The organism is Zhongshania sp. (genome assembly GCF_047636175.1).
Lineage (GTDB): Bacteria > Pseudomonadota > Gammaproteobacteria > Pseudomonadales > Spongiibacteraceae > Spongiibacter.
The window spans coordinates 1-90,971 of sequence record NZ_JBLIKC010000019.1 but is presented as its reverse complement, the minus strand read 5'-3'; the positions used below and the strand labels follow the sequence as shown (position 1 = coordinate 90,971).

At 49.0% G+C, this 90,971-nt stretch carries 83 protein-coding genes and 1 other RNA gene; 30 read left to right on the top strand and 54 right to left on the bottom strand.

Annotation, left to right across the window (positions count from 1 at the left end):
• Positions 1–389: 389 nt before the first annotated feature.
• Together ACI955_RS12450 and ACI955_RS12445 are read right to left on the bottom strand one after the other, a co-directional pair.
• Complete coding sequence (locus ACI955_RS12450; RefSeq protein ID WP_415244065.1) at positions 390–1,874, bottom strand: hypothetical protein; 1,485 nt, start codon at positions 1,872–1,874, stop codon at positions 390–392.
• A 66-nt stretch (positions 1,875–1,940) separates the two neighbouring features.
• On the bottom strand, positions 1,941–3,401 hold the full coding sequence (locus ACI955_RS12445) for an LVIVD repeat-containing protein (RefSeq protein ID WP_415244064.1): 1,461 nt from the start codon (positions 3,399–3,401) through the stop codon (positions 1,941–1,943).
• Between the two features lie 974 nt (positions 3,402–4,375).
• On the opposite strand from ACI955_RS12445, the gene ACI955_RS12440 reads away from it, so the two are divergent.
• A complete protein-coding gene (locus ACI955_RS12440) occupies positions 4,376–5,791 on the top strand; it encodes a DUF2130 domain-containing protein (RefSeq protein WP_415244063.1) in 1,416 nt (471 codons plus the stop codon).
• Between the two features lie 200 nt (positions 5,792–5,991).
• On the opposite strand, the gene ACI955_RS12435 is transcribed toward ACI955_RS12440, so the two are convergent.
• Complete coding sequence (locus ACI955_RS12435; RefSeq protein WP_415244062.1) at positions 5,992–6,432, bottom strand: hypothetical protein; 441 nt, start codon at positions 6,430–6,432, stop codon at positions 5,992–5,994.
• A 297-nt stretch (positions 6,433–6,729) separates the two neighbouring features.
• Here ACI955_RS12435 and ACI955_RS12430 point away from each other — a divergent pair, with 297 nt between their 5' ends.
• From ACI955_RS12430 to ACI955_RS12405, 6 genes are all read left to right on the top strand, one after another.
• Positions 6,730–7,968, top strand: a complete 1,239-nt coding sequence (locus ACI955_RS12430) for a leucine-rich repeat-containing protein kinase family protein (protein ID WP_415244061.1) — start codon at positions 6,730–6,732, stop codon at positions 7,966–7,968.
• Positions 7,969–8,093: 125 nt separating this feature from the next.
• Entirely contained in the window at positions 8,094–9,320 is a 1,227-nt protein-coding gene (locus ACI955_RS12425) for an alpha/beta hydrolase family protein (protein ID WP_415244060.1), read from the top strand.
• Positions 9,321–9,499: 179 nt separating this feature from the next.
• Positions 9,500–9,730: a hypothetical protein gene (locus ACI955_RS12420; protein WP_415244059.1), complete on the top strand. Its 231-nt coding sequence runs from the start codon at positions 9,500–9,502 to the stop codon at positions 9,728–9,730.
• The gene (locus tag ACI955_RS12415; RefSeq protein WP_415244058.1) at positions 9,730–10,140 is read left to right on the top strand and encodes a hypothetical protein; all 411 of its coding nucleotides are present in this window, start codon (positions 9,730–9,732) and stop codon (positions 10,138–10,140) included. Before ACI955_RS12420 ends, ACI955_RS12415 begins: the two co-directional genes overlap by 1 nt.
• Entirely contained in the window at positions 10,124–10,975 is an 852-nt protein-coding gene (locus ACI955_RS12410) for a hypothetical protein (protein ID WP_415244057.1), read from the top strand. Before ACI955_RS12415 ends, ACI955_RS12410 begins: the two co-directional genes overlap by 17 nt.
• A gap of 425 nt (positions 10,976–11,400) precedes the next feature.
• On the top strand, positions 11,401–14,001 hold the full coding sequence (locus tag ACI955_RS12405) for a TonB-dependent receptor plug domain-containing protein (RefSeq protein ID WP_415244056.1): 2,601 nt from the start codon (positions 11,401–11,403) through the stop codon (positions 13,999–14,001).
• Between the two features lie 137 nt (positions 14,002–14,138).
• Here ACI955_RS12405 and ACI955_RS12400 read toward each other — a convergent pair whose 3' ends face one another.
• Positions 14,139–15,605, bottom strand: coding sequence for an alkaline phosphatase PhoX (locus tag ACI955_RS12400; protein WP_415244055.1), 1,467 nt, complete (start codon positions 15,603–15,605; stop codon positions 14,139–14,141).
• A 337-nt stretch (positions 15,606–15,942) separates the two neighbouring features.
• Between ACI955_RS12400 and ACI955_RS12395 the strand changes: the two genes are divergently transcribed.
• Together ACI955_RS12395 and ACI955_RS12390 are read left to right on the top strand one after the other, a co-directional pair.
• Complete coding sequence (locus ACI955_RS12395) at positions 15,943–17,487, top strand: L,D-transpeptidase family protein (RefSeq protein WP_415244054.1); 1,545 nt, start codon at positions 15,943–15,945, stop codon at positions 17,485–17,487.
• A gap of 6 nt (positions 17,488–17,493) precedes the next feature.
• The gene (locus tag ACI955_RS12390; RefSeq protein WP_415244053.1) at positions 17,494–18,414 is read left to right on the top strand and encodes a D-Ala-D-Ala carboxypeptidase family metallohydrolase; all 921 of its coding nucleotides are present in this window, start codon (positions 17,494–17,496) and stop codon (positions 18,412–18,414) included.
• A 20-nt stretch (positions 18,415–18,434) separates the two neighbouring features.
• Here ACI955_RS12390 and ACI955_RS12385 read toward each other — a convergent pair whose 3' ends face one another.
• Positions 18,435–19,451, bottom strand: coding sequence for a hypothetical protein (locus ACI955_RS12385; RefSeq protein ID WP_415244052.1), 1,017 nt, complete (start codon positions 19,449–19,451; stop codon positions 18,435–18,437).
• A 214-nt stretch (positions 19,452–19,665) separates the two neighbouring features.
• Between ACI955_RS12385 and ACI955_RS12380 the strand changes: the two genes are divergently transcribed.
• Positions 19,666–20,727 (top strand): MBL fold metallo-hydrolase, encoded by a 1,062-nt coding sequence (locus tag ACI955_RS12380; RefSeq protein ID WP_415244051.1) that lies wholly within the window; start codon positions 19,666–19,668, stop codon positions 20,725–20,727.
• A 189-nt stretch (positions 20,728–20,916) separates the two neighbouring features.
• Here the strand turns inward: ACI955_RS12380 and mltF are convergent, their stop codons facing one another.
• On the bottom strand, positions 20,917–22,290 hold the full coding sequence (gene mltF, locus ACI955_RS12375) for a membrane-bound lytic murein transglycosylase MltF (RefSeq protein ID WP_415244050.1): 1,374 nt from the start codon (positions 22,288–22,290) through the stop codon (positions 20,917–20,919).
• 582 nt (positions 22,291–22,872) lie between these two features.
• Positions 22,873–23,904, bottom strand: a complete 1,032-nt coding sequence (locus tag ACI955_RS12370) for an NADP(H)-dependent aldo-keto reductase (RefSeq protein ID WP_415244049.1) — start codon at positions 23,902–23,904, stop codon at positions 22,873–22,875.
• Positions 23,905–24,096: 192 nt separating this feature from the next.
• On the opposite strand from ACI955_RS12370, the gene ACI955_RS12365 reads away from it, so the two are divergent.
• The 4 genes from ACI955_RS12365 to arsH are packed head-to-tail and all read left to right on the top strand — an operon-like array spanning position 24,097 to position 26,687.
• Entirely contained in the window at positions 24,097–24,432 is a 336-nt protein-coding gene (locus ACI955_RS12365; protein ID WP_415244048.1) for a metalloregulator ArsR/SmtB family transcription factor, read from the top strand.
• 15 nt (positions 24,433–24,447) lie between these two features.
• Positions 24,448–24,939 (top strand): arsenate reductase ArsC, encoded by a 492-nt coding sequence (locus ACI955_RS12360; protein WP_415244047.1) that lies wholly within the window; start codon positions 24,448–24,450, stop codon positions 24,937–24,939.
• On the top strand, positions 24,939–25,958 hold the full coding sequence (gene arsB / locus ACI955_RS12355) for an ACR3 family arsenite efflux transporter (protein ID WP_415244046.1): 1,020 nt from the start codon (positions 24,939–24,941) through the stop codon (positions 25,956–25,958). Before ACI955_RS12360 ends, arsB begins: the two co-directional genes overlap by 1 nt.
• Positions 25,959–25,982: 24 nt before the next feature.
• Positions 25,983–26,687 carry an arsenical resistance protein ArsH gene (gene arsH, locus ACI955_RS12350; protein WP_415244045.1) on the top strand — a complete coding sequence of 235 codons (705 nt, stop codon included), beginning with the start codon at positions 25,983–25,985 and terminating at the stop codon, positions 26,685–26,687.
• Between the two features lie 726 nt (positions 26,688–27,413).
• On the opposite strand, the gene ACI955_RS12345 is transcribed toward arsH, so the two are convergent.
• A complete protein-coding gene (locus tag ACI955_RS12345; RefSeq protein ID WP_415244044.1) occupies positions 27,414–28,439 on the bottom strand; it encodes a hypothetical protein in 1,026 nt (341 codons plus the stop codon).
• 1,284 nt (positions 28,440–29,723) lie between these two features.
• Here ACI955_RS12345 and ACI955_RS12340 point away from each other — a divergent pair.
• The 4 genes from ACI955_RS12340 (at position 29,724) to ACI955_RS12325 (ending at position 34,333) form a co-directional block, all read left to right on the top strand.
• Positions 29,724–30,467 (top strand): glycosyl hydrolase 108 family protein, encoded by a 744-nt coding sequence (locus ACI955_RS12340; RefSeq protein ID WP_415244043.1) that lies wholly within the window; start codon positions 29,724–29,726, stop codon positions 30,465–30,467.
• 165 nt (positions 30,468–30,632) lie between these two features.
• A complete protein-coding gene (locus ACI955_RS12335) occupies positions 30,633–33,335 on the top strand; it encodes a TIR domain-containing protein (RefSeq protein ID WP_415244042.1) in 2,703 nt (900 codons plus the stop codon).
• A gap of 336 nt (positions 33,336–33,671) precedes the next feature.
• Entirely contained in the window at positions 33,672–34,052 is a 381-nt protein-coding gene (locus ACI955_RS12330) for a hypothetical protein (protein ID WP_415244041.1), read from the top strand.
• Positions 34,049–34,333: a hypothetical protein gene (locus tag ACI955_RS12325; protein WP_415244040.1), complete on the top strand. Its 285-nt coding sequence runs from the start codon at positions 34,049–34,051 to the stop codon at positions 34,331–34,333. Before ACI955_RS12330 ends, ACI955_RS12325 begins: the two co-directional genes overlap by 4 nt.
• A gap of 3 nt (positions 34,334–34,336) precedes the next feature.
• On the opposite strand, the gene ACI955_RS12320 is transcribed toward ACI955_RS12325, so the two are convergent.
• The 4 genes from ACI955_RS12320 to ACI955_RS12305 all read right to left on the bottom strand — a co-directional run bounded on the left by ACI955_RS12320 (position 34,337) and on the right by ACI955_RS12305 (position 37,069).
• Positions 34,337–35,371, bottom strand: coding sequence for a methyltransferase domain-containing protein (locus ACI955_RS12320; protein ID WP_415244039.1), 1,035 nt, complete (start codon positions 35,369–35,371; stop codon positions 34,337–34,339).
• Between the two features lie 50 nt (positions 35,372–35,421).
• A complete protein-coding gene (locus ACI955_RS12315) occupies positions 35,422–35,862 on the bottom strand; it encodes a DUF2834 domain-containing protein (RefSeq protein ID WP_415244038.1) in 441 nt (146 codons plus the stop codon).
• A 64-nt stretch (positions 35,863–35,926) separates the two neighbouring features.
• Positions 35,927–36,880, bottom strand: coding sequence for an arsenosugar biosynthesis radical SAM (seleno)protein ArsS (gene arsS, locus ACI955_RS12310; RefSeq protein ID WP_415244037.1), 954 nt, complete (start codon positions 36,878–36,880; stop codon positions 35,927–35,929).
• Positions 36,881–36,946: 66 nt separating this feature from the next.
• Positions 36,947–37,069: a hypothetical protein gene (locus ACI955_RS12305; protein ID WP_415244036.1), complete on the bottom strand. Its 123-nt coding sequence runs from the start codon at positions 37,067–37,069 to the stop codon at positions 36,947–36,949.
• A gap of 167 nt (positions 37,070–37,236) precedes the next feature.
• On the opposite strand from ACI955_RS12305, the gene purE reads away from it, so the two are divergent.
• The gene (gene purE, locus ACI955_RS12300) at positions 37,237–37,728 is read left to right on the top strand and encodes a 5-(carboxyamino)imidazole ribonucleotide mutase (RefSeq protein WP_415244035.1); all 492 of its coding nucleotides are present in this window, start codon (positions 37,237–37,239) and stop codon (positions 37,726–37,728) included.
• A complete protein-coding gene (purK, locus tag ACI955_RS12295) occupies positions 37,728–38,801 on the top strand; it encodes a 5-(carboxyamino)imidazole ribonucleotide synthase (RefSeq protein WP_415244034.1) in 1,074 nt (357 codons plus the stop codon). The genes purE and purK overlap by 1 nt, the downstream gene beginning before the upstream one ends.
• Before the next feature lie 38 nt (positions 38,802–38,839).
• Here purK and ACI955_RS12290 read toward each other — a convergent pair whose 3' ends face one another.
• The 10 genes from ACI955_RS12290 to urtA all read right to left on the bottom strand — a co-directional run bounded on the left by ACI955_RS12290 (position 38,840) and on the right by urtA (position 48,361).
• Positions 38,840–39,790: an AEC family transporter gene (locus ACI955_RS12290; RefSeq protein ID WP_415244033.1), complete on the bottom strand. Its 951-nt coding sequence runs from the start codon at positions 39,788–39,790 to the stop codon at positions 38,840–38,842.
• Between the two features lie 134 nt (positions 39,791–39,924).
• The gene (locus ACI955_RS12285) at positions 39,925–40,311 is read right to left on the bottom strand and encodes an FmdB family zinc ribbon protein (RefSeq protein WP_415244032.1); all 387 of its coding nucleotides are present in this window, start codon (positions 40,309–40,311) and stop codon (positions 39,925–39,927) included.
• Positions 40,312–40,411: 100 nt separating this feature from the next.
• Positions 40,412–41,647 carry a formamidase gene (gene fmdA / locus ACI955_RS12280; protein WP_415244031.1) on the bottom strand — a complete coding sequence of 412 codons (1,236 nt, stop codon included), beginning with the start codon at positions 41,645–41,647 and terminating at the stop codon, positions 40,412–40,414.
• Positions 41,648–42,072: 425 nt separating this feature from the next.
• Positions 42,073–42,528, bottom strand: a complete 456-nt coding sequence (locus tag ACI955_RS12275; RefSeq protein WP_415244030.1) for a DMT family transporter — start codon at positions 42,526–42,528, stop codon at positions 42,073–42,075.
• Positions 42,529–42,644: 116 nt separating this feature from the next.
• The gene (locus ACI955_RS12270) at positions 42,645–43,082 is read right to left on the bottom strand and encodes a MarR family winged helix-turn-helix transcriptional regulator (RefSeq protein WP_415244029.1); all 438 of its coding nucleotides are present in this window, start codon (positions 43,080–43,082) and stop codon (positions 42,645–42,647) included.
• Between the two features lie 271 nt (positions 43,083–43,353).
• Complete coding sequence (gene urtE, locus ACI955_RS12265; RefSeq protein ID WP_415244028.1) at positions 43,354–44,043, bottom strand: urea ABC transporter ATP-binding subunit UrtE; 690 nt, start codon at positions 44,041–44,043, stop codon at positions 43,354–43,356.
• A gap of 77 nt (positions 44,044–44,120) precedes the next feature.
• On the bottom strand, positions 44,121–44,867 hold the full coding sequence (gene urtD, locus ACI955_RS12260; protein ID WP_415244027.1) for an urea ABC transporter ATP-binding protein UrtD: 747 nt from the start codon (positions 44,865–44,867) through the stop codon (positions 44,121–44,123).
• Positions 44,864–46,018, bottom strand: coding sequence for an urea ABC transporter permease subunit UrtC (gene urtC, locus ACI955_RS12255; protein ID WP_415244026.1), 1,155 nt, complete (start codon positions 46,016–46,018; stop codon positions 44,864–44,866). Before urtC ends, urtD begins: the two co-directional genes overlap by 4 nt.
• A gap of 54 nt (positions 46,019–46,072) precedes the next feature.
• Entirely contained in the window at positions 46,073–46,996 is a 924-nt protein-coding gene (urtB, locus tag ACI955_RS12250; RefSeq protein ID WP_415244025.1) for an urea ABC transporter permease subunit UrtB, read from the bottom strand.
• 117 nt (positions 46,997–47,113) lie between these two features.
• Entirely contained in the window at positions 47,114–48,361 is a 1,248-nt protein-coding gene (gene urtA / locus ACI955_RS12245; protein WP_415244024.1) for an urea ABC transporter substrate-binding protein, read from the bottom strand.
• Between the two features lie 416 nt (positions 48,362–48,777).
• Between urtA and ACI955_RS12240 the strand changes: the two genes are divergently transcribed.
• Positions 48,778–52,146, top strand: a complete 3,369-nt coding sequence (locus tag ACI955_RS12240; protein WP_415244023.1) for an ATP-binding protein — start codon at positions 48,778–48,780, stop codon at positions 52,144–52,146.
• The gene (locus ACI955_RS12235) at positions 52,143–53,051 is read left to right on the top strand and encodes a response regulator (RefSeq protein WP_415244022.1); all 909 of its coding nucleotides are present in this window, start codon (positions 52,143–52,145) and stop codon (positions 53,049–53,051) included. The genes ACI955_RS12240 and ACI955_RS12235 overlap by 4 nt, the downstream gene beginning before the upstream one ends.
• A 260-nt stretch (positions 53,052–53,311) precedes the next feature.
• Here ACI955_RS12235 and trmB read toward each other — a convergent pair whose 3' ends face one another.
• The 6 genes from trmB to ftsY all read right to left on the bottom strand — a co-directional run bounded on the left by trmB (position 53,312) and on the right by ftsY (position 58,321).
• The gene (gene trmB, locus ACI955_RS12230; RefSeq protein ID WP_415244021.1) at positions 53,312–54,007 is read right to left on the bottom strand and encodes a tRNA (guanosine(46)-N7)-methyltransferase TrmB; all 696 of its coding nucleotides are present in this window, start codon (positions 54,005–54,007) and stop codon (positions 53,312–53,314) included.
• Positions 54,007–54,381, bottom strand: a complete 375-nt coding sequence (locus tag ACI955_RS12225) for a DUF423 domain-containing protein (RefSeq protein WP_415244020.1) — start codon at positions 54,379–54,381, stop codon at positions 54,007–54,009. Before ACI955_RS12225 ends, trmB begins: the two co-directional genes overlap by 1 nt.
• A gap of 158 nt (positions 54,382–54,539) precedes the next feature.
• Entirely contained in the window at positions 54,540–55,388 is an 849-nt protein-coding gene (gene rpoH / locus ACI955_RS12220; RefSeq protein WP_415244019.1) for an RNA polymerase sigma factor RpoH, read from the bottom strand.
• 122 nt (positions 55,389–55,510) lie between these two features.
• A complete protein-coding gene (gene ftsX / locus ACI955_RS12215; RefSeq protein ID WP_415244018.1) occupies positions 55,511–56,542 on the bottom strand; it encodes a permease-like cell division protein FtsX in 1,032 nt (343 codons plus the stop codon).
• On the bottom strand, positions 56,532–57,209 hold the full coding sequence (gene ftsE, locus ACI955_RS12210; protein WP_415244017.1) for a cell division ATP-binding protein FtsE: 678 nt from the start codon (positions 57,207–57,209) through the stop codon (positions 56,532–56,534). Before ftsE ends, ftsX begins: the two co-directional genes overlap by 11 nt.
• On the bottom strand, positions 57,206–58,321 hold the full coding sequence (gene ftsY / locus ACI955_RS12205; RefSeq protein ID WP_415244016.1) for a signal recognition particle-docking protein FtsY: 1,116 nt from the start codon (positions 58,319–58,321) through the stop codon (positions 57,206–57,208). The genes ftsE and ftsY overlap by 4 nt, the downstream gene beginning before the upstream one ends.
• A gap of 87 nt (positions 58,322–58,408) precedes the next feature.
• On the opposite strand from ftsY, the gene rsmD reads away from it, so the two are divergent.
• Together rsmD and ACI955_RS12195 are read left to right on the top strand one after the other, a co-directional pair.
• A complete protein-coding gene (gene rsmD / locus ACI955_RS12200) occupies positions 58,409–58,993 on the top strand; it encodes a 16S rRNA (guanine(966)-N(2))-methyltransferase RsmD (protein WP_415244015.1) in 585 nt (194 codons plus the stop codon).
• A gap of 223 nt (positions 58,994–59,216) precedes the next feature.
• Complete coding sequence (locus ACI955_RS12195; protein WP_415244014.1) at positions 59,217–60,434, top strand: NADH:flavin oxidoreductase; 1,218 nt, start codon at positions 59,217–59,219, stop codon at positions 60,432–60,434.
• Between the two features lie 11 nt (positions 60,435–60,445).
• Here the strand turns inward: ACI955_RS12195 and ACI955_RS12190 are convergent, their stop codons facing one another.
• The 14 genes from ACI955_RS12190 to ACI955_RS12125 all read right to left on the bottom strand — a co-directional run bounded on the left by ACI955_RS12190 (position 60,446) and on the right by ACI955_RS12125 (position 74,820).
• The gene (locus ACI955_RS12190; protein ID WP_415244013.1) at positions 60,446–60,892 is read right to left on the bottom strand and encodes a hypothetical protein; all 447 of its coding nucleotides are present in this window, start codon (positions 60,890–60,892) and stop codon (positions 60,446–60,448) included.
• Between the two features lie 32 nt (positions 60,893–60,924).
• Complete coding sequence (locus ACI955_RS12185) at positions 60,925–61,419, bottom strand: nitroreductase family deazaflavin-dependent oxidoreductase (RefSeq protein ID WP_415244012.1); 495 nt, start codon at positions 61,417–61,419, stop codon at positions 60,925–60,927.
• Between the two features lie 141 nt (positions 61,420–61,560).
• A complete protein-coding gene (locus ACI955_RS12180) occupies positions 61,561–64,923 on the bottom strand; it encodes a DUF2126 domain-containing protein (protein ID WP_415244011.1) in 3,363 nt (1,120 codons plus the stop codon).
• Between the two features lie 346 nt (positions 64,924–65,269).
• Positions 65,270–66,259 (bottom strand): hypothetical protein, encoded by a 990-nt coding sequence (locus ACI955_RS12175; protein WP_415244010.1) that lies wholly within the window; start codon positions 66,257–66,259, stop codon positions 65,270–65,272.
• Between the two features lie 127 nt (positions 66,260–66,386).
• Positions 66,387–67,769, bottom strand: coding sequence for a tetratricopeptide repeat protein (locus ACI955_RS12170; protein WP_415244009.1), 1,383 nt, complete (start codon positions 67,767–67,769; stop codon positions 66,387–66,389).
• On the bottom strand, positions 67,769–68,371 hold the full coding sequence (locus ACI955_RS12165; RefSeq protein ID WP_415244008.1) for a TonB family protein: 603 nt from the start codon (positions 68,369–68,371) through the stop codon (positions 67,769–67,771). Before ACI955_RS12165 ends, ACI955_RS12170 begins: the two co-directional genes overlap by 1 nt.
• Before the next feature lie 5 nt (positions 68,372–68,376).
• Positions 68,377–68,784: an ExbD/TolR family protein gene (locus ACI955_RS12160; RefSeq protein ID WP_415244007.1), complete on the bottom strand. Its 408-nt coding sequence runs from the start codon at positions 68,782–68,784 to the stop codon at positions 68,377–68,379.
• 10 nt (positions 68,785–68,794) lie between these two features.
• On the bottom strand, positions 68,795–69,322 hold the full coding sequence (locus ACI955_RS12155) for a MotA/TolQ/ExbB proton channel family protein (protein ID WP_368374735.1): 528 nt from the start codon (positions 69,320–69,322) through the stop codon (positions 68,795–68,797).
• Between the two features lie 3 nt (positions 69,323–69,325).
• Entirely contained in the window at positions 69,326–70,714 is a 1,389-nt protein-coding gene (locus ACI955_RS12150) for a MotA/TolQ/ExbB proton channel family protein (RefSeq protein ID WP_415244006.1), read from the bottom strand.
• Entirely contained in the window at positions 70,714–71,547 is an 834-nt protein-coding gene (locus ACI955_RS12145) for a DUF3450 domain-containing protein (protein WP_415244005.1), read from the bottom strand. Before ACI955_RS12145 ends, ACI955_RS12150 begins: the two co-directional genes overlap by 1 nt.
• A 314-nt stretch (positions 71,548–71,861) precedes the next feature.
• Entirely contained in the window at positions 71,862–72,368 is a 507-nt protein-coding gene (locus ACI955_RS12140) for a dihydrofolate reductase (protein ID WP_415244004.1), read from the bottom strand.
• Positions 72,369–72,383: 15 nt separating this feature from the next.
• The gene (locus ACI955_RS12135; protein ID WP_415244003.1) at positions 72,384–73,223 is read right to left on the bottom strand and encodes a thymidylate synthase; all 840 of its coding nucleotides are present in this window, start codon (positions 73,221–73,223) and stop codon (positions 72,384–72,386) included.
• Between the two features lies 1 nt (position 73,224).
• Positions 73,225–74,025 (bottom strand): prolipoprotein diacylglyceryl transferase, encoded by an 801-nt coding sequence (gene lgt / locus ACI955_RS12130; protein ID WP_415244002.1) that lies wholly within the window; start codon positions 74,023–74,025, stop codon positions 73,225–73,227.
• A 3-nt stretch (positions 74,026–74,028) separates the two neighbouring features.
• Entirely contained in the window at positions 74,029–74,820 is a 792-nt protein-coding gene (locus ACI955_RS12125; protein ID WP_415244001.1) for a sulfite exporter TauE/SafE family protein, read from the bottom strand.
• Between the two features lie 68 nt (positions 74,821–74,888).
• Here ACI955_RS12125 and ACI955_RS12120 point away from each other — a divergent pair, with 68 nt between their 5' ends.
• The gene (locus ACI955_RS12120; protein ID WP_415244000.1) at positions 74,889–75,635 is read left to right on the top strand and encodes an NRDE family protein; all 747 of its coding nucleotides are present in this window, start codon (positions 74,889–74,891) and stop codon (positions 75,633–75,635) included.
• A 2-nt stretch (positions 75,636–75,637) separates the two neighbouring features.
• On the opposite strand, the gene ptsP is transcribed toward ACI955_RS12120, so the two are convergent.
• A complete protein-coding gene (gene ptsP, locus ACI955_RS12115) occupies positions 75,638–77,902 on the bottom strand; it encodes a phosphoenolpyruvate--protein phosphotransferase (protein ID WP_415244067.1) in 2,265 nt (754 codons plus the stop codon).
• Positions 77,902–78,408: an RNA pyrophosphohydrolase gene (rppH, locus tag ACI955_RS12110; RefSeq protein WP_415243999.1), complete on the bottom strand. Its 507-nt coding sequence runs from the start codon at positions 78,406–78,408 to the stop codon at positions 77,902–77,904. The genes ptsP and rppH overlap by 1 nt, the downstream gene beginning before the upstream one ends.
• Before the next feature lie 158 nt (positions 78,409–78,566).
• Here rppH and ACI955_RS12105 point away from each other — a divergent pair, with 158 nt between their 5' ends.
• Positions 78,567–79,220: an HAD family hydrolase gene (locus ACI955_RS12105; protein ID WP_415243998.1), complete on the top strand. Its 654-nt coding sequence runs from the start codon at positions 78,567–78,569 to the stop codon at positions 79,218–79,220.
• Between the two features lie 72 nt (positions 79,221–79,292).
• Here ACI955_RS12105 and gcvH read toward each other — a convergent pair whose 3' ends face one another.
• The 7 genes from gcvH to ACI955_RS12070 all read right to left on the bottom strand — a co-directional run bounded on the left by gcvH (position 79,293) and on the right by ACI955_RS12070 (position 87,119).
• A complete protein-coding gene (gene gcvH, locus ACI955_RS12100; RefSeq protein ID WP_415243997.1) occupies positions 79,293–79,679 on the bottom strand; it encodes a glycine cleavage system protein GcvH in 387 nt (128 codons plus the stop codon).
• 72 nt (positions 79,680–79,751) lie between these two features.
• On the bottom strand, positions 79,752–81,410 hold the full coding sequence (locus ACI955_RS12095) for an ABC transporter permease (RefSeq protein ID WP_415243996.1): 1,659 nt from the start codon (positions 81,408–81,410) through the stop codon (positions 79,752–79,754).
• Positions 81,411–82,442, bottom strand: coding sequence for an extracellular solute-binding protein (locus ACI955_RS12090; RefSeq protein ID WP_415243995.1), 1,032 nt, complete (start codon positions 82,440–82,442; stop codon positions 81,411–81,413).
• Positions 82,443–82,584: 142 nt separating this feature from the next.
• The gene (locus ACI955_RS12085; RefSeq protein WP_415243994.1) at positions 82,585–83,817 is read right to left on the bottom strand and encodes a UbiH/UbiF/VisC/COQ6 family ubiquinone biosynthesis hydroxylase; all 1,233 of its coding nucleotides are present in this window, start codon (positions 83,815–83,817) and stop codon (positions 82,585–82,587) included.
• A gap of 5 nt (positions 83,818–83,822) precedes the next feature.
• Complete coding sequence (ubiH, locus tag ACI955_RS12080; RefSeq protein WP_415243993.1) at positions 83,823–85,070, bottom strand: 2-octaprenyl-6-methoxyphenyl hydroxylase; 1,248 nt, start codon at positions 85,068–85,070, stop codon at positions 83,823–83,825.
• The gene (pepP, locus tag ACI955_RS12075; protein ID WP_415243992.1) at positions 85,057–86,388 is read right to left on the bottom strand and encodes a Xaa-Pro aminopeptidase; all 1,332 of its coding nucleotides are present in this window, start codon (positions 86,386–86,388) and stop codon (positions 85,057–85,059) included. Before pepP ends, ubiH begins: the two co-directional genes overlap by 14 nt.
• A 149-nt stretch (positions 86,389–86,537) precedes the next feature.
• On the bottom strand, positions 86,538–87,119 hold the full coding sequence (locus ACI955_RS12070; RefSeq protein ID WP_415243991.1) for a UPF0149 family protein: 582 nt from the start codon (positions 87,117–87,119) through the stop codon (positions 86,538–86,540).
• 169 nt (positions 87,120–87,288) lie between these two features.
• Here ACI955_RS12070 and ACI955_RS12065 point away from each other — a divergent pair, with 169 nt between their 5' ends.
• From ACI955_RS12065 to ACI955_RS12050, 4 genes are all read left to right on the top strand, one after another.
• A complete protein-coding gene (locus ACI955_RS12065; protein ID WP_368374718.1) occupies positions 87,289–87,498 on the top strand; it encodes a TIGR02449 family protein in 210 nt (69 codons plus the stop codon).
• Positions 87,495–87,803 (top strand): cell division protein ZapA, encoded by a 309-nt coding sequence (locus ACI955_RS12060; protein ID WP_415243990.1) that lies wholly within the window; start codon positions 87,495–87,497, stop codon positions 87,801–87,803. Before ACI955_RS12065 ends, ACI955_RS12060 begins: the two co-directional genes overlap by 4 nt.
• A 52-nt stretch (positions 87,804–87,855) precedes the next feature.
• A non-coding RNA gene (gene ssrS / locus ACI955_RS12055) (6S RNA) lies at positions 87,856–88,036 on the top strand.
• Between the two features lie 71 nt (positions 88,037–88,107).
• Positions 88,108–88,710, top strand: coding sequence for a 5-formyltetrahydrofolate cyclo-ligase (locus tag ACI955_RS12050; RefSeq protein ID WP_415243989.1), 603 nt, complete (start codon positions 88,108–88,110; stop codon positions 88,708–88,710).
• Positions 88,711–88,848: 138 nt separating this feature from the next.
• Here the strand turns inward: ACI955_RS12050 and ACI955_RS12045 are convergent, their stop codons facing one another.
• The 3 genes from ACI955_RS12045 to ACI955_RS12035 all read right to left on the bottom strand — a co-directional run.
• Positions 88,849–89,082 (bottom strand): CDGSH iron-sulfur domain-containing protein, encoded by a 234-nt coding sequence (locus ACI955_RS12045; RefSeq protein ID WP_415243988.1) that lies wholly within the window; start codon positions 89,080–89,082, stop codon positions 88,849–88,851.
• A 116-nt stretch (positions 89,083–89,198) separates the two neighbouring features.
• Positions 89,199–89,711, bottom strand: coding sequence for a superoxide dismutase [Cu-Zn] SodC (gene sodC / locus ACI955_RS12040; RefSeq protein ID WP_415243987.1), 513 nt, complete (start codon positions 89,709–89,711; stop codon positions 89,199–89,201).
• Between the two features lie 1,111 nt (positions 89,712–90,822).
• On the bottom strand, positions 90,823–90,971 hold a 149-nt coding region (locus ACI955_RS12035; protein ID WP_415244066.1), incomplete at its 5' end, for a hypothetical protein.

Below are 90,971 nucleotides of genomic sequence, written 5' to 3'. Positions count from 1 at the left end.
AGTGCTGCAGAAGTTAAAGCGGTCACTTTTGGTGAATAGAACATGCTATTTCCGTTTATTGTTGTTATCCACCTAAATATTATCACCATCAATAACTGGCTAATATTGGTGTTCCTTTAAAAAGATTGTTTTTTAATCGGAGTCATTTTCACAGTTAAGCCCTTAACCTAAAATTAAGGGCGGCTGCGCGTTTAAGTGGACTACCAATCAAAGCAATGACAATTATGATTTATAAGTGACTGTCTTTACAGTGGAACATCCAAGCAAAGTTAGAACACTTTGCATATATTGATCATGCTGACACCTTTTCGTCCGCTTTGAAAAAGATAGGTACCTAACACCTAAGCAGTGGATGGTTTAAGAGACAAAGTCGCTATTAAATAAATCTGCTACTTGATGGGTTGCGTCAAAATCCACAGCCCAACAGAGGTAAATAACACCATCAGGAAGAGCATGGGTAGTTGGCTCAACGCAGCCTGCCGGCGGGTAGGGAACAGGCGCAATGCCTCATGGTGGGCCAGCACCACACTGACGATGTGACCGAACAAAATTAGCGCCACTTGGCTATGCCAGATCCAAGCCATATCGGGTATAAGCAGTGTACGGAAAAACCCTGCGGTGCCGAACAAATTCCAGCCCCAGCCGAAGGGGTCAGAGGCTAGGCTGACGATCTTCACGCCCTGGGTGGGGATGAGGGTGAAGTAGTGAGTGATGTGGTAAACCAATGCGATCGGTAATAGTGAAAAGCCGAAACCCAGCGCTAGCTCCCGCAGCGTGTGCTTGCTTCGGGTAAGCCACTTAGCAAGTGTGATGAACAGCAGGTAGACCGCCAAATACAAAAATGGGGACAGCAGCAGAAATAACGACTCATAGGCCAGGTAATACGGGTGCAAGGTCTCAAAATACATTAGCGCTGGTTTTCCGAGCAAGGCCTGCAGCATCCCGAAAGGGTCGTTCCAGAATAGATTAAACCAGGGTGCTGTCACATGCAGGCCATCGAAGGCGGTGGAAGACAGCATGAACAGCACAAACACAAGAAGACTCCAGCTCTCTGCGCGAGCTTCAATCAGGCCGGCGAAGGGCATGCGCCAACGGAGTTGACCGCGTTTCCCGGTTTGTTCGGGCGCACAGTAGTGAAGCGGCGCCATCAATGCGATTAAGCGCATAAACACACTGAGAAATTCGCAGTATTTAAACCAGGCTCTCTTGCCGATCAGCCACACGCCCAGAATATTGAGAACGGTGTAGCTGCTGAGCATCACAGCCAGCGAACGTGGTTGATTGAACGTGAAGAGCTCGATCCAGATGAAGCCCATGTATAAAGCTAATGCTGGCCAATAAGCCAGCCAGGCCGGATAACGCCAACGCCCCGCTGTGAAACTCTTGACGCCGCCTTCAAGCCATTCACACAGCACGAGCCATGGGTTGATGGTGGAGTAAATATTACCTATGACGGCGCTGAGATAACTGAAGCCGAGAATGAACACGACCCAGAAAAAGGTCATGTTGAAGTTTCGGTAAGCGTCGGTAGTGCCGAAAAATCCGGTTAGAACGCACAACAACAGCAGCAGTACGCTAAGGCCTCTGAGCGCTGAACGCAGTCGGAGCATCCGCATAACCCCTACCCAGCGACTCTTTGTAAGATCGCTGCCGCGAGGAACCGCACTAGCATCTGGCAGCTGAAGGAACCAGCCTGTTATTAGAAACGACACTAGTAGTGCCGCTGCGGCACCGCAGAGATACATCCACAGCGGTATGGGCAAGTTATAAATTTGTCCAAAAGAATGCGCCGAGGCAGTCCCTGGCATTGCGACGGAGCAAAACAGGATAGCGGCAACGATTCTGTACCGTGTCGGCGTTGCCGAACGATTCATTGAAGCGTTACTTCCTGCGAGCCAAGCACATCTTCGCCGATGGTAGGCACCGGCGATGATTGAGCGTTAATCAGGCCACGCCCCGTTTGTCACCTTGACCGCGAAAAACCCGTTGTATGCATCGGAGTACCAAATTTCTTTGCGTTCGGGCACAAACGTTGGCGATGAATACGCCCAGTTGCTTCCTTCTGGATATGCTCGCTCAGCCACAGGGGCATTAAAATAGGCGACTTCTTTGGGGTTGTAGGGATCGCGAATATCAAAAATACGCAGACCGGAGACGGCCATTCCGCAAGCGACGATTTGAGGGTCAACTCTGGTGGGAGTGGTACAGAAATGGGCGGTGTAACCTTGAACTGTTAGCAAAGGCGTATCGACACCAGGGTCGCCGGCTTGGTCGACAAAATTCTCCGGTTGATGCACGTCTAGACGTATATTCGAGATGACCTTTGGATTGGTCTCATCGCTGATATCAATAATCCGCGCTACACCAGTTTCGACCTGACCCCCAAATTCATCGGTTTCGATGACATAAGGCTTGCCGCCAATCGTGATAGGGACGGTGCTCTGAGGAATGCTGACCGATTCCCAGGTTATATTCGAAATTCTAGTGACTGTTGGGTTAAGGACCCGGTCTTGAACCTCAGTGATATCAAGGATTGCAAAACCAAAGCCCTCATCATCCGGTTCGGTGCTAGCGAGGTAAGCCCGCGTGCCATCGTCAGATATTGATAGACCGTGCGTAACGAAGTTGCCGACCCAGATTGGTACTGGAGCTTCTAGGATGGTTATGTCCAGCGCAACAATCGTTTCAGTCGACTGAGAGGCTGAGTAGTAAATGGTGCCATCTGGGGAGAATGCCCCCTCGTGGCCGTAAACGCCAAGAGGCGTCGAAGACTTGAGCAATGGCAGCAGACAATTCTTGGAAATGTCGTAGATATCTACAATACCAGGAAGGACTGCCTGACTTAGGTTGCCCATTACTGCACCGAGAAGCCCTCTTTCTTGGTTTATCGCAAGTGATTCGTGAGGAGACAGCATCGCGGGAGAAGTTAGAATCATACTCAGCTGGGGATTGCTTGGATCGGACATGTCCAGCACTCGAACACCTAAATTCGCATCACCAGCATTGGTTGGGGGCAGAAGTGTTGTATCGTAGTAGCCGCACTCGTTGCCAGCCTCATCAACGTAGCGATGGACTCGATAGCCAGCTATTGTGCCTACCGTAAAATCCGTGTTGCCAAAGGCCCCAACTAGTTCGGTGTTGCAACGAAAGCCGCGAGCAGCGCGACCTTCTAGGTGATCTTGGCGACTTACACGTCCCTGAATTCCGGTCTCTGGCCAGTCATCTGGACCACATATAGCCTTAGGCACCGCAACCAGTTTTGGTTCATCAAAACTGTCGCCGACACCGCTGGTCAGGTCTGACGAGCTGGTGCCACCGCAAGCGGCCAATGCCATGCTTGCCGCAACAATAAACCCAAGCCGATTGACGTGAGACGTGCTCTTATATTTTCCGATTTTCACTTAATCTCGCTCCTAATGACGCTAGCTTTAATTTTATATGCGCATATTAACTCTATAACACGAACAATAAGCAGAAGATTAAGTAAACAACCATCAAGCTTTACTAATCCACGCAAACAGAAATAACCGAAGATTGCAAAGCAGGGCAGCCCACTTCTAATAACCTTGTGGTTGTACCAAACCGTCAGAATGCACTGCGAGATGGCAAGCAATATCTAATCTGATGCCTGCTCAATAACCGCGTTAAGACCTTCCCCTTGCAATAAGAAGGAGGTTTCTAGGCCGACGTATTACCGCGCATTCCTTTAGAAAAACGTTTATTGACCTTGCACTGATCAATAACAAAGACTTTATTGCGATCATCAACGCCACAGGGCGGTCGACGGCTGAAATAGTGAAGTATTACGACACGCGCGACTGGCTAAAGAACAATGCCATTCACGGTATGTCAGGTCTCATTTAGACAAAACCATTTCGCAACGGTAGCTAGCCTTCGCATTGGGGCTTAGATGCGAGTGGACGAATCTGTAACCGCTTTGATTGGGAAATCAGCACTTTGCTTGGTAGTCCAAATTAAGCAACAAAGTCGCAACTGCGCATATCTACATATGTGCATAATATATATTATGTTAAATGGCATGTATAAGGATAACTAGGACTAACGTTGTGTGCTGGGGGTTGTTGGTGTTTGAACAGATTCAGATCTGAATATTGGGGTGTTACTTGTGAGTTGGCGGCGTTTCAAAGCCTGCCCCCCATAGGAGGATTTGCAAGCACTTAAGAAAGAATAAGACCTAACTAGACTTACTGAACAGCGCCAATTTCTAAGTAATTACCAACAGCCGTAAGTACAGCCTCCCATTCTTTGAGCGCTATGGTGTCACTTGGGTCGTTACCAAAGCGAACGCCCATCTAACGTTATTTGGTGTCTAGCAAACGCTGGCATGTTCACTTAGTAACAAAGGGAATTAAACATGCACGAAATCATTTGTCCTCACTGCACAAAGGCTTTTAAGGTTGACGAAACCGGATACGCAGATATTCTAAAGCAAGTTAGAGATAGCGATTTTGACGAGCAGTTGCATGAGCGCCTTGCGCTAGCCGAGAAAGAAAAAAATAATGCGGTTGAACTAGCTAAAGAAAAAGTAAGTAATGAAATGCAAAGGGTGTCTGCAGCCAAAGACACTGAACTACAAGAGCTCAGAGCAAAATTAGAAGCCAACGCTGTTATCCAGAAACTAGCTGTCACTGAGGCGCGAGGCATAGTTGAAAAAGAACGCGATGACCTTGCCAATGAACTTAAGCAAGTAAAGCGAGATAATGAATCAGCTGCCAAGCTGGCAGAAGCCCAACTTTCGAGGGAGCTGCAAGAAACGGCGGCCAAAAAAGACACTGAGATTCAAGATCTAAGAGCAAAACTAGACGCCGGAACAATAAGCCAGAAAATGGCCGTTACAGAAGCCGTCAGTGTTGTCGAGAAGGAGCGCGATAAACTTCAGAATGGGCTTGATCAAGCAAAGCTTGAAAAGGAACTTGCTGAGAAGGCTCTGCAGGAGAAGTACGAAACCCAAATCAAAGATCGCGACGACGCCATAGAACGTCTCAGAGACATGAAAGCTCGTCTATCAACAAAGATGGTCGGTGAAACTCTTGAGCAACACTGTGAGACCGAGTTCAACCGTATTCGTGCCACTGCGTTTCCACGGGCTTACTTTGAAAAGGATAACGACGCTAGCACTGGCAGCAAAGGCGACTACATTTTTAAAGACTCAGACGGTGCAGGCACACAGATCGTTTCGATCATGTTTGAAATGAAGAACGAAAACGATACCACTGCTACCAAGAAAAAGAATGAAGACTTTTTAAAAGAGCTTGATAAGGATCGCATTGAAAAGGGTTGCGAGTACGCTGTGCTAGTGTCTTTACTAGAACCAGATAGTGAGCTTTACAACACCGGAATTGTAGATGTATTTCATCGTTACCCGAAGATGTATGTTGTAAGGCCGCAGTTTTTTATGCCGATTATTTCGCTGCTGCGCAACGCGGCAATGAACTCACTAGAATATAAAACAGAGCTTGCTCTGGTTAAATCACAAAATATCGACGTCACAAACTTCGAAAATGACCTTAATGACTTTAAGAATGCATTTGGTAAGAACTACGACCTTGCATCTAGGAAGTTTCAAACAGCTATTGATGAGATTGATAAATCGATAAATCATCTTCAGAAGACGAAAGAGGCACTGCAGGGAACAGACAGAAACCTTCGCCTAGCAAATGATAAGGCCCAAGATGTCACCGTTAAGAAACTGACCCGCCAAAACCCTACAATGGCGACTGAGTTTGAGAAAATAGCTGGTCAGGCTCCCCTTCCCTCTGATGGTGATTGAACTTAGAGTGGCGCGGAGAGTTGCCGATATTTAGAATACGGCGGCAATGGTGATATCTTTCCATCGCCGCAACTTATACCTTCAGGCTGAGATTAAAAGATTATGGCACCGGGCATAAACCCTTCATGATCAGCCAGCATAAAGCGTGATATGTAAGAACAGAGTTATTTCATCGTTTAAATACAGATAACGCTGAGCAGCTAAAATATCGCAATAAGAACACCATAAAAAAGCACTAGAAAGCCACCAATCTCTGCGGCTATCAAGGTCCACATATATAGTGAAATCATCCTTGATGAGATTGTTAGCTGGCCCATAGCATGGGGTGACTTTAGTTGGTTGTCGGTATCTTTCAGTAAGCCGTGAACAAGATATGTGGTAATCGCTGTGGCAAAATAAAACACCACTACGCCTACAGCAATTAACTCAACCCTATTTGAAAGCTGACTTACCTCTGCAAACTTTGCCAATAATATTGCCGCAAAGGCGTACAGCAGAGATGCCCTATGGCAAATATCCACATAGGGATGTGCGCTGCTATCTTCTGACTTCATTATTTGTTGGTATTTCCACACCCCAGTAAGGAGCCCGGCAAGAAAAAACACACCGGCCGATATAATGGCCAAATTCTCAGCATTCATAAGAAATTTTCCTAAGCGTAAGGGACGTAAAGTATCGCGACCGACTTTGCGGCTGACTTATAAAAAACGGCAAACGTCAGTTTAACACCGCAAATAGCCGTTCCTGCCACAAGCGCTCAAATCAAAGTAGCCCAGTATATCAAAAACCTGTAATACCACCCTGCTATATACGCCGCAGATGGCCAATCAGAATCACAGCATCAGTGCCGGCCTAACAGCTTCGGCAAATTTATCTTTCTGTCCTTAACATCAGTAAACTAGCGCTACTATAAAAAGACCTCCCTAGAAATCGACTTTATGCACACACTTGCACAGCTTCAGTCCGGCGAATTAGCCGGTATTCAGCGCCTAAGCTTGGCCGCAGATTTGCGTGAATTTCCGCTTGAGATTTTGTCGCTGGCAGATAGTCTGGAAATTCTTGATCTGTCTAATAATCAGTTGACGACCCTGCCGGCGTCACTCGCGCAACTTAAAAAACTGAAAATTATTTTTGCCTCCAATAACCTGTTTACCGTTCTGCCGGATGTGCTGGGGGAATGTGAGAATTTGGAGATGGTGGGCTTTAAAGCCAATAAGATACACACCGTGCCGGCTAGCGCACTGCCAGCCAAGCTGCGGTGGCTAACGCTAACCGACAACCACATAGCGTCTCTACCAGAAGCGCTGGGAGAGCGCCCTCGCCTACAAAAATTACTACTCGCGGGGAATAGACTAAGTGAACTTCCTGAATCTCTAAGGCAGTGCAAAGATCTGCAGTTACTGCGTATCTCTGCCAACCAACTCACCGTCTTTCCAGCGCAAATATCCGATCTGCCTAAACTGGCCTGGATCGCTTTTTCGGGCAACCCTTTCAGTCGCTGTAATGATAGCCTGCAGTCTGCGCCGCTGATATCATCATCGAGTTACCGCGTACAGCATGTCCTTGGCCAGGGCGCATCTGGGATTATTTCCAGCGCCTCGTGGGCAAAGCCTCAGACTGAGTTTCCAAACGATATTGCGGTGAAAGTATTTAAAGGTAAAGTGACCAGCGATGGCTACCCTGAAGATGAAATGCGGGCGTGCTTGAAAGTGGGCAGTCATGCCAATCTAGTCAGTTCGCTGGCGCAGGTTAAGGAGGCCGACTACTTAGCCTTAGTGATGCGTTTGATTCCCGCGCAGTTTCATAATTTGGGATTACCGCCAAGTTTAGAGAGCTGCACCCGCGACATCTTTCCGGCCGGTTTCACCTTGTCGATAGAGAAAATAATAAAGATCATTGAACAGATGCGAGGGGTGTTTACGCATTTGCATGCCGCTCTGGTTTGTCACGGCGATCTGTATGCCCACAACACCTTGGTCGATGAGCACGCCAATGTGTTATTTGGTGATTTTGGCGCAGCGAGCATGTACCACATGTTGAGTGAATCGCAGCAGCAACTCATTAAAACGATTGAGCGCCGTGCGCTGGCTTATTTTATTGATGATCTTTTAGAGATTTGCGCCCAAGATGATAGGCAGAGTGATCAATATCAAGGTCTGAGACGAGAGACCAGTTAGTCATTTGGCTAGACCACCGAGTCTAAGACCAAAGCATTGCCTCAAGCTCCATTAAAAAACCAGATTTGGCGCGAGCTTAATAATATAAGCTTGCAGCTGATTTATAAATTACGACAGGAATCGATATGCGCTTATATTTATTGGTATTGTTCAGTGTATTGCTGATGGCTTGTGGTGGTAATTCTAGCTCCAATAGCGCCGCTACGGCGAGTGGATTAGCGTCATGGCCAGTTTCGCAGCAGGGTGAAAACCCGCCTCCAGCCCCTGAGCAATTCGAGCCTATTGTCACTAACGGCGATGAACTCGCCAGTATGCTGCCCAGTAATGTTGTAACCCGTCTGTTTGACCCGGTCGCCTTTGGTTACACCATTAACGATATAAGCGATCCGGTGATTGTAGAGCATATGGTGCGCTCGACCTTTGCTCAACTTCAAGATGGCTCGCGCCCGCAACATGCCTACCACTGGTATGGCCACCCTGATGAGAACGCTGGAGTAGCCTTAATTCCGGTCGAGTTTTACAATCGCTACGGCACTAAATTATATGGTGAAATTGTGTTGCCCTATGCGGCAACGGGCAGCCCTAGAGAGGGGCCTTTTCCAGTGATCATCGCCTTAGAGGGCTTGAATACTAATATCGCCATGTACCGCTGGTGGCATCGCTTGTTTGCCGACAACGGCTATATGGTGTTTGCCTTTGATTTTAGTGGCCAGGGCCATTCTGACGACGAGGCTGAGGGCGACCCCGGCAATAATTTGCATGACGCCCAAGACGCGATGACGTATTTGTTTGAGCAGTCGTCAGTAGCTAGCGTGCTCAATGCCGAGCAAGTCGGCGTGATAGGTCACAGCATGGGCGCCGCTGCAGTGCTGCGCGTGCAAGAGCAGGAAGCGAGTAACGCCACAGAACCTAACCCGGTGCGAATCAAGGCAGCGGTAGCTGCAGCGCCGGTGGGTGAGTCGGTTAGCGCGAGTCCGATTCCGATCATGATTCAAACCGGTGATCACGACGGCCCCATCGCTCCCCTGCCTTTTATTAATCCTGCGGTTGTTAGACCGTTGTACGATAGCTTTGAAAACGACAGGGCATTTATTGTTGCCGAGGCCTCAAGTCACGGCCAGCACACCAATTATCCTTTCCTTCCCACCGCGACGTGGGGGCGGGATATTGCCGCCACTTACTCTTTAGCGTGGATGAATTATTATTTGCGCGGCGACGCCTCAGCGTTGTCGGTCCTTGAGGGCGGTCATCCGCATTTATCGTTTTTGCACGATAGCGCAACGCGGATAAATGGTCTTGAGGAAGTCTATCGCGGAAATGGTTTGGCACCCGATCCGGCTGAGTTTCAGTAGCATCGGGAGTCGCGCTGCACTTAATCCGCTATATATGGCTTGGCATTAGGCCATTTTTCCATCGCCGTTATTCTCAATAACGGCGCCTCTGCTGATTCCACCCCCGCAGTCGCCAAGCCTCCGTCAGCCAGCTAGAATAGTGCAAAGCATAACCGACGGAAAAACCGGCCTACTTGCCCATGATGACAAAAGCCAAAGATACATTACTCGCTAAGTACCGGACCCGCATCCGTGAACACGCTATCGTCAATGCCAAAAAGCAGTTGGCACTGAGAGGGATCACACCGGGGGAGTTAGAACCCGATGAGCTTGAGATTTTGGTTTATGACGAGGAGGTAAAACTCCGGGGTAAATTGAAGAATTACAGTCTAGCCGCCCTGATTACGGCGCTCACCCTGGGTCACTTTTAATGCTGATACCCCTACTGCGCAGCGGTGCGCTGTATATGATTTGGCGGCGCCATATTCGCCAGCGTGCGCTGGGTCTAGTGGTTACTGTGTTTATTATATTAGCAGTCAACTTAATCCAGTCAGAGGCATTGGCTTTCTTTGTGGCAACCGACAAACTCGACCTTGCGCCCCTGGCCTTTTATTTTCGTTGGCTGGGCTGGTTGAGCGCGGGCGTAGGCTATATGTGGTTTGTTGAGCGCAAAATTGCCAAGGCGTCTAAAGCTGCAGACGCTCAGCGTGGCGGGAGCGCTAAGCCGCCAGCTAAACCAGTTGCGCACCACGATGGCTTTGATGCCTTGCGCAACAATGCGCCTTTGCGCTCGCGCGCAGACATTATGCTAGAACGGAAAAAGCGTGAACACCGAGACTGAGTTAAACACTATTATCGCAGGCTGGGATGAGCGCGATAAAACGATTATCGCTATTCTCTGCGACATTAAAGACGACACCGACGCTGATAGTAGCTCTGTGGGCAACTCGCCCGACAAGATTGCCGAGAAGATACGCTGGATGTATCACTCTCGCACTAGGCACAGTATTAAACGCAATTTCAAACGCGTCGTTAGACAAGATGCTAATAAAGATATGCTCGGTCCCACTTACGAAGTTTTATTATCCGGCGCGGCCAAAAAACTCGGCATCCATAAGCACTGCAAATCACTAGACGATCACGAGCGCTACATCCCCCAGGCGGTTATCGTTGCCGCTCTAGCAAAAATGAACCCCGCGCAAAGAGATCAGTTTTTTAGCGAAGATATTAATGCCGGGCCCATGTGGGAAGCGGCGGGAATCAACAGCGGCGGACTTATTGGCCTGCGCACGGCAGCCAGCGTGATTGCCATAAGCAATGCCTCTGGGGCAGCAGTGTATGCCGGGGCAACAACAGCGCTGGGCTTTGCAACGCATGCGGTGGGCATCACTTTGCCATACGCGGCTTACACCGGCCTGTCCGCGACCATCGCTCAGCTTATTGGCCCACCCGGTTGGCTCGCTCTGGCTACCTATGGTTTTTTTAAAGTAACGGGCACCGACTGGAATAAATTAATGCCGGTACTGCTAACCATCATTGCCACCAAGCACCGGCGTCAACTGCTTGCTCAATCGGCATTGCAAGACCAGAACTTGCAGGCTCGGGGCGTGAAGGATAAGGGCGCGGAAGATCAGGCATGGGAAGGTATAGGCTCAGCTCCGAAAAAGAGCATTTAAGTAAACCCCATAAGCACTGATGCTAGGTGCTCTTTCTAGCAGTTAACGCTAGCAAACAGCACTCGCCGCCACATTGGTCAACACCTGCTTAACATTAAGCAACTCATTAATAGCTGGATCACCTACCCTCAACTACCAACGTCGTATTACCTACTAATAAATACAATCTCACAACTGCACGCTCAAAGTTGAAGTCCCCGCGCAGAGGCAAGCCTACCGAGAATATCTCACTAGAAATCACTTGGGCTGCGTTCGATTATTTTACTAGGTTTAGAAGAAGCCATTTTGCGGATAGTCATGTCAATGGCGCTCAGCTTGCGAATAACGAAAACTGCCCTATATTGGTAGCAACACTATGGAAAAGGCTTTCTAAATAAAGTGATCTGCTTTGTTGGATTTTAACAATAATTATTAGGGGTATATCTATGTCCAGTGTCAAAAATATCAAACTGCCCATTGGGCTCTGTCTATTATCACTGGCCATCAGTGACGTATACGCTCAGGACACGAGCAAATCGGAGAAAACACAGGAAATTGAAGAGGTCATTGTATTAGGGTCTCGTAAGCCTGGACGCACGGCGGTTGATATGCCGGTTCCAGTGGACTCCCTAGCTGCAGAGACACTTCGTCAAACCGGCCAAACCGAAGTGGGCCGAATGCTGCAATCCGTTGCACCGTCTTTCAATTTTTCCAGCTCATCAATCAGCGACGGTACTGATGCGCTGAGGCCCGCCACACTCCGTGGCCTCGGACCAGATCAAACCTTAGTTCTGATAAATGGTAAGCGCCGCCACACAAGCGCCCTTATTCACGTCAATACGTCAGTGGGCCGAGGCACCTCGGGTGTTGACATGAACGCTGTGCCCGGTGCAGCTATCAAGCGCATAGAGGTGCTCAGAGATGGTGCGGCGGCACAGTACGGTTCAGACGCGATTGCCGGTGTTATTAATATTGTGCTCAGTGATGAGCCAGAAGCCGGCCGAGTTGCCGTGTCTTATGGAGAATACTCTGAGGGTGATGGCGAAACGCTCAATATCGACCTTAGCAAAGGTATTCCTCTGGGAGATCGCGGTTTTGTGAACGCGACCTTGAACTATCGTGATCGTGGGTCGACCAATCGCGCGGGACTGAGCGGTCAATGCCAATATTTGGCCGGCTGTGATGCCAATAATGACGGCACGGGTAGCGCAGATCCCGACGGTATAGACGAGGCATCTGATCCAAGGGAAGCAACATTCCCACGTCGTAATTTTAGAATTGGTGATGCGGATTCAGAACAGTTCGCGGTGATACTTAACTCCGCCTACCAGCTGAAGTCTGGCGAGCTATATGGTTTTATGACCTATTCTGACCGTGAAAGCACATCGGCGGGCTTCTATCGCCGCGCTAACCAAGCGGGCAACAACCCGACCCTAGCAGATGGCGAAGCCTTTGCACCAGACGGGTTCCTGCCTTTGATCAATACCCAAATCGACGATTTCTCTGTAAACCTAGGTTATAGCCAGGAATTTGCCGATGACTTAACCATGGATGTTTCTTACACCATCGGCTGGAACGACTTTGCATTTTTCATTAGCAACTCAGTGAACGCATCCTTTGTTAATGATTTGCGCTTTAACCAAGGCCTCAGCGATGCCGACATTAGGGCAACAGCGTCTAGATCAGCCGACGCCGGTGAGCTAAGCCTTGGCCTGCAAACCATCAATTTTGACTTCACTAAATTACTTGGCCCATTGAGTGTGGCTTGGGGCGCGGAATTGCGCCGGGATGATTATGAAATTAAGGCCGGAGACGAATACTCCTACGCTGACTACGACACTGATGCTAGCGGCGCGTCGCTGTATGCCTCGGATGCCAGCGCAGGCATACAGGTTTTCCCTGGCTTCCAACCGGGCAATGAGCTGAATGAAAGCCGCGATGTGTGGTCGCTATATGTGGATACGGAATACGATATTTCTGACGCATGGCTGGTAAGCGGCGCGCTGCGCTACGATAACTACGATGATTTTGGCGGCACGCTTAATTTCAAACTCGCCAGTAGTTTTCGGGTAAACGACATGGTAACCCTACGAGGCGCGGCGAGTACCGGTTTTCGCGCGCCGTCGATGCAGCAGCAGTACTTCAACAATATTAGTACCCAGTTTGTATCCGATGGTATGGGTGGACTGTCTGCACAGGAGCGCGGAACCTTTCGTAACGACAGCCCGGTTGCCCAAGCAATTGGTATACCTGAGCTGAAAGAGGAAGAGTCGCTTAACTTGAGCTTTGGCGTGGTACTAGAACCCAGCGACAGCTGGACGGTCTCGGTAGATGCCTACCAGATTGATATTCAAGATCGGATTGTCCTTAGCGGTGGCTTAACCTCAGCCTTGGGTGACCCGAACCTGACAGCAGCCTTGAACGCAGCTGGCGCTAGCAGTGCCCAGTTCTTCCTAAATGGCGCTGATACCGAAACCGGTGGTGTGGATATTATTAGCACCTATTCCATGACCGCAGGCGCTGGCGATTTGGCGATTTCATTTGCTGCTAACTTTACTGAAACTGACGTGACTAAGGTGTTTGCCGGCGGTGGATTGGCAACGCTTAATCCCTCTGAGGTGTTTAGTCCTCAGGATATTGCGATTATTGAGGAATGGCAGCCAAAGGACCGCATCAATCTTAGTTTCAATTACTCCTTGGAACGTTTCACCGCAGTACTGGCTTTCAATCGTTACGGCGAGTACACCGTGTGTGAAGGCTCCTGTAATAGCTCGTCCAATCGACAGACCTTTGGTGCCAAGATATTGACCGACATAAATTTAAGTTACCGCCTGCAAGACGACCTTACGTTTAACTTCGGTGGCAACAATATTTTTGATGAAACACCTGATAAAAATGTTATCGGTCAGAGTCGTGCCGGCACGATTGCAGACGCCAGCGGCAATGTCTTTGTAAGCTCTCCGGGGGTGTTTCAGTACTCACGTCGTTCAGCCCCTTTTGGCTTTAATGGCGCGTACTTCTTTGCCGGGCTAACGTATGATTTTTAGTAGTTGACACCACAACTAGCGACGCGCTTACATCCCTGTAAGCGCTTACCACTTAGGCAATAAAAAAGGCGAACTGCTCTCAGTTCGCCTTTTTCCGTTTTACAACACCAGTGGCGCCTCGCAACGTGATTAGGCCCTTAAGATAAGACCTTCGCTATAGGCGGGTTCACACGCACCGAAAATGGCATTTTTATCTCGTATGTCACCCCAGCAACACGGGTGGGAATAGGCGAACCGGGCTGAACCTCTGGGGGTAACAGTCCTAGCGGACGACTGCGTTGGCCAGAGACATAGATACGATCGCCACTTGGGGCAATTGCTACCCCGGTGACTTCGGTGAGCGACGGGTTTCCCGGCAGTTGCAATAAGGGAATGGTCGTCCGATCTGGCAGCAATACCATGCAGCGCATATAGCCGCCGTCTTCCACTACCAGCATTTCACCGTCGAGTGTCATCGTAATATTGTCGACACCGGTGAGCGGCTCTTCGGCATTGTCGAAGGGTGAGCCTGCCACGTCACTGCGGGGCTCATAAATACTTTCCAGAGTTTGGCCCTCAATATCAATAACCCAAATATTGTCATCACTTTTGGTGGAGAAAAAGATAAAACCCTGAAGCCACCAAACGCCTTCGTTACCACCGAAAAAAGTGGCGTCTACCATATCTACCGTTGCCGGCTGCGGCGTGCCGTCGTCAATAGCGTCATTCCATACAATGGGGGTGGGCCCTGCCCGCGCCGCATCAATACCGGCCGGCACATACAGCACCTGTAATTTACCGGCATCCATGTCTGGCCGCTCATTGGCAACTGGCCAGCTGCTTATATTCCAAACCGTGCGATAAAAACGATCGGTTGCAAAGTCGATATCTTCGGTGTGATAAATAGCGCGGTTGTCGGTATCTATGGCGACCATTTCGTGGGCCTTGCGTCCAAAACGCGGCAACTCAATGTATTCGCCGCCATCGCGCAGCGGACTGCACTCAAACATTTTGCCGTCCCAAATCTCTTCGCCATTAATCCAGGTGCCCCACGGCGTTGCCCCACCAGAGCAATTAGTGGTGGTGCCGCGCTGACATGGATAGGCGTCAACTAAATTACCCACAGCATCGAAACGCAGCGCACTGACGCCGCCGCCAAAACCGGGAGGAAGTAACTCAGCGGCGTCGCGACTTAAGTTAGAACGAAACAAGCCTGTCGGGTCTTGGTCACGAATCGTGGTCAGATCCCTAGCCTCGGAATTACTAACATAAATCCAACCACCGTCATCGGTGCGAAACGTTGCCCCGCCATCGGGATCGGAATGCCACAGAAAGGTCGGATCTACATCAGGTAGCGGGGCTTCGCCAAACACCGCTAACTGACGGGAGGTAAAACCTTGGGGCAGACGAATTCCATCTTCATTGGGCTCAAGCAATGGACCCATAGTTTTAAACTTGCTGGAGAAGCTCGCCGAAGACCCACCACTACTGGAGCTGCTGGAGCTACCGCCGCAAGCCGTCAGCCAACTTGCCATCGACAGGCTACCCGCAGAAAACAGTAAATTGCGCAAAAAAATTCGCCGCGACCAGCCCTTACGCTCCACGTCCTTCAATAATGAGTTCACATGTATTCCTTTAATTTATTGACAAATTTCAGCTGGAATGTCGATTCGTATCAAACAACGCCGCATAAGCCACCCCATATCAGCAACCTTCTTACCACAATAAAGTGTCAAACGTATGAATAGCCCGCAATACTGCGACTAATATCGTAAGAGGCACTAAAACCTAAGCTGATGAGATGTTGGCAGGGAAAACTGGATACTAAAACAACACCAGATATTTGGAGGGGCTAAAGAAATCCATGGTTGGGGCTACAAATACATCAGCATTGCTGCTGTCTGCGGCCTATACTTCACACCAAGCTAAGCAGCCACAGCATCTTCATACTAGGAGAGAACATTGATTCAGAATAGCTATATAAAATCCTTTATTGCTGCCTGCATGCTGATAATGTCATTAGTTACATCGGCCTCCGCGGACCTGCGCTCTACGCTCGCGAATACCTCCATTGAGGGCAGTCCACTACTGGCACCCTTAGCCTCACGCGCCTTTTATGCAAAACGGCTTTACGCACCCGTATGGACTAATCAACCGCAACGCCTAGAGCAGCTGCGGGCCGCTATCTCTTCAGCCACTGAGCAGGGATTGTCACCCGCGAACTACCACCAAGAAATATTACAGTCTGCCCGAGGTGATGCGCTGGAAGTACTTGCGACGGACGCTTGGCTAGCACTGGCTGCAAACATCGTCGGCGGCCAGCTCAACCCGGTCACGATCGAGCCAGATTGGACTGCCGCGCGCCGCGAACGAGATCTAGTTAGCGCACTCGAACAGGCGATTGCGTCGAACCGAATTGTTGACGCCTTGCGAGACCTCGAACCCAATGCACCGAACTACACCGCCTTAAAGACTGCGCTCAAAACCCTTAGAGAGCGGGAGAATTTCGATAACTCTGCGCCTATAACCGCGGGCGCTGCATTAAAGCTGGGAATGACTTCAACGCGCATCCCAGCACTGCGTCTAAAGTTGGCTAAGCGAGGTTTTGATGTCGGCGACTCCCAGAGTGAGTTTTACGACCCCGATTTACTGGCGACAGTGATCGCATTTCAGCGCGCGTCTAGCCTCGCCGATGATGGCATTGTCGGCGCCGCCACGCTGCGGCTACTAAATATGACGGATCAAGACCGCCAGCAACAGCTAATAGTTAATATGGAACGCTGGCGCTGGCTGCCCGAAGACCTAGGCGAGCGTCACATTCGCGTGAATATTGCGAACTACAACTTAGAAGCTCGGAATCGCGGTGTTGTAGAGCGAACGCATCAGGTCATTGTCGGCCGTGATTACCGGCAGACACCGGTATTTTCGAACAACATTCGCTATATGATTGTGAACCCTTGGTGGGAGACGCCGTCGAGTATCGCTCGCAAGGATAAGATTCCCGCGTTCCAGCAAAATCCCGAGAAAGTTCGCGAGTTGGGTTTTGACGTTCTCGACCGCGATGGCAATTTACTGGACTCTGATAAAATCAATTGGGGAGCCTATAGTACAAACTATTTTCCGCTGCGGTTGCGTCAACGTCCCGGGCCGCTCAATGCCCTTGGGCAAGTTAAAATCATGTTCCCCAACCCCCACGATGTCTATCTACACGACACCGCTTCGCGCGAACTATTCGCGAAAACTGACCGCGCTTTTTCCTCTGGCTGTGTACGCGTGCAAAACGCACTTGAATTGGCTAAATGGTTACTTGAGAAAAACCCCGACCATGATCTAACAAGCATCGCTTCGGTCGCGGCAAGTGGCAAGGAAACCCGGATTAATATGGTCAAGCCGGTGCCGGTACACATTCTTTACTTTACCGTCATCATAGACGCCAACGGTAAGCCCGTGTATCTAAACGATCTTTATAATCGCGATCAACGTGTTGCCAAGGCACTTGAGGGCTAAACCGCAATGAATACGCTACTGAAAATGTTGCTACTAATGCTGTGTTGCTCGCAGACGGTGCTGGCATTTAAGCCTGGGATTGCTGGCTTTGGATTGAGCGTGAACGGCAGCCGCGTGCCATTTAATATTTTCAGTATTTCATTAATGCCAGGCGAAACCGCAGAATTAAAAATGGAGCATGCCGGCACCGTGAGCGCCAGCGGCGGCAAGCTAGAGGGTTCAGAAAAACGTTGGCGCTGGCGAGCACCGGCAAGCAGCGGACATCATACTTTGCTGATCAACGCTAAAGGTTCAAGTGTCTCCCTCAATATATTTGTTCTGCGCCCCGCTAGTAATATCAAAAACGGTTTCTTAGGCGAATACCGCATGGGCGAGTATCAACGCCAACCGCTGCAAGGTATGGCTGCGTATCAAAAACCCCGCGGTTTTATAGAGGTCAGCAAAGAGCTGGCTGAGCTACAAGTATCACCGCATTTCACCCTCGGCGAATTTCTTTGCAAGCAAGCGTCCGGCTGGCCGAAATACCTGATTCTAGGAGAAAAACTGCTAGTGAAACTAGAACTAACACTGCAACTGTTTGAAAAAAATGGCATTGATACCCGCGGAGTAGTGGTGATGAGCGGTTACCGCACACCTTGGTATAACCAAAGCATAGGCAACAGCACTAAATATTCACGTCATCTCTACGGTGGGGCAGCAGACATCTATATCGACAGTGCACCACGCGACGGGATAATGGATGATGTAAACAAAGACGGCAAGCGAGATCAGAATGACGCCAAATATCTGTATCACTTAGTTGATGGATGGCTTAACGAAGACCAAGACACCGCCGACCTCCGGGGCGGTTTGAGTCACTATCTAGCGAATGCGGCCCACGGGCCGTTCCTGCACATCGATACCAGGGGACATCGCGCACGCTGGTAACACCACGGCGAGCGCAGTGTTCAACCGTCTATCCAGCGGCGGCGACTGACCTGCCGCTTAACCAAATCGAGAATATCGATGATGAACTCACCCATTTCATGATCCGTTTCCGACTCACTACTTAGGGAAGTCAACACCCCATCCACAACATCAGCAAACAAGGCAGTAAATTCCCTTTCATTTAAACGCCCCACCCCCTGATCAATTACCCTGCAGACAATATCGGTGATCGCATGGTCAAGCAGCTCCCCCACTACGCCACCGACTAAGGGAATACGATCAATAATCTTAATCTCTCGATTTTCACTCACCGCATTGCTCACGGTCTCGGTTACAAATTGACGCAGTTCACCTCGACTCTGGGCATAAACCGTTTGCACCGCAAGGACGATGCGTTCGCGCAGCAACTCGGTTAGTTGCGCCTGCCTTGGCCTTACCACCTCATTCAAGACCTGGGTCTCAACGCCGGCACTGCCGCGCAATTCAGCTTGCACACCGTCTAGTACATTAATCACAACGCGATCAGAAATCTCTTCCATCACAATGTTATATAAGGCCTTTACCCAGCGATACGGCGCCCACTTGGTAAAGTCGACAATACCCATTTCTTTAAAACGCACCAACACAACATAGATGCGCAAAATTCGCAGCCATCGAAACTCAGCAACAGGAATACAACCCAAAATGTCGTACCAATGCAGCACCGGATAGGCCAGCCAATGGCCATACACCTTATTGTAGAGTGCGAATATCCAGCGCGACAAAAACTCAGTGATAAAAATAGCAACAAACACTAGATCAATTCGAAAAAAGCGCTCATTAATAACGGCATAATCGTCCAACCAGACAACCGGCAGTACATATGCCATAATATTGCGCAATTCAGGTACGGACCATGCACTATCAAAGATAATCCACAATAGATTAATAATTGCCAAGCCGACCATCGTCAAATCAATAACTAGACCGACTTTGCCTAGATCGCTCGCCCAGCGCGACCCTTTTGGCGAAAATTCATTTAATTCAGGCTGCGACATGCTTGCTCCGTAAATTAAAAATACTATCAATGAGTAAATTCTGGCTACGATAACAGATGCATCTGCAACACACATTTATTAGCCGCACTTACTGTGTAACTTGGAGAAAATCTATCAGCAGTTCAGACAGGGCAGACCTCAACTAACCATAATAAAAGATGCATTAGGTCTAAACAGACTTAGCCTCTTTTACCCTAGTAAGCAGGATATAAATATGAATAATAAATTGCTCACCTTACTTAGCGCCATCGCCTTGTCAGGATGTTTACCCTCGGGCATTACCAGCAAAATTATGGAAAAAGGCATTGAAATGCGGATGTCGGCCAACGCTATGGATGAGCTCGAAGATGGCTTACATTTTATACTTTGCGGTGCCGGTGGCCCAATGCCCGCACCAAATGCATCTGGACCGTGTTCAGTGGTTATTGCCGGGGACCGCATGTTTGTTGTTGATGCCGGTACCGACGGCATGCGCAATATTATGCGCATGGGCTATCCCTTCGGTCAGATTGAAGCCGTCTTTCTCACCCACTTTCACTCAGATCACCTTGATGGCTTGGGCGAAATGGCGACCATACGCTGGGCTGGCGGCGCTAACACTTCCCCTCTTACCGTCTTTGGTCCCGAGGGAGTAACAGCGGTCGTTGATGGTTTTAATATGGCCTATAGCCACGACTTTGTTTATCGCCATGCCCACCATGGTGATGCCGTGGCACCAAGCACCGGCGCGGGGCTTGTCGCCAAGCCATTCATAAAACCAAGGCAGGGCGAACTGACTGTGCTGCTAAGCGACGAGAACTTAAGCATTGAAGCGCTGGCGGTTAATCACGCTCCCGTTGATCCAGCCGTCGCCTATCGCTTTACTTATAAGGGTCGATCACTATTGATCACCGGTGATACGGTGAAATCTGCCAATATCGAAAAATTTGCTCAGGGTGTAGATTTACTCGTTCACGAAGCCTTGGCGCCGAATTTAGTCATGCTAATGAACAAAGTTGCCAAAAAAACCGGTAATACCATTGCCGAGCACGTAACGTTCGATATTCTTGATTATCACGCGAGCCCAGTGGAGGCAGCAGAGACCGCGCGCGATGCCGGCGTAGGCCATCTTGTGTACTACCACATTGTGCCGCCCCTCGTTATGCCGGGGCAAAAGAAACTCTTCCTAAATGGTGCTGACAAGATCTTCAAGAACTACACCATAGGTGAGGACGGCGTCGCATTTAGCCTGCCAGCGGGCTCTAAGGAAATCATTAAAACCAGTAGCGGTTTGTAGGTTTTTTCTCTGACCTAAAAAGAGCGCCCACCCAAGTCGAACTCGCCGGGACACGCGAGAGTATAAATTTGCACAGAGGGAATAGCTTCTTTGAAGACGAATGGCGCAGCGCGCTGAACGGCTAGGGTGCTGATTTATTCAGTGTCAGTCCCCTGCCACCCTCGTGCACACAAAGGAAATTGATAGCCTTTATAATTTCAGCTTTTCAATAATAATATTTTCGTAGTTGCGAATGCGCTGCACATAAATAACCGGTTCCATCCCCCTGGCGTAACCGTATTTCAAATCTTTGTAATAACGCTTGTCTGACAACTTAGGCAGCACCCCTCTAATATCGACCCAACTTAAGGGGTCTTTACCCAGCTTTCGAGCAAGCACTTGCGCATCGTGCATGTGCGCGCGGCCAATATTATAGGCCGCTAATGCCATATAGGTACGATCGGGTTCGGGAATATCTTCACTAAATCTGTCACGCATTTTAGCGAGGTATGTCGCACCACCCGGTATCGCTTGCTTAGGATCGAGACGGTCTTCTACACCGAGAGATTTTGCGGTATTTTGCGTCAACATCATAATACCGCGAACTCCGGTGGGACTTTTTGCTTTGGCGTCCCAGTGCGACTCCTGATAGGCCTGCGCTGCAAGCAGAGCGTCGCTAAAGGCGTGTTTTTCTGCCGCTTTTTCAAACAAACCATCGTATTTTGGCAGCCGCTCATCAATCCGCCTTACCAGCGCGCGAGTATCAACAAAGTCAAAATTTTCAATATAGCTGTAGTGACGATAGTGAACCAGATCTAGTGCCGACCTTCCGGCTGCACTTGCCATCCATTGATTAATCGCTACCCGAATATCATCGCTGCCCTTAGTCATCAACCATACGTGATGTTTTGGGGCAGCCAAATCAAACATAACAATCAATTCCGGTAGAAAGCGGCGATTCACCGCGACTATATTGGAGTCAGCTACCGAGCAATCCAGCTTGCCCTCCCAAACTTTTTGCAGCAGCGTCTCGGTACCGCTGTTTGCATTACTCTTCCAAGTGATTGCCGAATTATTTTCTTGCAGTGCCCGCAGGGACTCTTCATAACTGCTTTCTTTTGGTACCTCTAGCGAAACGCTAGCCAAATCAGCAAGGGACTTGGCGACGTTGCCGCCACGTCGACATACAACTTGCTCAGTCACCGTGTCTATGGGGCTACTAAACAAATAATCAGCGCCACGCAATTTTGTTTTGCTTAGCCCCGCGGCCGCAAAATCACCTTCACCAATTCTAACTCCTTCTAAAATATCGCTGATATTGTCTTCAACAATAAGACGCAACGTCACGCCAAGAGAGTCTGCAAACGCCTTAGCTAACTCGTATTCTGCACCGACAGCTTCGTTGTCACGATTAAGGTAATAAGTGGTGGGTGCATTTCGGCTTAACACTCGGAGCTCACCCGACGCTTTTATTTCAGCTACGGTCCGCCCCACAGCCGCATTTCCAGAGGATGATCCCTGACTGCAGGCAGTGGTAACGGCCAAGATTAGAACCATGGACATCATTCTGACAATAATTTTCATTATGCTCTCCGCTAACATAAATTTTCGTGGCATAAATTCTATTGGCACAATTTCTTTTGGCATGGGCTTGGCTAACACTACTTTGCTTAGTGTTGTAAGTGTTACGGCAAGACATCTAAGTCCGATGAACTAAGAAAACAGTACATTACGGCGGCTAATACTCTAAACCTTACACAAAACGGCGCAACTGTTCCAATGCACGACATGCTGATGGATAGCCTAGTACACAGATCTAAAACACTTACGCTGGAATAGGAATATAGCAAGTGCACAGATAATAAAGCCCTCACCAAGAGTAATAAGGAACTTTACTGACACTAATAATAAATTGAGAATATTTATGTAACATCGCTGGCGAATACGCTAAATCCGCAATTGCAGGCAAAATCTCCGAGAACCAAACGATATATTATTATAAAATATGAGTATTGGCTGACGGCTCTTCACATGAATAGACCCCACTCAAGCATTCCACCGTATTGCGCTAATAATAGCGGCGAGACCTGAGTGTGATTATAAAGCAAATTTAAAATGCGACACCGGAATAGAGTTGATTTTACGCTACCATAAAATCATCGCTTCCTATGGCGCAGGATTTGGATTTCGCTGGTGAATATCAGCAATCTCTTGCATGACTTCCTCGCTCAACGTCAACTCAGTACTGTCAATATTTTCTTCTAATTGCGCCATAGTGGTGGCACCAATAATATTACTGGTTAAAAATGCCTGGCTGTTCACAAAGGCCAATGCCATTTTAGTGGGCGTCATATTATGGCGCTCTGCCAAGGCCACATAAGCTTCTGTGGCAGTCACTGCCTGTGGATTACTATAGCGCCGAAAACGTTCAAATAGGGTAATGCGGCCATCTACCGGACGGGCACCATTGCGATATTTACCGCTTAACATACCAAAAGCCAACGGCGAGTAAGCGAGTAAACCGACCTCTTCACGAATCGCCATTTCAGCCAAACCAATTTCGAAAGTACGGTTAAGCAGACTATAAGGATTTTGGATAGTCGCGATACGCGGCAGGCCGTATTGTTCTGCCAAGTTTAAATAACTCATCACTCCCCAAGGGGTTTCATTGCTAATGCCGATGGCTTTAATGACGCCTCTTTCAACGAGTTCCGACAGGGTTTCAAGAATCTCATGCAAATGTTGCTCGGCATCATCAGCACTGTGCTGGTAGCCCAGTTTTCCAAAAAAGTTGGTGGCGCGATTGGGCCAATGTATTTGATATAAGTCGATATAATCGGTTTGCAAGCGGGTTAAGCTGCCTTCGATAGCTTCTAAAATTGCAGTGCGGTCGAGTGGCCTGCCCTCGCGAATATGGGCGTTTCCTGGACCAGTTGCCTTGCTGGCAAGAATGATCTCTCGGCGCCGGCCGCTTTGTCGAAACCACTCTCCCATATACTCTTCAGTTTTACCTTGAGTTTCCGCGACTGGCGGCACCGGATACATTTCTGCGGTATCAAAAAAATTAATACCGCGTGACACCGCATAATCCATTTGCTCAAAAGCCTGTGCCTGAGTATTTTGCTCACCCCATGTCATCGTGCCCAAACAAATCTCGCTAACGCTGATTCCGGTTTTCCCGAGCTTACGCATTTTCATTAGCATCACCTTCTTGTGCAGTTCATTATTGGCTAAAACTGTCATTTAATTTAGTGTACGTCAATTCACGCTGAGATGATTAAACGGGGCAGTACCAATAAGAAGAATACCGCACTAATATATGGATATACATATATTCGTACGTGGCGTAAGCTTAACGCCTGCTGCTTCCAACAGGAAATGCTCATTTATATGACGCCCACTCAGCTTTTCAAATGCCTGTCTGACGATACTAGGCTGCTTTCTACCCTGCTGATCCACAGCGAGGGCGAGCTCTGCGTGTGCGAACTGATGACCGCACTCGAGGACAGTCAGCCCAAGATTTCACGACACCTAGCGCAATTAAGAAGCTGCGGCCTACTTGCTGACCGTCGCGACCGCCAGTGGGTCTATTACCGCCTGCATCCTGATCTAGACCCGTGGATCACCCAGATTGTGGCAACCACCGCAGCGGCCCATAAAGATCAGCTAGGGTCTTGCCTGCAAAAACTAAAAACCATGCAATGCCGCCCCGAACGCTGCGCTTAATCAAAGAAGGTCGTCATGAATATATTATTTATTTGCACCCACAATCGCTGCCGCAGCATTCTTTGCGAAGCCGTCACTCGACACCTGAGTGGCAGCCGTATTAATGCCTTTAGTGCCGGCAGTCAGCCGGCGGGAAAAGTTCATCCGCTGTCACTAAAATTTCTCGCAAACCGCGGCATTGACACCAGCAATCTGCGCAGTCAGTCCTGGGATGATTTTGTAACTACACCTATCGATATCGCCATTACCGTTTGCGACAGTGCGGCAGGCGAAAGTTGTCCACTGTGGCTGGGGAATTCGCCGAAGGTGCATTGGGGGCTGAGTGACCCATCTAAACTCACAGGCAGTGACGATGATATTGAAGTTGCTTTTAATACCTGTATAGATGCCATCGAGGCACGTATTAATGCGCTATTAGAGCTAGATTTTGAATCCTTAGAGCCCACCAAACTAATAGCTGCGCTCCAAGAAATACACACAAGCGTCAATCAAGGGAATACATTGTAATGGGCTTTTTTGAACGTTATCTCAGTGTCTGGATAGGTCTATGCATACTCACGGGGATGCTACTGGGGAATTTACTGCCCGAACTATTTCAATTCATTGCCAAGCTTGAAGTTGCCCATGTGAATTTACCCGTGGCGATATTTATTTGGGTCATGATCTTTCCAATGATGGTGCAAGTTGATTTCTCTGCAATAAAAGATATTGGCAAAAAACCCAAGGGCTTGGTATTAACCCTAGTCATTAACTGGCTGATAAAGCCGTTCACTATGGCCGCCTTGGGCTGGTTGTTTTTTCGCGTTCTTTTTGTCGACTGGGTCGACCCGCAAACCGCGAGCGAATATATAGCCGGTATGATTTTACTCGGCGTAGCGCCCTGCACCGCAATGGTCTTTGTATGGAGTCAGCTCACTAAAGGTGACGCCAACTACACCTTGGCACAGGTCTCTATCAACGACATCATTATGATATTTGCTTTTGCCCCAATAGCGGCTTTTTTACTCGGCGTTAGCAATGTCACCGTACCTTGGGACACCCTGATACTGTCGGTTATGCTCTATGTGCTTATTCCCTTGGTTGCCGGGGTGTTAACTCGCCGCGCACTCGACCGGCCAGACAATCATCAGCGTCTGCAGAGCTTTTTGGATGCCACCAAGCCGATTTCAATAGCGGGTTTACTTGCCACTGTCATTTTGCTTTTTGGCTTTCAGGCCGAGGTCATTTTGCAACAGCCTCTGGCGATTGTGCTGATTGCCATTCCATTGCTGATTCAAACCTACGGCATCTTTGCCATCGCCTTCTTTGGCGCCAAGGCTCTAAAACTACCCCACAATATCGCCGGCCCGGCGTGTTTAATTGGCACCTCTAATTTCTTTGAGCTCGCCGTAGCTGTGGCCATTTCACTGTTTGGCCTACAATCTGGTGCGGCGCTGGCAACAGTGGTTGGGGTGCTAGTTGAAGTACCCGTGATGCTGTCGCTGGTGGCAATCATCAACCGCAGCCGCCACTGGTTTCCTACATAAAGCACATACTAAACGGACATCACCATGCACGAACTCAATAACATCGAGCCGGACTTACTGAAGCCCATTGATGCACAAAAATTATTTACGCCGCTGGATCATCCACCTAAAATATTACTGCTATACGGCTCTTTACGAGAGCGCTCATTTAGCCGCATGGCATGCGAAGAAGCGGCGCGGCTGCTAAGTTTTTTTGGCGCAGAAACCCGTATTTTTGATCCCAGCGGCCTGCCATTGCCAGATGACAGCGACGTATCACACCCCAAGGTGCAAGAATTACGTGAACTAGCGAGCTGGTGCGAAGGCATGGTGTGGTGCTCACCAGAGCGTCACGGCGCCATGACCGGCATTATAAAAGCGCAAATAGATTGGATACCCCTTAGCCTAGGGGCGGTGCGCCCAACCCAAGGTAAGACCCTCGCCGTTATGCAAGTTAGCGGCGGCTCGCAAAGTTTTAATGCTGTGAATCAATTGCGGGTACTTGGCCGCTGGATGCGCATGCTGACTATCCCCAACCAGTCATCCATCGCCAAGGCGTTTCTGGAATTTGATGACAACAACCGCATGAAGCCGTCGCCATACTACGACCGCATTGTTGATGTAATGGAAGAATTAGTGAAGTTCACCCTCTTAACACGGGGCAGCTCAGACTACTTTGTAGACCGCTATTCAGAGCGCAAAGAGGATCAGGAGGCGTTTAAAAAGCGCATACATAAACCTTCAGACTAAATACGACGCCGCAAAAGACCTGCGCCTTGTATATTAACAACAAGGCGCACCATCAAGCAGACCACTATCAAACGGCAAAGCGACGCCACAACCCTAAAAAAAACTGCGTGGTTTTTGCTTCTGCATTATATTTTTAAAGGCAAGGATAAGCGGATATATTTAAAATGGCGTCAGCTATTATCTAAAACTTATTTTTACACATCGAGCACCTTACTTTGCGTTGGCACAGCGTCAGCAAACTCGAGCACTTGCGGCAAGATTGAATGCAGTCTTAAACCCACCACGCGGCTCATTCGCAATTATTGCCGACACCGGACCCGGTGCCAATATCCAACCGCAAGGAGAAGAGGTAACAGCCCGACTAGGTAGCACAGACCAGATTATTTCGTACTTTGCCGATTCTGAATATTTTGAGTGAAAATCTCTCATAGTTGCTATTCGCCTTGTCCTACAAATGAAGCATTTGCAGCTGTTGACAGTATAATTTATTAGTTATCTTTGTTGATGCCAGAAGAGCGGAGGCTACGATGGAATGTCAAAGAAATGATGACTAAGAAGTAACTTATGTGACTTTACCCAATCGCTTATATTATAACGATCATCCATATGATTCGCGGTCGATTGGTAAAACCGCGTTATCCGTTTTAGTAAATACATATCTGACTGGTGGTTGCTGAGCGTTATTAAATCTTAATCTTAGTTGATCAAAAATTTCATGGATATAATTCAAGCGTTGGTTTTTTCAGCAGTTTTCAATTGCGATAACGCCGTATTTATCTCTGCGACATCCTCTGTCCACTGTCGGTGCTCCAATGAAAGTTGCTCATGAACTGCATCGACAAAATGCAATAAAATAACTGCATCTTGATCGTTAGCCAGTGTTTTTTGCACAGTCGAATATTTTTCTGCAATCTTGTCTAATACATTGGCGGTAATTTTATAACGCATAGAATTTCGTTCATCCTGGTTAATAGATTCTCGCCGACTGGCTAGCGCTGTTAACGCAACGCCCATTGTCCCCAGTGCAGCAAAGGATACTAAATCCAGATTAAAAAACCCCGCAAAACCCGATGACCCAGAAAAGGCGGTCACAATGACAGCCGCAATTGCGCCATATTTTGCGGTTTTCAATAAGCTCTTGGCGTGTTGCTGACTGCGGCCCCGGTAATAGGTCTGTTGCACCTGCAACTGATAGCGCCGGAAAAAACTGCAAAACTCATGCAGCAGCTGTTTATTATCAGTTTGCTGATTAATTAAATTTTGTGCGGCTTTCCTAAAATATACCAGACGTACGGTTTCGGCTTTCGCCCGATTTTCCATCCAATTATCATAGAGTTTTAATTGAGAAATCATTTGCGAATTAAAAACAAAAAAGCCACTGGCAACGAATATCACAAAACCTGCAATAAGACTGATAATTTCATTAACTAATTTAAAATCTAAATTTGGCCATATGGTAGCCATAGGGTCTGCGGCGATAATGCTTAACAAGGCCGTGGCTATTGCCGCAACAAAAATACCATTGGACGCGTCTTGCGCACGTTTTTTATAGCGGGATTGATAATCTACCGCGAGCTGGTCAGCATGTTCAAATTGTTTGGCTTTTTCCACATAAAGTGAGTCCGATAGAAAATCTGCCAATTGGGGGGTATCGGCTTCCAGTTGTTGTGGGAAACGACGGGGTTGTATTTGCCAATCTTCGCTATTGTGCTCACCTATGGCGACTTCAGCGCGTTTAATTTGATCCGTCATAAGGTGACTCCGATGTCTGTAGGTGTAGTTTGTTATTGGCTGGCAACGTGTATCTCTAATTGACCTGATTCTGGCAACATTCTTTTACCAGCACAGACTAATGTCATATATGACCATTTTTTACATACTAGAGTAAATTCAGTTTTTATCCCAATTTTTTAAACGCCCAACATTATTGAATAATAGGCAAACCAAATATTCTGCTTTATATTGGCTAAATTAAACGGGTAAGTACGGCAATCAAAGATTTATATTCACTTATCTTGGCTTTAATATTTAGCAATATGGTCATCACAAATACCCATAAATAAAGGGTAGTTGGTCGCCATACCGGAAACCGAAAAGCCATTTTATGTGGCGGGCAAAAAGGTTCACAAACAGATTATGTTACCAAGAAATCAAAACATATTTACATCTTTGTTATGCACTCAAAATATCGCTTTTCAATCTAAAAGATTCGCACAATATTGGGGCGAGTGCTTTTTAGAATTCCGAACTAGGTGAAGACGGTCGAGTAATGGATGATAGTTCGCCGAAAAACGGTATATTATTGATATAGAAAGAGACGCAGATATAAAATATATGAAACCAGCTATATTTTCATTTTATGAAAAATGGTGTGTTATTAACCTAAACTACTGCTAGTTATCCTGTAGTATCGTGTGATATAACAAGATGAGTGAATAAATTATTACTAATAAGAAAATCGACATGTATTTCAATAAAAATAATGTTGGCAGTTTCGCCATGAATAGCTCTCCCGAATATCGGTTAGATTTCGCGCGTACGCTGGGCCGCTCTTGTACTATTAATTACTCATAATTATGGCGAGATAAGCTCACCCAATCAAAGCGGTCATCACCCTTAAACTAATACGCCGCCGGGCTTGTCTTGTAACCCTTAAACGCTCACAAGCGTCGCTGTTTAATCCAAAGAGTCAGGAAAATGACGAACTTCACCCAAGACCTTTTTATCAGCTACCCGCATATCAACAACCAACGGGGACGGCGGACTCTTTCGGGCCATCTATGGGACCTTCGTCCATCAGACCGTGGCCGAAACAGCAACCAAGTATGCCTCTCCCTTATTGACCTTTGCACCGCGCGAGCTCTATGACAGAGTAGCCGGTGACAATGACCTTAGCCTATATTTAGCTGCCGGTTTCCCCTACTTATTCAAGTAGTGTACTGATTAGTTAGATCCAAATTTTATGAAAATGATCTTTTATTTTGTCAGTGACAAAGATGCGCAGGCAGAGATTAAACCATCAATAAGGAAATCATGATGAACGATAACTTTGAAGGCAGCCTACAACAGGTATTAGTTCACGAAGGCGGTTGGGCAGATCATCCCAAAGACCCGGGTGGAGCGACTATGAAAGGGGTTACTCTGATTACGTTTCGTCGTCACTTTGGAGAAGACAAAAGCAAGGATGAGTTACGTGCAATTACTGACGAACAATTGCATCAAATCTATCGCGCTGGATATTGGGACAAATGTCATTGTGATGAGCTACCAGGGGGAGTCGATTATGCCGTTTTTGATGCGGCGGTAAATTCTGGACCAGGACGGGGTGCGAAATGGTTGCAAGGTGCAGTCGGAGCCAAGCAAGATGGCGGCATAGGGTCTAAAACGCTGACCAAGGTCAAAGAACATAATTCGGTCCACATAATTGACAATATATGTGACCGACGTCTTACGTTTCTCCGCAGCCTTGCCAATTGGGCCACTTTCGGAAAAGGATGGAATAGGCGTGTTGAAGGTGTACGTAGCAGTGCAATCCCTATGACTGAAGGACGTGATATTGACCATGAATCTATCGCACCAAACATAGACTATGACTCGGTTAAAAATGGCTCCAGCGGATTGTGGGTACGCAAACTTCAAGATGCTATTAAGATCCATGTGGATGGAATATTCGGTAGTGGCACCGAAGCAGCACTTAAGGCTTGGCAACTAGAAAATGGACTTGAACCTGATGGTATTGCCGGGCGCAATACGTATCGATCTTTGGGGTTAATAAAGTAAATGCTATTAGCTCTTAAACTATGGGTCCTTGTTACCTACAAAAATCAGTTGGAAAGTTAAAAAAGCAGCCGTATATCGCAGCCTGAACTAGGACCCTATGGCTCCATTCAGTTGGTATCTGCCGATTGAAACAGATCATCGCCAAATAATATAAAGGAGTAAGTAATGGCACGGGTATTCATCTCTCATTCGAGCAGGGACAACGAACCCGCGGCACGGATCAAGACCTGGCTGGCTGAACAGGGATTCGAGACTCCGTTTCTTGACTACGATAAGCATGGAGGTATCCCGCCAGGGGCCGACTGGGAGAAGACGCTCTATCGCGAGATCGAACGCTGTGAAGCCGTCGTTATTATCCAGACACCCAACTGGCTTGAATCCAAGTGGTGCTTTGCCGAATTCACGCAGGCACGTGCGCTTGGCAAGTCAATCTTTCCCATTATCGAAACACCTACCGGCGATACGCTGATATCGCCCGACATTCAGGCGCTGGATCTGCGCATGGATCGTGAGGGCGGGCTCGAGCAGCTTTCCGGCGAATTAACCCGCATTGCCCTTGATGCTCAGGGTGGTTTTGGCTGGGATGCCAGTCGACCACCTTATCCTGGACTGCTTGCCTTTCAGGAAGAGGACGCGGCGCTCTATTTCGGGCGCGACGATGACATTCGCCGCCTCATAGAACGGCTCAATGCGCGCCGCTCCCAGGGTGGCACCAAACTTATTGCCTTGCTGGGCGCCTCCGGGTCGGGTAAATCATCTCTGCTCAGAGCCGGTGTTATTCCCAGGCTCAAGCGCGCCGGTCGCAACTGGGTTGTGCTGCCGCCCATGCGTCCACAAGTGCGGCCCGTTGATGAGATGGCGCGATCCTTAGCCGTTGCCTGCGGTGGGGATATGGACTGGCGCAAATTACGCGAAGACCTGAACGGCGACAACCTCGCCCTCACGCTCAGTGACATTGCTAATGATCTGCGCATCAACGCCGGGGCCAACGAGGCCCAAATCCTGCTGCCTATCGATCAGAGCGAAGAGCTGTTTGGCGCTGCCGATCCGGATCAGGCCCTGCGCTTTTTCGAGATCCTCAATGTGGCCATGGCCAATGACCTGCCCTTCATCGCCGTCATGGCCCTGCGTTCGGATTATCTTGGCCTGCTCCAGTCGGCTGAGAGACTGACGGCCCGGTTCGAGGAGTTTTCCCTGGGGCCCATGCCCCTTGCGCGCATCCCCCAGATAATCGAAGGACCCGCACGGGTTGCCGGTCTGAACATTGATGAAGCCTTCGTGCATCAAGCCGCGCGCGACGCCCAAACCGAAGACGCCTTACCCTTGTTAGCCTTTGCGCTGCGCGAGCTCTATGACCGTGCGGCTGACGACAATTACCTTAGTCTAGATGAATACAACGCCCTAGGCGACCGAAAGGAAGGACTGACGCCGCTTGAAAATGCAGTGCGCAAAGCCGCCGATGATGTGTTGACTGAGGCTCGGCCGAGCGAAGAAGAGCTGACGGCCCTACGCGAAGCCTTCGTACCGGCCATGGTACGGGTGAATGAACAGGGTGAGTATGTGCGCCGTCCAGCCCACTGGGACGACTTGCCAAGTAAGGCACATGCGCTGCTAGAGAAGCTGGCAAAGGCGCGGCTGTTGATCGTGAGTCAGGACGGCGATGATCGCATGATCGAGGTAGCTCATGAGGCACTGCTACGCAAATGGCCCCGCCTGAGAACATGGCTCGATGATGCTCGCGAGTTCCTGTCTGGCAAACAGCAACTGGAACGAGACCTCAATGACTGGCATCAAGCCGCCGAAGAAGACAAGACCGGTGCGCTGTTGTCTGGTCTGAAGCTCAACCGCGCCCAAGGCTGGTTCCTTGAACGCCCGCACCAGCTTACGGCCGAAGAGCGCTTTTTGATCAAAGCCAGCATCGACCATGCGGAGGCCGAGGAAAAGCTTCGTCAGGCTGAACAGGAGCGCAGACTTCATGATGCCGAGGCACTCGCGGAAGCCAACAAAAAGACCGCTCGACGCACAAAGATAGGCTTGTTAATAGCTTCGGTTCTCTTCGTTCTAGCTGGTGGCGCTGGTACTGTTGCTTATGTGAATCAGATCGAGGCTCAAAACCAAGCTCGTCAGGCAGTAGAGGCCAAACAAGCGACTATTAATGAACTTATTTCGATAAGCTGGAAAGCGGGAGCCCTGCTCAACGAAGACACACCTGACCGTTCTGGCCATTCGTGGCTTCCAGGCTCGCGCAAGCTCTATAATCAGATGAGTGTAGTAATGGATTTCTCGAAACTCAAATCCTTATCGCCGGTTCCTATCTTCCTGAACGATGTGCATGGCGATGTTATCAATCTGGAATCGGCCGATTTTGGTAGGTACAATCCAAAATTCCTGACCTGGGCAAACGAGAAACTAATACCAGCAGCAGGCAACGCGCTTCTCAGGGAAGCAACCCAGCCGGTGTATAACAAGTTCCTCAAACCTATGGTGCGTACCTATTACATTGCTTACGGACACCTCGAAGATCATCCTGGCATCCTCGAGAAAGCCATCGCCACCTACGAGATGGAGCTGGAATCCTACAAAAAAAATACCAAAGTATACGAAAAGGGATGTTTTAGTTGCGGTCCTGGTGCTCCCCTCCAAGCAGTTTTTCATGGCTATGCTGACGACCAGGCAGAAAAATATCAATGGACCGGCGATCTGGGATTATATAACTTTTCGGTCGCTCCAGCCTATTGGGTCCGACGGCATATCGACGGCACCTCTTGGCAGTTTTTTAAGTTGTTGAAAAAGCTGATCCAGACTTATGATCCTGAGTTCTTGAACACCCCTGAAGCCCTAGCCGTGCAGGGCACAGCGCCGCAATAATAGTCGACATTAGATCTGGGCAGGACAAGTATTTAAGACAATAATCTTAAATCCCAATAAAGAGGTTTGGTCCGATTCTGGGGCGCAAGCCGGGAATTACTTTACGTGCTACTCCAAGCGAAGAAGACCAGTGCGCCTAAAAAAGAAAGGTGGATGACATGGTGAAAAAAGACATGAACGCGCATCGTTCGAACCATAGCCGGAGCGAATGCTTGCTCTTGACTGCCATCTGGCCCTGTTTAAAGGGCTCTGATCTCTTAACGCTGATCCCTTAAAACTCACAGGAGACACGGATGACAACCAACAAGCGTTAATCAGCGGCGAGCACTGAGCCCGGTGAAGTCAGCAGGCAGCTTCGCTGTTACCGGCGTTGGCAACCAGACCGATTATTCGACTGCGCGTGTGCTGAATTTGGATAAAACCTACCAGCAGCTTATTCGTCCGGCCTTTGACCAGGTTGATGTAAACTGTTTTAGGGCGATTGACGCGAATCTTACTGGCAGTATCGATTCAATTACGTGTCGCTGGATTTACGAGGCGGATATCGTCATTGCGGATCTGTCGACCTTAAACGCCAATGTGTTCTACGAGCTTGGCGTGTGCCATGCCCAGCGACCAAATACCACTATTATCATCGCCGAATCGGTGCTGATGCAGAGCATTCCCTTTGATTTGAGTTCATTCGTCAATACGAGCATGGTGGCGAGGAGATTGTGACTGACGAGCAGAGGCGCTTCGTCTGGCATCTGTCCGCCGTATTAAAAAACATCATAGAGGTCGAGCAGCGCCAGCGAAAGGTGGCTGTGAATGTCAGTCCCGAGTCCGACCGTCCGGTATTTAAGTTTCTTAGCGGCATGACGCCGCCGACCTACGACGCTCAGAGCTATGTGGAGCCGCCAGCTTATATTCCCCCTTCGCAGCGCCAAGAAAATAAGGTAGCGGTAGGTGAATCTCTGGCCAGTGTGATCGACGCCGCAAAAGACCTGCGCCTTAGTTAGGTATTAACAACAAGGCGCACCATCAATTAAACCATTATCAAACGGCAAAGCGACGCCACAACCCTCAAAAATACCGTAGTGACGGCTAAAGTTTCCAATGAATTCAAAATGCGGAGCCAGTCGGGTGTCATGCAACATCCGCCAGGTATTGCCACATACCGGAAATACTTTACCGGCCTGAATATCATGATGTTTGTCGAGTACAAAGCTATCAGGGCTATCGGCAATACTGCCGCGATAAATTACCGCCTGACCATAATCTTCGCAGTCACTTTCCAAATCATCTAGATTAAACAGCCGATAAGTAGCCGAGAAGAATTTGATGTTTCCGCAGCGCGCCGCCAATACTGGATCGGTAATTTCTAAGGGCCGGTCCTCCACTAAGCGTGAATCTGTAAAGCCATGGCGCTTGGCTAGCTGAATAAAATCATTCCAGTAAAGCGCGCCACCCAGACATTCTCCGTACAGTACCGGATCATTTTTTACTGCTTCGGGCACTCGACGATCTGCATATACATCCGAGAAGTAGAACTCCCCACCGGGTTTTAGTAAGCGCTTAATACTTTTAATAACCGCGTCTTTATCGGGCGATAAATTGATCACACAATTCGATACCACGACATCAAAACTGGCGGGCTCTAAATCTAGCTCATCGAGCTTTTCTATATAGCCCTTTAAAAACCGCACATTATCAAAACCGAATTTTTCGCTATGGTAGTTTTGATACTCTATGGCAATCGCCAATTGCTCGTCGGTCATATCAACGCCGACCACCTCACCATTCGGGCCCACCAACTGTGCCAAGGCATAGACGTCGCGGCCACTACCGCTGCCTAGATCTAGCACTCGACAGTCTTCAAGCAAGGGCGGGCACACCAATCCGCAACCGTAGTAGCGTGATAGTACCTCTGCGTGGATATTTGCCAATACCGGCTTTAACCATTCTGGCATGGCTGTAAAATCGCAGCAGGCAGTGGTTTTTAGATCTGCCGAACTTTGCAGCTGCTTACCATAGTAATCTTGAACTACGTCGTGCATAACATTTCCTAAATAAGTGTGGGAGTCGCCATTCACTTTAGGCAAAAAATTCAAAAGGTGGCAATACTCGCTAACAGAGTGATTGCAAATAAAAACATTAAGGCAAGTACATCGACGGCCTTAATGCTGTAGCCAGTTTTAGACGAATCTAATGCCGCAACGCGAAGCTCTCTAGCTGCCATAAACAAAGGAAAGGCAACACTAATGGCAATGAAAATCCCCGCAATCACATACACATATAAATACTTCACGCCCAGGCGTCGACCTTCAACAAACATCCATACATTGCAGACAAAAGCTAGAAACAAAATATCTACGGTTAAAAATCTTCCGGCCGGATTGGCATTAAAAAGAGCATCTTTCCAAAATTGAACATTTGCATCAACAATACCATGACCAAAATAAGCCGGCAGATGCATCCAAGCCATAACCAGCGCAAGTAGCGCGGTTACGCAATACAGTGATACTAGGACTCTTGTTTTCAGCTCCATTAACTATTCCTAACATCTTTTTGATGACAATTAATTATTATTGATAGCCCGCTAGTACAATCAGTTACAGCGCACCGCCACAGCTACTGCCCTGACCCGCAGTACAAGCAAAACAATGATCAGCAATAGCAATAGCATTACCATCAATATCTGCTTTTAATAAATCGCGCAGATGACGGATGCCTTTTGCGGGCACGGGTAGCTCCAACAACTGATTAAAATCGCAGTCGTACAAATTACCTAGCCAATCCACACTGACCATATTTCGACACATAAGGGACTCTATATTCGCTTCGCTAAAATTATCTTTAAGCAAATCCATATAAGGTTTGAACTGTCCTTTGGACACTAAAGTAGAACCAAATCGCTTGATCGGCATATTTGCCAAGGCAAACAAATTATTAAATTCAATATCAAATTTGGCGCGCAGCTCACGACGATAATCTGCTTCTAAGGCTTGTTGATTTGGCGGCAATGAGGGGCCCTGAGGATTGAAGACTAAATTCAAAACTAAATCTGAACCCGGCATGCCATAGCCTAAAGAGTTCAATAATTGCAGGCCCGCAATGCTTTTATCGAACACGCCTTCGCCACGCTGGGCATCGACATTTTCTAGTGAATAGCACGGGAGCGACGCCACTATTTCTACTTTATTAGCGGCCAGAAATTCCGCCAAGCCTTCTTGGTCTGGTTCAAACAAAATCGTCAGATTACAGCGATCGATTACCTTTACCCCGATTTTTACCGCGGCGCTGACAAGTTCACGAAAATGCTCATGTATTTCTGGCGCGCCGCCGGTCAGGTCGAGTTTCTGAATATTTCTAGCCAGCAAGACCTCGGGAATAAGTGCGATCATCTCCGCCGACATCATTTCGGTCCGCTCTGGGCTTGCATTTACATGACAATGCAAGCACCGCTGATTACATTTATAACCGAGATTTACCTGCAAGATATCCAGCGACTTACGGGATATAGCTGGGAAGTCGGTGACTTCCAGTAGCACCATAGTATCGTGCATTTTCGCCCCTATTTTATCCTAATGTTTAAGACTGACTCACAAGCCGCCGCGTTGTTACATACCGTGTTACCCGCCGTGCTCACCGAACCACCACGGCAGAGCGCTGCTAACAGACCACAAACCAAGATCGACAGGCATTGAAAACCCATTATTAAGCAAAAATAATACCTCGTCGGCACTTACCGTCATCAGTATATTTCTCTCACAATTACAATACCTTACCCGACACATTAAATCTTTAAGAAGCGAAAATGACGCACCCATATTAGATGTTTTGAGGAGATTTATACTGAGATTCCGCCTAAACCAAAGAATTACCGTATAATACGCCGCTTTCACGCGAAGAGAGCAAAGCAATGACCGCAAAAGTTGCCCTGATCATGGGCTCAAAAAGTGACTGGGAAACAATGCGCCCAGCCACCGAGATCATGATCGAGCTTGGCGTAGAGCACCACGTAGAAGTGGTCTCGGCCCACCGCACTCCGGACAAGTTAATGGAATTTGCCAGCCAGGCCATCGGCCGTGGCTTTGAGGTAATTATTGCGGGCGCCGGCGGCGCGGCGCACTTACCCGGCATGGTCGCAGCAAAAACCCGTCTACCCGTTCTAGGTGTGCCAGTGCAAAGCAAGGCATTAAACGGTGTCGACAGCTTACTCTCTATCGCGCAGATGCCTAAGGGCATCGCCGTTGGCACCCTGGCCATTGGCAGCGCCGGCGCGTTCAATGCCGGCTTAATGGCCTGCCAAATTTTGGCCCTTAGCGATACCGACTTAGCGGCTCGCCTAGAAGCCTTTCGCGCCAAACAAACCCAAGATGTTTTAGACAATCCGGACCCGAGGAACACCTAATGCCAACCGTATGGGTTCTCGGCGCCGGACAATTAGGCGCCATGCTCAAGCAAGCAGCCTACCCCTTAGCCCTTAGGGTTGAGCCGGTTGAACCTGACAGTGAGCAGTTGCCAAACATAAAGGATGACGACATTGTTACTGTTGAACGCGAACAGTGGCCAGACACGCCAGTAACGCGCTACATGAGCCAGCAAGCCAGTTTCATGAATGCCGATATTTTCGGCAAAATAGCCGACCGCTTTCACCAAAAAACCATGCTCGATACCCTTGAGATCAATACCGCACCTTGGTGCTCTGTCGAAGTGCATACCAAGGCGACAGCCCTGCACGCCGAGTTAGGCTGCGATGTGCTGCTCAAGCGTCGCGAAGGTGGCTATGACGGCAAGGGCCAGCATTGGCTATACCAAGATCAGGGCGGCGACGTTCCTGCCGACTGGCGTGGCACCGGTATTGCCGAAAAGAAAATACCGTTTGATGAGGAATTGTCACTAATTGGCGCGCGAGACCAAGACGGTAAAAAAGTGTTCTACCCCTTAACGCTGAATTTACACCGCAATGGTATTTTGATGGCGTCGATCGCCCCGCTCTCCCGGGTGGCGCATTTACAAGCCACCGCCGAAGCGATGCTGGGTAAAATCATGGACTCGGCGAACTACGTTGGCGTGATGGCTATGGAGTGCTTTCGTGTTGGCGAGCAACTCATCGTCAATGAACTTGCACCGCGGGTTCACAATAGTGGTCACTGGACTCAGGCCGGCGCCTGCGTCAGCCAATTTGAAATGCATTTGCGGGCGGTAAGTAGCTTACCTATTAAGGCCCCCGAAGTTCGCGGCCACAGCGTGATGATTAATATCATTGGCGTGGAGCGTGAACTCGATTGGATGAAAATTCCGTCTACCCAGTGCTATTGGTATGGCAAAGACGTTAGACCGGGTCGCAAGCTTGGTCACATCAACCTTAATCACCCAGAAAAAAGTGCCCTGCAAACAGCTTTGAACGAATTGCGCGAGCTACTGCCCGAGCGTTATCAAGATGTGTTTAATTGGGTAGAAACAGAATTGGCACGGGCTTAGTCGAATCTTATATTGGGGCTTAGCTTTTAATTTCAGACCTACAACAGCCCCACTCCGTGCAAAACAAACATGATCAGACTGGTGCTGAATAGCGACCCCACCGTGGTCATAACAATGATATTGGCTGCCAGCGCCGCATTACCCGCCATCGCCCTTACCATAATATAACTGGCCGCCGCCGTTGGCGCGGAGGACATTAGCGCCAGCACACCTAAGTCCATCCCCCGAAAACCCAAGACAATACCGCCGCTAATAAGCAGTATAGGTACCACCATCAGTTTACAGATGGCGCTGACCAAGGCGCTATTTAGATCGGCGCGCAAAGCCTTAAAATTCAAACTCGCCCCCGTACACAGCAAGGCAAGTGGCAGTGTCATTTGGGCAAAATACTCGCCACTGCGCAGCAGTAAAGTCGGCAGAGGCCAGGCCATTGCGGCAAAGGGCAGAGCCGCAACAATACTGAGAATAATAGGGTTACGGGCAATATCCTTCAAGGTTTTAGCCACGCCGCCTGCTCGATTCATACTGCGATTAAGAGTGATGACCGCTAAAATATTGTAAAGAATGGTAACCAGCGCCAAGTACAAAGATGCCGCTACCAAACCGGGACCACCATAAGCGTTAACACAATACGCTAGACCAATAATGCCCATATTGGATCGAAAGCCACCCTGCACTACCACACCGCGATCTTCACGCCGGGGAATCAGCCATTGCGCCACAAGCTCTAACATCAGGTAGACAGCAAATGTCGCTACCAGGCCAAAAAGCACTAATTTAAGATTGGCCGACTCGGCAATACTGGTTTGACTAATACTAATAAACAGCAGAGCTGGCAGAGTAATATTGAACACTAGCTTACTGCCAATTTCGATAAAATTATCGTTAATGATTTGTGCGCGGTTTAAATATACCCCGAGTGCCAGCACCACAAAAATGGGGCCAGTGATTAAAAAGGAATACGATAGTGATTGTAAAAATGTCTGCATGAAAAACGCTCTTAGATATCAGTCAAGTATCACATATCTAAAGAGTGTCATCGACAAAGGCCATAAAAAAGAAGAAGCAACGCTAACACGCCACTTCTTCAATGCCCCTTTCCACGGAGAATTTCAAAGTCACATCAGTGGCTAATCATCCAGGGTCGCTGAGAGGGGAAAACCTTACTGCCGTCAGGCAAGTAAATAGCCTGTTGGCGCAAGCTACTGCGATCGGGATGGGCATTATCACTGCAGCCACAGCCTTTTTTTGCTGCAGCATGGGCACGCCGTTGGGCTAGGTCTTCCCTGGAATCCACTGACGATATAATTGGTTGATGAACCGCTTTCTCATTTTTGGCTATTGCCTGACGCCGCGCCGGCGACATCGCCAAAACGTCAGGCGGTATCATTATTACTCGCGCGCTAAGCTTGCCACACTGCGGACAAGCACAGGGTAGGGCCGCCTCATTCATGCTCGCCAAGTCATGAAATAGACCATGATCATTACATTTGTAGTCGTATACCGGCATCGTTTGCCTCCAAGTCCAACACGTTATATTACTCGCCCGTTTCACCACCAGTAAAAACTGTGGATACGGGCAAGCCTAGCCTCTATGACGTAGCCTTAATTTAAGGCTTAAGGTCCGGCGACAGAGGCACATCCACCGTGCTATCTACCATCTTAGTTGGCCCCTCGGCGTTCGGCTGCATATCAAAGTCAAAGATATCGGTGGGTAGCCATAACGTGGCGCAGGCATTGGGTATATCTACCACCCCGCTGATATGACCCTGCACCGGCGCGACCCCGAGAATGGTATAAGCCTGTGCACGGCTATAGCCAAATTTGGTCATATACTCAATGGCATTTAAACACGCTTGGCGATAAGCAATATGAACATCGAGATAATGCTGCTTGCCCGCTTCATCTACTGAAATACCTTCAAAAATAAGATAGTCGTCATACTTAGGGGTAATCGGGCTTGGTTTGAAAATTGGGTTTTTAATACCGTACTTTTTAATACCGTCTTTAATCAAACTCACCCGGATATGAATCCAGCCCGCCATTTCGATAGCACCACAGAAAGTGATTTCACCATCACCCTGACTAAAGTGAAGATCACCCACACTCAGGCCAGCGTCTTTAACATAAACAGGGAAGTACACCTTGGCTCCACGCGACAGATCTTTAATGTCACAGTTACCGCCGTGCTCACGCGGGGGAACGGTACGCGCGCCCTCAGCGGCCGCCGCTTTTGCTGCGTCGCCTTTCATCCGCCCCATGTGCGCTGTATCTGCGTAGGGCAATGTTGCTAATTCTGGCACCCGCTGCGGGTCGGTATCAACCAGCGCTTTCTCACGGGTATTCCATTCATCCAGCATCTCACGCGACGGTAAGCAGCCAATCAAACCGGGATGGATTAAACCAGCAAATTCAACATTGGGCACATGGCGAGATTTGGTAAACATACCGTTAAAATCCCAGATCGATTTTTGCGCTTCAGGAAAGTGCTCTGTTAAAAACCCGCCGCCATTTTGTTTAGAGAAAAAACCATTAAACCCCCACTGGCTTTCTTCAAAAGTACCAATATCTAAAATATCGACTACTAATAAATCGCCTGGCTCGGCGCCTTCAACTCCTACCGGCCCAGACAGAAAATGCACCTTACTTAAATCAACATCACGCACATCGTCAGCAGAATCATTATTGTTAATCTGACCGCCAGTCCAATCCACACATTCAATTTTAAAATCATCACCGGGTTTTACCATCTGCACCATAGGAATATCAGGATGCCAACGGTTATGAATCATGTCGTTGTCGTACGCCGATTTACTCAAGTCAACTTTGATGATTGTTTCTGCCATCGTTCTTCTCCGGATCAGTCATAGGAAATTCTGAATAGCGCCACGACCTGTTTATTGTTATATCTTGCCCAAGGCCTGATACCCGAAAACACTGTCGTCGCCATGGGCTTACTATCGGTAATCAATAGCAACACCGGTATTAGTCAATTGCCTATAAAGCTACGTTAAATGACGTAGGAGACTATTAGCGAGTCTCACGACAAAGCAAAAAAGAAGGGGGGATACTGCAATTAAGTAAGATTCTTAGCACGACCATCTAGCTTTATATGAATAACTGAGATCGCTGGCGGTGAAGAGTAAAAATGAGAATCGCTATACGAGTAACATGTAAAATGTATCAGTGCATAATTTTACTGAGAAACGTCGCGTTTACTTATTAATCACAGCCACGCATGTGACTGTGATTAATATATCGTATGCAGAAACTATTTCGTACTCCGACCCAATACCAAAAATACGCCCGCTACCATCAACACCAAGCCGGCTAAACGACGCAGGCTAATAGGATACTGCGGGGCGCCGATAAGACCATAGTGATCAATGAGTGTCATCGCTAGCAACTGCCCCAATAGAACAAAGGAAACGGTGTTAGATATACCAAAGCGCGGCGCTATCGAGGTTATCGCTAAATTGTAGAATGTAACTACAACGCCGCCAGTGTAGAAATACCAGGGGATTGAGGTGTCATAAAAACGCGTTGGCACGCCTTCGGTAACTAGCAAATAAATTACGCTGAGTAGCAAGCCCACCAATAGCAGAAGCGTGGAGGCCAATGCTGGATTACCTAATTTGGCTCCCAGACCACCATTCAGGGCGGCCATGACCGGAATACCAAAACCAGCAACAAGCATTATAGAGGAGTAAAAGTAGCTGCTATTCATGAGTATCTCTGACTAAGTCAATTGAAGCGTAGGCATTGCCGGCCAAGGTGAACGCATTACAGCGCCACTGAAAATATTGCCCGCGCAAAAAAAGAAATTCAAATCCAATATTATTATTAGCGTCCGTTTAATTCCCTTAAGCGGGCCTGGAATTCAGTCACTTTTTGTTGATTTAAAGTATTAACAGGTAACTCCCGAAAGCCATCCCGCAGCATGCTCTGGGCGTCTGCCAATAACTCATTCCCAGCCAAGGTGATGCTTGCGAGGCTTTGCCTAGCATCACGCTCGCTGCGCTCGGTAGCGACATAGCCAAGCCTCTCAAGCGGCTTGAGCGCCCTGGTGACAGCAGAGGCTGTAAGACCGACCGAGCTTGCCAATTCAATCCTTGGTAAGCCGCCTACATTGGCCTCGGCAAGTGCCTTCAACAAGCGATATTCGCTAAAACTAATGCCTTTAGTATTCGCTAACACACGATCTAATCGACGCTCCAAGGCTGCAGCAGTCTCTAGGAATTGAAGCACGGTGGCTTCGGTATGCACTGCTATATCGCCCATAAGTATACCTGCATAATACGTGATCGCTCACGTATTATGCAGGTATACTGAGGAAGGATCAAGCCATCTCATAAAAAATAGCTTATCGAAAGAATCGAAGTACTGCATAGCTAGCCGGGGAATGTGGCAAAAAAAGGACTGCCAATTCAAAGCCTGCGTATATCACCGCAGCACCTTAAGGTCTTACTAAGCCGTCGACCCACCATTGATATTGGACCTTGGCTCTTAAGTTTATAATGTCATCATTACGCAACCATCAAGCGACCAATTATTAGACCGACAGATAGGCTCTAATTTTTGCGGTATCGACATCTGCCCGCAGGTCTTCATGAATAAAGTTACCCTTGTCGATCACAATAATACGATCCGCAACTGTCAAAGTGAAACTCAAGACCTGCTCAGAAACAATAATAGTAATGTCGCGTAATTTCTTAATCTCGTTCAATACGTTGGCAATATCTTTAATAATTGAGGGTTGAATACCTTCGGTGGGTTCGTCCAACAACAGCACCTTAGGGTTTGTCACCAGTGCTCTGGCGATAGCTAGCTGCTGCTGTTGGCCACCAGAGAGGTTGCCGCCTTTGCGTTTTCGCATCTCTGCCAATACTGGGAACAATGCGTAAATATCGTCGGGAATCTTTTTAAGCTTAGAAACTTCCATGCCGGTTTCAATATTTTCCTGCACTGTTAACGAAGGAAAGATCATCCTACCCTGTGGCACATAGGCAATACCACTAGCTACTCGCTGAAAACTTTCCTTATTGGTGATGTCGACACCATCAATACTAACAGTGCCCTCTGAGGTCGGTAGAATACCAATGAGAGACTTGAATAAGGTCGTCTTACCCATACCATTGCGACCCATAATTGCCAGTGTTTCATTTTTCGGCACGGTGAAATTTAATCCGTGAATAACTTCACTTTGACCGTAGCAAACCTTCAAATTAGAAACATTTAACATACAATTTTTAACCTCACCCTAGGCTCTTGTTTGGGATCTTGCGCAATGAACACATAGTGGCTTAGATATAACGCCAACTAGTGTCCCAAATACACTTCTATCACTTTTGGGTCTTTCTGCACGTCTTCCATATCACCCGCAGCAAGAATTTTCCCCTGATGTAATACCGTCACTTTCTGAGCAATACGCGCCACGAAGTCCATATCGTGTTCAATAACCAACACCGAACGTCCCTGGCTAATCTCTTTTAGTAACTCGGCGGTTTGCTCTCGCTCTTTTACACTCATCCCGGCCACAGGTTCATCCAGCATCAGCAGCTGCGGATCTTGAATTAGCAGCATACCTATCTCCAGCCACTGCTTTTGGCCATGGCTTAATAAGCCAGCTTCAGTATCTAGGGAGTCTTCGAGCATAATTTGTTTAGCGACTTCCATGATCTTGTCGCTCACCTCCTGGTCGTGTTTGAACATAAGTGAACCAAACACACCCCGACCACGTGGATAGGAGATCTCTAAGTTCTCCATCACACTTAAATTTTCGTAAATGGACGGAGTTTGAAATTTACGGCCCACACCAGCTCTAACAATCTGATGTTCGGAAAGATTGGTAAGTTCGGTATTGAGGAATTTAATACTGCCGGAAGTCGATTTAGTTTTACCGCAAATCAAATCAAGCACGGTCGTTTTGCCTGCACCGTTTGGGCCAATAACAACATGAAGCTCGTTCTTCTCCAAGTAGAAATTCAAATTATCTACCGCTTTAAAGCCGTCGAACGAAACGGTTAGATCTTCAATCGCAAGCGTAAAATTAGTGTTCGTACTCATGACTTTGTTCCTTCCAACCCGACATTATCTGTATCAGATTTGTTTTTTTCGAATAAGCCTTTTATAAACTCAAAGCGCTTAGTTATGTGGTGACCGTAGTCGTCCCACAGACCTGCTAAGCCGTTTGGAAAGAACATCACCACGGCAATGAATAATCCGCCCATCAAAAACAACCAAAGCTCAGGAAAGGATTCCGAGAAAACGGTTTTCCCAAAGTTAATTAATAATGTGCCATAGACCGCGCCAATAAGTGACATACGACCGCCCACCGCTGCGAAGATGACCATTTCGATTGAGGGCACAATGCCAACAAACGAAGGCGACATAAATCCAACCTGCAAGGTGAACATGGCCCCACCAATCGCCGAGATCATGGCTGCAAAGCAGAATACAAATATTTTAAAGTTGGCAACGTCGTAACCTGAAAAGCGAACTCGATCTTCTTTATCCCGCATGGCCAATAATAAGCGACCGAACTTGCTGGTAAGTACAAAGCGAGATGCGATAATAACTGCTAATAAAAGAAAGCAATTAATAAAGTAAAACAGATTTTTCGCACTATCTGAGGTGATGTCCCAGCCATTGAGAGTGCGGAGATCGGTAATACCGTTGATGCCGCCAGTTAAGCCCTGCTGACCAACAATCAATACCGTCAAGATAACCGAGATAACCTGAGTAATTATCGCGAAGTACACACCACCGACTCGGCGTTTAAACATGGCCGCACCAATGATATAGGCAAAGAAAGTAGGGACGACTAAGATGGCAATTAAGGTAAATGTGAAGCTGTGAAATGGCATCCAGAACGCCGGAAGTTCCGTTATCTGGTTCCAATCCATAAAGTCAGGAATACCCGGTGTCGATTGGATGGCTGTGTTCTCTGGCGACGAGGCCTCTAGCTTTAAGAACATCGCCATGGCGTAACCTCCAAGCCCAAAAAAGATACCCTGCCCCAAGCTTAAAGTACCACCGTAGCCCCACAGCAAGACTAAGCTTACCGCCGCAAAGGCATAGGTCAGGTATTTACCGACTAGGTTCAATCGAAATGAATCGAGAAACAGTGGAAAGACAATAAGGATAAGCGTCGCTAGGATGCAAAATCCTATTAGGCCTTTTTTATCACCAAACAATTTTTCGTAAACAAAGCTCATCATTAACTCCTAATAATTTAGAACCAGGCATGCCATATCTGAACTAGGTTCGTCTCAGCGACGAACCTTGCTGGCGAATAGGCCTTCTGGTTTGAACATCAAAATTATTACCAAGGTGAGCAAGGTAAAGACTTTGGCCATTGATCCGCTGATAAAGAATTCGAGGATTGATTGCGCCTGAGCGATGGAGAATGCTGAAGCGATTGTACCGAACAAGCTGGCAGCGCCGCCGAAGACCACAACCATAAACGTATCGACGATATACAGCGTTCCCGTGGTTGGTCCCGTAGAGGCAATAGTGGTGAATGCCGCGCCGGCCATACCCGCAATACCGCAACCGAGGGCAAAAGTGTAGCGGTCAACTTTTTTGGTATTGATGCCCACGGCGCCACTCATTACCCGGTTTTGAGTAGTGGCACGCACTCGCAAACCCCAGCTGGATTTAAACATGAGATAAAACACCGCTAAGGTAGTGAATATCGTCAAACCGAGTACAAACATTCCGTTGATTGGAATATCGATCATGTCTGTCGGCTGAACTGACCCCATCAGCCAATCTGGTAACGTAGGACTGACTTCTCTCGCGCCAAATATAGAGCGATAGGATTGCTGCATTATTAAGCTCAAACCCCAGGTCGCTAACAGCGTATCTAGAGGGCGCTTATAAAGATGCCTTATTAATATAAATTCTGCGAGATAGCCCAACACCCCTGCAACCAGAAACGCGGCCGCTATCGAAAATACGAAATAGTAGGGCATGAATGCCGGAATATACGTTTCAGTTAAAGAAGAAATCAAATAGGTGGTATATGCACCCGCGGCCATAAATTCGCCGTGGGCCATGTTAATAACGCCCATTTGTCCAAAAATAATTGCGAGCCCCAAGGCCATCAGCAACAGTACGCTAAACAAGCTGATGCCGGCGAAGCCTTGCATTGCGAATATCGCGCCTAACTCATCGTAGCTATAACCGCCCATTACTTAGCCTCCGCTAATAAATACGTCAACATTCTTTGCACACTTAATTACTTGAAAAGGATTGGCGAACATCCATGTTCGCCGGTATTTCTGATATTTTCAGTACAAGCCGAGGGCCTATTGGTAACCTTCTGGAAATGGATCTGGCTCGAGCAGTTCAGAGGTATACACAACTTCAGCTTGGCCATCTTTCTTCCACTTGCCTACGCGCGCCTTGCTCCAAAGATGATGATTGGGGTGAAGTTTCACATAGCCTTCTGGCGCGTTGGCCAACTCGATATCGCCTTCTTCAGATGCCGCCACTACGGCGTCAACGTCAAAAGTACCGGCTTTCTCAACGGCGGCTTTCCATAACCAAGGCCCCAGGTAAGCGGCTTGAGTTACATCGCCAATTACGCTGTCATCGCCCCACATTTCCTTAAACGCTTTCACAAAGGCCACGTTGTTGGGGTTATCCTGACTCTGGAAGTACTTCATGATGGAGTAGAAGCCTTCGAGGTTTTCACCACCAATGCCCAGCACCTCATCTTCCGTTACCGAGATAGTCAGTAGCGTTTGTTTCTCAGAGGTTATACCGGCTGCTTTAAGCTGTTTAAACCATGCGACGTTACTACCACCTACTACCGCGGCATAAATAACATCAGGTTTTTTCAAACGGATTTTATTGATAACCGTACCGAACTGGGTATCGCCCAGCGGCTTGTACTCTTCACCCACAACCTTGCCACCCAATACGGTTTCAATGTGTTTACGGGCAATTTTCATGGAAGTACGTGGCCAAATGTAATCAGAACCTATCAGGTAAAAGGTCTTTGCATCCTTCTCTTTAGCTACCCAATTCAAACCATCTAGAATCTGCTGAGTCGCTTCCTGACCGGTGTAAATTACGTTTTTAGACTGCTCCAATCCTTCATAGAAAGTCGGGTAGTAAAGCAAACCATTTTCTTTTTCAAACACTGGAAGCGCGGCTTTGCGCGATGCCGATGTCCAGCAGCCGAATACCGCTGCGACATTGTCATTCACCAACAACTTGCGACTTTTTTCTGCAAAAGTCGGCCAATCACTGGCGCCATCTTCTTGAATGATTTTGATTTGACGACCCAAAATACCGCCAGATTCATTTATTTGCTTTATCGCAAGTTTTTCAGCTTCTTGCGCACCGGTCTCACTAATCGCCATGGTGCCTGTTAGTGAATGTAATATACCCACTGTGACGGTATCATCGGTTACCGCTTGGCCAGTGGTTGTGGCAGGCGCTGCCCAGCTCAACTGCGACGCCAGGAGGATTCCCAGTGGCAGAGCGCCTATTGCTCGGACCACCTTGCGGCGACCCCAAAAACGCCGGTTATCGGATTTGTCACTCATCGTTACTGCTCCTACGCTACGGTTACTTAATTCGACACCGAGCAGTTTCCGCAGAAGTGCCTTGGCTCACCATGAGGTGAATGCTCCCCCCTACTATGTTAAATGACGTATACCGCCAACAAAGCGGGCGAGATAGTTTCCAATCTCAGTGACTTAAAATAGGAATGGGAACTAAAGCGCTCAACATTAATATTTAAGCAATATCAAGCACGCATCTTTTGTTGCGCAAACGTCGCCGCAGAATAAATGAGATTTTGTGCTGGCACCTTTCCTGCAGGTTATCAGTTAGCCTCTAGCCAGAATTGGGCCGAACTGTAGATTCCCAACTGATATCTTCAGGCTATTCGTCTGTATTCCCAGACTATGCGCTGTTGTTAGAGCCACACGATACTAGCTATGCAAATGAGTTTATCGCTATGAATCCCCAGCAACGAGTCTTCCGCGTTCGCCGCAAATATAATCGGTGGGTCGCGAACGAAACCCTGGAAGACTACGCACTTCGGTTTACCGCCAAAAGTGCCCGCCGCTGGACTGTCGCACGGGTATCAAACACAGCGCTAGGTGCTATTTCGTTTCTCGCTCTTGAAGCGATAGGTGGTGCTATTACTCTTAGCTACGGCTTCAGTAACACCGTAGCTGCGGTTGTTGCGGTTGCAATTATTATTTTTCTGACCGGCCTACCCATTTGTTATCACGCCGCACGCCAGGGAGTTGATATCGATCTACTCACCCGCGGAGCGGGTTTCGGCTATATTGGTTCTACCATTACCTCGCTAATTTATGCCTCATTCACATTTATATTCTTCGCATTAGAAGCCGCCATTATGGCGCTCGCCTTAGAGTTAACTCTGGATATACCCCTGAGATTCGGCTATCTCATTAGCGCGGTGGTGGTTATCCCCCTGGTAACGCACGGCATTACTTTTATCAGCCGGTTTCAGCTGTGGACGCAACCGCTTTGGGTAATACTGCAACTCTTACCGCTGGCGTGTATCGTCGTTCAATCTGACGACGCCTTTGATAATTGGATCGCTTTTAAAGCACCCGACAGCGATCCTAATTTAAATATTCTCGCCTTTGGCGCCGCCTCTGCGGTTATTTTTTCCTTAATCGCACAGATAGGTGAGCAGGTCGACTTCCTGCGCTTTTTACCCCACCAAGAAAAACCCAATAAACGCTGGTGGCTGGCCTTAATTGCCGCCGGGCCCGGTTGGATTATTATCGGCTCAATCAAAATTCTAATCGGCTCATTCTTGGCGGTTTTAGCACTCAGCCACGGTATTCCATTTAGTGAGGCCTCCGACCCTAATCGAATGTATTTAGTCGCCTTTAGTTATTTAACTAACTCGCCGCAATTGACGCTCTTTTTAGTGGGCAGTTTTGTTATTTTGTCGCAGCTCAAAATTAATGTGACCAATGCCTACGCCGGCTCTATTGCGTGGTCAAACTTCTTCTCCCGCCTCACCCACAATCACCCTGGTCGAGTAGTGTGGCTGGTGTTCAATGTAACGATTGCACTGCTACTGATGGAACTTGGTATCTACCGAGTACTTGAAGAGATTCTCACCGCTTATTCGATTATTGCCCTCGCGTGGGTAGGATCGCTGGTTGCGGACTTGGTCATAAATCGTCCACTTGGCCTGCGCCCAGCAACCATGGAGTTCAGGCGCGCCCACCTTTACGATATTAATCCAGTGGGCGTTGGCTCTATGCTGATTGCATCGGTACTGGGTTTTCTTGCCCACTTCGGTCAGCTCGGTGAAACCGCGCAGGCACTGGCATCATATATCGCGCTAGGCAGTACATTTATTTTTGCCCCATTGATTTGCTGGCTAAGCAAAGGCAGATTCTATATTGCTAGAGAACCGATGTTAGCCAGCAGCCACGCTTCGCTGCGCTGCTGTCTTTGCTATCATCAATTTGAAGGTGAAGACATGAGCCACTGCCCCGCTTATTCCGGGCCAATATGTTCGCTATGCTGCTCACTGGATAGTCGTTGTCACGATATGTGTAAAACTAACTCGCGTATGGCAGAGCAACTGACTAGCGCACTTAGCTTTATCTTGCCACTCACATGGATTCGTTCACTCAATACCCGAACCGGCCACTTCATCGGATTATTTGCGCTAATAAGCTTTATGATCGCCGGCGTATTAGCGCTAGTTTATGTACAAATCACCATTGATGAAGCTATGGAGCGCAACCTCGCTGCTAGCGCGCTCAGTAATGTCTTTTTTATTCTGCTTATTGTGTCCGGTATTCTTGCATGGATGTTTGCATTGGTGCATGAAAGTCGCCGCGTAGCGCAGGAAGAGTCGCAACGTCAAACTGAATTACTGATGACGGAAATTGAGGCACACAAACAAACCGATATGCAATTGCAGCAAGCCAAAGAGGTTGCTGAATCCGCCAACCAAGCCAAAACCCGCTATCTTACTGGGATCAGCCACGAGCTGCGTTCACCGCTTAATGCCATACTAGGCTACGCACAACTTCTAGAAAAAGACCCCAGTATTCCAGCAAGCAGACTTGATGCTCTCAAAGTGATTCGCCGCAGCAGCGAACACTTGGCCGACCTAATAGAGGGGCTATTGGATATTTCCCGCATTGAAGCGGGTCGACTTGAGCTCTCTACCTCGGATGTCAATATTGGCAATTTGCTGGATCAAATAATCAGCATGTTTCAGGTTCAAGCGCAGGCAAAAGGTATTGGCTTTAGCTATGACCGGCTGACGCCATTACCCGAGACGGTGAAAACCGACGAGAAACGCCTGCGTCAGATCCTCATCAATCTTATTTCTAATGCCATTAAATACACTCCCGAAGGTCGGGTAAATTTTACTGTTAGCTACCGCAATCAAGTCGCGGAATTTATTATTAATGACTCCGGTATCGGCATTGCCGCTGACGATATAGAGCGGGTATTTCAACCCTTTGAGCGCGTTCGCAAGCCGGGCTCACCGTATATCACGGGTACGGGTTTAGGTCTGACAATCACCCGCTTGCTCACCGATATTATGGGTGGTGATATCGCCATTCATAGCCAGGTCGGTGTCGGCAGCGAAGTAAAATTATCATTGATGTTGAGTAGTACCGACCGCCTAGCAGTGTCTTCACCATTGGAACAGAAAATTATTGGCTACAAGGGCGGCGAGAAAACCCTATTTGTAGTCGATGATGAACCCACTCATCGCAGCTTGTTAAACGATTTTCTTAAGCCACTTGGGTTCAATGTGATATCTGCCCCGGATGGCAACACCTGCTTGGATATGCTGCGTTACTGCGATCCGCAGCCACACATTTTCTTATTAGACATTTCAATGCCAGGAATGAGCGGCTGGGAGCTTGCGGCCACTATTCGCGAACGCATTCACAATGCGACTATTATTATGATCTCGGCTAATGCCGCCGAAGTGACACCAGAAAGCAGCGATGCTCCGCCCCACGATGCCTACCTTTTTAAACCCATTCGCCTGTCACAACTGCTCAGCTATTTAGCTAAGCACGCCGCTATAGTCTGGCAGTATGAATCTGAAGAACACCGCGTAGCGTCTATTTCCGCCGCCACCACGCCCGTAAATTTGGGCGCGCCCCTTAGCCATGATAATCGCCGCGAACTTATCCAACTTGCAAAAATAGGTTACGCAAAGGGAATCAAGCGCTGCTTGGACAAAATTTCTAAAGAAGGTAATGCCGACCCTTCGACAGTGAGCACCTTACAAGAACTTACCGCTGGATTTCAGTTTGGCGCACTCATTAACGCTTTGGAAGACCCCCCGTCATGAACTCTTACCGTGGTAAAAAAGACGTTGTTCTGATTGTCGATGACTCCCCCGACACACTTAGCATGCTGAACGATACCTTGGATCAGGCGGGCATTACCGTACTTGTTGCCTTAGAAGGTGCGCAAGCCCTGACTATTGCCGCCAACATTACCCCGGACGTGATTTTAATGGACGCACTGATGCCAAACATGGATGGCTTTGAAACGTGTCGCAAACTCAAGGAAAATCGGGATCTGGCGCATATTCCAGTCATATTTATGACCGGGCTTAGCGACACCGAAAGCATTGTTAAAGGCTTTACAGCCGGTGGTGTCGACTATATTACTAAACCGATAAAAGGCGACGAATTAATCGCCAGAATGCTAGCGCATCTAAGTAATGCGCGCCTAACATTAAGCGCTAGAGTAGCACTGGATAGTGCGGGGCAATTTCTATTTTCCGCCGCAGCTGATGGCAATCTCTTATGGGCCACGCCGCAGGCTTATCACTTACTTGAAGAAGCAGGACTCGATAGTCAGTGGCTGAGCGAAAATTTTCCTACGCAGCTACGCCAACTGCTTGCGCCACATTTTAATAAGGAAAAAGGTTTATTAATTAAAGCTGCCGAAAAGGCCTTGGAAATCCGCTACATCAGCCAAACCGGTACCGACGAATACTTACTACAGTTAATCGACATGGAACGGCCTTCTGACGTCGATCGGCTGCGCTCCGCTCTGCCGATAACCGAACGTGAGTCTGAGGTGTTGCTGTGGATTGCTCACGGCAAAACTAATCGGGAAATCGGCACCATATTGAGCATGAGTCCGCGCACTGCAAATAAGCATTTGGAACAGATTTTTCGAAAACTCAACGTCGAAAACCGCACTGCCGCAGCAGTAATTGCACTTAAACACTTACAAAATTAAATTTTCTTACTCGGTAAATGTTCTGACTGACTTAGACGCTAGTCAATTCGTCAGCGCTGATAAGCAATATCTAGAGAATCACGGGCAAGAGGAGAATCTGCATTTAGTCATGCATTATTACTATTGCCGCGTTTAATGTAAGCGCTCTGCGATCTCACAAACTGTGACCGCAGGCACCCAATATCATTATTAGAGCTTACGCACCAATATGGATCTGGTCGCAGTGCGCCCGCCCCAAGATATCGCGCCGCTGCGAATGGCTATGTCGTTTTGGTAAATAGTAAATCCCAAACGCCGTGACCCAGACGCTCGCCACGCTTTTCAAACTTGGTGATCGGCCGATAATCTGGTCGCGGCGAATATTGGCTGACACCGGCCACATTGCTATAGCCTTCGGCATCGCTCATTACCGCCATCATATGCTCCGCATAATGCTGCCAGTCGGTGGCCAAGTGCAAAACACCGCCGACTTTAAGCTTGCTCCGCAAAACCTGCACAAATGGACCTTGAATCAGGCGACGCTTATGGTGGCGCAGTTTGTGCCAAGGGTCTGGAAAGTAAATTTGAATGCGACTTAAACTGTCATTGGGAATGCAATGCGCCAGCACTTCTACCGCATCGTCTTCGTAGGTGCGAACATTTGTCAGACCGGTGTCCTGCACCAAGTACATCAAACGACCAACACCCGGGGTGTGGACTTCGACGCCAATAAAGTCATTCTCTAGGGCACTCCCCGCCATTTCTGCAAGAGAGTCGCCCATACCAAAACCAATTTCCAATACGACCGGTGCGACGCGCCCAAAGGTGGCTTCAAAATTTTGCATACCGTTGCTGCGCCGCAAACCCAGCTCAGTCCAATTAATCTCGTAGGCCCGTCGTTGCCCATCGGTCATGCGCCCAGTGCGAAGTACAAAGCTTTTAATGCGACGACGAATAGGTGCAGCATTATCAGTCATTACATTACTTTCCATGCAGAGTAGGCCAGACACGCCCAGGCCACTAAAAACATTAAGCCGCCGATAGGGGTAATCGCTCCCAACCACCGCGCTCCCGTGAATGCCATGGCATATAAGCTACCGCTGAATACCAGTACACCCACAAAAAATAGCACGGCAGATACTCGCAGCGACATATGCTCAATGCCGCTATGCATAAGCAAGCCGACGATGAGTAACGCGAAGCAATGATAGAAATGGTACTGAACCGCGGTTTGATAAACCGCCATCATGTCCGCCGATAAAGTCGCTTTTAAACCGTGTGCGCCAAAGGCACCTAAGCCCACTGCAAGAAAACCAAGAATTGCCGCTATAAAAAGCGTTAAGGATGCCATGGGTCCGCCCAGATGGTAGATAATCGCTTATTGTACGGATGTCAGCGGGCTTACAAAAGACAGCGGCCTAGGGGAATGGCAATTTAAGTACTAAAAATGCAAAAGCCTCGCATTGCGAGGCTTTTGTTAGAATATAAAGACATGAACCGAGGGTGTAACTAAGCTTCCATCGCCACACGCAGCTTTTTCATGGCCGCTTGCTCGAGCTGGCGAATACGCTCTGCTGAAATACCATAGCGATCAGCGAGGTCATGCAAGGTTGCTTTGGTATCACTTAACCAGCGGCTTTGCAGAATGTCGCGGCTACGCTCATCTAGATCAGACAGGGCCAGCGACAGACTTTGGTGGTTATTCTCTTCTAGATTGTCCGATTCCAACAACAAGGCCGGATCAGTACTGTGATCTTGAAGATAGTGTACTGGAGCAACAGGGCCGCGCTCATCGTCAGTATCGGCATCGAAACCAACATCTACCGAGCTTAGACGCCCTTCCATGCGGCGTACTTCAGCGACATCCACACCTAAATCAGCAGCAACCGCATGCACTTCATCGTTGCTCAGCCAAGATAGCTGCTTTTTAGCACTGCGCAGATTGAAAAACAATTTACGCTGCGCCTTGGTGGTGGCTATTTTAACAATACGCCAGTTACGTAGGACGTATTCGTGAATCTCTGCCTTAATCCAGTGAACGGCAAATGATACCAAGCGCACGCCTTTTTCAGGATCAAAGCGCTTAACAGCTTTCATTAAGCCAACATTTCCTTCCTGGATTAGATCAGCTTGCGCCAAGCCATACCCTTTATAGCTTTTAGCAATATGCACCACAAAACGCAGATGCGACATGACCAGCTGGCGAGCCGCCTCTACATTGCCGTGATAAAAAAGGCTCTCGGCCAGCTCGCGCTCGCGCTCTGCGCTAAGCACCGGAATACTGCCGACCGATTGAATGTATGCAGAGAGATCACCACCCGGTACAAGCTGCTGTATCGGCTGTAAATGACTACTCATCGCACATCCTCCTAAAATTCGTTGATGAAACTACGTTTTATACCGCTGCTTATTAGAGTCCCAAACGCAGTAAAGTTCAAGTACTCGGACCAAAAATCAACTATTTTGGGGACTGACGCTGCTTATCGCGGCTCAATCGCCCTGAGTTCGCGGCCGACTACCAACCACGCGCCCAATAGACCCAAGGCCGCAGCAAAAAGCAATAATACTATAGTCTCAAGAAAGCCTAGACCCAATAGGTGGAAGCCACTCTGGTAAGAAAGAGATAAATCTGCGATCGGGCCACGCAGCCACCACAAGCCACCCTGCACGAGTAACCAAGCCATCAAGCCACCCCCAAGACCGTACCATAAACCGGTATATAAAAAAGGCCTGCGTACAAACGCATTGGTGCCACCGACCAATTTGACGACAAGAATCTCGTCACGCCGCCCCTCGATCGCCAATTTAATTGTGTTGCCAATAATAAGCAGCACTCCCACCCCGAGCATTGCCGCTAAGGCTAGGGTTAAACGCCGCCCCAACTCGGTAATACGATTAAGACGTTGCAGCCACTCCATATCTAATTTGGCAAGCTCTACCTGCGGCAGCTTCCCCAACTCGGCCTGCAAGGCAGTCACTGCGCTGGCTGACACATTGGCCTCGCGGGGCGTCACTACAATCAAGCCAGGCAGGGGATTGGCGTCAAGCTGGTCTAGCACGTCGCCAAAACCAGAACTAGCGCGAAACTCCATCAGCGCAGTATCGGGGGAGATATATTCCGCCACGAGCACACCGTCGCGCTCCGCAATATTGCGGCGTAAGGTCTCTGCCTGTGGAGCGCTTACATTTGGCTTTAGAAACAAGGAGATACGCGCGGCGCCTTCCCAGCCATCGCTGACCGCATCAATATTATTCAAACCGATATACAGGCCAGCGGGTAATGCCAGCGCAATAGCGATCACCAAGATGGTCATTAATGAGGTGGCGGGGCGAATAACTAAACGCTTCAAGCTGTCGACGGCCACTTGCTGGTGATGACTGCGATAGCCCGCAAGGCGATCACGAAAGCTGGTTTTATGCTTGCGCGCGCCCTTCACGTCTTTTTTAGCTGCTGGCGTCTGCAGTTTCTCCAAACGCCGCTTGTTCATTTTATTCTGCTTATTAAGACGCATCGGCATCCCCACCGGGCTTAACAAGCTGGCCTTTACGCAAGGTCAGTAGACGATAGGGCATGCGCGCAATTAAACCTAAATCATGGGTCGCAATTAGTACCGTGACGCCAACCTGCTTAAACTGCTCAAACAAGTGCATAATTTCAGCAGATAATTGCGGGTCTAAGTTGCCGGTGGGTTCGTCGGCCAGTAATAAGGCCGGTTTGTTAACCACCGCGCGGGCAATACCTACCCGCTGCTGTTCACCGCCGGACAGCGTGACCGGATTTTTTCGCTCTTTATCCAGTAGACCAACTTTATCTAAGGCGGCCCGAACTCGGCGACCAACATCTCGATGGCCATAGCCGGCAATAATAAGTGGCAATGCCACATTGTCGTATACGGTGCGATCAAACAATAATTGATGATTCTGAAATACCACACCCACTTCGCGGCGCACTTCTGGAATATGGCGCGCCGGCAAACGCGATAAATTTCGGCCACCAACAATAACCTGGCCTGAACTAGCGCGCTCCATCACCATAATTAGCTTTAGCAATGTACTTTTACCGGCGCCGCTATGACCGGTTAAAAACCGCATTTCGCCACGAGGAATATGAAAGCTCAGGTTAGTAAGCGCTTCGTAACCACCGTCGTAACGTTTGCCGACCTGATCAAACTCAATCATTGCTTCTGCTGCCACCCAAATAAGGCACCGACAAATTCATTGGCGCGGAAGGGTCGTAAATCCAAAATCCCCTCGCCCACACCAATGAAGCGAATGGGGATACCTAGCTGCTTGCTGATTGCAAAGACAATACCGCCCTTCGCCGTACCGTCGAGCTTCGTTATGGTTAGTCCGGTAACACCAACCGCCTTCTGGAAATGCTGAACCTGCGACAAGGCGTTTTGGCCGGTTCCGGCATCCAGCACTAACATCACCTCATGCGGCGCCTCGGGATCGAGCTTTTTAAGCACCCGAACGACCTTTTTCAATTCTTCCATTAAGTTATCTTTGTTATGCAGACGACCAGCCGTGTCTGCAATCAAAACATCAACATGGCGCGCCTGCGCCGCCTGAAGGGCATCAAACAACACCGAGGCGCAATCGGCACCGGTATGCTGCGCAATAACTGGCACGTCGTTACGCTCACCCCACACCTGCAACTGCTCTACCGCCGCAGCACGGAAGGTATCGCCAGCTGCCAGCATCACTGAGCGGCCACCAACCTGAAGCTGCTTCGCCAGTTTGCCTATTGTGGTGGTTTTCCCTACCCCGTTTACGCCAACCATTAAAATCACATAGGGTTTGTCACTAACTGGGATTATCAATTCTTCTTCCGCCGCCGCAAGCATGGTACTCAGCTCTTCCTGCAGTGCGACATACAAGGCTTCGGGATCGTTTAGCTCTTTGCGCGACACTCTACTGGTGAGATTACTAATGATCTCTTGGGTCGCATCCACCCCCACATCCGCCATCAAGAGATGAGTCTCAATCTCTTCGAGCAATTCATCATCAATCTCTTTGCGGCCGAGGAATAAATTGGCCATACCCTCACCCAGCTGGGCGCCGGTCTTACTCAGACCCTCACGGAAGCGAACGAGCAGAGACGCCTGCTCCTCTGGTGACAATTCCAGATGCTGCCATGGGGCAATTTCTGCATCATCAATAAAGCCTTCAGCCGCGGCCAATGCCGCCAGATCCTCCTCCGAGCCAATAAAAGACTCTTTAAACCGGGCGAATAATCCCTTCTTTTTAACTTCCGACTCTGGTTCCGGTGGTGTGGCGTTATCTGTCATGCGGGTATATAAATTCCGAGGTGAGGTTTACAGCAAAAATAAAAGCCTTATCCTACCATTTCTCTGAGTAACTGGCACCGGAATCCCATGCGCAAACCGCAAGGTCAACACAGCAAAGAAACACTGGGCACGCTAAGGATCATCGGCGGCCAATGGCGCAGCAGAAAATTATCCTTTAAAGCCGCAGAAGGACTGCGACCAACCAGCGACCGGATTCGCGAAACCCTGTTTAACTGGCTTAGCCCCCATATCCACGACGCGAGCTGCCTAGACCTATTCAGTGGATCTGGCGCCCTGGGGCTAGAGGCATTATCGCGCTATGCGAAACACTGTGACTTTATCGAGGCAGATACCCAAACCTGTCGGCAAATACGTGAGCACCTGAGCACGCTCAAATGCAATAGCGCGGCGGTGCACTGCCAAACCGCTGAGACATATCTTGCAAGCACAGCCGTAACGCAGCAGATTGTTTTTATCGATCCACCGTTTCACCAAGATCTGCTGGCGCCGACCATCACAGCCCTGGCAAAGCAGCCCCTAGCCAATGGCACTCTCATTTATGTTGAAACAGCAACAAATGAGTCACTGCCCGCACTCCCCGAGCACTGGCATATCGATAAAGACAAGAGAGCCGGAAACGTTAGTTACCGTCTAATTTCCGTTCATGCTTAATTTAATGAATGGCGCATATAAAGGATGGGGTTAAAACGGAAATGGGAGAAACTTCAGTGTTTTCTCAATCGTCGAAAACCCTTATGTCTGGTGGATTTCATAACACTCAGCACAGGGACCCAATGGACAAGCACTAGCCCGAACTGATTATTCAAATGACGCAGCCGCCCGCCAATACTAGAGCGCTAGATATAAGCTCAATATAATAACAACGGTAATCATTATGACTGACACTTTAGCCAGCGACGGCGCCGCAGATTGCTTTTCTCCGGCATCAATCAATGGTCTTGAGCTCAAGAATCGTTTCATTAAAGCTGGCACCTTTGAGAATATGACGCCCGGCGGCATGCCCAGCGAGCATCTCAATATATTCCACGGCGCATTTGCCGATGGTGGTATCGCTATGACCACGCTTGGCTATTGCGCAGTCGAAATGGACGGCCGTCTGAATGAAAACATGATGTATATGCACGAAGGCATACGCCCCCAGCTCAAGGAGCTCATTGCGGACCTTCATGGACGCGGTACCAAGGTGTCGGGGCAAATGGGCCACTGCGGAGGATTTTCCAAAAACATTGAGCTAAGCCGCAAACGCCCATTGGGCCCGAGCTTCGGTTTGAATGGTCTTGGCCTGTCTCGCGGGATGCTGTTCTGCGACGCCATGACCGTCGGTGATATCGACGCGCTAGTGGCCAACTATCGCAAAGCGGCTGTCTTTATGAAGTCTGTCGGTTTTGACGCACTGGAAATTCATCTTGGTCACGGTTATGGCCTCTGCCAGTTTATGAGCCCCAAAACTAATAAGCGCAAAGATAGCTACGGCGGCAGTTTAGAAAATCGCATGCGACTTCCACTGCAAGTATTGGCTGCGGTGCGTGATGCCGTCGGCAAGGATTTCCCACTGCTGGCCAAGATCAGCATGACCGAGGGGGTGCGTGGGGGTCTTCATTATGATGACGCGGTAGTAATCAGTAAATTATTAGATAACGCGGGCATTGACGGGATTATTACCAGCGGCGGGACCAGCACCATGAATCCAATGATCATGTTTCGCGGCGGCAATATTTTACCCAGCATGCTGAAGACCGAAAAAAGCCTGATCATGCGACTGATTCTGCGCTTGGCAGGCAAGTCTATGTTTAAAGATTACCCCTATCATGAACTGTATTTTTTAGAGCAGGCTAAACGAATTCGTGACGCGGTGTCATGCAAAATGATCTATGTGGGCGGCGCCAGTAGCAATGCAAGTTTCGCCACACTAATGGAGCAGGGCTTCGATTTCATTCAACTAGGCCGGACTCTGCTGAGCGATCCCGACCTAGTCAACAGCGCAGAATTAAACACTGACTTTGTTAGCCGCTGCACCCACTGTAATGACTGCGTTAGCACTATTGAAAGCCCGCTGGGTATTCACTGTACACAGTTTTCAAGCACTAAATAATGGCAACCGGTTTATCTGGCTTTGCTGCCAAAAAGATTAAGGGCAAAAATTGGGAAAGAAATAATAGGCAGTGTGCCGGGTATATAAAAACCATATACCACTAGGGCTTCTAAGTTCGTTTCGGGTGCAATCAAGCGCTTACCGATAAATAAGGCATTGATGATTGGCCCAATGATGTTGGCATAACAACCCAGTATCAAGAAAATCCGCGCCAAAGTAATACCTTTGCCATCCACATTCATGCGCTGCCACACGCCCGCCACCGCCAATACCACCAAGCCATTAATGAGACCTTGCATATGGGCAAATCGCCACGCACCGTAGGCCGGACTGGTGATCTCCTGGGTCGCCGCGGCGATAGAAAAGCCGATCCCCGCGAGCAGCCCCAAGAATAAAATAATGACGCCGTGAAATGCTAAGTTGTGCTGCTGTTCAACCACGTTATTTACATTGGACATCTAGATCCCCTTTTATTATTAGTTAAGTTCAGTTACTGAGGCTGGCATATGAAAACCGGAATATCGCGGTCAGTACGGGCTTGGTACTGATCAAAGCTAGGGTAGAGATTTAATAAGTGCGGCCATAATTCGCGTTTTTGATCATCACTGGCTTGACCGGCGAGATACACATTTTTGTCACCGCGAACCATGATGTCGATCTCGGGGTGGGCGGCAATATTGAAGTACCACTGAGGGTGTTTTTCCATACCACCTTGAGAGGCAACCAATAATTTTTTATCACCCCAAGGCAAGTGTATCAAGGCAATCTCACGCCGCTCGCCGCTCTTACGCCCGGTCATACCCACGATACATATTGGGTAGCCGCCGGGGAAATTCTTTAACAGGCGACCGCCACTTTTCTTATACACCCACACATTGAAACGGGTGTAATGTTTCATTATTCGCTGGATTCGCTTTTGCCATTTCAAAGGGATTTCGCCGACGTCTTGTCGCCGCGTTTTCACATAATCTAGCTTACTGGGCATGATTTTTTGATTCTCTTAATGATCAACACTCTTATTTTACGGGAATTGACTGTCCTCACGCGTCGTCCATCTGGAGTGCAAAAAAAAGCCCGCTAACGCTTAATATTTCAAGCGCTAGCAGGCTGTATTTAGCAAGCGAGATTAACCAATCCAGTTAGGCTTGCGACGCAGATCCAGAGTATGAGGATACTCGCCCGGCGACTCTTCTGGTGGCGGCGCCATCGGCCGCGGTGGCTCGGTGAAAAATTCACGCACCGCGTTCAGATCAGGCCGTGGCGTGTAAGGTCCAGGGGTATGGGCTACCGCACTAAAGCGGTTACCACGCCGCGACTCAGCCTCAAACGCATTTACAGGAAAGGTTTCATAAGTTCTGCCACCGGGATGCGACACATGGTAGCTGCAGCCACCTAATGAGCGTCCCGTCCAAGTATCGATCAAGTCAAACACCAAGGGAGTATGCACTCCGATAGTAGGATGTAAGGCCGATGGTGGTGCCCACGCACGGTAGCGAACGCCCGCAACGTATTCGCCATGACGGCCGGTGTTCGCCAGCGGCACTCTGCGGCCATTACAGGCAAGCACAAAACGACTATCCGTTAGCCCAGTGAGTTTTACTTGCAGGCGTTCAACCGAAGAATCGACATACCTTGCGGTACCAAAACTACCGATCTCTTCGCCAAGCACATTCCAAGGTTCAACCGCCCAGCGCAGTTCAATTTCAATTTCATCGAGTTTGACGCGACCATAATGAGGGAAGCGAAATTCCTCAAACGGCAACAACCAGTCAGCTTTAAAGGGGTAATCTGCACGTTCTAAATCGGCTATCACGTCCTTCATGTCCTGCCATAAATAATGCGGCAACATAAATTTATCGTGCAGCGCTGTTCCCCAGCGAACTAAGGGTTTCTTGTAGGGTTCATTCCAAAAGCGCGCCACCAAGGTTCGAATCAGTAAGGCCTGAACCAAGGACATACGGCTGTGCGGCGGCATTTCAAAGCCCCTAAATTCTAACAGTCCTAAGCGGCCTGTCGCACTACCCGGCGCGTACAGCTTGTCGATACAAAATTCGGCGCGATGCGTATTGCCAGTAATATCAATGAGCAGATTACGCATTAATCTATCGACTAACCAGGGCTGATCTGCAAGCCCATCCGGCATTTGTTGAAAGGCAATTTCCATCTCATACAATATTTCGTCACGGCCTTCATCAGCCCGTGGCGCCTGACTGGTTGGACCGATAAATGCGCTCGAAAAGATATACGACAAACTTGGATGATGCTGCCAAAACGTGACCAGGCTACGCAGTAAATCCGGCCGACGCAGAATAGGGCTATCACTCGGTGTAACACCACCCAAAGTAATGTGATTGCCACCACCGGTGCCCGTATGTCGGCCATCGAGCATAAACTTTTCAGCCGCAAGGCGTGATTCCCTAGCCACCGAATATAGTACGGTAGTATTCGCCACTAACTCCTTCCAACTAGAGGTGGGGTGAACATTCACCTCGATAACACCAGGGTCAGGCGTCACCAGCAGCTTTTGTATCCGTGGGTCACGAGGAGGCTCATAGCCCTCTAAAATGACTGGCACACTCTGTTCTTTGGCAGTTTCTTCTATAGCTGCGACCAGCTCTACATAGTGCTCAAGACTATGCAGCGGTGGCATGAAAATATGAATTTTTCCGCCTCGAGCCTCAATACACATCGCAGTGCGAATTAAGGGCTGAGCGTGCGTTAGCTTATCGGCGACAGCTTGCGATGCGCTTCGCAGACGCTGTGGTGTTGGCGCCCTAGCTTCGACAGGAAAATGAATATCCTGACGGGCCTGTAAGGCATCTCGTTCTTCGAAGGGGTCGCGATCTGGCTGAATCTCTGGCTCTTCTAGCTCAGGTAAATCACCAAGTGGCAAACGCAGGCCCATTGGAGAATCACCGGGCGTCAAAATAAGACGCTCGCGTTTTACATTCCAAATACTACTGTTCCATTCGCCAGCCACAGACTCCCACGCCAATGGCACAATATAGCCGGTGGGATTTTTAAATCCTTGCTCAAGCAAGCGAGCCAAACGCCGGCGGCCTAGATCATCACTAATCTTAGAGGCAAGAATGTCGATATTCTTGGGTATTTTTTGTTCCTGCAATAGGTAGTGCAAGGCATCTTCATAGGCAGGCTGAGCATAATCCTTAGCCAAGCTTAATTTCTCAATCAAGCCTAATGCGAATTGCTCTGATGTCGCCACACTGTGACCATAGTCCTTGTCTATTCGGGCCAACAGATCTGGGGAAGTCCACAGGGGTTCTTTGTCCTTACGCCAAAATAAGCCCAGCGCCCAGCGCGGCACTTCCTCTCCCGGATACCACTTACCTTGCCCATAATGCAGCAGACCTTGCGGTGCGAAATGGTCGCGCAGTTTTAGTAGTAAGGTTTTCGCCAGGCTTAATTTATCAGCGCCGAGTGCTCCGGTATTCCACTGTGTTGACTCCATGTCATCTACTGACACAAAGGTAGGCTCTCCCCCCATGGTCAGACGAACATCATTCTTTACTAAATCCGCATCAACCTGCTCACCGAGCATCAAAATATCTGCCCACTGATCGTCGCTATACGGTTTTGTTACCCGAGGGTCCTCGTGAACACGCTCGACCACATTTGAATAATCGAACTCTACTTCACACTCGTCGGTAAAACCTTCTATTGGTGCTGCTGACACTGGATCAGGGGTGCAGGCCAAGGGTATATGCCCTTCGCTCGCAAACAGGCCAGACGTGGGATCAAGACCGATCCAACCGGCGCCGGGAATAAATACCTCACACCAGGCGTGCAAGTCAGTAAAGTCTTCTTCTGGACCACTTGGGCCATCCAATGATTTTTCGTCTGAGGTTAATTGCACCAAGTAGCCAGACGCAAATCTTGCGGCAATACCCAAATGCCGAAATAATTGCACGGCCAGCCATGCAGAATCTCGGCATGAACCTTTGCTCAGCTGCAGGGTTTCCTCAGGGTCTTGCACGCCGGGCTCAAAACGCAGGCAGTATTCAATCTTCTGCTCAAGCGCCTGATTTACTTCAACTAAAAAGTCGTTCACGGGGCGCTTTATTAACGAAATAGATTTTAAGAATTTATTAAATAACTTGCCCTGCTTTTCCTTGGCAAGATAGGGTGCAAGCTCTTTTTTAAGCTGCTTTTTATAGTAAAACGGGAATTTTTCAGCATACTCTTCTACAAAAAAGTCAAAGGGATTGATAACGGTCATATCCGCAATCACTTCAACCTCTATTGAAAATTTTTCGGTCTTTTCTGGAAAGACCAAGCGGGCAAGATAGTTACCAAAGGCGTCTTGTTGCCAGTTTAGAAAGTGGTTCTCGGGCACCACCTTCATGCTATAGCTATGAATTGGCGTTCTACTATGAGGCGCAGGCCGTAAGCGTATTACGTGCGGTGAAAGTTCTACCAAACGGTCAAAGCTGTAGTATGTCTTGTGATGAATAGCCACGCGAATTGTCATTACTTCTCCTGCGATAACCGCATTTACGTCAACATTCGTCTAAAAATTCAAAATACAATGCCGAATAACAAACCCACTCTTCTCGGCCCACAAACTATAATAGTCTTGAGAAATCCGGTAGTGGCCAAGTATAGGCAATTTGCTTTAGAAGCTCACTAAATAAGCAGCTCGGGCAGAATAAAACCGAAAGCTACACTGACTCAAACCAAGAAATGGGCGGTCATTGCTGCATGGCTTGTTCAAGCATACATCAGGCCAACTAATAGGCTAGATGGAAAAGACCAGCATGATGCCCCGAGATAGCACTGCACCAGTAGGCCGATCGACACAAGAGCGATCGCGAGGATTATTCGGAGAAATAAACATCTAACTTTATGGTAAAACTGGCTTCAGCATTCCAACCATCTATCTTTGGAAAAAATACCTCCGGCCCAGCAGTGAAAAAGATCCAATCTTCGTACAGCTTGTAGCTATAACTCGTACCAGCAAAATAGGCTGTCATTTGCGTGCTGAACTCCGTGGAAAATACGGAGCCCACTCGATACTCTAGCGCCGACTTTTTAGATAGATTTTGGCTCAATGAGAGTACATGGACATTTTCAAAAAAATCATTCTGATCCTCGAACTCTAGCACGGTGAAATAACGCAGACCAAATTTTGACCCCAGGCGCCGGTGCATTTCAAACTCACTAGTTTCGCCCCAGCCCCGATCACTGAAATACCATACTTCCTGGGTGAACTCAGGCTCCCATTCACCCCATTTATCCATTGGCCGCCGCAACCGGTAACGTCCAAATGTGACTAGGGGAACCCGCAATTTAATACCGACCCGGACCGAACGCTTCCATTTATTCCACTCGTCGTTGGGAGTGATTTCCAAGCCCGATACAGATTCCCTGCGCCGAAATCTTTCTCCAGTCGAATTATTCCTCACTCTCTCCTCTAGTGAGTTTTCGGTATACTCGTCGCTGCTAAAAAACAACTTGGCCCTGCGTTGAGTATTTGGCAAATCAAACTTAGCCTTAACCCTTAAATCGTTTTGAATCTGTCCGCGCTCTTCCCAAGTCTGGCGCATCTGAAGTTTAACGTAGCTTTCGTTTTTGTAATCAGGTGGGGAATTCTCGCTGGTGAAGTAGTAATCAACACCTTCTGCAAAGTCGATCCAGCGGCCAGACCAGTCATCGCGGGTGGATTCGGCACTATTTATGGTGCGACTCAAGAATCCGACTTCCGGGGTATCTGAATCTAGCGATTCATCGGCTAGAACAGGTATTGCCAGCATTAGCGAACTTGCTATATGCAGTAATATCTTCAGGTAAGGCTTCGTGTCCTGCATACAAACTATTGCTCTGGTCGATTTACGATCAGTAGTAAAACTATAGGAAGTGGAAACAAATACGTCCATTAATTAGACACAAAAAAGGCACCCGAAGGTGCCTTAATTGAATGATGCCTCATGCTTATCAGCCATCTTTCAGAGCTTCTTGACGCTGAATTTCTTTATTCATGAAATTCATCCACTGCTTGGCGTACCCAGCAGACTTCTCACTTTTAGCAGCCTCTTTGAATGCCTTACGCGCACCTTCATATTCCTGAAGGTTAAAGCGAGCCATACCAAGCACAAGATAAGCATTGTCTGGACGCTTAATGTCGCCCTTTTTAAATGCGTTCTCAATGGCCTCTGCCGCCTTATCAAACTGGTCATTATCAAGATAGATATTACCCAAGCGCGACCACAATTCACCCTTGTCGGATTTAGATGCAGCTTTCTCCATTTCTGGGATTGCCTTCTTCAACTCTTGAGCTTGACGCCATGCATTGCCAAGTAACTCAAGGTTTTTTGACGTCGCGGGGATATCGCCTTTCTTGATGCCTCTATCAAGGACCTTCGCCGCTTTATATGGCACTTCCTGAGACAGGAAGAGATACGCCATATTAATCAGCTCTTTGTCGTTATCCAGAACACCTTCGGTGTAAGCAGTCTCCATTGCGGCAGTCGCTTTTTCGTCCATTTTTAGCTCGTTGTACATTGCTGACAACTGCAGCCAATAGGCCTTTTTCTGGTAATGCTTGAGAGTTTCTTCAAGAATCGCTGTTACGCGCTTGATATCATTCTTCTCATAGTACAAATAACGCTGTAAGCCCCACCACTGCTCTTTAGGGACTTTGCCACGGCTAGTGTAGTCATTAATAGCCACTTCAATATACTTTAGTGAGCGATCAAGGTCTTTAAGCTGATAATAGCCTTGAGATAACAAAGAATAGGCACCGGCACTAGGCTGCTCACCTAAGGCTTGCTTAGCTTTAAACCATTCTAAAAGGGTGCGAACACCGCCTTCATAATCCTCTTTCACGAAATAAAGCTGGGCAATGGTGTATTTAGTATTTAACTCCATTGCTTCCGGAATATCCGGCTGCTCTACCACATTACGATAAGCGTCTAACGCTAACTCATACTTTTCCTGAGTAAAGTAAATAAACGCATACATATTATAGAGGTTGGCAAGTTCATAACTATTCAGCGAGCTCCGCCCTTCTTTATCGCGGAGTTCGTCAAGTAGCCGTATGGCCTCACCGTATTTCTTCTCGTCCCCGGCCATCTGCGCTGCGTTTAATTTTTCATAAACTTTAGCGCGGATCGCCGGCGTCCTGCGTGTGCTCCGCTTGGGCTTTTCTTTCTTCTCAGCCGCGTGGGCAATACCCACGCCTTGCTCACCAAGTATCGGCTGTAAGGATGAACTTACAATCGGCATGGCAAACACTGTAGCTAGACCAAGAGCGATAGAACAACCCAGCTTGACCAACACCGGACGCCACGATTTAGTGCTCGAGTGATAATCAGACATCATTTTTCCAACTCATAAGTGAACCGGTTTTGTATGCCCGGCACTTCGATAGCCTCGCCGTCAGACACACGCGGTTTGTACTTAAACTTCTCAGCCGCTTTAACTGAAGCCCGTTCGAAATAACCTGAAGGCTCACAATCTACCGCAACGATATCGCGAGTAGTACCCGCCTTGGTCACTGTGTACTCAACTGTACAGTAACCAGTTACACCACGACTTTGCGCGCGACGCGGATAAATAGGCGCAACTTTAACGATTGGCAAGTACTCGCCGTCTGAGGCGGAAAGCCCGCCGGCGGTATTTGTCAAATCAACACTCTGAGTTGGCGACATATTGATAGCATCCAGGCTCGGATTAATGTCTTCCATCTCAGGCTGCTCCATATCCGGTGGCGGCTCATCTGGCTGCTTCGGCTTATCGGGCTTGCTGTCTTTCATTGTTTCAATTTTGGTGTCTGGCATTTGTATATCGGCTAGCTTCGTACGCGGCTTTTCGTCCAGCGTTTTATCCGCCATCTCGATAAGGTAGGGCATTATGATGAACAGCGCAGCTGTCACCACAAATGCCAACACAGCACCAATTAATAGTCGAAGAATATTCATATTAATCAGCTGTCTTCAGTTGCCAATGAAACGTCATAGACGCCCGCCGACCGGCTGGCGTCAATAACCGCAGTAACCGTCTCGGTAGTCGAGGCTTTATCAGCCTGAATTACCACGGCACCTTTAGGATTTTCAGCATGCATACGCTCTACAATAGAGCGAACCGCACGCTTATCTACCCGGCGCTTATCAATCCATATTTCATTAGTTGCTGTCACAGCAATCAGGATATTAGCATTCTCTTTTTTACTAGATGTTGACGCATCAGGGCGATTCACCTCGACACCAGCTTCCTTAATAAAAGACGCTGTTACAATAAAGAAGATCAACATGATAAACACAACGTCGAGCATCGGCGTCAAGTCTATTTCAGAGGAATTATCCTCTGTTCCGGCTCTTTTATTCCTTCTCATGTTCGCTCTCTTAGTGATCTGTTGTCAGATGGTCTTCCAAAAGCTCGCTTTCACGCTCTGCAATACTTTTTACATAAGTATTGATAAAGACGCCTGACAGAGCCGCAACCATACCCGCCATTGTCGGGATTGTTGCCTTGGAAACACCGCCAGCCATCGATTTCGCATCGCCGCCACCTGTCACCGCCATGATGTTAAACACTTCAATCATACCGGTAACCGTGCCCAACAATCCCAATAGTGGACACAGTGCCACCATTGTTTGGATCATTGGCAAACTCGCATTTATTTTAAGTGATACCTGAGATATCAACTTTTCGCGAATTTGCTTGGCATTCCAAGATTTGCGCTCTGTGCGCTTTTCCCAGCTACCAATGGCTCCATCGACGTCTTTCGACAGCTCAAATTTGTAGTACCAAAGTCGTTCTAGAGCGAGCGTCCACATCAGGAACGTCAGACCGGCAATGGCCCAAAGTACGTTGCCGCCTGACTCCATGAATCTTCGGATAATCTCGATCCATTCATTCAGTAGGTACATCGCCTATTTCCCCGCGTGACCTTCCGTGTGTTCGGCAATGATGCCCGTAGTTTGCTGGTCAAGAACATGAATAATCTTCTTGGCACGACCACTTACAAAGGTGTGCAGCAGAACAGTAGGGATCGCAACCACCAGACCAAGTACGGTCGTTACCAGTGCGCCAGAGATACCACCAGCCATTGCTTTCGGATCACCTGCACCGAAGATGGTTATAGCCTGGAAGGTTATAATCATACCGGTTACGGTACCGAGCAGGCCCAACAGAGGCGCTACTGCAGCAATAATTTTCAGCAGATTCAGTGAGTTCTCCAAGCGTGGAGTTTCCTTGAGAATTGCTTCTGAAAGCTTCAACTCAAGTGTCTCTGGATCCATTGTTGGGTTATCTTCATGCACTTTCAACACACGGCCAAGACTGTTATTGGTATTTGCTTTCTTGCTTTTCAGCTGGCTGTTTACTTTCATGTCTTCCATACTGAGGACAACCAGGCGCCAAAAGGCAATTAACAAGGCAAGCGCACCGACGGCGGTGATGACATAGCCAACGACGCCCCCTTGATGCCAGCGCTCATTAAGAGTCGGGCTATCAATCAAGGCTGCAAGGTAAGAGCCACCTGTTGGACCGGTAGGGTCAACGCCGAAAGGGCTCATACCAGAAGTGCTTTGAGCGAGCTCTTCAGCCCAGCCAGTAAAAGGACCTGCTGGCTGACGCGATAACACCGCAAGCGCACCGGTTTCAGAAATATACTGTAGGTACTCACCTTTGCTGCTTACCATATTGAAAGTACCAACACGCACAACTTCCTGCTCGCCACTTTCGCCGCCAGCACTAGTCACTGAAGTGTTAAACTTAACAATACGACCAGATTCAGTCATTTCACGCTGCAGCTCAAACCAAACGCGCTCAATTTCTACAATGCTCGGCAGCTCTTCGGCGCCAGCCATTTTAGCAATCAAGTCATCGACGAACTGTTCACGATCAGGGAACTGAACACTGATGATAGACGTCATGAAGTTAGAACGCAGGTCACCAGCAGTAGATGTTAGGTGGCCAAACAATTCTGTCAGGGTACCCAAACGCTCTTTTAACTGGCGCTGCCTCTCAACAATGACTGTTTCGTTTTCTTCGAACGCTTTCTCAAGATCAGATGAACGCTTTTCTTCAGCGGCCAAGGTACGCTTAGATTCGTTAAGCGTATTTTGCTGATCAGCACGCGCAGAGGCAAAGCGCTGTTCACGCTGCTTATTCTCGCGAATATCAGATACACGTCCCTGCTGAACCATCTTCAACAGTTCGTCCAGCGACTTTGCGTCTTCGGCCATCGCTGGCATAGCTGCAACGGCAATCGCACCGCTGAAAGCCAAGATAGCAGCCTTTAATAGATTACGTTTCATTATTTAGCAGCCTCCGGCGCCGGAATCGGGAGTTTCATAATATCGATAGAAGCTTGCTTCCGTGCGATACGCAGACCTTTCTGAACAGCACCACGGTAGTCGCCAGAATCTAGCTCAACCCATTGACGCTTGTCCTGGTCCCAAGCACCTGACTGCTCGCCGTCCATTGACTGGTACATCAGACCAATACGACCAATACGCAGGAAATTAACTTCACGCTCAGAACCGCCAACGCTAGCGACACCTTTGTAGCTATCGATTTTACGGCCATACTCGTTTTCGATTTTGTAGGCTTCAAGAACCTGACGGAATTTTTCTGCGATAGTGATATCCGAGCGATCAATATTGGCACGCAAGAATTCAACTCGCTCCGTGCGCTCTTCAATATGAAAAGGCACGTCCAAAGCAACAAACTGCTCTAGACCGTCAATCATACGAATCAGCAGGGGAGTGATTTGGCGCTGAATAACAGTCGCGTCATCAACAGATTTGCCCAAGCTAGCAATACGGCGCAGTTGGTTTGCAATCTGTTTTTCAAGACGGGCGTTGTAGACACGAAGACCGTCTACCTGCTTCATCACTATTTTGTAGTCTTGCAGCAAATCACCCGTGTCAGCGGCCAAGCGATCGACTTTCAACTGCGATCGCTTCGCTTCTACGGTTCTCTTGACGCCAACATCAAGGACTTTGCTAACTGGAATTAATGGTTTGGCTGGCGCTGCGGCCGGATCTTGTCCAGCAGTGGTATCAGCTGAGTAGGCCGGCGATCCCGCCAGCATACCAACAGCCACACTGACCGCCAGCGCGATTGTTTTCAATCGTTGCGTTTTCATGGGAATTGCTTTTCCTATTTCGGACGTTTAGTGAAAGCAGAGCTTATTATATTCTTAAGTAGCCGTACGGCCAGTCGTAAGACCATGCTTTCATACAGCGGAGCATATTTTAATCATGTGCAAACCTAAGAATCAACGACAAAATAAACTTTTCGTAATATAAAATTTCTTGCTAACTTTGTGTGGCAAAGAGTTACATTTTCGTGAACACTGGTAACACTGATCGCAATGCAAGTAACGCACAAAGTGTTAATATTGTAGTCTAGTCGAAATTGCGTAAAAAACAACGGTCGCCCAAAAGTCAAGTTAGTCGGTCATATCCTCTGCAAAGTTACAAGGCAGTAACCTAGCGTTTCATCTAGCGTTACCGGGTAACACTCGCGCGAGACCTCCTGCCAGTCCTCTAAGGCAATTTCGGGAAACCAAGCATCGCCATCGGGCTCGATATCGACCTCGGTTATATACATTTTGTCGACTTCGGTCAGCGCCTGCCTGTAGATGGTTTCACCACCGATAATAAACACCTCATCAAGCCGAGCAGACGCGGCTTCGCGGCGAGCAAGCACTAGGGCTCCGGCCAAGTCACCAACCACCACCGCGCCCTCGGCGACATAGCCTTGCTGACGGCTAATCACGATATTAAAACGTCCCGGTAATGGACGACCAATCGACTCCCACGTCTTGCGCCCCATTACAATCGGCTTAGCCATGGTGGTTGCTTTAAAGTGTTTTAAGTCTGCAGGCAAACGCCATGGCAATTGATTGTTCGCGCCAATAACGCGGTTTTTCGCCATAGCAACAATAAGTGAAACAGTAACCACAAGTTTTCCTCGCTTTTAAATTGCTATCGGGGCTTTTATGCCCGGATACGGATCGTAACCCTCAAACTCGAAATCGTCAGCCGTGTAATCAAAAATTGATGCCGGACGCCGCTTGATGACTAGCTTCGGCAGCGCCCGAGGCTGTCGACGCAACTGTGTTTCAACGATCTCCTCAGTCAGATGATTTTGATAAAGGTGGCAATCACCAAAGGTGTGAACAAAGTCCCCCACCTCTAAATCGCACTGCTGGGCAATCATATGCGTCAGCAATGCATAACTGGCGATGTTAAAAGGCACGCCCAAAAACAGATCGGCGCTGCGCTGATAGAGCTGACAAGACAGGCGACCTTCAGCAACATAAAACTGAAAAAGAGTGTGACACGGTGGCAACGCTGCCTTGCCACGCCGCGCGTTCTCTTGCGGGCTCAGTGACTCGTCGGGCAAATCTGCCGGGTTCCATGCATTCACTAGCAGGCGACGAGAGTCAGGTTTACGACGTATCATATCTACCACGTCACTTATCTGATCAATAGTCGAGCCATCGGGGCAAGCCCAGCTACGCCACTGTTTTCCATATATCGGTCCGAGATCGCCATTCTCCAAAGCCCACTCATTCCAAATTGTGACACCGCGTTCGAGCAGCCAATTATTGTCACAGCTGCCTTCTAGGAACCAAATCAGCTCGTTAATAATACTGCGCAAATGCACTTTCTTGGTCGTCAGCAGCGGGAATCCGCTGCGCAAATCAAACCGCAGTTGGCGACCAAACACCGAGCGCGTGCCAACCCCGGTACGATCTCCTTTATCAGTGCCGTTATCTCGCACATCGCGCAACAAATCTAAATACTGCTGCATATTATTTCCCACCCTTAGCGACTGAGCGCGAGTAAGTCCAAATCAACAAACCACCACCAATCAAAATCATCGGTAGTGACAACTCCTGTCCACGGGTCATCCAACCCAGCGAATCAATGCCAATATGAGAATCCGGTTCACGAACAAATTCCACTAAAAAGCGAAAGCATCCATAACACAATAAAAACAAAGAACCCGCGGCGTAGCTAGGTCGCTGCTTACGGGTAAACCAAAATATAATAATAAATAACACCACACCTTCAAGCGCAAACTGGTAAAGCTGCGATGGATGTCTAGGCAATTGCAGTGCGTCTCTGGGAAACAACATACCCCAAGGCTGATCGGTAGGTCGGCCCCACAACTCCTGACCAATAAAATTACCAATACGCCCCAGGCCCAAACCAATCGGCGCCAGCGGCGCAATAAAATCCCATAAAGCAGAGACTGGCACTTTAATGCGACGTGCATATAAAGCCACCGCAACTACGACGCCCAGCAAGCCTCCGTGGAAGGCCATACCGCCTTCCCAGACCCGAAACAACCACAGCGGATCTTGTAAAAACTGAGGAAAATTATAAAAAAGAACGTAACCAAAGCGACCGCCAACAATGACACCCACAGCGCTATAAAAAATCAAATCCTCAACTTGGGCCTCATTTAAGGGACTCCAAGGCTGCTTAGTTCGGCTTTTAGCAATAAACCATGCCGCCGTAAAGCCAGCCAAATACATTAGGCCATACCAATGTATTGCCAGCGGCCCAATTTGCACTGCCACTGGATCAAAATCCGGATGTATCAACATGCCTTAAAGCGCTCCCCAAATAAACTGACAACCCACCGCCAGTAAGAACATCGCAAAACATTGCTTCAAACGCGTCGCTGAAAGCCGCTGCGCCCAATGCGCCCCCAACTTTGCACACGGCACGCTCAACAGCGCGATGCCAACAAATGCAGGTAAATACACAAAACCAAAACTGTATGCAGGTAAATCTTGATGCCCAAAACCGGCGACCATATTACTCGCTGACCCAACGACTGCAATAGGCAAACCACAAGCCGCCGACGTCGCCACCGCTGCTTGCATGCGCACATTACACCACGTCAAATACGGCACTGTTAAGGAACCGCCACCAATACCGAACATCGCCGAAAAATAACCAATAACGATGCCCACCGACCTTAAGCCAAGCTTTTTCGGTAGCTGCCGCGAGGCAGTAGGCACAGCACCGAACGCCATATAGGCAGCAATAATTAAACTAAACACACCAAACGCCAGTTTCAACACCTGCCCGGACAGCAATGTCGCGGTCGCAACGCCGCAGACAACCCCCACAGCAATACCTGGCGCCAATATCCGCCAACACAACCAATCAATATTGTTAAGCTGGTGGTGGGCGCGCACCGAACTCAGCGAGGTCACAACAATGGTTGCCAGCGAGGTACCTACCGCCAGCTGCATTGCCACTTCTGGCGCCACAGCCAAAAAGCCAAAGCAGGCGATCAATGCCGGCACGATGACCAGCCCGCCACCCACTCCAAACAAACCTGCTGACAAACCTGCAAATGCGCCAACGGCTAAATAAACCAATAGAATCATGGCGCTGAAGTCTCTAGCAAAGCTGCTATTATGACGGCCAAACTCTCCAAACAACAGAGAATGGACTCATGTGCCTGATATTATTAAGCTGGCAGATAGACCCCGACTACCCCTTAACAATCGCCGCTAATCGCGACGAGTTTTTTCAGCGCCCCACCCTCGCGGCAGACTTTTGGCCAGAACACCCGGATATTTTGGCAGGCCGAGACTTAGAGTTTGGTGGCAGCTGGCTGGGTATCAGCCACAAGGGACGGTTTGCCGCGGTTACCAATCTACGTGAGGTCGCATCGACCGGCGACCGCAGTCGCGGCAATTTAGTTAAAGACTTCCTACTTAGCTCGCAGACAAGCCGTCAATTTGCCGACCAACTAGAGTCTCAAAAAACCGAATTCCGCCCGTTTAATTTTATTGCCAGTGATGGCGATACGCTTTTTTATACCAATAATATCCAAGCCGGATGGCAAGCGCTGAGCCCAGGAAATCATGCCATCGGCAATATTCCACTGAGCGACGAAAACGCTAAGACTAAAAAAGGCGGCGCCGATATGGATAGCGCCATGGCGGAGAATGTTAGCCATGAAGAATTATTGAATATGCTCCGTGATGAGGCCCCGACAATAGACACCGACAACGAAATAAATATGGCGCTTTCTTGCAGGTTTATCAGCTTGGAAGGCTATGGCACACGTTCAAGCAGTATTGTGCGCGCCAATAAAAATGGCCAATGGGACTTCTGGGAAAAGCACTATGCCAGCAGCGAATCTCAAAAAGAAGGACTGCAACACTTTAGCTTTAGGGTGTCGTCAGGCGCCTGAATTTAGGCGCCAATTGGCTGCAGCAGTCGCTCCATACCAATATCAATCATCACCTTGCGCAGCAGCGCCTTAACTTCATCCGCGGTATCGACCTGCATTGTGCTATCTAACAAGCCCTGTAGTTCATCAAATCTACAGCTGCGAATAACCGCCTTAACCCTGAGCAGACTGTTGTCATTCATAGACAGCATGTCATAACCCATCGCCATCAACAGCAAAACGGCAGCCGGGTCACCCGCAAGCTCACCGCAAATTCCCACCGGCTTACCCTCGGCGTGGGCCGCATCTACCACCTGCAGCAAACTGTTCAGCACCGCTGGATGATAAGCATGATACAAATCTGCAACCCGGGTATTATTACGATCGACCGCCAGTAAATACTGGGTTAAATCGTTTGAGCCCACTGACAGAAAATCAACCCGCCGCGCCAATTGGCGCGCCTGATAAACCGCCGCCGGCACCTCAACCATTACCCCAATAGGCGGCAGCGTGATATCCCAGCCGTCTTCAACTAACTCATCGTAGGCGCGTCGCACCAAATCAAGCGCCTCATCAACTTCCTGCACATTACTTATCATTGGCAGCATAATGCGCAGATTATCCAAACCTTCACTGGCCTTAAGCATTGCCCTGACCTGGACCAGAAATATTTCTGGATGGTCAAGAGTCACCCGAATTCCGCGCCAGCCTAAAAAGGGGTTTTCCTCTTCAATCGGAAAATAAGGCAGGGCCTTGTCACCACCGATGTCCAAGGTGCGCATCGTCACCGGCAGAGGCGCAAAGGCAATCAATTGCTCGCGATAAATAGCCCGTTGCTCCTCTTCACTGGGGAAGCGTTCGCGCAGCAAAAACGGAATTTCGGTGCGGTATAAGCCAACACCCTCGGCGCCGCGATCCAGAGACCGAGCCACATCCGCCATTAATCCGGTGTTTACCCACAGCGGCATGCGATGACCATCTAGAGTTTCACTCGGCAGATCGCGCAAGGCCTCAAGGCCTTGGGTAAGGACCTCGTCCTCCTCCGACACTGAACGGAAATGCTCGTAAAGTTCGGCAGAGGGGTTGTAATGCACATAGCCCGAGTAGCCATCGACAATCAGGTTGGCGTGTTCAATTTGGGTATACGGTAAATCACTGGCCCCCATCACGGTGGGAATGCCCATTGCCCGCGCCAAAATAGCGACGTGGGAGTTACTCGAGCCCTTGACCGAAACCATACCCACTAATTTTTCACGCGGCACTTCTCCAAGCATAGAGGCGGTCAATTCTTGGCCAACCAATATCGTTCTTTCGGGATATTCTGCGGGCTCCACGTCGGTAGTTTGCAAATATGCCAACACTCGCCGACCCAAATCTTTTATATCTGTCGCGCGCTCTTTGAAATAGGCATCTTCCATCATTTCAAAGGTGCGAATATGACTAGACATGACCTGACTCAAGGCGCCCTGAGCCCACTCACCCTCATCAATTTTACTCACCACTTCAGCCGCCCAGGTGCCGTCGTCAATAATGCGCAAATACACATCAAACAGAGCGTGCTCTTCGGCAGGTAGCAGGGTGACTAATTTTTCACTCAGGGCAAGAATATCAGCGCGCACCGCGTCTAAGGCGGCGTGAAACGACTTCAACTCGAGCGTGGGATCATCGCTCTGCCGACGCGGCACAGAATGCAATTCGGCAACCGGTGCAATAATCACCGCACGGCCAATCGCCACCCCTGTCGCGCCGGCAATACCTTTAAATGACGCCGTAGCGCCAACCGCGTTCTCCGCAGCAGAAATGGAACCGGTAGCGCGCGCATGGGCGATAACACCAGCCAACTGCGCCGACATTGTGACCAAGAAGGCCTCTTCGTCCTCATCAAAACGCCGGCTGTCTTTTTGCTGCACCACCAAGACACCCATCACCGCACGCTGATGAATTATCGGCGCGCCCAAGAATGAGTGGTATTGCTCCTCACCAATTCCAGGCAAATATAAGAAATTAGGGTGTTTTTCGGCGTGATCAAGGTTGACCGGCTCTTCGCGACGCGCAACCTGCCCAACCAAACCCTCGTCGGGACCAAGGCTGACCTTGCCAATAAGATCAGGATTCAAACCCTGATTCGCCATAAAGGTAAGACGACCAGAATCTGGGTCACGTAAATAGACTGTGCACACCTCTGTGGCCATTACCTCAGCGATGCGGCTAACAATAATATCCAGCGCCGCTTGCAGGTTGTCTGCCGCGTTAACCGCCTGAACAATACTCCGCAGTGCTTCTAGCATCATTGCAACTCACCACTCACAGCGTCTTTCACCAAACGAGCATGACGAGGCGCCAGCTCTTTCATGGCCCGGCGATAGACCTCACGTTTAAAAGCGACGACTTGGCCGAGCGGGTACCAGTAACTCACCCACTGCCAGTGATCAAACTCTGCCTTATCACCACAATTAAAACTGATTTTTTGGTCAGCGGCCTTCATTTGCAGCAAAAACCATTTTTGCTTCTGACCAATACACAGAGGTTTATTATCGCGCCGAATCAAGCGCTGCGGCAGACGATAGCGCAGCCAACCACGGGTGCAGGCAAGCAGACTAACGTCATCTTCACGCAGACCCACTTCTTCGTACAACTCGCGATACAAGGCCGCTTCCGGAGATTCGCCCTCGTGAATACCGCCCTGGGGGAACTGCCAAGCACTTTGACCAACACGGCGCGCCCACAACACCTGTCCTTGCTCATTCGCAAGTACGATGCCAACGTTGGGACGAAATCCATCCGAGTCAATCACTGCATCACCTATTGTTTTGATTTTATTTCCATTTTCTATTGTTCCACAAATTCCTCACCCAGGGAATTCACTCTAGGGTTAACGCAGCAGAAAGATGAAAAAGCGATCATCAAACGCTATGCTATGCCGCCTTAGCACCCCCGCTTTTGGAGAATTACATGGCACTCGCAATTTTCGACCTCGACAATACCCTATTGGCCGGCGATAGCGATCACGCATGGGGAGAATTCTTAGTTGCCAAAGGCATTGTCGACAGCGACGAATTTAAAGCCAAGAACGACGAGTTCTATCGCCAATACCAGCAGGGCGGCCTAGATATTAACGCCTATTTACACTTTGCCTTAAGCCCGTTGAGCAAATACAGCCGCCGCGAGCTAGAGGCAATGCACGCCACATTTATGACTGAATACATTACACCACTGCGACTGCCAAAGGCAGACGCCCTGCTGCAGCAGCACCGCGATGCCGGCGACTTTTTGATGATCATAACAGCCACCAATAGCTTTGTGACTGGCCCTATTGCAGACGCGCTAGGGGTAAAAACCCTGCTGGCCAGTGAAGGCGAGATTATCGACGGCCGCTACACCGGCAGGCCCAGCGGCATCCCCTGCTTCAAAAGCGGCAAAGTAAGCCGCCTCCAACATTGGCTGACAGAAACCGAACACTCACTGGACGGCAGCTATTTTTACAGTGATTCTCACAATGATTTACCACTACTTGAGGCCGTAGATCATGCTGTCGCGGTAGATCCTGACGACACTTTAAAGGCCGCTGCTGTAGCGGCCGGCTGGCCAGTTATCAGCCTGCGCTGATTAACTTCAAACCGCCGGACATAAAAAAGCCCGGTCAATGCCGGGCTTTTTTCGAAGCAAAGCGACGCTTTATTACTCGTCACATTGCTCGTCGTAAGCCTCTGCATCAAGCAAATTATCCAGCTCAGTCGGATCAGAAGGCTGCATACGAAAAAACCAGCCATCGCTATAAGGATATTCATTCACTGTTTCAGGACTTTCATCCAAGGCATCATTTACTTCAATGATCTCACCTGAGACCGGCGCATAAATATCAGAAGCCGCTTTTACAGACTCCACCACCGCCGTCTCATCACCCTGAGAATACTCTGCACCGACCTCGGGTAATTCAATAAACACTACATCACCAAGTGCATTCTGGGCGTGATGACTAATACCTACGGTAACGGTGCCGTCTGATTCAAGGCGCGCCCACTCGTGGCTGCTGGCGTATTTTAGTTCGCTGGGGGTATTGCTCATTCAAGGCCGTCCTCTAATGACGATATGTTAGTTAGGCGCATTTTACCGCCGCTAACAATAAATACAAAGAGTTCAATGACTACTGCGGCGGATACTGATGATGACTGGCAGCAATCCCGCCGCTACTAAAGCCAGTGCAGGCAGTGCTGCGAGCTGCCAATACCCCTCCGCGGTCATCTCGTAAATTCGCACCGCTAGGGTGTCCCAGCCATAAGGACGGAGCAATAAGGTCGCCGGCATTTCTTTCATTACGTCGACAAAAACCAAAACCATCGCAGTCAGTAAACCCGGCCGCAGCATGGGCAAATAAATACGCCACACCAATTCACTGCCATTTGCACCTAGGGTGCGCGCCGCTTCAGGCAGACTTGGCCGAATCCGCTCTAATGAAGACTCCAGTGGCCCACTAGCCACCGCCAGAAACCGAATCCAATAGGCCGCTAATAAGGTCAAAATTGAACCCACTAGCAGCGGCACCGGCGACATCCCCAATAGGCGCTGCGCAGGAATCAATAACTGGTTATCGATAAAAGTAAACGATAGCATAATACCTACCGCCAATACCGAACCGGGTAAGGCATAACCAAGCTGGGCCATACTAAAAAATCCGCCGCGCTTAGTTTGCCGACGATTAAACGCCAGCACCAAGGCCAAGAACACCGTAATCGCCGCCGCAAGACCAGCCAGCACAACGGTGTGCTTTAGTAACTCAAAAAAACGCGTATCTAGTTGTACAGCGCCCTCTTCAACCGCCCAGAAAATGAGCTGTGTAACCGGCAGCACAAACGCGATAGCGAGCACCAAGGTACATATCGCTGTCATCGTCCAGGCCTTAAGTGGCGACACTGTTAAGCGATAGCGGTGCTGCAACCGCCCGCCTTGCACAAACCGACGACTACCGCGTGAGCGGCGCTCGGCAAACACGGTTAAAGCCACAAATAAAAGCAGTATAGATGCCAGCTGCGCCGCCGCTTGAATATTAAAAAAGCCAAACCAGGACTTATAAATCGCGGTTGTAAAGGTATCGTAATTAAAGACCGCCACGGTGCCAAAATCAGCCAAGGTTTCCATCATCGCCAGGCTCACACCCGCCACAATAGCCGGGCGCGCCATAGGCAGAGCCACTCGGTAAAATGCCTGCCATGGATTGCACCCAAGCACCCGCGCGGCCTCAGTGGTATCACTGCTTTGAGAAAGAAAAGCCGTGCGCGCCAACATATACACGTAGGGATATAAAACCAGAGAAAAAACAATAATGACGGTGGCCGCGTTGCGAACATCCATGCTGCCGTATTGCTGACCAAACTGCAGCCGCAAAAAACTCTGCAGCGGACCACCAAAATCAAACACGCCCAAAATCACAAAAGCCATCACATAGGCGGGTACCGCCATAGGCAGCATCAACAACCACTCAAACCACGCCCGGCCGGGAAAGTCGCACATCACCGTGAACCACGCCAAGCCAATACCCAGCACGCTCACTAGCAGTCCTACGCCCACCAATAACAGCAAAGTGTTAAATAGTAGACTACCTAACTGGGTGGCAATTAAATGCTGCCAGACTTCCGTCTGCGCAGAACTCCAGCTCATCACCACCACCAAAATGGGGGCCATTACCCCCAGCACTGCTGCAATCCCTATCAGACGCAAAAGCCACCAGCCCGCTGCTGCCCTGCGCGACGCAGCAGGATTCAGCGAAGGCGAGACGACTGGCGAAGGGTTAGCTGGCACTCAGCGATATCCCGCTCTGTCCATCAATCTGATGGCATCACCCTGCAGGCGCCCAACTTCACTGAGGGGCATGCTATCGCCGCGGAAGCTACCCCACTGCTCAATAAGCTCAGCAGGCGCGGTTTTATCATTCACAGGATATTCCTGATTCAAATTCGCAAAATCATATTGCGCTGCGGGACCAGACAGCCACTCTAGTAAACGCTGGGCATTTTCTTTGTGCTTACTCGCTTTAGTAATACCCGCTCCCGAAATATTTACATGCACACCGCGGCCAGCCGCGCCCTCGCCATTCTGATTCGCCCAGAACAAACCTATCGGTAAGTCCGGCTTATCGAGTAGCATTCTGGCAAGATAATAGGTGTTTACCAAGCCGACATCACACTGACCAGCGTCTATGGCCTCAACCACTTTATTGTCATTGGCAAAGGGCGCGACCGCTAAGTTACTGACCCAGCCATTAACCACTTGCTCGGCTTTTTTTGCGCCCAAGGCAACGATCATGCTAGCCACAAGCGACTGGTTATAGACTTTCTTAGACGTGCGCAAACACAGCCGGCCACTCCACTCAGGACTGGCGAGATCTTCATAGCCGGCCAAATCGTCGGGACTTACGCGGTCAGTGGCATAGACGATGGTGCGGGCGCGAATTGATACGCCATACCAACGGCCTTGCTCGTCGCGGAGCGCTGGGGGAATATTTTGGGAGAGTACCTCCGACTGTATCGGCTGCAAAACCCCCATTTCTGCGGCGTGCCAGAGGTTGCCGGCGTCAACCGTAATCAACATATCGGCAGGGGAGTTTTCACCTTCTGCTTTTAAGCGCGCCAATAATGGCCCCGCCTCGTCGGTGACGTAACGAATGACAATACCGGTTTCCTTGGTAAAATCATCAAAGATAGGTTTAATCAGCTGCTCTATCCGCGAGCTGTAAATCACCAGTTCCGGGCTCTTTGCCGCAGGTGGCTCACTGTTACCACATCCAAGCAGCACCAAGGTTGCCAAAAATACCAGGGTGATTTTTTGCATCATCGACGCCTCTTACAAGAAATTCGGGCGTAGATGATAATTATTATCATTAAAATTCTCAATCAATTCCGTACTTTATTCTGTACAAGTTTTGCCCATCATCGCCAATAGCTAGGCCAGCGGCCGGTTTTATGTTGAAGGGTTACTAGGGCTTATCAGACAACCCCATCGCCTTGGCGATAATCTGTCTTTTTAAGGGCAGCGCCGAATCCAACCAACGCATTCCGGTATTGCGCAACAAGCGCAAAGGCATAGCCGGCGTTTCGAATAAATGCTGAAAGCCTTCCATCATTGCCATCATCGCTAAATTTCCGCCTTTGCGGCGACGCTGGTATCGATTTAATACGCCAGTATCGCTCAGCGACAATCCCCGCTCACAGGCGCGGCGGCACTCGTCTGCCAGCGCCATTGCATCCTGAAAACCCAAATTAATACCCTGACCTGCCAAGGGGTGGATGGTGTGCGCTGCATCCCCCAGCAACACCACGCCATCACAAACATAATCTGCTGCGTGACGCTGCCTGAGCGGAAAACTAAAGCGGCGACTACACGCCACCACCGAGCCCAGCCGATGCTCAAACTTAGCGGCCAGCTCGCGGCAAAAATCATCGTCGTCTAAAGACATCAAACCTTGGGCAATATCTGGCTTTATCGACCACACAATAGAACAGTAACGCTGCTCACCGGCCGCGTCTGGCAGCGGTAAAAAAGCCAGCGGGCCTTCAGGTAAAAATCGCTGCCATGCGGTATTTTTATGGTGGTTCTCAGTTTCTACCGTCGCCACAATAGCGTGGTGGTGATAATCCCACTCGCGGGTAACAAATCCAGCCCAATCGCGAATCTTTGAATTTGCGCCGTCGGCCGCAACCACCAGCGGACTGCGAACTAGCTTGCCGCCGGCAAGCTTTAAGCTAATCAAACCTTGCTGCCTGTCCATGGTCTCAACCGGCATTCCAAAGAAACATTTAACCCGCGCATTTTCCCGCAGACTATTGATCAAAGAGGCGTTAATTAAGCGGTTCTCTACGATATGACCCAGTGCGGCTCTCTTGACCTCACTGGCGGCAAAATGAATGCGACCGGTGCCCTCGCCATCCCACACTTCCATATCGGTATATGCACAGGCCCGACGACTAACAATACCGGACCATGCACCTAGCCCATCCAAAAAGCCACGGGAAGACTCGGTAAGCGCGCTCACTCTGGCATCGTAATCAAACACGCTATCGTCAATGGCCGGCCAGCCCTCGCGAACGGCCTGCGCCTCAATCAAGGCTACCTTTATCGGCAAGTCCGCCAGCGCCAAGGCCAGGGCCGCGCCGGCCATACCCGCGCCAACAATCACTAGGTCAAAATCAGCAATATTCTCAGCCGACATTTGTATTACTCCGCTGCTGCACCGGGCAAAATACCCGCCGCCCTGGCTACAAACCGTGATTTTGCCGACGGGCTTACATCCAGCATAGATAAACCAAGATTTCTGAAAAGACTTAATATCGGTTTGCGATTACTAAAAATTCCGCTGAGCTGGTCCGAAAAGGTGGTGGTAACCAACTGATCGCCACGCTGACTGTTTATGTAGCGCTGCAGTAATTTTAAGTCGCCCAAATTTTCACCCGCGGCGTGCGCTGCGGCCACCAAACGACTCAAACACTCAAGGTCGCGCAGCGCCAAATTAAAGCCCTGCCCCGCAACCGGGTGCAGCGAGTGCGCCGCATTGCCCAACACCACGACCTGGCCGCGCACCTGCTCATCGGCCTGCATCAATCGCAGTGGAAACGCATTGCGCTGCCCCACTTTGCTAAGCCGACCCAAGCGATAACCAAAATTGCGCTGTAACTCGGCCAAAAACGCCTCGTCAGACCAGCTGGCCACTTCCTCAGCCATGCCTTCGGGAAAGGTCCACACCAGAGCGGAACGCGACATACCCGTCTCATCTACAGATAACGGCAACAAGGCCAAGGGACCCCTTTGGGTAAAGCGCTCATAGGCGCAGCCACCATGATGTTTGTCAGTGCCCACATTGGCTATCACCGCAACTTGGTGATAATCGTTAACGCTGGCACTAATGCCCAGCTGGGTACGCAGACCAGAATCAGCACCGTCGGCAATAGCGACTAGCTGGGTGGTCACGTCTCGCAGCGTATCACCATCGCGCAAACTCAATGTTGCATAGCCCTGTGAGACCACCACCGCCTCGACCGAGGCCGGTGACAAAAATTCAACGTTAGTATGCCGGCGCAGTTGATTCAACAGCACATTACCCAGCCACGCGTTCTCGACAACATAGCCCAACGCTGGCCAGCCCTGGCTAGCCGCACTCATTAAGGCACTGCCAAAATGACCGCGATCAGACACATGAACCTGAGAGATGGTGGCAATATGCTCAGCGAGCAGCGGCCATACCGCTAATTCTTGATAAATTTGTGCACTGCCGAATGACAGCGCCGTTGAGCGGGCATCAAAACTCGGTCGGTAGGCAGGCTTGCCTTCGCCCGCAGGCGGGAGGGAAAAGCTTTCAACAACCAGCACCCGCAGACCTGCGTGGCTGAAGCAATCTAGGCACAAGGCCAAGCTGGCACCAACCATGCCGCCGCCAGCGATAACCACATCGTAATCAGTGTGCGGCAAGGCGCGCCTCCGCCATCAGGGCTTCAATTTCATCAGCTTCTTTGGGCACCGCGGCAGTCAGCACTTCATACGCAGTTTTAGTAACTGCCACATCATCTTCAATACGAATACCAATACCGCGCCACTTGGCGTCAACATCGGTGTTGTCCGGCGCCACATAAATGCCAGGCTCAACGGTCAGTACCATGCCCTCTTCGAGCACCCGCCACTCACCACCGACCTTATAGTCGCCGACATCGTGTACATCCATGCCCAGCCAGTGGCCGGCTCGGTGCATATAAAACGGACGGTAAGCTTCATCGGCAATCAGTGTCGCGACATCGCCACTCAGCAGGCCTAGAGCGACTAAGCCCTCGGTGATGACCCTGACGGTTTCATCATGGGGTTGGTTCCAGTGATTACCGGGTTTGACCGCAGCTATCGCCGCTTTTTGGGCGTCCAGAACCACTTCATACAAGGCGCGCTGCTCCACGCTAAACCGGCCGTTAACCGGGAATGTGCGGGTGATGTCAGCCGCGTAGTAATACAGCTCACAACCGGCGTCAATCAGTACCAAATCGCCATCATGGGTTTCGCAGCTGTTCTCAACATAGTGCAAAATACAGCCGTTCTTACCGGCACCTACAATCGTGCTATACGCGGGGAAACGTGCGCCATTGCTGGCAAATTCATGCAGAATTTCGGCCTCAAGCTGGTATTCATACACGCCAGGGCGACACCGGCGCATTGCGCGAACATGGGCGTGGGCAGAAATCTCGCCGGCACGGCGCATCACTTTTAGCTCAGCCGCCGATTTATACAAACGCAGATCGTGGAGATGGTGATTTAAATCTAAAAATTCGCCTGGAGGCTGGGCGCCGGTGCGAACCTTAGAGCGGATCACGTTAACCCACTGCATCACCTGCTGATCAAATTCGGTGTGGCGGCCCATGGCGTAATACACACGCTGGCGCCCCTCTAGCAAACCCGGCAGGATATCGTCGATATCACTAATCGGAAATGCATCGTCGGCGCCATAAGTTGAAACCGCGCCCTCTGGGCCTGCGCGATAGCCATTCCACAATTCCATAGCAGGGTCGCGCTCTCGGCAAAACAGCACGCACTCACCCGTCGCACGGCTTGGCAACAGCACCAGCACCGCATCGGGCTCATCAAAGCCTGTCAGGTAATAAAAATCGCTGTCTTGACGAAAGGCGTACTCGGAATCCCGATTGCGGGTGACCATTTTGGCAGAAGGAACCACCGCAATACTGTCTGGCTCCATCAGGGCCATTAAATTTTTGCGGCGGCGGACATATTCCTGCTTACTAATCGTCATGCTGTTTTCACTACCTTATGTGGACTGGCGCGTTCGCCAAGCTTGCTACGAAATCTTATCACAGCCACGTCTAGACTGAGCTGTCACTCCACCTTGTCTTAGGGTCTCCATGCAATAATGGATCAACGCAACAAGGTATATGACCTAAATCAATGCAGGCGCGGCGTCTCAGCATCATCGGCAGCCACTTCGCCATCATTACACTCAACAAAAATGGTCATTGCCGCAACCCGCACATACTCACACACCGCAAAGTAGTCTTGTTCACCCTCTTCATCGGTTTGCTCATCTGCTGAGACTTGGGCGATGGCGGCGATATCGCTAATCGCTTCGGTCAAATCTGGCGAATAGGTTTTATGCTGTTCAACGCTCTGCTGCTTGCCAGCCATGGCAAAACCCGTCAAATAGCCTTGGCACCACTGCCCCAGACTCGATATCCGCTGATCTAAGTCAAACTCATCATCTGGCAGGAGTAAATCTAAACTCATTTCGCCAGATTCCATGTTATCTAGCGCGGAGGTGTAAACCGTGTATAAGGCCTGACTTTGATCTGGATCAGGGGTCTCGCAATCGAGTAAGTCGATACAGTGCTTTAGCCAGCCATCCGCCGTGATACGGCCACCCACCGAGACGAACCCCGCCGCGTAACCATGCAACTCAGCAGGCGGCTGCAAAGCCCCTAAACTCAAAAATAAATTGGCGAGATCGTCGTGCTCTAAACTGACTGTCATGTATACAAATCCATAAATACGTCGTTGGCCGGCAATGGTAGCGCCGAAGCCCGATAAAATCGAATCTCAATGCATTAACGAAACTCGTCGCATTTAATTACATTGACCCACCCGTAAGGCCCGCTCTACTATTATCAAATATACTTCTACAAACGGACGCAATCTCAAGATGGATCAGCGACAGTTGCAACTTTTGGAAAACAAAGTAGACGAAATTGTCCAGTTGTGTGAGCAATTAGACAAGGAAAATCGCGCCTTAAAAGCCAACGCCCTCCACTGGCGTACTGAGCGCGAACAGCTGATTGAAAAAACAGATACTGCCCGCGCCAAAGTTGAGTCTATGATTCAGCGCCTGCGCGCGCTGGAGAAAGAGTCGTGAGCACAAACACCATCAGCCTCAAAATATTGGATAAAGAGTATCAGGTGGCATGCCCGCCGGAAGAGCAAGCGGCCTTAATGCAGGCAGGGCAATTCCTTGATCAAAAGATGCGTGGTATTCGCACCTCTGGCAAAGTTATTGGCCTCGAACGTATTGCCGTCATGGCGGCTTTAAATATCAGCTATGAATTGCTGCAAGCTAAACAAAACGTTACGCCGACAGAAGCGGAAACCCAAACTGTAAAACGTATTGGCGACAAAGTTGAGCAGACCTTGCAGCGTTGTAAACAGTTGGACATTAGTTAATTCCCTTATAGAATCGCCCTGTTATTAGACAGGGGCAGGCGGTATACTCGGTCGCACCCTGGGATATTAGCTAGGCTGCTTAGACCCCTGAGCCGATGCTTTTTACCCCGGAGTACTCTAGCCGAGATTGGTGTGCATGTCCGCTTGTCGGAAAGCCTAATAATCTCGCGGAGAACTCCACCTTGAACCGCTGGGTTCAAGGGCCACGTAGCCGGCGGTATCTTGGGGCCTTTTCAAATTTCCGCGCAGTCATACTCCGTATTAAGCCATCACAATTTTACCAAGCCAACGCTATACTGCCAGTATGAACTCTGCCATTAAGTCAAAACTCCGCCTCGATCTTCGCGCTAGACGTAAAAGTCTAAGTCGGCAACAACAGACCGTTGCGGCATCGCAGCTAATGCGGCGACTCATTCAGCTGCCTGCATTTCGCAGCGCTCGTCACCTTGCAGCTTATATCGCCAGCGACGGCGAAATATCCCCAGCCCCTTTATTACGCTATGCGGGACTCATCAAAAAACACTGCTACCTACCCAGAATATCTAAAGCCGCGGCGACCAATAGCATGGGATTTTATTGCTATCGCCACCGTCAACCACTGCGTCAAAATCAATATGGTATTGGTGAGCCGAGTGGCCTTCAGCGTCAAGCTCAAGCCGCCAACAAGCTAGATATTGTGCTGTTACCGTTAACGGGATTTGACAAGACCGGACGACGCCTAGGCATGGGCGGCGGATATTACGATAGGGCTTTTGCGTTTAAGCGAGATATTACCGGCCGCAAACCCATCATGGTTGGCATTGCCCACCACTGCCAAGAAGTGAACTCCCTGCCCCGTGATCACTGGGATATTCCCCTAGACTATATTGTGACAGATCGGCAAATTATAAAAGTGAAAAGGCGATGAGCCGTCATACCCGACTCCGATCGGCTGTTCACGTGAGTAAAGAGAATGCCTCAGCCTCTACTCCCCCGCGATTTATACGTTTTTAAGCCGCTGCCCAAAAACGCGACTTTAGTGTCCAACTTCCTTAACTTGCTATATTTATTTATGGCTGCCATCACACATTGGTTGCGACGCTGTGCTTTTACAGCCACAAAAGAAAACTTTTTTAGATTCTTTGGCCTCATACTTTACTGGAGTAAAATCTGTACCTTTGTGAGAGCCATCGCAAAACGGCTGTGAATTACTTTCACCACATGCGCACCAGAAATATGATTTCCCTGTTTCTACTTCGACGGCATAAGGTGTATCAGATGCTCTTTTTGGAATGCTCATTTCTATACCTCCTTAGATGATTTTTAAATATAAGAGAAGTAGCACGGGCGCAAACTGGAAAGCGAGGAGCAAACATAGCAGTTTTACGTCAAGTGCCCGTGCTTGTTAGCCAAGTACTACTTGATAATGCCGCAAGAAACACGCGCACCGCCGCCGCCCAATGCCGCTGGGTGATCTGAATGATTATCACCGCCAGCGTGAACTATAATTGCACGGCCCTGCAGATCGTTGAGCTTCAAGCGAGGCGCCAAAACAGCTTGATTAGCTGAACCATTCGCCTCTGCATAAAGCGGCGGAAGATCACCAAGATGTCCGTCACCCCAAGGTGCACCATGTGAATTTGCAGACGCTGGATCGTAGTGCCCCCCCGCCGAACCTGCCGCAACCATTTTCCCTTTTTTCTCTATTGGCTCACAGCTCGCGTTTTGGTGCAGGTGAAAGCCATGCACACCTGGTGATAAACCTTGCAGAGACGGCGTGAATATAAGGCCATATTTTGATTCAGAGACAGTAATCTGCCCTGCACTAGCACCAGCACCGCTCTCATTCACAAGCTTCATTGGAATAACAACATCTGCAAATGCACTTGGCGCTGAAAATAAAATTAAAAATAACGCAAAATTTTTCATAATTTTCTCCGTAGTGGGTTTTACATTGTATTGGGCTCATGCTTTGCTTTGGGGTTTATGAAAAGCAGTGTAGCCGGTACCCGAAGCGGTAGCTGCGACAACCTCAAATTGTTATATTTCATTTTTATACGCTGCAATTCTGTTTTTAGCACCGTTTGAGATTGCTCAACTATTGCACGATGCACAAACTAAAATTGACTAATCTGACCTGACCTGACTTATCTTGACCAAACATGGAGGACTCCATATCAATATCAAGATTGAATAGCTCGTTGTGCTCATCTTCTTTTAGGTTTACGTAAAGTTCCAGCTGACCGATTACCTCACAGACGCCCAAGTGACATGAATCTCGTTTTTCTTTATTCGTTTTTGGGAAGAAATTAGTGGCCGAATAAAAACTGCCAACGCAGCAACCACGAGGGAGAGTAAGGCTAAAAATTCATCTACGTTTTCCACAGCAACCTCGATGAAATATAACAGTTTATTATAAGCACTCAAGCTGTATATTGCGCTGGCCCACTTATCAGGAAAAGGGCTTCACCTTTGATTAAAAAAATACTGGAGATTCAATGAGATAGCTGCATCGCCATGGGCAAGTGTCGATCAAACGAAGACGAATTCCCTTTATTTCCGCCAAAATTCTCCTCCCTGATCATATCGCGTATTTTATAAATTTCAATACCTTGAGGAACTCGCCAAGGTGTTAATGAGAAGCACTCTCTTATTCACATATGTCTACGGCTCGACGGCAATGCATAAACCCACAAAATCTCGTAGCTTTAAGCATAGTTTCGCCACCCACTTCTCGAATCTGAGCATGATTTGTATATAGTCCAAGAGTTACCGGAGCATTCAAATATAAGTGCACCATAAACACACCCACACGATAAATCGCGGAGGAAAAGGCGTTTCAAGTCCGACTGATAGCCTTTTTACTTAACAGCTTAGGTCGATATTTAGAGTTTCAGCAACTGACCGCTTATGTAACACAGTCATCTTCGTTATTACGCCATAAAAAAAATGGCTCTCACTTGGAGAGCCATTTTAATTAACACCAGCAAGGGCTTAAATAAACCATTAGCTGCGAACAACTTCCTAAACCAGACTCGCTCTAGCTCAAGAAAAGCTTATACGCTGGGTTATCAGTTTCTTCGTGGAAGGGGTAGGCCAAGTTATTAAGAAAGGACTTTATTTCAGCCCGCTCTTTTTTATCCGCCTGCAAACCGACCAAGACCCGACCATAGGCAGCGCCGTGATTGC

Coding starts and splice junctions, on each gene's coding strand:
- ACI955_RS12450 (WP_415244065.1), bottom strand. CDS start 1,874: ATGAATCGTTCGGCAACGCCGACACGGTACAGAATCGTTGCCGCTATC.
- ACI955_RS12440 (WP_415244063.1), top strand. CDS start 4,376: ATGCACGAAATCATTTGTCCTCACTGCACAAAGGCTTTTAAGGTTGAC.
- ACI955_RS12435 (WP_415244062.1), bottom strand. CDS start 6,432: ATGAATGCTGAGAATTTGGCCATTATATCGGCCGGTGTGTTTTTTCTT.
- ACI955_RS12430 (WP_415244061.1), top strand. CDS start 6,730: ATGCACACACTTGCACAGCTTCAGTCCGGCGAATTAGCCGGTATTCAG.
- ACI955_RS12425 (WP_415244060.1), top strand. CDS start 8,094: ATGCGCTTATATTTATTGGTATTGTTCAGTGTATTGCTGATGGCTTGT.
- ACI955_RS12420 (WP_415244059.1), top strand. CDS start 9,500: ATGATGACAAAAGCCAAAGATACATTACTCGCTAAGTACCGGACCCGC.
- ACI955_RS12415 (WP_415244058.1), top strand. CDS start 9,730: ATGCTGATACCCCTACTGCGCAGCGGTGCGCTGTATATGATTTGGCGG.
- ACI955_RS12405 (WP_415244056.1), top strand. CDS start 11,401: ATGTCCAGTGTCAAAAATATCAAACTGCCCATTGGGCTCTGTCTATTA.
- ACI955_RS12390 (WP_415244053.1), top strand. CDS start 17,494: ATGAATACGCTACTGAAAATGTTGCTACTAATGCTGTGTTGCTCGCAG.
- ACI955_RS12385 (WP_415244052.1), bottom strand. CDS start 19,451: ATGTCGCAGCCTGAATTAAATGAATTTTCGCCAAAAGGGTCGCGCTGG.
- ACI955_RS12380 (WP_415244051.1), top strand. CDS start 19,666: ATGAATAATAAATTGCTCACCTTACTTAGCGCCATCGCCTTGTCAGGA.
- mltF (WP_415244050.1), bottom strand. CDS start 22,290: ATGAAAATTATTGTCAGAATGATGTCCATGGTTCTAATCTTGGCCGTT.
- ACI955_RS12370 (WP_415244049.1), bottom strand. CDS start 23,904: ATGAAAATGCGTAAGCTCGGGAAAACCGGAATCAGCGTTAGCGAGATT.
- ACI955_RS12365 (WP_415244048.1), top strand. CDS start 24,097: ATGACGCCCACTCAGCTTTTCAAATGCCTGTCTGACGATACTAGGCTG.
- ACI955_RS12360 (WP_415244047.1), top strand. CDS start 24,448: ATGAATATATTATTTATTTGCACCCACAATCGCTGCCGCAGCATTCTT.
- arsB (WP_415244046.1), top strand. CDS start 24,939: ATGGGCTTTTTTGAACGTTATCTCAGTGTCTGGATAGGTCTATGCATA.
- arsH (WP_415244045.1), top strand. CDS start 25,983: ATGCACGAACTCAATAACATCGAGCCGGACTTACTGAAGCCCATTGAT.
- ACI955_RS12345 (WP_415244044.1), bottom strand. CDS start 28,439: ATGACGGATCAAATTAAACGCGCTGAAGTCGCCATAGGTGAGCACAAT.
- ACI955_RS12340 (WP_415244043.1), top strand. CDS start 29,724: ATGAACGATAACTTTGAAGGCAGCCTACAACAGGTATTAGTTCACGAA.
- ACI955_RS12335 (WP_415244042.1), top strand. CDS start 30,633: ATGGCACGGGTATTCATCTCTCATTCGAGCAGGGACAACGAACCCGCG.
- ACI955_RS12320 (WP_415244039.1), bottom strand. CDS start 35,371: ATGCACGACGTAGTTCAAGATTACTATGGTAAGCAGCTGCAAAGTTCG.
- ACI955_RS12315 (WP_415244038.1), bottom strand. CDS start 35,862: ATGGAGCTGAAAACAAGAGTCCTAGTATCACTGTATTGCGTAACCGCG.
- arsS (WP_415244037.1), bottom strand. CDS start 36,880: ATGCACGATACTATGGTGCTACTGGAAGTCACCGACTTCCCAGCTATA.
- ACI955_RS12305 (WP_415244036.1), bottom strand. CDS start 37,069: ATGACGGTAAGTGCCGACGAGGTATTATTTTTGCTTAATAATGGGTTT.
- purE (WP_415244035.1), top strand. CDS start 37,237: ATGACCGCAAAAGTTGCCCTGATCATGGGCTCAAAAAGTGACTGGGAA.
- purK (WP_415244034.1), top strand. CDS start 37,728: ATGCCAACCGTATGGGTTCTCGGCGCCGGACAATTAGGCGCCATGCTC.
- ACI955_RS12290 (WP_415244033.1), bottom strand. CDS start 39,790: ATGCAGACATTTTTACAATCACTATCGTATTCCTTTTTAATCACTGGC.
- ACI955_RS12285 (WP_415244032.1), bottom strand. CDS start 40,311: ATGCCGGTATACGACTACAAATGTAATGATCATGGTCTATTTCATGAC.
- fmdA (WP_415244031.1), bottom strand. CDS start 41,647: ATGGCAGAAACAATCATCAAAGTTGACTTGAGTAAATCGGCGTACGAC.
- ACI955_RS12275 (WP_415244030.1), bottom strand. CDS start 42,528: ATGAATAGCAGCTACTTTTACTCCTCTATAATGCTTGTTGCTGGTTTT.
- ACI955_RS12270 (WP_415244029.1), bottom strand. CDS start 43,082: ATGGGCGATATAGCAGTGCATACCGAAGCCACCGTGCTTCAATTCCTA.
- urtE (WP_415244028.1), bottom strand. CDS start 44,043: ATGTTAAATGTTTCTAATTTGAAGGTTTGCTACGGTCAAAGTGAAGTT.
- urtD (WP_415244027.1), bottom strand. CDS start 44,867: ATGAGTACGAACACTAATTTTACGCTTGCGATTGAAGATCTAACCGTT.
- urtC (WP_415244026.1), bottom strand. CDS start 46,018: ATGAGCTTTGTTTACGAAAAATTGTTTGGTGATAAAAAAGGCCTAATA.
- urtB (WP_415244025.1), bottom strand. CDS start 46,996: ATGGGCGGTTATAGCTACGATGAGTTAGGCGCGATATTCGCAATGCAA.
- urtA (WP_415244024.1), bottom strand. CDS start 48,361: ATGAGTGACAAATCCGATAACCGGCGTTTTTGGGGTCGCCGCAAGGTG.
- ACI955_RS12240 (WP_415244023.1), top strand. CDS start 48,778: ATGAATCCCCAGCAACGAGTCTTCCGCGTTCGCCGCAAATATAATCGG.
- ACI955_RS12235 (WP_415244022.1), top strand. CDS start 52,143: ATGAACTCTTACCGTGGTAAAAAAGACGTTGTTCTGATTGTCGATGAC.
- trmB (WP_415244021.1), bottom strand. CDS start 54,007: ATGACTGATAATGCTGCACCTATTCGTCGTCGCATTAAAAGCTTTGTA.
- ACI955_RS12225 (WP_415244020.1), bottom strand. CDS start 54,381: ATGGCATCCTTAACGCTTTTTATAGCGGCAATTCTTGGTTTTCTTGCA.
- rpoH (WP_415244019.1), bottom strand. CDS start 55,388: ATGAGTAGTCATTTACAGCCGATACAGCAGCTTGTACCGGGTGGTGAT.
- ftsX (WP_415244018.1), bottom strand. CDS start 56,542: ATGCGTCTTAATAAGCAGAATAAAATGAACAAGCGGCGTTTGGAGAAA.
- ftsE (WP_415244017.1), bottom strand. CDS start 57,209: ATGATTGAGTTTGATCAGGTCGGCAAACGTTACGACGGTGGTTACGAA.
- ftsY (WP_415244016.1), bottom strand. CDS start 58,321: ATGACAGATAACGCCACACCACCGGAACCAGAGTCGGAAGTTAAAAAG.
- rsmD (WP_415244015.1), top strand. CDS start 58,409: ATGCGCAAACCGCAAGGTCAACACAGCAAAGAAACACTGGGCACGCTA.
- ACI955_RS12195 (WP_415244014.1), top strand. CDS start 59,217: ATGACTGACACTTTAGCCAGCGACGGCGCCGCAGATTGCTTTTCTCCG.
- ACI955_RS12190 (WP_415244013.1), bottom strand. CDS start 60,892: ATGTCCAATGTAAATAACGTGGTTGAACAGCAGCACAACTTAGCATTT.
- ACI955_RS12185 (WP_415244012.1), bottom strand. CDS start 61,419: ATGCCCAGTAAGCTAGATTATGTGAAAACGCGGCGACAAGACGTCGGC.
- ACI955_RS12180 (WP_415244011.1), bottom strand. CDS start 64,923: ATGACAATTCGCGTGGCTATTCATCACAAGACATACTACAGCTTTGAC.
- ACI955_RS12175 (WP_415244010.1), bottom strand. CDS start 66,259: ATGCAGGACACGAAGCCTTACCTGAAGATATTACTGCATATAGCAAGT.
- ACI955_RS12170 (WP_415244009.1), bottom strand. CDS start 67,769: ATGTCTGATTATCACTCGAGCACTAAATCGTGGCGTCCGGTGTTGGTC.
- ACI955_RS12165 (WP_415244008.1), bottom strand. CDS start 68,371: ATGAATATTCTTCGACTATTAATTGGTGCTGTGTTGGCATTTGTGGTG.
- ACI955_RS12160 (WP_415244007.1), bottom strand. CDS start 68,784: ATGAGAAGGAATAAAAGAGCCGGAACAGAGGATAATTCCTCTGAAATA.
- ACI955_RS12155 (WP_368374735.1), bottom strand. CDS start 69,322: ATGTACCTACTGAATGAATGGATCGAGATTATCCGAAGATTCATGGAG.
- ACI955_RS12150 (WP_415244006.1), bottom strand. CDS start 70,714: ATGAAACGTAATCTATTAAAGGCTGCTATCTTGGCTTTCAGCGGTGCG.
- ACI955_RS12145 (WP_415244005.1), bottom strand. CDS start 71,547: ATGAAAACGCAACGATTGAAAACAATCGCGCTGGCGGTCAGTGTGGCT.
- ACI955_RS12135 (WP_415244003.1), bottom strand. CDS start 73,223: ATGCAGCAGTATTTAGATTTGTTGCGCGATGTGCGAGATAACGGCACT.
- lgt (WP_415244002.1), bottom strand. CDS start 74,025: ATGTTGATACATCCGGATTTTGATCCAGTGGCAGTGCAAATTGGGCCG.
- ACI955_RS12125 (WP_415244001.1), bottom strand. CDS start 74,820: ATGATTCTATTGGTTTATTTAGCCGTTGGCGCATTTGCAGGTTTGTCA.
- ACI955_RS12120 (WP_415244000.1), top strand. CDS start 74,889: ATGTGCCTGATATTATTAAGCTGGCAGATAGACCCCGACTACCCCTTA.
- ptsP (WP_415244067.1), bottom strand. CDS start 77,902: ATGCTAGAAGCACTGCGGAGTATTGTTCAGGCGGTTAACGCGGCAGAC.
- ACI955_RS12105 (WP_415243998.1), top strand. CDS start 78,567: ATGGCACTCGCAATTTTCGACCTCGACAATACCCTATTGGCCGGCGAT.
- gcvH (WP_415243997.1), bottom strand. CDS start 79,679: ATGAGCAATACCCCCAGCGAACTAAAATACGCCAGCAGCCACGAGTGG.
- ACI955_RS12090 (WP_415243995.1), bottom strand. CDS start 82,442: ATGATGCAAAAAATCACCCTGGTATTTTTGGCAACCTTGGTGCTGCTT.
- ACI955_RS12085 (WP_415243994.1), bottom strand. CDS start 83,817: ATGTCGGCTGAGAATATTGCTGATTTTGACCTAGTGATTGTTGGCGCG.
- pepP (WP_415243992.1), bottom strand. CDS start 86,388: ATGACGATTAGTAAGCAGGAATATGTCCGCCGCCGCAAAAATTTAATG.
- ACI955_RS12070 (WP_415243991.1), bottom strand. CDS start 87,119: ATGACAGTCAGTTTAGAGCACGACGATCTCGCCAATTTATTTTTGAGT.
- ACI955_RS12065 (WP_368374718.1), top strand. CDS start 87,289: ATGGATCAGCGACAGTTGCAACTTTTGGAAAACAAAGTAGACGAAATT.
- ACI955_RS12050 (WP_415243989.1), top strand. CDS start 88,108: ATGAACTCTGCCATTAAGTCAAAACTCCGCCTCGATCTTCGCGCTAGA.
- ACI955_RS12045 (WP_415243988.1), bottom strand. CDS start 89,082: ATGAGCATTCCAAAAAGAGCATCTGATACACCTTATGCCGTCGAAGTA.
- sodC (WP_415243987.1), bottom strand. CDS start 89,711: ATGAAAAATTTTGCGTTATTTTTAATTTTATTTTCAGCGCCAAGTGCA.